Source organism: Herbaspirillum rubrisubalbicans, from assembly GCF_003719195.1.
Classification (GTDB): Bacteria; Pseudomonadota; Gammaproteobacteria; order Burkholderiales; family Burkholderiaceae_D; genus Herbaspirillum; species Herbaspirillum rubrisubalbicans.
This window is the reverse complement of the sequence record NZ_CP024996.1, coordinates 230,687-346,029: the sequence shown is the minus strand read 5'-3', so window position 1 is coordinate 346,029 and position 115,343 is coordinate 230,687. Positions and strand designations below refer to the sequence as shown.

Here is a 115,343-nt window from a genome sequence, read left to right as displayed (position 1 = left end):
CCAGGCCCTTGGCGGTAACCTGCAGCGTGCTGCCGAAGGCCGTGGCCTGGTAGCTGGCGCTGACATCGGCTTGCGCATTCAGGCCAAAGGTCAGCACGCGACGGGCGCCAGCCTCTTCGCGCCACAGCGCGGTGAAATCATCATCGGCCGGGAAGACGGCCACGCCATCGGCGGGAAGGTGGCGGATCACGGCGCCGTTTTCACGCGCCACCGCTTCCACGCTGGCCATGAATTCCTGGTGCTCGCGCTGGGCATTGTTGACCAGGCCCAAGGTGGGCGCGGCGATGCGTGAGAGCACGGCGATCTCGCCCGGATGGTTCATGCCCATCTCGATGACGGCGGCCTGGTGCTGCGCCCGCAGGCGGAACAAGGTCAGCGGTACGCCGATCTCGTTGTTGAAGTTGCCGCGCGTGCCCAGGTAGCCGTCTTCGCCAAAGGCGGCGGCGAGGATGGCGGCAATCATTTCCTTGACGGTGGTCTTGCCGTTGCTGCCGGTCACACCAATGACCGGGATCTGGCGCTGCACGCGCCAGCCATGGGCGATCTGGCCCAAGGCAGCGCGGCTGTCGGGCACCACGATGGCCGGCAGCGACAAGCCCGCCGGCACGCGCTCCACCACCACGACGGCAGCGCCTTGGGCGGCCACGGCGTCGAGGAAGTCATGCGCATCGAAACGCTCGCCGCGCAGGGCGACGAAGACATTGCCGGGCTTGACCGCACGGCTGTCGGTGACCACGTCATTGAGCTCAAGCAGACCGGCCGGGGCATTGACCACGCCGGGCACGGTATGCGCCGAGGCCGCCTCTTCGGCAGTGCGGATCCATTCCAGCAACTGGCGGAAATCGAATCGCATCATGCGCCTCCCATCATGGTCGAGCGCGCGGCCAGGGCCAGGGCGACATGGTCGGCGTCGAGGAAAGGCAGTTTCTTGCCGGCGATTTCCTGGTAGGACTCATGTCCCTTGCCGGCCAGCAGCACCACATCGGCACGGGTAGCGTGGCGGATCGCCCACAGGATGGCGCCGGCCCGGTCTGGCAGCACCACCGGTTCGATGCGACTCATGCCGGCACGAATCTGGTCGATGATGGCTTGCGGATCTTCGCTGCGCGGGTTGTCGCTGGTGAGCACGACCTGGTCGGCCTGCTCGGCGATCTGCCCCATCTGCGGACGCTTGCCCGGATCGCGATCACCACCGCAGCCGAACACGCACCACAACTGGCCACCGCGCTGGGTGGCGACCTGGCGCAGGGTAGACAGGGTCTTGTCGAGCGCGTCGGGGGTATGGGCGTAGTCGATCACGATCAGCGGCACGTCCGGCCCACCGAACTGTTGCATCCGCCCCGGAGCCGGCGTGAGCGCAGCGGCAGCAGCCACCACGGCATCCCAGGCCAGGCCCTGGGTCAGCAGCACGCCCATGATGCCCAGCACGTTGCTGACATTGAAGCGGCCCACCAGTTGGGTCTTGACCTGGCCGCTGCCGAAGGGCGAATCGACATGGAACACGGTGCCGGTATGACTGCTGCGCAGCTGGCTGGCGCGCAGGGTGGCCACGTGGGCGGCCTGGGCATCGATCTGCTCGGCAATCGAATAGCCGATCACCGGCACCTGGCGCCCGGCCAGCAGCGGCAACAGGCGCAGGCCCATGGGGTCATCCAGGTTGAGCACGGCGTGCTTGAGGCCCGGCCACTGGAACAGCTTGCGCTTGGCCTCTTCGTAGGTCTGCATGTCACCGTGGAAATCCAGGTGATCGCGGGTGAAATTGGTAAACAGGGCAACATCGACGTGCATCCCGTTCATGCGCCCTTGCGCCAGGCCGATGGAAGAAGCCTCGATGGCCAGCGCACCGACCCGCGCCTGGGCTAGCTTGGCCAGGCTGCGTTGCAGCAGCACCGCGTCCGGGGTGGTGTAGCCGGTCACATCGAAGCCCTGCGACTTGCCGTTGATGAAGCTGCCCACACCGAGCGTGCCAACCACGCCGGCAGCAGTGGCGCCCGGCAGACGCGAGAGCGCGCTGCCCAGCCAGTAGGCGCAGGAGGTCTTGCCGTTGGTGCCGGTGACGGCCACGGACAGCATGGACTGGTCGGGCTGGCCATACCAGGCGGCCGCGATCTGGCCTGCCTGTTGCTTCAGGTCCGGCACCGCCAGATGCGGTTCATCGATCTGCGCCGGCCAGGTATAGCCTTCTGCTTCATATAGCACCGCAGCGGCGCCGCGCTCGACGGCGTCGGCAATATAAGAGCGGCCATCGGCGTCACCCACGTAGGCCAGGAACACGTCACCCGGCGCCACGCGACGCGAGTCGGAGCTCAATTGCGCAGATGGCGCCACCTGGCGCAGCCAGGCGAGGATGTCTTGCAGATCAAGAACGCGCTCGGCCATTACATGCTCTCCTCAAGCGGTTCTTTGGGAATGATGATGTTGGTCACGCTGGAGTCCGGCGGTACATTCAGGGCGCGCAAGGCATTGGCGGCCACGTTGGCAAACACCGGGCCTGCCACCGGGCCGCCATAGTGCTGGCCTTGCGGCTCATCGATCATCACCGAGATGATCAGGCGCGGGTCCGACATCGGGGCGATGCCCGAGAACGAGGCCACGTACTTGCGCACATACTTGCCGTTTTCGATCTTGTAGGCGGTACCGGTCTTGCCACCGACGCGATAGCCCGGCACCTGGGCCTGGGGCGCGGTGCCGCCAGGGGCAACCACGGTTTCCAACATACGGCGCATCTGCAGGGCGGTATCGGCCGAAATCACGCGCTGGCCGATGGGCGAATCGGTGACCTTGGTGAAAGACAGCGGGATGATGTCGCCATTGCGCGCAAAGATCAGGTAGGCGTGGGCCAGCTGGATCAGCGACACCGAGATGCCGTGACCATAGCTCATGGTGGCCTGTTCGATCGGGCGCCACGACTTGTAAGGGCGCACCCGGCCGGCCACAGCACCCGGGAAACCGAACTTGGGCTGCTGGCCGAAGCCCACCGTGGTGAACATTTCCCACATCTCTTCGGCGGGCATCCCCAGCGCGATCTTGGCGGTGCCGATGTTGGAGGACTTCTCGATGATCTGCGCCACCGTCAGCGCGCCGTGGGCGTGCGAGTCGCCGATGGTAGCGGTGCCGATGGTCATCTTGCCGGGCGCGGTCTGGAACACGGTGGAGGGCGTGACGCGATGCGTATCCAGCGCCAGGGCCACCGTGAAGGGCTTCAGGGTCGAGCCCGGCTCGAAGGTATCGGTCACGACGCGGTTACGCAACTGCGCGCCGGTCAGCTCGGAACGGTCGTTGGGGTTGTAGGTGGGCATGTTGGCCAGGGCCAGCACTTCGCCGGTCTTGGCGTCGACCACGATGATGCCGCCGGCCTTGGCCTTGTACTTTTCCACCGCCTCCTTCAGTTGCGTGAAGGCGATGTACTGGATCTTGCTGTCGATGGACAGGGTCAGGTCGCGGCCATCATGCGGCTCGCGGATGGATTCGATATCTTCCACCACGCGGCCCAGGCGGTCCTTGATGACGCGCCGGCTGCCGGTCACACCGGCCAGGGTCTTCTGGGCGGCCAGCTCCATGCCATCCTGGCCGGCATCCTCGATATTGGTGAAGCCGACCACGTGCGCCATCACCTCGCCCTCAGGATAGAAGCGCTTGTATTCCTTGCGGGTTTCGATGCCGGGGATGCCCAGCTTGACGATCTTGTCGGCGGTGTCCTGTTCGACCTGGCGCTTGAGGTAGACGAAGCTGCGGTCCGAATCGAGCTTCTTGCGCAGTTCGGCATCGCTCATTTCCAGCAGCTTGGCCAGTTGCACCAGCTTGTCCTTGGGCGCGGCCTGCACATCTTCGGGAATGGCCCAGATTGCCTTGACCGGCACCGAAGATGCCAGCACCTGGCCATTGCGGTCGGTGATCTTGCCACGCGTGGCGGGCATTTCCAGGGTACGGGCGTAGCGCGAGGCACCCTGCTTCTGCAGGAAATCGGTAGACACACCCTGCAACCACAGCGCGCGCAGCACCAGTGCCACGAACGCGGCAAACAGCACGAACAGCACGAAACGCGAGCGCCAGGCCGGCAGCTTGACCTGCAGGATGGGATTGGAGGAGAACGCCACGCCCTTGGACGCCGCTACACGGCCACCCGCCAGGTTGGTGCGAGGAGGCATCTTGGTCATTGCGCCCCCACGGTCAGGTATTGGGTACGGGCGGCGGTGACCGGCACCATGCCCAGGTCACGCCGTGCCAGTTCCTCGATGCGGGCGTTCTTGCCCAGGGTGGACTGGTCCAGTTGCAATTGCGCCCAATCCACGTCCAGCTGGCGCGCCGCGCTCTGAGACCGTTCCAGCTCAATGAACAAGCTGCGCGCCTTGTATTGGGCGCTCACGACCGACAGCGCGCAAGCCACCAGCAAGATGGTCAGCAGGATGCACAGACGCCCGATCATGCAGGCATCCCTTCGGTGGCGAGAGAGGAAATGGGGGACACGCGTTCCAGGCCGCGCATCACCGCCGAGCGGGCACGCGGATTGGATTCGACTTCGGCAGCGCTGGGCATGACCCGCGGCAACAGGCGCGCCGGGGCTTGCGGCAGGTCCACCGCACGGATCGGCAGGCGGCGGTCAGGCTGCGGCGCATGGGCTTTGGAGGCCATGAACTGCTTGACGATGCGATCTTCCAGCGAGTGAAAGCTGATCACGACCAATCTCCCGTGCTGCGCCATCTGGGCAAATGCCTTGTCCAGTCCTACTTCGAGTTCTTCAAGCTCTTGATTGACGAAAATCCGTACAGCCTGAAAGGTACGAGTGGCCGGGTCTTTGCCTTTCTCGCGGGTTTTGACGGCTTGTGCCACGAGCGCGGCAAGCTGTCGTGTGCTTGAAATTGGCTCGATTGCCCGGCCAGCAACAATCTTCTTTGCAATCTGAAGAGCAAACCGTTCTTCCCCATAATCACGTATCACCTTTGCAATCTGCTGTTCGTCTGCCGTTGCCAGCCAATCCGCTGCCGACACGCCACGAGTGGTATCCATGCGCATGTCCAGCGGGCCATCCAAGCGAAAACTGAAGCCGCGTGCGGCGTCATCGACCTGCGGCGACGAGATTCCCAAATCCATCAATACCCCGTCGACCTGGGCAATGCCGCGTGCGGCAAGCGCCTCATCCATGGTCGCAAAACTGTCGTGCACGATCTCGAAGCGTGCATCGGCTATCTTTTGCGCCGTGGCGATGGCCAACGGGTCCTTATCAAATGCGATCAAGCGGCCCTGCGGGCCCAGCCTGGACAGGATGGCGCGACTATGACCGCCGCGGCCGAAAGTGCCGTCCAGGTAAATGCCATTGGCGCGCGCGCCAGTGATGGCCAGCGCCTCCACGGCCTCATCCAACAGCACGGTGCGGTGCTGCAGCTCAGGCACCGGTTGCAAATTCATCTTGTCCGGCCGTCAGAAGGAAAAATTACTCAACACATCCGGCATCCCGCCCGCCACAGCCTCGGCTTCGCTTTCGGCCAGCTTGACGGCATCCCAGATTTCGAAATGACTACCCATGCCCAGCAACATCACGTCGCGCTGCAGACCCACGGCCGCGCGCAGCTCGGGCGCGATCAGGATGCGACCGGCGCTGTCGAGCTCCACATCCTGGGCATTGCCCAGGAAGATACGCTGCCAGGCACGGGCCGACATGGGCCAGTTGGCGATCTGCTCGCGATGCGTCTCCCAGGTCGGGCGCGGGAAGAACAGCAGGCAACCATGCGGATGGCGCGTCACGGTGGCGCGTCCCTCGCACTGCACAATCAGGGCGTCACGATGCTTGGCCGGAATGGTCATCCGTCCTTTGGCATCGAGATTGAGTGCTGACGCGCCCTGGAACACTGTTTTTTCCTTCGCCTGCGGCGAGTGAGTTTGCTGATCGGCTGCTTTGTTCGTGCCGGGCAAATGCAAATGAAACCCTGTTTGCCCCACAAAAAAACACTTTTTGACACTGCCGCCCACTTTAGAGGATGCACTATTGCAGGTCAAGCGGTATACGCTGTGAACAACCCGGATTTTGCTAATAAAGTCAAAGACTTAGCGCACTTCCTTAAAACAGCCTTTTCAGAAGTTTTTTGAAGAAAATGAAGGACTTAGCATTTATATTGAAAGTGCAACCTGAGCTTTACACATGTGTTTGTCGTCAGAATTGCGTAACGGCGCGGATTTGCGCCGCATGAGAGAGTCCGCGTGCGCAATTTCGGGGCAGCGCTCTCTGGCAGAAATGAGGCAATCCAGCACCTGCTGATTTGCAAGTGACTGAAGAAACCGACATGGATTTTGCGGTGCAACTTAAGTTCACTCAAGATCGCAACAAGCGTAAAAAAATTGTCCCGCTCTCTGCCTGCGAGAAGTCCATGCCCCCTCGGCCACGCATCGAAGGCTGTGGAAAAGTCGATCGCAGGGATGGGCTAGCCCTAAAAAGCCTGGGTGAAGTGGCAAGAAAACAGCGAGTGACGACGGGGCCACCCAGAATCTTCATCAAATTCTTCGTCAAATGAATGGTCGGAAGCGTTTTTGTTTTGACTTCCGCGGCGGGCACCTTTTACTATCCGTGTCTTTGGGAAGATCGATGTGCAAAAACGGGGCTGACATGGCCCGTGTGCAGGTGTTGGAAAACACCGCGATTTTTTTCAATCAAAAGGTCGGTTCCGAGCAGGCCAGATCGGCTGAAAACGCAGATAGGGCTTGCGGATCCGCCTCATTCCAGTGCTAAAATCTGGGCACCTTAACAGTGAAAGGAATTTTAAAGTGAACAAATCTGAATTGGTTGACGTTATCGCCGCCGACACCGAGATCTCCAAGGCAGCAGCCCAGCGCGCGCTGGACTCCGTCATCGAGAACATCATCAAGGCCGTGACCAAGGGCGATACCGTGCAATTGGTTGGTTTCGGTTCCTTCTCGACCGGCAAGCGCGCTGCTCGCACCGGCCGTAACCCGCAAACCGGCGAAGAAATCAAGATCGCCGCTGCTACCACCGTGAAGTTCTCGGCTGGCAAGGCTTTCAAGGAAGCCGTGAACAAGAAGAAGAAATAATTTCACGCTTCACGCATTTGAATGCCATGAACCAGGTTCATGGCATTCAAATCGAGGCCGATCCTGGTGGTCGGCCGTCTCGTCCCAAATCTCCCGCAGTCTTTCCGCAATTCCCCCCCCGCTATCTCCTCACCACGACTGACATGCGCAACGCCGCACCGGCCAGCTTCAAGCCCCCAAGTCGGCCAAGGGATGATGCTCGCGCGACCACGGATCGGTGAAGAAACCTTCCACCCACTGCGCCGTGGCACTAGTCAGCGAAGCCGGATTCCATTGCGGCTTCTGGTCCTTGTCGATGATCAGCGCACGAATACCCTCGACGAAATCGGGCCGCGCCGCGCAATGCAGCGAGACTACGAATTCCAGCCGGAACACCTCTGCCAGCGACAACGGACGCACGCGCTTTTGCAAGGCGTAACCCAGCCAGGCCGAGCCCGGCGCACCCGCACGCAAGGTCGCCTGAGCCTTGTTCAACCAGGCATCATCGGTCTGCAGTGCGAGGATGCCCTCGACGATTTCCGGTAGCGTAGGCCGGCGACACAAGGATTCGATCAGATCGAAATGAGACCGCAGGTTGGAAGCAGCAAAAGCTGCTGTCCCGTCCTGCAATGACGACGCCTGGGCGGCTGCCAGGACGCGATCGAGCAGCTCGGCATCATTGCCCGCGCCCCACGACTGCACGAGCAGCGCATTGATCACCGCCTGCTTGCCCGCGTGCGCCACCCGGTAATCGGCCAATCCCGCGAAGAGCGCATCGCTGGCGTTGAGGTTGGCACCGGTCAGCGCCAGGAAGATGCCGGTCTTGCCCGGCATACGCGCCAGGAACCAGCTCCCCCCCACGTCTGGATACAGCCCGATGGTAATTTCCGGCATCGCCAGGCGCGACTTTTCGGTCACCACCCGATGGCTGCAACCGGCCATCAGCCCAATGCCGCCGCCCATCACGATGCCATGCCCCCAGCACAGGATGGGCTTGGCAAAGCTGTGGATAAGATAATCCAGGCGATATTCCTGCTCGAAGAACTCGGCCGCGTAAGTATTGGCGCGGATGTCGTCACGTTCAGGCGAAGCATGATGCTCGCGCATGGAGCGATAGAGCTGCTGCAGATCGCCGCCGGCACAGAAAGCCTTTTCACCCTGCGCCTGCAGGATCACCATGGCCACGCCGGGATCGGCCTGCCACCGTTGCAGTTGCGGGGTCAGCAGTTGGACCATCTCCAGCGAGATGGCGTGCAGGGTCTTTTCGGAAGCGAGGGTGGCGATGCCGATGCGGCGGCCATTGATGGCCGTCAATTCTTCGAACAGCACGGGTGCGGCGGATTGGTTCATGGGTCTCCTGGGGTAGCGTCTCTTGCGCGTACCCGCAGTGCCCGCGGGCCGCAGTCTTGGGGTGGTGATGAAATTCAATGAAGCAGGCCGGTAGGCCGGATTCTGTTACGGCGGGAAACCCGCTATGACAGCCATTCCTCTAGGCGACGGATCGCTCCGCCGCTCAAGCTTTCTACCCGCACGCTCCGCGAGCCACATCAACGCGTGCCTATTTGAAATTGCTCCGGGTGGAGGTTACCGCGTTTCACCGTAACTTAATACGCTCGTCTCTGTGGCCCTATTCCTCGCCTTATACCGGCTTGCACCGGCTTTCGGCGGACGGCCGTTAACCGTCACCCTGCTCTATGGAGTCCGGACCTTCCTCCCGCCGCCTCCTTGCGAAGGCGGCCAGCGGCTGTCTGGCCTGCATCGGGCGCTATTGTAGCGCAGCATGGCCGCTCACCGCAGAAGAGCCAGTGCAAAACCGCTGTGCGTGCACGCAAAACTTCATGCCGATTCGGCATGTGACACCTGCGCGGCTCTTCGGTAGTCTGCTGCTGATCCGCCGCAGGCCAGGTGCCGCGCGGTTTCTGACTGACTCTGACGAAATACCATGCATATCTGCGTATTGGGCGCCGGCGTGATCGGCGTAACCACTGCCTACCGTTTATTGCAGGATGGCCACCAGGTCAGCCTGATCGATGCCCACGAACACCCCGGCACCGGCACCAGCTACGGCAATGGCGCTCAGTTAAGCTACTCCTACGTGGCACCGCTGGCCGACCCGTCAGTCTGGTCCAAATGGGCTTACTACCTGTTCAGCAAGGATTCGCCGCTGACCATCCGACCCACCGCCGACGCCGCGCAATACCGCTGGCTGCTCGGCTTCCTGCGCTGCTGCAACAGCCCTCGCGTGCGCCAGACCACCATCGACCTGCTGAAACTGGCCTTCTATAGCCGCGACCAGCTCAACCAATGGAATGAACGCCTGCAACTCTCTTTTGACTACCAGCGTTCCGGCAAGCTGGTGATGTTCACCGATGTCCAGGGGCTGGATGCGGCAGCCCGCCAGGTGCAATTCCAAGCCCAATATGGCTGCCAGCAGGAAGTGCTGAGCGCAGCCGATTGCCTGCGCATCGAACCGGCCCTGGCCGGCTCGCAACGTGCATGGACAGGCGGGGTCTACACCCCCAGCGAAGCAGCCGGTGACTGCCCGCAATTCTGCCGCGCACTGGTGAGCGCGATGCAGGCCGATCCAAATTTCCGCTTCATCGGCAACACCCGCGTCACAGCCGTGCGCCGCGCCGGCCGCGCCCTGCGTGCGGTCCAGGCCGGCGAGCAATGGCTGGAGGCCGACCGCTTCGTACTGGCGCTGGGCGCCGACAGTACCGACTTCGCACGCCAGCTCGATCTGCGCTTGCCGCTCTACCCGCTCAAGGGCTACAGCATCACGGTACCGCTGGAGGATGAGGCCAGCCGCGCCGCCGCGCCGCAGGTCTCCATTACCGACATCGCCAGGAAGATCGTCTATGCCCGCCTGGGTCAGCGCCTGCGCGTGGCCGGTCGCATCGAACTGGTCGGCCAGGACCGCCGCATCCCGCAGGCGGCCATCGACCAATTGAAACACGGAATGCGCGAGCTCTTCCCCGCCTGCACGCTGGGCGAAGAGGCCACGCTCTCGCCCTGGATGGGCTTTCGCCCGGCCACCCCGAGCGGCGTCCCCATCGTCGGCGCCTCACCCGTCGACAACCTCTATCTCAACCTTGGCCAGGGCGCGCTGGGCTGGACCCTGGCCTGCGGCAGCGCGGCGCTGCTGGCCGACCAGATCGCCGGCCGCAAGCGCGCCATTGACGATGCGCCCTTCCAGTACCGCAGTTGAAGAAGTTTCAAGCCAGAAGCGCGCATCAGGACTTAACATGGCGCATGGCCGGCGCCCCTGCCGGCCTGATCCAAGGGAGATGAACGATGCGGGAAAACCGTCTGCGCACCCTCTTCGCGCACAAGCAACTGGCCCTCTGCGGCTGGGTATCGATGGGCAATTCGCTGCTGGCCGAAGTCATCGCCCACAGCGGCTACGACGCGGTCACGGTCGACCTGCAACATGGTCCGTTCTCCATCGAGTCTGCGCTGCCCATGCTGCAAGCCATCTCCAGCACCTCCGCAGTACCGCTGGTACGCTGCTCCGAAAACAGCCTCGGTGAAATCAACAAGCTCCTCGATGCCGGCGCCTATGGCGTGATCTGCCCGCTCATCAACACGGCCGACGATGCAGAACGCTTCATACGCGCCTGCCACTACTCCCCGCGTGGCGGCCGCAGCTTCGGCCCGGCGCGGGGCCTGCTGTATGGTGGTGAAGATTACTTCAAACACGCCAATACCACCGTCCTGACGCTGGCCATGATCGAGACGCGCGAAGGCTACGCCAATGCCCAAGCCATCCTCAAGGTCCCCGACCTGGACGGCATCTTCATCGGCCCCAGCGACCTGGCCATCGAACTGGGCCTGGCCCCGGACGCCTACGACGACCCCCGCCTCAACGACGCCATCGAGCATCTGCTGACCCTGGCCCGCACGCTGGGCAAGTATGTGGGCATCTTCGCCGGCAGCATGGACATGGCCCAGCGCATGAAGGACATCGGCATGGACCTGGTGGTGCCGGGGACGGATATCCAGCAGATCAAGGCGGAGGGGGTGCGGCGGGTCAGTGCGTTGCGCGCAGGTACTTGATTTGATTCCAACCATGCGTTGACCTGACTGTCGAACACACCAACAACAAAGCGGATCAAGCCTTACGGCCTGATCCGCTTGACAGGGACTCTGGCACTTCCCTCTTAGAAATCAACCCTGACCATCCGCCCAAAGAATGGATAATTAGGATCGTTATACCCATGCGTAGACGCATGACCCGGCCTCACAAGGCTATCCACCAACGCCTCTTCCTCAGCAGTGATCTGCAGTTCCGCCGCGTCGTAGTAATCCTCCATCTGCGCCAGCGTGCGCGGTCCGGCAATGACGCTGCTGATGGCCGCATTGGCCAGCACCCAGGCGGTAGCGAACTGGCCCAGTTTGATGCCACGTACTTCGCAATGCTGTTGCAGCCGCTGCGCGATCAGCAGTGACTCTTCGCGGAATTCGGTTTCCATCATGCGCTTGTCGCCCCGCCCTGCACGGGTGTCTTCGGGTGGCTTCTGGCCGGGCTGGTATTTGCCGGTCAGCACGCCACGCGCAATCGGGCTATACGGCACCACGCCCAGACCATAGTGGGCGCAGGCCGGCAGGATTTCCACCTCGGGCTGGCGGTTCAACAGGTTGTAATAGGGCTGGCACACCAGCGGCAGCGGCACGTTGTTCTTCTCGCACAGACGCACGATCTCGGCGATGCGCCAGCCACGGAAATTGGAGACCCCGAAGCCACGGATCTTGCCTGCGCGGATCAGGTCGCCCAGCGCCTGCACGGCTTCTTCCAGGTTCTCATCCTGATAGTCGCGGTGCATGTAGAGGATGTCGAGGTAATCGGTATCCAGGCGCTTCAAGCTGTTCTCGGTCTCGCGCACGATCCAGCTGCGCGAGTAATGCGATTCATTGGGCTTGCCACTCATGGCATTGCCCAGCTTGCTGGCCAGCACCCATTCATGGCGCTGCCCGGCCAGCAGCTTGCCGACGATTTCCTCGGACTTGCCCTTGGTGTAGACGTCGGCGGTATCGATGAAATTGACGCCGTGCTCGCGGGCCGAGGCGATGATGCGGCCGGATTCCTGCAGGTCGGTCTGGTCACCGAACATCATGGAACCCAGGCACAGGGCCGATACCTTGAGATTGCTCTTGCCGAGGCGACGATAGTGCATGGTCTCTCCAATGAAAAGGGATGTGGATAACTTAAGTGCGGCTGATCTTGCCGGCGCTCACAGAACCGGGGCTTCCTCTTCCTGCCAGCGTCGCTTGTCACGCAGCGGCGGCGCACCGAAGAGGCGACTGTATTCGCGACTGAATTGCGAAGAACTTTCATAACCCACGCGATGAGCGGCAGTGGCCACGCTGGCGTCGGCGGTCAGAATCAATTTGCGCGCCTCCTGCAGACGCAGGTTCTTCTGGTATTGCAGCGGGCTCATGGCCGTCACCAGCTTGAAGTGATGGTGCAGCGACGACACGCTCATGTGTACATCGCGCGCAATGTCCTCGATGCGCAGCGCCTGGTCGTAACCGTCCTTGATGAGCCGGATGGCCTTGGCCACACGGTTCATCTGGCTATCCTGCAGGACGGTCTGGCGCAGCAGCGCCCCCTGGCCATTCATGAGCAGGCGATAGAGGATCTCGCGCCGTATCATCGGCGCCAGGATGGGCACGTCGCGCGGCGACTCATGCAGGCGCAACAGGCGCAGCACGGCATCGAGCAGATCGACGTCGAGCCGGTTCACATACAACCCGCGTGCGGCGCCCTCGTTGAGATGGGCCGCGGCGGGCAGGTTTTCATCGCCGATCAGTTCGCCGATTTCCTGGGTGTCCAGTTCCAGCCGCAAACCCAGGTAGGGTTCATCGGGGCTGGTCACCATCACCTTGCCCACCACCGGCAGGTCCACCGAAGCCACCAGGTAATGCATGGGATCGTATTCGTAGATTTCATCGCCCACGAAGATACGCTTGGAACCCTGCGCGATCACCGCGAACACCGGCTTTTGTACTGCGTGCTTGGGGCCGCTGGGACAGGTGATGCGATAGATTTCCATGGCGGGAATGGCGGTCTGCAACATCCCTTCGGCACCGGTGGTGTAACGCTGCAACAGTTGTAGCAACTCCTGCTGCATGGCGGTAAAACGCGTATCGTCGGCCACACTCTGCGCGACGGTATCGATCTCTTGCACCAGCGTCAGCGGGGAGGAATCATGGACAGGGTGTAAATCGAGCTCCATAGGCTTCTCTCAATGAAGGACAGACGCGACTGTAGCGCGCGCCGGCGATTGCCTGATCCTCCGTCACCAGCAATTGGAGAATCAGGCAAGAAGTTTGCAGGATCGGGTATGTCATCCGACGAATGCGCAGAAGCATCATCACACCAACTCGCCGCCAGCCTGATGACAATGCCCGTCACCCTTGAAGCTGCGCACCCCATGCACAGAGAATCAGGCAGGAAATCGGCAGCTTTCGGCACGCATAAATAGCGCCCCACCCTGCATAATCCTGGCCGAACCCAATCAGATCATCAATCCAGTCAGAACACGCTCTCGGCCATGTTGTACTGCTCCACCACATTGCGCACGGTGGTGGATTCGGGCTTGTCGACGAAGCGGCATTCGCTCTCTTCCATGCCCATGGTGCAGGCCTTGTGCAGCGGACAGGTGGCAAACAGTTCGGCCACCCAGTCGACGAAGGCGCGCACCTTGGGCGAGAGATGGCGGTTGTGCAGATACACCACCGAGATCGGCAGCGGTGCCGGTTTCCACTGCGACAGCACCTCCACCAGGCGACCTTCATCGATGTGGCGCGTGACCATGTACAGCGGCGCCTGCACCATGCCGAAGCCTTGCAGCGCGCACTCCACGTAGGCATCGGCATCGTTGACGGAGAGTTTGCCGTCCATCTTCACCTCGCGGCTGACGCCATCGACCACGAAATCCCAGTCGATGGTGCGCCCGGTGCGGCTGGAAAAGTAATGCACCGCCTTGTGCTGCTGCAGATCGTCCAGCGTATGCGGCACGCCGTGGCGCTCCAGATAAGAAGGCGCGGCGCAGGTCACGGTCTGGAAGGTGCCGATGCGGCGCGCCACCATTGAGGAATCCTGCAATTGACCGATGCGGATGACGCAATCCACCGCTTCCTGCACCAGGTCCACCGGGCGGTCGCCCATGCCCATGAGCAGTTCGATGTCCGGGTACTTGGTATAGAAGTCGCACAGGTTGGGCAACAGCATGAGGCGACCGATGGAGCCGGGCACGTCAATGCGCAGGCGTCCTTGCGGTCCACGCGTGACGTTGCGGAAGGATTGTTCGGTCTCATCAACGTCGGCCAGGATGCGCACGCAGCGCTCGTAGTAGGCCGCGCCATCGGGCGTGAGGCTGATGCGGCGGGTGGTGCGGTTCAACAGGCGCACCTGCAACAGGCTCTCCAGCCCCTGGATCAGGGTGGTGACGGTGGTGCGCGGCAGGTTCAGGTTGTCCGCGGCGCGCGTGAAGCTGTTGGCATCGACCACAGCGGTAAAGACTTGCATGGCCTGGAAACGATCCATTGCTCTCTCCTTGGTGCCGGATGCCCGGTACGGCGCCGGGACGGCAAGCGGGGGCAGGACTTCGCAATGCACAGCAGGCGCCGCCCCCGGCGCGCCGAATGGTTCACTCATTGCCTACAAATTACTCACCGAATGAGGCCACATCATGAAGCAATTTCCCATCTCGATTGTTCAGAATGACCGAACAGTGTTGTTGGATTATAGGTGTTTATTCGACACCCTGCTGTGGCGCACAATCCGCCTCATTCTTGGACAAGTGGCTTCGGCCCAGGCGCTCATCATGCACGGCTCACCTACGCTGGACATCCGCAATTTCTTCGTTCCCGGCCCGCTGGGACGCATCCCGGTGCGCCTGTACCAGCCGGCGGCAGTGTCCGCCAAGGGCAAAAAACGTCCGTTGGTGATGTACTTCCACGGCGGCGGTTTCACCAGCGGCTCGCTCGATGATGCCGATGCCCCGGCCAGTTTTATCGCACGGCACAACCAGGCCGTGGTGCTCTCGGTGGGCTATGCCCTGGCGCCGGCCAAGCCCTTCCCGGCCGCCCCCGAAGATGCCTTCGCCGCTGCCACCTGGGCCTGCAAGAACGCCGCCGAGCTCAACGTCGACCTGGAGCGCATGGTGGTGGCCGGTGATGACGCCGGTGGCAGCCTGGCCGCCAGCCTCACGCTGATGACCCGCGATCGCTGCGGCAAGCCATTGGCCGCCCAGGTGCTGATCAGCCCGATGCTGGACCCGAGTATGCGTCTTCTGGGTGACGCCACCCGCCTGCAATCGGATGTCACCGCCGAGACCTGCGCGGCCAGCTATCGCCAGTACCTGCCGCAGACCATGCAGCGCCTGCATCCCTATGCCGCGCCATTGGAAGTGAGCCGCCTGGCCGGCCTGCCGCCGGCCTTCATCGCCACCGCCGAGCGCGACGTGCTGTGCCCGGAGGCCGAGAAATACGCCTCCAGCCTGATCCGCGCCGGCGTGCCTACGCAGGTCTCGCGCTTTGTCGGCATCACGCATGGGGCCCTGCGCACACACCTGCCCTTGCTGACCGAGATCGTCAATTTCCTGCGCTGCCGCTTCGCCCGCTTGCGAGGCGATGCCGCGCCCCCTGAATTTCTGCCGTATCCGCTTCAACCCTCCACTTCACTCTGAGGATAAGAAAATGAATACTCCTGCCCCACTGCGCAAACGCTTCGCTCTGACCGCCACGGTCCTGGCCGTCATCGCCCTCTCGGTCGGTGGCGCCATCTCGGTGGTGGGCCTCTCGGCCAACGCCACCACCGCGCCAACTGCCGCTGCAGCCGGCGCCCCGGTGGATGTGGCTGAAGTGGTCCAGCGCCAGATCATCGACTGGCAATCCTATTCCGGCCGCATCGAAGCGGTCGATCGCGTTGAGGTCCGCCCGCTGGTCGGTGGCACCCTGACCGCTGTCCACTTCAAGGATGGTGCGCTGGTCAAGAAGGACGACCTGCTCTTCACCATCGACCCGCGCCCCTATGAGGCCGAAGTGGCCCGCGCCGAGGCACAACTGGCTGGCGCCGAAGCCCGTGCCGGCTATACCGCCTCGGACCTGGCCCGTGGCCAGCGCCTGCTGGGTGACAACGCCATCGCCAAGCGTGATTTCGAAGAAAAGCAGAACGCTTCCCGCGAAGCCGTCGCCAATGTCGCCGCTGCCCGCGCTGCCCTGCGCGCAGCGCGCCTGAACCTGGAATACACCCGCATCACCGCACCGGTCTCGGGCCGCATCTCGCGCGCTGAAGTCACGGTGGGCAACGTAGTGAACCCTGGTGCAGGCAATGCGCCGCTGACCACGCTGGTATCGGTGGCCAAGGTCTATGCCTCCTTCGACGTCGATGAACAAAGCTTCCTGAAATACGTCAACCCGGCGCGCGCAGCCGGTACCACGGTGCCGGTGGAACTGGGCCTGGCCAATGAAGACGGCTATTCGCGCCAAGGCCGGGTCGGTTCGGTCGACAACCGTCTGGACACCGCCTCCGGCACCATCCGCGTGCGCGCCATCTTCGACAATGCCGATGGCCAACTGGTCCCGGGCCTATATGCCCGCGTGCGCCTGGGTGGCGGTTCGCCCCATGCCGCGGTGCTGATCGATGAAAAGGCCATCGGCACCGACCAGGACAAGCGCTTCGTGATGGTGGCCGACAAGAACAACCACGCCAGCTACCGTCAGGTGGTGGTGGGCGCCGGGCATGACGGCCTGGTGGTGATCGAAAAGGGCTTGCAGCCGGGTGAGCGCATCGTGGTCAATGGCCTGCAGCGTATCCGTCCGGGTGACGCCATCACCCCGACCGTGGTGCCGATGCAGGCGCAGGCCACCGCGCCTGACGTTGGCAAGGCCTGATCCGCCCGCCACCCTCACTCGCATTCAAGGAAGAACAAGTCGCAGGGGCTGCAAGGCCCGCTGCCAGGGCGTTTGCATCCTGACGACTGACAAGGAACCTACATGAACATCTCCAAATTCTTTATCGACCGCCCGATCTTCGCGGGCGTGCTGTCGGTACTGCTGTTGCTGGGCGGCGTGCTGGCCATGCTGCAGTTGCCCATCTCCGAATACCCGGAAGTGGTGCCACCCTCGGTGGTGGTGCGCGCGCAGTATCCCGGTGCCAACCCCAAGGTGATCGCTGAAACCGTGGCCTCGCCGCTGGAAGAGCAGATCAATGGCGTGGAAAACATGCTCTACATGCAGTCCCAGGCCAATAGCGACGGCAACCTCACCATCACCGTCAACTTCCGCCTGGGGGTGGACCCCGACAAAGCCCAGCAACTGGTGCAGAACCGCGTCTCGCAAGCCCTGCCGCGGCTGCCGGAAGACGTGCAGCGGCTGGGTGTGACCACGCTCAAGTCCTCGCCCACGCTGACCATGGTGGTGCACCTGACCTCGCCTGATAACCGCTACGACACCACCTACCTGCGCAACTATGCGGTGCTCAACGTCAAGGATCGTCTGGCGCGTATCCAAGGTGTGGGTGAAGTGGGCCTGTTCGGTTCGGGCAATTACGCCATGCGGGTCTGGCTCGATCCCAACAAGGTAGCGCAGCGTGGTCTGACGGCCAGCGATGTGGTGCGTGCCATCCGCGAGCAGAACGTGCAGGTGGCCGCCGGTGTGATCGGCGCTTCGCCCAGCTCGCCGGAGACACCGCTGCAACTGTCGGTGAACGCCCAGGGTCGCTTGAAGACTGACGGCGAATTCCGCGACATCATCCTGAAGGCTTCGCCCGATGGCGCCACCACCCGCCTGGGCGACGTCGCCCGCGTGGAACTGGCTGCCTCCGAATATGGCCTGCGCTCGCTGCTGGACAACAAGCCGGCCGTGGCCATCCCCATCTTCCAGGCGCCCGGTGCCAATGCGCTGGAGGTCTCGACCCAGGTGCGGGCGGCGATGAAGGAATTGTCGGCCGACTTCCCCAGCTCGGTCAGCTACAGCATCGTCTATGACCCGACCCAGTTCGTGCGCGCCTCCATCGAAGCGGTAGTGCACACCCTGCTGGAAGCTATTGCGCTGGTGGTGATCGTGGTGATCATCTTCCTGCAGACCTGGCGCGCCTCCATCATTCCGCTGTTGGCCGTGCCGGTGTCGATCATCGGTACCTTCTCGCTGATGCTGGGCTTTGGCTACACCATCAATGCGCTGTCGCTGTTCGGCATGGTGCTGGCCATCGGGATCGTGGTCGATGATGCCATCGTGGTGGTGGAAAACGTGGAGCGCAACATCAGCGCCGGCCTCTCGCCGCGTGAGGCCACCTATCGCGCCATGCAGGAAGTCTCCGGCCCTATCATCGCCATTGCCCTGACGCTGGTCGCAGTGTTCGTGCCGCTGGCCTTCATGACCGGCCTGACCGGCCAGTTCTACAAGCAGTTCGCGATGACCATTGCGATCTCTACCGTCATCTCGGCGTTCAACTCGCTCACGCTCTCGCCGGCCCTGGCGGCCCTGCTGCTCAAGGGCCATGGCGACAAGCCGGACTGGCTGACGCGCCAGATGGACCGTTTCCTGGGTGGCTTCTTCATCGGCTTCAACCGCTTCTTCAATCGCGCTTCCGACAATTACGGCGGCGGCGTGACCGGCGTGATCAAGCGCAAGGGCGCCACCATGGGCGTGTACGTGCTGCTGCTGGCAGCCACCCTGGGTGTGTCCTACATCGTCCCCGGCGGCTTCGTGCCGGGCCAGGACAAGCAATACCTGGTGGCCTTCGCGCAACTGCCCAATGGCGCCTCGATCGACCGCAGTGAAGAAGTGATGCGCAAGATGAGCGACATCATGTTGAAGGAACCCGGTGTGGCCAGCGCCATCGCCTTCCCCGGCCTGTCCATCAACGGTTTCACCAACAGCTCTTCAGCCGGCATCGTCTTCGTGGGCTTGAAGCCCTTCGAAGAACGCAAGAGCAAGGAACTATCGGGCAACGCCATTGCCGCTTCGCTGAACCAGAAATTCGGCAGCATCAAAGAAGCCTTCACCGCCGTCTTCCCGCCGCCACCGGTGATGGGCCTGGGCACGCTGGGTGGTTTCAAGATGCAGATCGAAGACCGCGGTGCGCTGGGCTACGCCGAACTGGACAAGGCCGCACAAGCCTTCATGAAGGCCGCCGCCAAGGAGCCGGCGCTGGGCCCGATGTTCTCCAGCTACCAGATCAACGTGCCGCAACTGGACGTGGAACTGGACCGTGTGAAGGCCAAGCAACTCGGCATCGCGGTCACCGACGTGTTCAACACCATGCAGATCTACCTGGGTTCGCTGTATGTGAACGACTTCAACCGCTTCGGTCGCGTCTATCAGGTGCGGGCCCAGGCTGATGCACCCTTCCGCGCCAAGGCCGAGGACATCGCGCAACTGAAGACCCGCAACGATGCCGGCGAGATGGTGCCGCTGTCTTCCGTGGTGAAGGTCAAGCAGACCTTCGGCCCGGAAATGGTGGTGCGCTACAACGGCTATACCGCTGCCGACATCAACGGTGGTCCGGCCCCCGGCTATTCCTCGGACCAGGCCCAGGCTGCCGCCGAACGCGTGGCTGCAGCAACCCTGCCGCGCGGCATCAAGTTCGAATGGACCGACCTGACCTATCAGAAGATCCTGGCAGGCAATGCCGGCGTGTGGGTGTTCCCGATCAGCGTGCTGCTGGTGTTCCTGGTGCTGGCCGCCTTGTATGAAAGCCTTACCCTGCCGCTGGCCGTGATCCTGATCGTGCCGATGAGCATCCTGGCCGCCCTGACGGGTGTGTGGCTGACCCGTGGCGACAACAACATCTTCACCCAGATCGGCCTGATGGTGTTGGTGGGACTGTCGGCCAAGAACGCCATCCTGATCGTGGAATTCGCCCGCGAACTGGAGATGCAGGGCCGCAGCGCCGTACAAGCTGCGATTGAAGCCAGCCGCCTGCGTCTGCGCCCGATCCTGATGACTTCCATCGCCTTCATCATGGGCGTGGTGCCGCTGGTGACCTCGACCGGCGCCGGTTCGGAAATGCGTCATGCGATGGGCATTGCGGTGTTCTTCGGCATGTTGGGCGTGACGCTGTTCGGGTTGTTCCTGACCCCGGTGTTCTATGTGCTGCTGCGTACCATCGACCGCCGTGCGCTGCACTCGGCCTCGCATCACGAAGCCCCGATGACGGCCGGTTCTCACGTCCCCCACGTCCCGCAAGTGAGCCACGCCGCCCCCGGCGCACAGGATGATCGCTGATCTGCGGATCAGCCCATGAATGGAGCAAGAACAATGATGACCCAATCTCTCACGATGACCCGCCTGCTGCGCCCGGTGCGCATCGGCTCGGCCCTGCTGGCGGCACTGCTGGTGCTGGCCGGCTGCTCGGTGGCCCCGACCTACGAGCGTCCCTCGGTGGATACCCCGGCCGCCTTCAAGGAAGCCGCGCCCACCACCCAGACCGGCGCGAACGGCAGCCAGTGGAAGACCGCCCAGCCGGCTGAAGACATCCACCGTGGCCAATGGTGGAAGATCTTCGGCGATGACAAGTTGAATGCATTGGAAGATACCGCCCAGCAAGCCAACCAGGATCTCAAGGCTGCCGCCGCCCGCCTCGGTCAGGCACGCGCCCTGACCCGCGATGCGCGTTCGGGCTACTTCCCCCAGGTGGATACAGGAGTCGGCGCCACCCGCCAGCGCACTTCGCCCGCCTCGCAAGGCTTACCGGCCGATGCCAATACACAACCATTCACTCTGTATCGCGCCCAAGTGAACGTTTCTTATGAGGTGGACCTGTTCGGCCGGGTCGCCTCCACGGTCGATGCTGCCACTGCCGACGCTCAACGCAGCGAGGCACTGTTCCACTCGGTGCTGCTGGCCTTGCAGGCTGACGTAGCACAGCAGTATTTCCAGGTACGTGAACTGGATGCCGCCGCCGAGCTCTATCGCGGCACCGTGGACCTGCGCCAGGAATCGCTGCGCCTGGTGCAGCGCCGTTTCGATGAAGGCGACATCAGCGAAGTGGATGTGGCCCGCGCCCGTGCCGAACTGGCCTCGGCGCAGTCGGAAGCGCTGGGCATCGCGCGCCAGCGCGCCACCGCCGAACATGCGCTAGCGATCCTGCTGGGCCGCACCCCGGCCGAGTTTTCGCTGCCGCCGCAACCGCTGACCCGTCTGGCCGTCACGGTACCCGCCGGCCTGCCCTCGACGCTGCTGGAACGCCGGCCCGACATCGCCGCCGCCGAACGCGCCATGGCCGCCGCCAACGCCCGCGTGGGCGTGGCCAAGTCGGCCTTCTTCCCCAGTCTGAACCTGACCGGTGGCCTGGGTTATGAGTCGGCGCAATTGGGTGACCTGTTCAACTGGTCCAGCCGCACCTTCCTGCTGGGTCCACTGGTGGGCACGGCCTTGTCGATGCCGATCTTTGACGGCGGTCGCCGCCAGGCCGGGGTGGATCGCGCACGGGCCAGCTATGAAGAGCAGGTGGCCACCTATCGCGGCACGGTCTTGAACGCCTTCCGCGAAGTGGAAGACAACCTGGCCAACTTGCGCATCCTGGATGAGCAGAACCGCGCCCAGGATGAAGCGGTGGCCGCGTCGACGCGCGCGGCGCACCTCTCGCACACGCAGTATCGCGAAGGCGCGGTGAGCTACTTCGACGTCATCGATGCCGACCGCACCGTGCTGCAACAGCAGCGCGCTTCGGTGACGTTGGATGGCGAGCGTGCACGTTCCACCGTGAACCTGATCCGCGCCCTGGGCGGCGGCTGGGGTGGACCGGACACGCAATTGTCCTCGGCCAAGTAACATGTCAGAGCTCTGACGACTAGTCCTCTCGTTCACTCACTCAACCAGAAACAGAAACCGTCATGTCCATTACTTTGTATCAGGTCAGCATCCCGATGCTGATCCACGGCCTCAACACCTTGTCCAGCCTGCTGGAGAAGGCCGAGCAACATGCCCAAGCACAGCAGATCGATCATCAGCAACTGCTATCGGCACGCCTGTATGAAGACATGTTGCCGCTGATCGGCCAGGTCCAGCGCGCCAGCGATACCGCCAAGGCCAGCGCCAGCCGCCTCTCGGGCGTGGCCGCACCGGCCTTTGCGGATGAGGAAGCCAGCTTCGACGACTTGCAGGCGCGCATCAACAAGACCATCGTCTTCCTCGAAGCAATCCCGGCCGATGCCATCAATGGCCAGGAAGAACGGGCCGTGACCATGAAGCTGCGTGGTGAGGAATGCACCATGACTGCCCAGCAGTACCTGACCGACTTCGGTCTGCCCAACTTCCTGTTCCATGTGACCACGGCCTACGCCATCCTGCGTAACCAGGGCGTGAAGCTGGGGAAGATGGATTTCCTGAATTTGTAGGCGGAGCCGGGTTGGTCCCGCAGCAAGATTTCCCGTGGTACTTTGGCCCGCCGTGCGCAAGCTGAGGCGGGCTTTTTTACGTCTGGCGCAGTGATGCGTCAGGCCACGTCCGGCAACCCGGCCCGCTGCAGCAACTGGCTGCAACGCTGCGACAGGGCCACCACGCGCAATACCTTGCCGGCGCGCACATAGCGCTCGGCCAGGGTCTGCACGGCGGCGATGGCGGAGTGGTCGGCCAGGCGCAGATAACGGCAATCCAGCGTGACCTGCTGCGGGTCATTCTGGGTATCGAACAATTCCAGGAAGCGGGTGGTGGAGGCAAAGAAGAGGGTGCCATGCGGCAGGTAGGTGCGGCTGCCGTCTGCCTCGTCGCGCTGCTCGGCGCGCACTTCGCGCGCGTGTTGCCAGGCGAAGTTGAGCGCGGCAATCACGATGCCGCACAGCACTGCCACGGCCAGGTCGGTGAAGACCGTGATGATGGTCACGGCGATGATGACCAACGCATCGCTCCTGGGCACCTTGCCCAGCACCCGCAGCGAACCCCAGGCGAAGGTTTCCTGCGCCACCACGAACATGACCCCGGCCAGCGCCGCCAGCGGGATGCGCTCGATGGCCGGCGACAGGAACAGGATGAACAACAGGATCATCACGCCCGCCACCACGCCGGACAGACGCGAACGGCCGCCCGAGCCAAGGTTGATCATGGTCTGGCCGATCATGGCGCAGCCGCCCATGCCGCCGAACAGGCCCGAGACGATGTTGGCCGCGCCCAGCGCCAGACATTCGCGGTTGGGCTGGCCGCGGCTGGCGGTGATTTCATCGGTGAGATTGAAGGTCAGCAGCGTTTCCAGCAGGCCGACGATGGCCATCAATACCGCATAGGGACCGACGATGCGCAAGGTCTCCAGGTTCAGCGGCACGCTGGGCCAATGCAAGGGTGGCAAGCCGCCGGCAATCTGCGCCATGTCGCCCAGGGTACGGGTGTGCAGGCCGCTGACGTAGGTCACCAGGCCGACCGTGAGGATGGCTGCCAGGGCTGGCGGGATGGCCTTGGTCACGCGCGGCAGCAGCCATACTATCAGCATGGTGGCCAGCGTCAGCCCGATCATGATGAGCAGGGCCGAGCCCTGCAGCCAATGCAGCCCGGAGTCGGTATGGAGGCGGAAATGTTCGAGCTGCGACAGGGCGATCACGATGGCCAGGCCATTGACGAATCCCAGCATCACCGGATGCGGCACCATGCGCACCAGCTTGCCCAGCCTGAGTGCGCCGAAGGCCAGCATGATCAGCCCCGACAGCACCACCGTGGCCAGGAAATATTGCGCGCCATGCTGCACCACCAGCGCCACGATCACTACCGCCATCGAGCCTGCCGCGCCGGAGATCATGCCGGGGCGGCCACCGAAGAGCGCGGTGATGGTGCAGATGAAGAAGGCGCCATACAAACCCATGAGCGGATTCAATTGCGCCACCAAGGCGAAGGCAATGCACTCGGGCACCAGGGCGAAGGAGGTGGTCAGTCCGGCCAGTACGTTCTGGCGCAGCTCGCGCAGGCGCGAAGGGGGAGTGGCGATGGTCGTCATGGGCAGGGAGTGAGCAGGCGCAGCCAGGGGCGCTGCGAAAAAAGAGAACGACAAGCGGTACATCAGGTGAGACACGCCGGGATGTCATACGCAACAGGTCGCGCGGCTGGCATGAGGTGAGCCCGCATTTTACCGCAATGCAGCATCCCCGCCGAGGTGCTATGGGCGGGAATACAACACCCGCAGGGCCATGCGCTTATCCTCCGGGGGCAACTGGTTGACCGCCTGCAGGTAGGCGATGGAAGCATCGCAGGTGGCATCGGGGTCGGCCTGGCGGCGCAGCGGCGAGGACAGCAGTTTCAATTGCTCCTGGGTCAACGGCGCCAGGGCCTTGCGGATGACGCGGGTGCGCTCGGCCAGGCTGTAGCGGCCGGCATTGGCCGGATCGGCATCACGCAGCAGGCGCTGGGTCATCTGTTGCTCGCGATTGGCGAATTCCTGCGGCAGCACCGATTGCGGCGCCTCGCGACCGGCTGCGGCATCGGCACGCGAGCGCGGATAGATCAGCTCGGTGCAGGCCGCCGCGCTGATGCCGCGCAGGGCCAGGGCTTCATCAAGCAGCAATTGTTGGAATTCGGCCAGCGATTGGTCCGAGGCAATCGGCAGCAGGCGCCGGCTCAGCAGTCCGATCTGCTCGCGTCCCACTGCCAGGATCTCGGCATCCGAAGCGTGCGCCTGCACCTTGGCCCAGGCCAGGTCGATGGTGCGGGCGAAATCAGCCGGGTGGTAGCGCGCCATGATGTCGAACAGGGCGCCCTTCTTGAATTCGGCCTCCAGGATGTCGCGCGAGGTGGCGATGGTGGCGATCTGGGCGGTCTCGCCGCCAGGCGCCAGGCGGGTCAACACCCCGGCTTGCAGCAACTGGCCCAGTTCCGGGTACCAGCTCTGGGCCGCGGGGGTGTCGGCGATGCGTTCGATGAACTCATGCGGCAGGCCCAGCTTGCCATAGGTGTCGAAGGTCAGCTTGCGGTCGAAGCTCTTGTTGATGCGGTCATCGCCGCCGACCGTATAGAGCGTATGAAAGCCGATGTGCGCGCGCGGGTCCATGGCGCGGTCGCGACCGGCCAGGAAGGCCAGCGTGCAGGAGGAAGAGCACTCCTGCTCCACGTAGGTATTGAGGTGGCGACGGCGGATCACCTCGCCCACCAGCTTGCCCTCACGCACCCAGCCGCCGGCAGAATACAGTACCACCGTGGTCACGCTCGGGTTCTGCTGCAAAATGGCATCCAGGCCAGCGGCTGCTCCATCGTTCATCCCTCCTTGCAGCAGCACCGACTTGCCATCCACCCGTACCTGATAGACCACGGGCGGACCGAGCTGCTTGCCCAGGGCGATGTCAAATTGTTCACGTAGCGAATGGGCGGCACGCCACGTGCTGGTGGCCATACTGATGACGCCGCACAGGATCAGGAACTTGACCACCACCTCGGCCCAACGTCGGCCACCGCGGCCCACGTGCTTGCTGGCCGAGCGCCAGCAGCCGCATACGCCCCAGGTCCAGGCCAGGTAGCTGAAACCGGCGATGCCCAGCACGCCGGCCATGCCATAGCGGGCCGGCATGTCGTTGGTCAGGCGCGCCAGCACCGAGATGGCCAGCGCCGGCACCAGCGACGTCAGCAGTACGGTATGCAGCCAATAGGAGCGGCCCAGCGAATAATCACCGCGCCAATGGCGGCGCAGGAAACTGGCGGGTGGGCTGACGGGAGCGGAAGATCGGGTTACTGCCTGGGACACGTGATGCTTTTCCTCGATGCGCAATCGCAAGGCGCGAATGCGTCTTCAATGACTGGGACACTTTATGCAGCCATCAGCATAACCCAGCTAGGCGCAACCGTTGCGTTTTCAGCCCCCGTGACCGGGAATACGCGACAGGTCGACTTCGTCGATCTGGCTGGGATGCATGAATTGGGCGGCATACTTTTCATAGATGCGTTCCCGCACGAACAGGTCGAACAGGTCAGGGTCGATGTGGTCACGCGCCTTGAAACCGGCCAGGATCTCCACCGCCTCATTGAGCGTATTGCCACGCTTGTAGGGGCGGTCAACGGCGGTCACCGCCTCGAAGATATCGGCCACGGCCATGATACGCGCCTGCACCGACATCTGCTCGCGCGTGAGTCCCTTGGGATAGCCCTTGCCATCCATGCGCTCGTGATGGCCGCCGGCAAACTCGGTCACACGGGCCAGTTGCTTGGGCCAGGGCAAGGATTCCAGCATCTTGATGGTGATGACGATGTGGTTGTTGATGATGGCGCGTTCTTCATCGTTGAGGGTGCCGGCGCGAATGCGCAGGTTGCTCGCTTCTTCATCGTCGAGCAACTGGCGCAGTTGGCCATCCGGGCCGCGCCAGGTGCGCGCGGCGATGTCCAGCACGCGCTGCTGGTCTTCCGGGCGCATTCCTTCGGTGCCGTAGTTGATCTTGCGCAGGAAGGCGCGCTCCTCATCCAGCTTGGCCAGCTCGGCCTGGAAGGCTGCATCCAGCTCGGCTGCGCGGGCCGGGGTCAAGGCCGCGCCCAGAGCCAGTTTTTGCTGCAACAGTGCGATCTCGGCATCGCGCTTGACGACTTCGAAACGGGTATCGACGAGGTGGATGCGGTCGAAAATGGTTTCCAGCTTGGTCGCCTTTTCCACGATGTGGCTGGGCGTGCCGATCTTGCCGCAATCGTGCAGCAGTCCGGCCAGCCATAATTCGCGGCGGTCGGCGTCGGTCATACGGAAGTCCGCCAGCGGACCTTCGGTGGTGTTGTGCGCAGCCTCGGCCAGCATCATCGCCAGTTGCGGTACCTGCTCGCAGTGACGACCGGTGTGAGGTGATTTGGCACCGATACCGATATTGATGAGCTTGATCAGGCTTTCGAACAGGTTTTCCAGGCGCCCGATCAACTGCTGGTTGGTCATCGCCATGGCCGCCTGCGACGCCAATGCTTCGATGAAGCGCTGATCGGTCTCGGAGAAGGGCTGCGGCTCGCCAGTGTCGGGATCGATCGCATTGATGAGCTGCAACACGCCCACCAGTTCACCCTCGTGATCCTGCATCGGCACGGTCAGGATGGACTTGGAGCGGTAACCATATTTCTCATCGAAGAGCCGCATTCCATTGAAATTGAAGCCACTGGCCTGGTACACGTCGCCAATGTTGACCGAGTGACGGGTATTGGCGGCGTAGGCGGCCACCGCGCTCAGATTGGGCTGGCCATCGGGCAGCGTGAGAGCAATCTCGGGCGTGGAGACGGCGCGGCCGCTGCTGCCGCCCTGGTGCATCTTCAGGGTCTGGTTGACCGAGATATCGAAACGCAGCGCCTCGCCATTGTCGGTGGTGCGATAGAGCGTGCCGCCATCGGCGCGGGTGATGTCGCGCGCGGTCAGCAGGATGCGTTCGAGCAACATGGGGATGTCGCGGTTGCTGCCCAGCTCGCGGCACAGATCGGTCAGTCGCTCCAGCCGGTAGGCGATGTCGCGGTGCTCGCCAGCGGTAGGCGCCAGCTCGTGCATGTTGGCCTGGACACTCATGCTGCCTCCTTCCCAGCGCGGCAGTAACGGCACTGGCCGACTTGGCAAGCGTGGGCTGCTGGATGGACTGCTGGCAACATGCTACTCCCTGAGGCGTTGGCGGATGGACATGGCGAGGTGATTGCCGAGGGCAATTCCGGCGCTTCTTTGCAGATGCTTTTTCGGCATTATGACGATTCTAGAATGAGTACGCATCCACTCTTGCTGCGAGCTTGAGGGGATTTGACCTTCAATTCTGCGCTTGTGCAGCATCCTGCCACATCGCGGCCGTCTACACCGGATTGAGGGATATCCTGATTGCGCTGATGAGCCGAATCCCGTACCATGAAGGATTGTTGCATAATTTGCCACACCTTCCGCAAAGCCAGACCCGTCAAGGGTTTCCGGCCTGCAACAAGGTTCCATTGAAGTCAGCGACAGTCTGGCGTGAACCCACAACCATATGAACGGCAATAACGATGCGTGTTGAAATTCTGGGCTGCAGCGGGGGCATCGGTGGCAATGGTATGCGCACCACTTCCCTGCTCATCGATGACGATATCCTGATCGACGCCGGTACCGGCGTGGGCGACCTGTCGCTGGCGCAACTGACGGCCATCGATCACGTCTTCATCACGCACGCCCATCTGGATCACATCGCCTGTCTGCCGCTGATGATCGATAGCGTGGGCGACCTGCGCAGCGCCCCGCTGACCATGTACGCCACCGCACCGACGCTGGAGATCATCCGCAAGCACATCTTCAACTGGCACATCTGGCCTGACTTCAGTGTCATCCCCAATGCCGAGCAACCCTTCCTGCGCTTTGCCACCATCGAGGTCGGCCAAGCGGTGCCGATCGGCCAGCGCAGCATCACGCCACTGCCGGCCGAGCACACGGTGCCGGCCGTCGGCTACCAGATCAGCAACCACACCACTGGCGCTGCGCTGGCCTTCAGCGGCGACACCTGCATCTGCCCGCCGCTGTGGGAAGCAGTCAACCGTATCCCGCAGCTACGCTACCTCATCATCGAAGCCGCCTTCGCCAACCGCGACCGCGAACTGGCGCTGCTGTCCAAGCACTTGTGCCCCAGCCTGCTGCTGGAACAACTGCAATACCTGCAAGGCCGGCCCGAGGTTCTGGTGACCCACGCCAAACCCGGCCAGTTGCAAGAGATCACCGCCGAGATCGGCTCTGGCCACGGCCCTCATCATCCGCACATGCTGGCCACCGGTACCGTGCTGGAATTCTGAACCACGCACCATTCATCGACCTTCGGTAAAAAGGGCGCCGGCACTTGCGTGCGGCGCCCTTTTTTCATGCCTTGATATTGGCGTGGACGGCGTGCGGCTACTGCGCCACGCACGCATCAAGCTTGGCCGCACCGATCTTCTGGACACCGCTGTTGCCATTGCTGCTGATGGCCGTGGGCATGGTCACCGTCACACCCTGAGCCGGCGGCACGATCACCGGCGGCTGGCCGATCGAGGGCACGAAGCCGAACTGGCCCGCGCTGTAGAGCTGTGATCCGCTCGGGTTGGTGACCTGGATGGCACCGCTCACCACGTCCACATGCAAACCATTGGCAGGCGGCTGGCCGCTGGGGGTGGGCACGCCGGCGCAATCGTTCTGGCAGTACAGGGCGCCGAAGTGGGTACCACGAATACCGATGGTGGCCGTAGGCGTGTCGAAGCTGACGGCTTCGTGATTGCGCTTGCCGACCAGGCCTGTGACCGCACGCAAGCCGCCCTTGACCAAGCCGATGGCGACCGAATCGTTCTTCGGCTCCTTCTCATCATAGATGTACTTGTTGACCGCCACTTCGGTGCCGGGACGTAACACGATCTCGGCATTGTCGAGGAACTTGACGCGGGCATAGGTCTCGCGCTCGGTGATCAAGGTATCGCCTTGCAGGATCGCCGATTTCACCGCCAGCACCATGCGCGTGCCATCGGCATGACGCACGCTGAGTACGCCCGACAGGTGGGTCACCTGGCCCACCGGCTGCGATTGCGCATGGGCCAGCGTGGCCGCCAACAGCAGCCACAGCACCAGGCCCAGCCAGGCGGTTCCGGCAACAGAATGCCGGAACCAAACCGGCAGGTTTTGCTTGAACGATTTCATGGGTATCACGTTATCCATTGGGTCAGGTACACATCGGCAGCGGTTTCTTGTTCTGCTTGCGCTCCCCGCCTTCATCACCGAAATTGCCGGAAGTGCCGCCTGTGGTCTGGCCGCTGCTGTTGTTCTGCTGGATCACGGTGGTGGCTTGGTATCCCGTGGTGTCGGACAGTTGCACCTTGCTCACGGTGGTCTGCAGATTCTGACTCTGCTGGTTCTGCTGTTGCTGGACGATCTGGGTGGTCTGGCTAGGAGCGGAGACGACGGTGCTGCTGCTGTTGCTGACGCCGGAACTGGAGGTGCTACTGCTATTGGCATTGGTCGTGCTGGCTGTCACTGGCGTGCGCGTACCATTGGCATCCCTGATGGTCACCCCCTGCGCATAGCCGATCACCTGGCCCGACTGTACCGAGAACAAAGCTACCCCCGGAGGCGAGGTGGAGATGTTGGCGTTGATGGTCATCGTATCGCCGGCTGACAGGGTGATATTGCCCCCGGTGGATACCAGGACGCCATTGACGATCAGGGTATCGTTATTACCCGAAGAGGCGCTGGCCGTCAGCGTAATGGTGCCAGTAGCACTGACCCCGCCGGCACCAATGGTCAAGGGACTGTGCGTGACCACGCTGACCGAACCATTGGCACTCTTTAACTGACCGGTACTGTTGATGCCCAGCGTAGCCAGGCGACTCGATGCACTGACCGTCGAGCCATCGCTATTGAGCGGCAGGCTCCCCAGGAAATCGGCCTTGCTGCCGATGGCCGAAGTGATCACGCCGCCGGTGTTGTCGATGCTGACGTTGCCGGTGGCAGTCGATACTCCATTGATGCTGACGGCACTGGCGTCGGTAGTGTTGAGCGTATTCTTGAGCGTGATGTCGCCAGCGCCGCTGTTATTGGCGGCAAAGCCGGCGATCTGGTTGCCGGAATTACTGAGACTGATGCCCGTGCTGGCTGCGGCGATCAACTGCGATTTCACATGCAGGCTGGTGCCATCGTTCTGAGCCAGCTCACCGCTGGCATTCAGTTCCAGGTTGTTGGCCGTGATATTGCCCACGGCCAGCGTACCGCAAGTGAGCGAGAACGAGGCATCGGCCAGACTCAGGTTGCCGCCCTGCTGGCTGAAGTAGTCCGCCACCAGGCGCGAGCCGGTGTTGCCGGTGACCGTGCCGTCCGAGACGGTCAGCCTGGCCAGGTGCACGTTGCCGCCCAGGGTCAGGTTGCCCTGGTTGAGCTGTACTGTCAGTGTGGATTGGGCGGTATTGTTGAGGGTCACATTGCCGAGCGTGGTGGGGGATACCGGCCCGGCCAGACGCTGGCTCGGACAATCCGAGCAACTCTGCGAACTGGAGCTATCGATGGTGATGGTGCCACTGCCGCTGGTGTTGCCATTGACGATGAAGGTGCCACCACTGACGTTGGCCGTGCCATTGATGGTGGCCGTATTGCGCACCGTCAGGTTGCCTCCCGACAGATTCAGCGTGCCGCTACCGTCCAGTTCCACGCTGGCGACCACGTCATTGCCGCTCTGATGACTCAGGTTGGCGCTCTGACCAACGACCACATGGTCGATCTGGGTCGGCAGATAACTGCTGCCATCGCTGCTCCAACTATAGTGAGAGCCCCAATCGCCGGCCTCGGACGCCTGGAAGGTCTCGGCGCCACGCAAGGACAAGCCAAGGATGCCGTCACCATAGGACGCCTTGACCATCTGCTCTGCACCGCCCACGGTGATCACGTCACCGGTGACGTAGCGGAAATAACCACCGACAGCCTTGTTGCCAAAGGGCTGCAGGACACTGCTGGAGGTGTAGTTGTTGAGCAGGTGGGTCTGCAAGGTGCCGTTGAGCGTCACCGAGGTGTTACCGACGAAGGTGATCTGATCATATCCGCCACTCACATTGGAGCCGATATCGATGAGCATCTTGCCACTGTCGTGCTGCTCGAATTTGCCGCCACTAATGGTCAACGTCCCCACCGTCCCGGAGCCGCCGGGGGACAGCGTCCCATAGTTATCGATGGAGCCGCTGTTGGTGGCGCTCAGGGTGCCATTGCCGGAGATGGTAGCGTTGGCGTTGTTGGTGATATTGAGCGCACTCAGGGAGGCGCCGTTGCTCAAGGTCAAGGTGCCATTGTTGGTCATGTTCCCCTGCGAGCTGGTCACACTCATGCAACTGATGTTGAGCGTGCCGTTGTTGGTGATACCGCCACTGCCGACGGAAAGGTTGCCGCTGCTCGAAGCCAGGTTCACCGTGCCACTGTTATTGAGCGAATCAATACTGCCCTGGCCGCCATTGAGCGTGAGCACGCCTGCGCTGTTCAACTGCACGGCGCGCGCATTGAGCGTGCCGCTACCCAGATCGACCGTACCATTGCTGATGAGGAGGTCGCCACTGTTGGAGCCATCATTGACAGTGAGCGAACCGCCGTTGAGCACGACGCGCGCGCCGTTACCGACGGTGCTCAAGTGACTTGGACTCTCGCTCTCGACGAAGGAGAGCAGACTCATCGATAGCGGACTATAGCCACTTTTCAGGTTGACATTGAGCTGACCCGATGTGCTGATGATGTTGGCGTTGATGCTGATGTTGTTACCAGCCTGCAGCGTGAGCGTGCTATTCCCACCTGTGGTCTTGCTGATGTCGGCGCTGACGGTGATATTGCCATCCTGCAGACCAACGCTACCGGTGGTGAGCGTGACGCTGGTACCGTTGTTGAGTTGGCTGTTGATGGTGCTGGCGCTGATCTGCGAACCGCCCAAAGAGGATGTCACTGCATAGGCGCCATCTCCATCCTGGCTACCGGCGAGGGTGCCACTGGGCACCACTTCCAGATCAGACGGATCGATCAGCCAAGTGCCACCCGAACCGACCTTTGGCACCTTCACCACATCTAGTTGCTGCAAGCCCGAAGTCTCGACAAAACCGCCCTTGCCCGGCGCCCCGGTGGCCGAGACATCACCATCGATGAAGGCCTTGTTCTGGGCATACAGCGTGACGTTGCCCCCCGTGGTGCCATCGGCGCTGATGCTGGAATTGGCGGTGGTGGTGAGGTTGCCGGCAGCGCGCAGGAAGATGCGTCCGCCTTCGCGTACCACGCTGGAAGCGTTGATCACGCCGCTGTTGGTAATCAAGCCGGCCGCCACGCCGATGCGTCCAGCCTCGGCTGTGATCGTGCCCAGGTTGGTGACGTTGCCGGCGCTGCCGGTGACGTTCACCGTCACGCCTGGGGTGGCGGTATCGGCCAGCGTGACGGTCTGGCCAGCCGCCAGGATCACCTCGCCCTGCGGGCTGGCGATGATGCCGCTGTTGGAGACGCTGCCGCCGATCAGATAGACACTGCCGCCAGTGGCCGAATTGATCTTGCCCTGGTTATCTACCAGACCGGCGCTGCCATCCTTGGCGAAATTGAGCTTGCCGGCCAGGAAGTCGCTGTCGCTGATGGCAAGCGAGGTGGCGATGAAACGCCCCGCATCCACCGTACCGCTGGGACCGATCACCACGCCATTGGGGTTGTACAACACCACCGTGCCATTGGCCGAGAGCTTGCCGTAGATCTGCGAGATGTCAGACCCGCTGACCTTGGCCAGCAAGGCCGCGCTGCTGCTGGGCTGGGCCACGTTGACAGCGGCATCCGAACCAATGCTGAAGGAAGCGAAGCGAGCAATGGCCTGCGGCGAAAGCTGGTTGATGTTGAGCGTATTGCCGTTCTGGTTGAAGCTGACGTTGCCATTGACCACGCTCCAGCCGGTGGGCAAGGCGCCCGGCGCCGGCGCGGCGGCCAGCACCGGTGCCTGCCAGGCGCCGCAGACGGCGGCAGCCGCCACCGAGATGCGCAGGCAGGGCGCCAGCACGCGCAGCCAGGAACGGCGCAACAGGCGCGACAGCAAGACCGGCAAGGGCTTGCGCGCACGCCAGGACAGGGTCAGCTTGCGCTTGCCCACGCGTACCGTGATGGACGGCGGCAAGAGGGCGATGGCCGGCTGGACCGGAGTTTGCACGGGAGTGGATGTCGATGTCATGTCAGAACCCCAGGATTGCGCTCAAGTGGGCGTTGAGATCGCCACGTTGTTCGGTGGCCGAATTGCCATTGAGCAGCACGCGCGCCACGTCCAGGCGCAGGCTGACGTCACGTCCGAGAATGTAGCGCAGGCCGGCACCGAAGCTGGCCAGCGTCACCGTGGAAGGCTGCGTCGAGGCGGCCGTGACATTGTTGTTGGCACCGCGCCCGAGATCGACAAAGGCCAGCAGGCGCAGATTGCCGCGCAGCTCGCTCTTGACCAGCAGGTCGGGGGTATAGATTTCGCTGTTGAGGATCACGCCACTGTCGGCGGCCACTGCACGTTCGGTGAAACCGCGCACGGCATTGGCACCCGCCAGGCCGAACTGCTCCACCGCCGGCAAGGCATGGGGCGACACCTGCAAGAGACTCGCCAGGCGCACTTGCCAGTCGCTTTCGAAAGCCTTCAGCCAGGACGCGCCGCCACGGATGGCGATGAAGTTGTCCATCGACTTGCGCGAACCGGTAAAGAGCGAATAGCGGTCAGTCACCTGCAGCGCATCGTTGCTGCGCGCCTGGCCGGTGGCCATGTTGCGCGCCATGCCGAGGTTGTAGTCCAGCACCTGGCCCACGCCCTGACGCTGGGCGCTGTAGGACACCGACAGCGGCAGCGTCGAATAGGGCAGGCAGGTATTGAGCGATGCGCCATTGAGCAGGCCACCACTGATGTTGCAGGACGAATCGACCTTCTTGTAATCGGCCCCGAAGACCAGCTTGCTGCTCCACTCGCCGCTACGGGCAAAGAAATGGTTCCAGCGCAGCGCATAGATCTCGCCACGGCCAGTGATGTTGAGGGTGGAATTGAGCGCCAGCGTCTGACCTGAGCTGACATTGGACTTGCCGTAAATGAAGTCGAGACTGTCACCCAGCCCATACATCGGCAGGCGGTAACCCAGCGAGTACAGATCCACCTTGGCACCGGACGGGCTGTCGGGCGAAGTGGTATAGGCTACCGTGGCCACGTGGTCGCGATTGAACAGGTTGGAATGCTGCACGGCCACGCCGGTACGCCAGTGCCCGGTGTCGGCGCTGCCGCTGTTGTCCAGGTTGAGCATGACGCGCAGCGGCTTGTCGTCCTTGACGTTGATGGCGGCATCGATCTGGTTGGTGGTCTCGGAGGCCGTCAGCGTGACGTTGACCTGCTTGGCCGGGTTGTCGTTGGCCAGTTGTACCGCTTCGGAAATGCTGCGCAGGTTGGGCGAACTGCCCTCGCGCAGGCCGGGGATGCTGGCGCGGATGTTCTCTTGGCTGAAGTAGCGGTTGTCGCTGACCACCACCTTGCCCACCACCGTTTCCAGCACTTGCAGGCGCACCACGCCCTGGCTCAATTCCTGTTCCGGCACGCTCACCTGCACGGCCGTGTAGCCGGCGCTGCGATAGGCATTTTCCACGGCTTCCAGGGCTTGCTGGATATCGCCGTAGACACGGCCTTTGCCGGTAAAGGGGGCTACCACCTCATCCAGGCGAGTCTGGCTTAACAGGGTATTGCCTTCGATGGCGAAGCGACGGATATCGAAGCGCTCATCCTCGGGCAGTGGCGCGGTGGCCTGTTGCATGACGGCCGCGACGGGTGCCGCCACCGGTTGTGCGATGGCGCCCCAGGCGCTGCCCAACAACGCCATCGCCACCCCATAATGCTCAACGCATCGTTTCATGGTCTTTGCGGCCCGCCCCCGGCGAGCCCTCCCAGTTTTCTTGTTCACGGACCGCAATCGGCCTCGCTCCCTCTGCCCCGGTCTCGTTACCGTGATCCCATGCGGCTACCCCACCCGAGGATGACGGCAACGCGCAGCGTGGTCGGCACGACTTGTGGCCTGACCACGGAAACGAAAACACGAGAAGGAACCCCTGACGCAGACATGCACGACACCAATGTTTCCGCTTCTTGGAGGGCGGATGGATCGCTGCCGGCTGCGCTGCCGCCTTGCTGGGCGGCATCGCGCTTATATGAAGGGAAGTATAGTGACTAGTGCTTGCCGAGTCGATAACAATCGACGAAAAACCGCTTCTGGCGGGCGATTGCGACACGTTGAACCGAGTTTGCTTTCCGTGGGGAAATTATTTTTGCAACGTGGATGTGAATAATTTCACGTAGAACCGATTGCCAGGAACATTTGCTCGCCACGCATCACTGGCCTACTTGGTCTCGAAGGTGGTCACGCCATCCCAGTCGGCCGGCGGTGGCGCCTCTCGATAATGGGCAATGCGCTCCAGATAGAGCGTATAGAGCCCACGTGCCTGAACCGCCTGCAACGCCTGCAACGCCGCCTGCGCCTCATCCCAGCGCTGCGCGCGCACCAGCGCAAGTGCCTCATGCCATTGCTCGACCTCGACGCGCGTGGCGACATCGAGTTCAGTATCCAGGGCCAGCGGTTCATAGATCGGTACCGGTTCGTTCTTGCCCTTGACGCGCACCCGGTCCAGTTCACGGTAGGCGAACTGGGGCGCAGCCAGGCGCGTGGCTTGACCCACCAGCACCCCCACGCCATAGACCTTGGTAATCGCCTCCAGTCGCGAGGACAGGTTGACCGCGTCCCCCATGACCGTATAGGCACGACGGATCTTGGAACCCATGTCCCCCACGCGCATCTGGCCACTATTGATGCCGATGCCGATCTTCAGCGGCGGCCAGTTGCGACGCGTGAATTCCTGGTTCAGTTGCAGCGTGGTCTGTTGCATCTTCAACGCCGTGGCCACGGCTCGAGCAGCGTGATCCGGCACATCCAGCGGTGCGCCCCAGAAAGCCATGACGGCGTCACCGATGTACTTGTCCAGGGTGCCGCGATTGCCGCGGATGTCTTCGGACATGGCGGTCAGGTAGACGTTGATGTATTCGCGCAGCTCGTTGGGTTGCAGGCTTTCGGAGATGGTGGTGAAACCGCGCACGTCGGAGAACATCACCGACAGTTCACGGATTTCACCCTCCATGTTGTAGCTGGCCGGATTGGCCGCCATTTCGGCCACCAGCTCCGGTGCCACGTATTCACCGAACAGGTTGACGATGGCCTTGCGGTTGCGATATTCGAACAGATAGCCCCAGGCCAGGTTGCTGATGAACAGCAGCAGCACCAGCAGGATGCTGGTGGCCAGCGGCAGCACCATGCCGGCGCCATTGTAGAGCCATAAATTCAACCCGCCCAAGGCCGCGGCGCTGCCCAGCGCCAGCAACATCGAGGCCAGCGGCCCCAGCATGGGCAGCAGCAAGCCCAGCAGCAGACCCACCAGCGCGACCTGCAAGGCGTCATAACCCTGGGCAAAGTCGGGGCGGGACTTGAAGTCGTCGTCGAGGATGGAAGCGATCAGGTTGGCATGGATCTCCACCCCCGGATAGATGGCATTGACCGGCGTGGCCCGCAAGTCGTTCAAGCCCGGCACGGTGGTGCCCACCAGCATGATGCGGCCATCGAGCTGCTCATGCGGATAGGTGCCACGGATCACGTCGACTGCCGGTACGTAGCGGAAGGCGCCGCCATTGGGGCCGCCCGGGCCACGATAGGTAACCAGGGTAGTCAGGCCGCGCTCCACCGGTATGAACAAGGGTTGCGGACGCGCTTGCACGGCAATGCCAGCCAAGGCGCCGTAGTCGTATTTCTGACTTTCCATGAGGCCATCGGCGGTGGTCAGAAACACCGGTTTGATGCGCTTGCCGTCCACCGCCACGCGGGCGGTGGCCAGTGCCAGCGACTCATAGAACTGGTTGCCATAACGGGCGATGAGCGGCACGGCGCGCACCAGACCATCGTCACCGGGCACCTGGTTGAAGAAACCACCGGCACGCGCGGCCGCCTGCAACTGCGGCAGGTTGGCGCCATAGGCGCGCCAATCGATCACATCCAGATCACGGCCGCCGAGGTCGGCCAGGCTGAAGGCAGGGGGCGGCAACTGGCCCTTGGTGACAGCCCCCGGCTCGCTGGAAAAGGCATAGCCCATGACCACCGGCTGCCCCTGCAAGGCCGCGGCCAGACGGGCGTCGTAATCCATCTGCGGCTTGAGCAGGCGCAATTGCTGGGCCAGTTGCGGCACGTCCTTCAAGGGGCCGCGCGCCAAGTCTTCCAGGCGGCCATAGCCGGAGGTGTTGTCGGGCTCGGCAAAGACCACGTCGAAGCCCACCGACTGCGCCTGGTAGGTCTGGGTCATCTGCTTGACCAGTTGCGCCACCACATCGCGGCTCCAGGGCCAGCGCCCCAGTTCGGCGATGCTCTTCTCATCGATGTCGATGATGACGATGCGCGGGTCCAGATAGGGCTGGGTTACCCGCATACGCAAGTCGTAGAAGAACAGGTCCAGCCGCTCCACCAGACGATTGGGCAGCACATTCATCACCACCGCCTCGGCCATGCCGGCTAGTACCAGCGCCAGCAGCCAGCGAGCCCAGTATTTGCCAAAGGCGGTACGCAAACGACGCAGCATGGATTACCCCCAATTTCCCTTTTGTTTTGATTGGCTGCGATCATGCCAGTAGTTACGCGCGGCCACAATCGGCGCTGGCCGCATGGATGTTGCAGAAAGGAAAGGCAAGAGGATAAGGCAGCTTGATGAACCGATGGCCAAAATGGGTTCTAATGTTTTCCCGCCACCTTCTTATGGAGCCCGCATGAAGCAGATCCCCTTGATCACGCTGCGCAACGGTGCGCAAGTCCCGACCCTCGGCCAAGGCACCTGGAACATGGGCGAATCCGGCGCCGCCGCGGCCACCGAAGTGCGCGCGCTGCAAGCCGGCATCGACCTCGGCATGACCCTCATCGATACCGCCGAGATGTACGCCGATGGCAATGCCGAGCGCATCGTCGGCCAGGCCATCGCCGGACGCCGCCAACAGGTCTATCTGGTCAGCAAGGTCTTGCCGCACAACGCCAGCCAGCGCGGCACCATCGCCGCCTGCGAAGCCAGCCTGAAGCGCCTGGGTACCGACCACATCGAGCTCTACCTACTGCATTGGCGCGGCCCGCATCCACTGGCGGCCACCGTCGAGGGCATGGAGAAATTGGTCGCGCAGGGCAAGATCGGCGGCTGGGGCGTGAGCAATCTTGATAGCGATGACATTGACGAATTGCTGCAGGAACCGCAAGGCAGCCACTACCTGTGCAATCAGGTGCTCTACAACCTGTCACGCCGGGGCATCGAATACGACCTGCTGCCGCAGGCGCTGGAACAGGGCGTAGCCATCATGGCCTACTCGCCCATTGAGCAGGGACGCATCCTCAAGAACGCTACCCTGGGTACAGTGGCGCAACGCCACGGGGTGACACCCGCACAGGTGGCGCTGGCCTGGGTCTTGCGCCGGCCCGGCGTGATCGCCATTCCCAAGGCGGCCGACACAGCCCACGTCCAGGCCAACCGTGCCTGCCTCGATCTGCAACTGACGGCGGCCGACCTGAAGGAACTGGATGCGGCCTTCCCGCCGCCAAGGCGCAAGCAGCCGCTGGCGATGCTCTGAACTCTAGGGCCTGTTCACATTTAATCTGCGAGATTAAATGTGAACAGGCCCTAAACTTAAGCGAACTTGCGCACGGCATCGATGGCCAGCCCGCTGCCGATGCTGCCGAACAGGTCGCCTTCCACATGCCTGGCCTTGGGCGCCAGCGCGCCGATGCGTTCGCGCAACAGGCGCACGCCGCTGGAGCCACCAGTGAAGAAGACGCTATCGATGTCATCGGCGCGCAAACCGGCCTGCTGCAACAGCGCCAGTACAGTCTGCTCCACCGATTGCACCAGGTGGTCGACGGCGGCGTCGAAGTCGCTGCGCTGCAATTGCAACTGCTCGGGCTTGCGCAGGCGTTCCAGATCCAGCAGGGTCTGGTCGGCCGAGGACAGAGCAATCTTGCCGGCCTCCACCTGCAGCGCCAGCCAATGGCCGCAGCGCTGCTCGACCACGTCCAGCAGTCGGGCAAAGCGTTCGCGGTCGGCCACTTCACGCGCGACGTCCTGCAATTGCTGCCAGGCCTTGCGAGTGTAGAGCTGGTTGATGGTGTGCCAGGTGGCCAGGTTGAAGTAATAGCTGGAGGGGATCTCGGCATTGCCCAGAAGGCGCCCGCCCAAGCCCAGCAGCGGCATCACGCAGGCCAGGCTGAAATACTTGTCGAAGTCGGTACCGCCGATGTGCACGCCTCCATTGGCCAGGATATCGTCGCGCCGCTCGCTGCGCGATGCCCGTTGCGGCGACAGGCGCACCAGCGAAAAGTCGGAGGTACCGCCGCCGATGTCGACGATCAAGACCAGCTCTTCCCTATCGATGCGCGACTCGTAGTCGAAAGCGGCAGCAATCGGTTCGAACTGGAAGGCGATGTCCTTGAAACCGACATCGCGTGCGATCTGTTCCAGCGTATCTTGGGCCAGTTGGTCAGCAGCTGCATCATCATCGACGAAATGCACCGGGCGGCCCAGTACCACCTGGGAAAAGGCGGTGCCGGCGGCGCGCTCGGCACGCTGCTTGAGTTCGCCGATGAATTGCGACAGCAGACCGCGATAGGGCAGCGCCCGGCCGCCGACCTCGGTCTGACCATCAATGGCGCCCGACCCCAGCAGACTCTTCAATGAGCGCATCAAACGGCCCTCATAGCCGGCCAGGTATTCACCCAGCCCGGCACGGCCATAGCTGAAACTGTTTTCATCGGCATTGAAGAACACCACCGATGGCAGCGTAGCGCGCCCGTCTTCCAGCGGCAGCAGCAGGGAATCACCGGCCTGCGGGCGCTGCCAGCCGACCGTGGAATTGGAGGTACCGAAATCCACACCGCACGCGTTCGCCATCGATCACTCCTTCTTTTTGGGGCCGGCAATCATATAGAAAAGCACCGGGCTTGTCTGCACGGGACTTGGAGAGCGTTTGAAGCAAGCAACATGCCGCCCCGGAATGATTGTTCAGTCGATAACACAAGGGCGACAAAAGACACCGAGCGAATCGGCGACCGTCGCAGCGCCTTGCGGGCGGAAGAGGGATCAACAGGAAGTCAAGGACTGCCCAGCGGCAGGCAAGTAGCGGCCGGGTGTTTCCAGGCGTTGACCAAAGCAGGAATGAGTAAAATCTGCCGCTCCAATCGGTTGGACGAAGCTTATTTGTCGCGCGTGGCCTGCACCAGGCACTTGGAGAGTTTGTCGAAATGCAGCCAGGCGGCCTGGCTCAGCTCGACCTGCTTGCGACGCGGATCTTCGGTATCGGCCAGGACAATCCAGCCCTTTTCGCGCATCGACTTGATCCTTGCATGAAGCATGGCCGGCGAGCCGAATTCGCTCTGCGCCATCAGGTCGCGCACCGACAACCGCTGCTGCTCCTGGCCGGCGCGGGCGATGAAAGCCAGGATCCGATCTTCGAGCGGATCCAGGGTGGGTAGTGCAGGCAATCCCCTTAGTGCTTCGGCCAGTTGCAGAAAACGCAGGTAGATATCTGCCGGCCTCTTGTTTTTACCCATATGACGCTGGAGTTGGTTGTCGTTATTCAAGCCTGGATATTGATTGCAGCGTACTTTCTTGGTTCCAGTATTGTTCCAGAATTGATAGCGAATCATACGCCGGGCCCGGCCAAACGTGCAATATCCAAGCCTGCAAGAACTGTAATTCGATGCAAAGGATAGTTTTACGTCCCGATTGGCGAGGCTGGCACGCCACATTGATGAAAATTGTTGAGGTGCACCCGGCCAGCGAAATAGGTAACATACGCGCCGTTCCGCATGTCTCTGCCCCCAGCCGCCCCCGCCATGCACGCCTCACCCGCTTCGCGTTCCTCCCTGCGCATCCACCTGGCCGCCATCGCCGGCACGGCACTGTGCTATTTCTTGTTCTATACCATCAATGAATGGCTGTTCCGGCGCACCCAGTTCACCGAGGGCATCGCCTGGATCTACCTGCCGGCCGGGGTGCGCCTGATCTGTACCTTGCTCTTTGCCGAAGCCGGCTGCGTGGGTCTGCTGATCGGCTCGCTGGCTACGGCCGCCACCTACCAGCTATTCCCACAGGATCTGGTAGCCGCCGCAGGTTACTGCCTGATCTCGGCCGGTGCACCCTACCTGGCCTACCGGCTCACGCTCTCGGGCATGGACCTGGGACGCAACCTCGGTAATCTCACCACCACTCGGCTGATGGCCTGCATCCTGCTCTATGCGCTTTCCAATCCCCTGTTCCAGCTGATCTGGTTCGTCATGCGCGGGGTCTACCCGGATTTCTGGAGCGGCCTGATCGTCATGTCCATCGGCGACCTGCTGGGCTCGTTGATGGTGGTCTATCTGTGCAAGCTGTTGCTCGCATTACTGCCCCGACTACCACTGCCGCGCGAACGTTCTTAACTGCAACCCGCATGGTGTAATACGCACGACATATTTCCTCGCTACGCTGCGCATCGCTATAAAAACTATAGCGCTACAGATCGTATAACGAAGCTTCGAGGAGTGTGGTATGCGCAGTTGGGACGAACCCAAAAAACGGAAGGCCCGCGTCGAGATCATTCCGATGATCGACGTGATGATGTTCTTGCTGGTGTTTTTCGTGTTGATCAGCCTGAACGTGATCCCGGCACTGGGCCTGAAGACCCAGCTGCCCAGTTCGTCCACGGCCCAGGATCTCAAACCCCAGACCAAGGCCATCATCACCATCGCCAAGGATGACGTGATCCAGGTCGACGGCGAGAACACCAACCTGGATGGCCTCACCGCACACCTGGACAAGCTGCGCAAGGAAGGCGAGAAACTCAATCTCATCATCAATAGCGACCGCGGCGTGGAGGTGCAACGCCTGGTTGATGTCATGGATACGCTCAAGAAGGGCGGTTTCGATTCCATCTCGATCGCTACCCGCAAGCAGTGATGATGAACGTCCCTCTCTTTTTCCGCTTCCGCGAGCAGCTGGCCACGCTGCCTTCACTGGTGGTGCTGGCGGTGCTGATCTTGGCCGGCGTACAGAAGGCCACCGAATTGAAGCGCAAGGAAGATCCGCAACCGGTACAGATCGCGCTGATGGAATTGCCGCCTCCACCGCCGCCGCAACCCAAGCCGCAGATCGAGCCGCCGCCCAAGCCGGTGGAACCACCCAAGAAACAGGAAGCGCCCAAGCCGGTCGCCAAACCCGCGCCGGTCAAGCAAGCTCCGGCCCCGGTGGAACCGACCACGCCGTCGACCGAGGCCCCCATCCTGCCGGCTGCCAAGCCGCAGGCCAGCGCTCCGGCCACGCCACCGGTGCAGGCCGCGCCCACCACGCCGCCGGCCCCGCCGCCCTCCAACACGGCGCACGTAGAACAGACCTATGTGGGCCAGTTGCGCGCGCACCTCAACAGCATCAAACGCTACCCGACCGGCCGCGAAGCCAGCACGCTGCGACCGCAAGGCAAGGTGCGCGTGTGGTTCGTGTTGAAGCGCGATGGCAGCGTGGTCGACAGTGGTATCGACAGTTCATCGAATTCCATGCTGCTCGATGATGCCGCTCGCAAGACCATCAATCGCGCCAACTTCGCACCCTTCCCGGAAGACGCCTACAAGGGTGAGGCCACGCACCGCTTTACGGCCGACCTGGAATTCATTCCAGTCTGACGCCCACGCTATCGATTTCAACACGCAGTCCACCAACTCTCAGGGGAACACGACATGCAATGCAAACTCACCCGGCTGTCCTTGCTGATATCCGGGCTCTTCATGGCCGGCGCGCCGGCCTTCGCCCAGACCACCACCGATGTCGGCACCGTGACCGTACAAGGCGGCAGCGCCAGCGCTGGCACGGCAGCTGCCACCGGCCTGATCCAGGCCGAGGATTCGCCCAAGGCGCGCAGCTCGGTGAACCGTGACTACATCGAAAAGCAGTCGCCCACCGGCACGCCCTACCAGATGATCAACCTGCTGCCGGGCGTCAATACCTATGACAACGACGGCACGGGCCTGTTTGGCGGCAACATCCGTGTGCGCGGCTTCAACAGCGACCAGTTGGGCTTCACCATCAACGGTGCACCGGTCAACGACTCCGGCAACTTCGCGGTCTATCCGCAGGAGTACACCGAGCCGGACAATCTGTGCAACGTCTTCGTCACGCAAGGCTCGACCGATACCGAAGCCCCGCACGTGGGCGCCACCGGCGGCAACATCGGTATGACCTTCTGCTCGCCGGAAGACAAGCAGCGCATCCGCGTGACCAACGCCTTCGGCTCCAACAGCCTGTGGAAGCGCTATGTGCGCTTTGACTCGGGCAAGCTGTTCGATGACAAGTTCAAGTTCTTCATATCGTATTCCAAGACCACCGCCGACAAGTTCAAGGGCCCGGGCGGCGCCATCAAGGACCACGTCGATTTCGGCAGCAACTTCGATCTCGGCCAGGGCAGCTTCATCAATGCCAACGTGCTCTACAACCGTCAGCTCAACAACAACTACCGTTCGCTGACCAAGGCCCAGATCGCCCAATTGGGCCCCAATGCCGACTTCGGCAACATCGTGCCGCAACACCAGCCGGCGGTAGCCGGCTTGGCCCAGAACGACACCACCTATGGTCCCAATGTTGCGAACAACATCGCCAACAACGCCTACTACGCCTATAACCTGAACCCCTTCGAAAACTGGCTGGGCACCATCAATGCCCACTTCCAGTTGAGCCCGACCTCCAGCATCGATGTCGATCCCTACTTCTGGTATGGCTTCGGCACCGGCGGCAACCAGTTGCAGACCGTGCGTGAAGGTGGTGTCGCCGGCGCCAGCCAACTGGGCGGCGGCGCGGCCGACGTCAATGGCGACGGCGACCGTCTGGACACCGTCTACGCCTACGAAGGCAGCCGCACCCGCACCTACCGTCCGGGTATCACCTTCAAGTTCAACCAGCAACTGGACAACCACCGCATCCTGGCAGGCTACTGGGTCGAACGCGCGCGTCACCAGCAGACCGGTCCGTTCAGCCGTGTGGACAACAACGGCAACATCGCCAACCTGTGGCAGGACAATTCCGATCTGTGGCTGCGCAATGCCGATGGCTCCTTCCTGCAGTATCGCGACACCATGACCGTCAGCACGGCCCAGTCGATCTTCCTGCAAGACAGCATCAGCATGATGAACGACAAGCTCAACGTGCAAGTGGGTGGTCGCTATTCCTCGATTGACCGCGACTTCACCAACTACCCGAGCACCGGTTCGACCAGCGGCACCAACAGCTATTCCAGCGCCGCCTTCTACAAGGTCAAGAAGAACTACGCCGACTTCCTGCCCAGCGTCGGTGTGCGCTTCCAGCTGGACGAAAAGCAGTCGGTGTTCTTCAATGCCGCCAAGAACTTCAAGGCACCGGGCAACTTCTCCTACTTCGGCCTGCTCTCGGGCGGTACCATCGTCAATGGCCAGCTGGTCGGCGCCACCCAGCGCGACGTGCCGGTGGACAAGGAAACCTCCTGGAACTATGACCTCGGCTATCGCTACAACACCGACAAGTGGATGGCGTCGGGCTCGCTGTTCTACATCGACTACCACAACCGTATCGCCAGCGCCTACAACCCGGACACCAACAACAAGACCGACTACAACGTAGGCGACTCCACCTCGCACGGTATGGAACTGGAAACCGGTTATGCCTTCACCCGCAACTTGTCCATGTATGGCTCGCTGTCCTACATCAAGTCCAAGATGAAGCAAGACCTGCGCAACGGTGCCTCGCAATTCCTGCCGACCTCGGGCAAGGAATTCCCGGATACCCCGAACTGGCTGTCGGGCCTGTCGCTGCAGTATCAACAGGATGGCTGGTACGTGTTCGGCCAGGGCAAGTACACCGGTCGCCGCTACACCACGCTGGTCAACGACGATGCACTGGGTGGCTACACCGTCTTCAACGCCGGCGCCGGCATGACCTTCGCGTCGAGCACCTGGTTGAAGAAGCCCACCGTGCGTCTGAACGTCTACAACCTGTTCGACAAGCAGTACCTCAACCTCAACGGCGGCAGCGGCAGCCAGTTCACCACCAACGCCGTGGCGGTCAATGGCGTGGCTGGCTCTGCCCCTTCGCTCTACGTCAGTGCCCCGCGCACCTTCACCGTTACCCTGACCGCGGATTTCTGATCGCGGCCTGAACCGGGGCGGCCTGCAGCCAGCGCCGCCCCACCACTGCAAGAGAGGCAAGCATGAACATGAACTTACTCCACGAACTGGCTTTCTACCTGATGTATGCCTGCGCTGCGCTGGCCATCTTCGTCATCGTCGAACGCGGCCTGTTCTTTGGCTACACCATGCGCCAGGCCAGCGGCCTGGAGCGCGCCATGACCCACGCCGTGCAACACCTCAAGGAACTGCCGACCGAACTGACCACCCGCCCCAGCCTGCCGCTGGCCCTGGTGTCGGACATCCTGGCCGAAAAGCATCACCTGCACACCGAGAAAGACCTGGAAGACTTCAGCGAATCGGTCTACATCGCCAAGCGCGGCGAAGTGCAACAGCGCCTCTGGATCCTCGATACCATTGTCACCGCCGCCCCGCTGCTGGGTCTGCTGGGCACCATCCTGGGCATCATCGACACCTTCAAGGCGCTGGCCGTCCAGGGCGTTTCCGATCCCGGTCAGGTGTCGCAGGGCATCGGTACCGCACTCTATGCCACCGCACTGGGCATCGGCATTGCTGTGGTCGGTATGTTCTTCTTCAACCTGTTCCAGGAACGCATCGAACGCATCAATGATCACCTGAAGGTATTGATGCTGCGCGCCTGCGTGGGTCGCCAGAACCTGCAACCCGGCCAGCCGCAACCGACCTCCCAATCGAACAACAAGCTGCACGTCGCCTGATCTGACATCGCCATGATGAATCCCCCGCGCCGCATTCTGGTGCGCCTGGCCGCCTCCCTGGGCCTGGCGCTCTGCCTGCAAGTCAACGCCCATGCCCAATTCGCCATTCCGGGATTCGAGCTGGTCCACACGGTCCCACGTGAAACCACGCTGGCCACCCCCGACCTGCGCGATGCGGCGCTGGTGTGGAAGGAAATGTTCGACAGCGCCTGGCACGAGATCGTGTTCGGCCAGTTCTACGTAGCCGGCCAGGATGGCGAGGCGCTGGACGACATCATGGCGCATCTGGAGGCAGCCGGACGGCGCGGCGTGAAGATCCGCTTCTTGATGGAAAAGAAGGGTGAATTCGCCTCGGTACCGGCCACCATCGAGAAGCTCAAGCGCATTCCCAACCTGGAATTCCGCCAGCTCGACTATTCCCGCATGACCGGCAACGGCATCATCCACGCCAAGTATTTCGTGGTCGATGGCAAGACCGCCTACGTGGGCAGCCAGAACTTCGACTGGCGCTCGTTCTCGCACATCCACGAAACCGGCCTGAAGATCACCGACGCCACCGTGGCAGCGCAGGTGCAGGCTATCTTCGAAATCGACTGGGCGGCGCAGGCCGCCATTGCCGCCGGCCAACCACCAACCGTGCTCAATCACAGCGTGGTGCCGGCCGATGTGGCGCGTGGCAACTACCTGGTGGCCAGCCCCAATGCCTACAACCCGCCGGGCGTGGGCGACTCGCAAAGCGAACTGGTGCGCCTGATCGGCCAGGCCCAGCACGAGGTACGGGTGCAGTTGCTGGACTATGCGCCACTATCCTACGGCCCCCACCATACCCGCCCCTACTACGCCGTGATCGATGATGCCCTGCGCGCGGCCGCCGCACGCGGCGTCAAGATCAAGCTGATGGTGTCGAACTGGAACACCGAGGCGCCCGCCATCCACTACCTGCAAAGCCTGGCCGTGCTGCCCAACGTGGAAATCCGCATCGTCACCCTGCCGCAGGCCTCCACCGGCTTCATTCCCTTTGCCCGGGTGATCCACACCAAGGCCATGAGCATCGATGGCCAGGTCGCCTGGATCGGCACCAGCAACTGGTCCGGTGGTTACCTGGATAACTCGCGCAACCTGGAAGTGGTGCTGCACGACGCTACCATGGCCCAGCGCGTGGCAGCCCTGCATGAACAGACCTGGAGTTCTTCCTACGCCCAGCCGATCGACGTGCTCAAGGTCTACCCCAAGCCGGCCAAGGGCAAGCCCACCGAATAAGGATGTACTCCTGGGGCTGGTCATTGACGGCCCCAGGATGAGCTTGCACCAACGGTTGTGGACAAGATAAGCCCCCGTCTGAACCCAGTCAGACCCGGTCAGAACAGTTTTCGCATGTATACATAAAATCTAATTTTAGATAATATGTATTGCATGACCTCCCGCTCCCGCAAAAAGAAACCCACCCGACCCGACCACGCCCTGCTGCTCTCGCAATTGCAGCAGGTGGCTCAAGGTTTGGGCGAGACCTTCGCGCCCTTCTGCGAGGTCGTGCTGCACGACCTGCGCGATGCCGATCACTCCATCGTCGCCCTGCACAACAACCTGTCCGGCCGTGAGGTCGGCGACGCCACCACCGAGCTGGGGCTGGCGCGCATTGCCGATGAAAGCTATCCGCAAGTGCTCACCAATTACGCCAACACCCTGCCCGATGGACGCCAGGCCAAGAGCACCTCGATCGGCATCAAGGATGCCGATGGCAAGTATGTGGCAGCGCTGTGCATGAATATCGACCTGACCCTGTTCGGCGCCCTGCAAGGCATGTTGCGTCAGTTCGGCAGTATCGATGGCGCGCAGCGTGTGGCCGAGACGCTGGAGCCCGCCGGCGCCGATGCGCTGCGCAGTCGCATCGATGCTTTTGCCGCACGCCTGTCGACCACGCCTCGCAGCCTCAAGGCCGAGGACCGGCGCCAGCTCATGCGCCAATTGCGCCAGGCCGGCTGCATGGACGTGCGGCGTGCAGCCGAGATCGTGGCGGCGCACCTGGGCGTGTCGCGCGCAACCGTCTACAACGATGAGAAGGATTGAAGCTTGCTTCACCATGCCTATCTTTTCATCCGCCTCTAACCACCTCTCTTGAAGGAAGCTTCATGATTCCCCTCTCCAGTGCCAACTCAGCCCCCAGCTTCACCGATGTCCTCCTGGCCGCACAACGCATCAAGCCCTGGGCGCACCAGACCCCGGTGCTGCGTTCGCGCATGGCCGATGCCGAAGTGGGCGCGCAACTGTTCTTCAAGTGCGAGAACTTCCAGCGCATGGGCGCCTTCAAGTTCCGTGGTGCCATGAATGCGCTGTCGCAATTCGATGCCGAGCAACGTCGGCATGGCGTGATCACCTTTTCCTCCGGCAACCACGCCCAGGGCACTGCGCTGGCGGCGCAACTGCTGGGCATTCCCGCGGTGATCGTCATGCCCGAGGATGCGCCCGCCGCCAAGGTGGCGGCCACCCGTGGCTATGGCGCCGAAGTGGTGACGTATGACCGCTACACCGAAGACCGCGAAGCCATCGGTGCGCGTCTGGCAGCCGAGCGCAAGATGACGCTGATCCCGCCCTACGATCATCCGCACGTGATCGCCGGCCAGGGTACCGCCACCCTGGAACTGTTGCAGCAAACCGGTCCGCTGGATGCCCTCTTCGTCTGCCTGGGCGGCGGTGGCCTGCTCTCCGGCGCCGCCCTGGCGGCACGTGCGCTGGCGCCGGAGTGCAAGATCTATGGAGTGGAACCGGAAGCCGGCAACGATGGCCAGCAATCGCTGCGCGCCGGTCACATCGTGCATATCGACACCCCCAAGACCATCGCCGACGGTGCGCAGACCCAGCACTTGGGCAAGTACACCTTCGAGGTGATCCGCCAACTGGTCGATGACATCCATACCGTGAGTGATGCCGAACTGGTGAGCGGGCTGCGCTTCTTTGCCGAGCGCATGAAGATGGTGGTCGAACCGACCGGCTGCCTGGGCTTTGCCGCCGCTCGCAAGATCAAGGAGCAACTAAAGGGAAAACGGGTGGGCGTGATCATCAGCGGCGGCAATATCGACCTGGGCAAGCTGGCCGCTTATCTGGCAGATTAGGGCCTGTTCCATTGCCCTGATAGTCATTTACCCCAATATCAGACCTGAGCGTTTTGCCTTACAGTGACGTGCTTGCACGCCTGTGCCCACGCTTCTCCACCCACTCACAAGGACTGGAATCACCATGCCCCATCTCGTTCTGGAATACACCGACAATCTCGCCATCGACGTGCAGCCCACGCTGCTCAAGCTGAACCAGGCGCTGGTGGCCAGCGGCCACTTTGAAGAGAACGCCATCAAGGCGCGCGCCGTGCGCCTGGAGCATTATCTGGTCGGCACCGCCCCCGAGGCCAAGCGTGCCTTCATCGCCCTGCGCCTGGCCATCCTGACCGGTCGCACGCTGGAACAGAAGAAGCAGATTTCCGACCTGTTGGGCGCAGCGATCCAGCAGGACCAGGCTTGGCCCCAGGATACCCAGGTGCAGATCACGGTGGAGGTGGTAGACATGCAGCGCGAGACTTATTTCAAGGCCAGCCTGCAATAGCACGCATTGATTGCGACTTCCGATTGCGACTTCCTTATCGCGCTAGGTATCAAGATCCAATGAAAAAGCCGCCCGGTGCAAACCGGACGGCTTTTATCTTATGGATGTCTTGCTGGGCGTGTGCCGGGCTGTTCAGGACAGCAGAGCCGGCTCGACCAAGAGCTCGCGGAACTGCACCACATTGCCTTCTGGATCGAAGCCATCGCAGGCGCGGAAATCCGGACCACTCCACTCGGCCTCGACCGGCTTCATGCCACCGCCGAGTTGTTGCGTACTCAGACGCGCCTGCTTCAACGAGCGCACCGGCAGGAACAACTTCACCGGTACATTCTCGCGCAGCACGGGCGGTGTGCTGATCTCTACCTTGGTGGCCACGTCCTGGGCAATGGCATGGATCACCAACAGGAAATCCTCGGCCTCGATCACTACCTTCTCGGCATGGGCGTGCTTGGGAACCACCGCCAGCACCTGCGCATAGAAGGCGGCAAGGCGGGCTACATCTTTGGCGAACAGGACTGCGCCTGCTTTGGGCTGGGTCGACATCTCTGCTTTCAAAAACGTTGATCGGATCAAACAAGGAACGGCAGAGTTTATTTACGACTTCGTCGCTTGGCAAGCATTAATCGTCACCTTGTAGCGACGCCATTGTGTCGTCATTTGGCGACGCCTTTATGTCGCTGTTTTTGCCGATATTGCAGAGCAATATAAGAATCCGCTGACAAGCGAAAGTCGCGCTGTCCGATGCCAATTTCTTCCGCACGAAATTAAGATGGCGTATCGCCGTAGTGGGGCTAACAAAACGTCAATTGTCAGTATGTTCAGCGAAGCTGTTTGCATGTGATCGTATTGTCATCGTTTCAAGCATGAGGACGTTTAAATTGTAAGTGGATGTTTTAAATGACTTTACTTCCGAACTTGATCTGCTAACTTGATGTCGCAGGGCAACAAGATGGGCGGTGAAAAACAAGAAAAATATTTCCGCCTTTTCATCAGCATCAGCATCTGCCGCGCCGTTCTTCCCTCACCGCATGACGTCATGCGTTGACGGCGACCGATTACAACGAAATCCAACCTCACGAGTATTGCGCCATGAACATTCGAGATTTGCACGCTCAGTACACTCCCGAACGCTCTCGCTTCCAGCGTACCCAAGCACCGCAGCGCGGCCTGTCGAGTTCGCCTGCCGAGCGCATCGAACTCGCGCACACTGACAGTGACGCCGATGCTTGGCTGGAGCAGGCCTTGTCGGACTTCATCTCGCTGGCTTCCAGCGTCTGCACAACGCCCATGGGCATGTTCAGTCAGTTGCACGCGGACATCGGCCTGCAGCATCCTTACCTCTCCATCAACAATGGTCGCGGTGATGCGCGCAACCAATGGTGGCGCTTCCCCGGCCAGACCGGTGTGCTGCGCAATGCAGTCGATTTCTCCCTGTGCGAAATGGCCGCCCGCACACCTGGGCAGGTGACCGAAGTCAACGACCTGCACAACGATGCGCGCTTTGCCAATAGCGCCCTGGCCCGCGGCAACCCGGCGGTGCGTTTCTATGCCGCGGTACCGCTGGTATCGGGCAATGGCGATGTGATGGGTACGCTGTGCGTGATGGACCGCGTCGCGCGTACACTGACACCGGCCCAGCGTGACGCCTTCCAGAAACTCGGTCGCCAGCTCGAAGCCCAGATCGACAGTCATCGCGCCATGCAAAAGCTGGAACAGCAGACCATGACTGATGCGCTGACCGGTATCGGCAACCGCCGCAGCTTCGATTCGCGGCTGCGTGAAGAATGGACGCGCCATCTGCGCAATGCCCGGCCCCTGACCATGCTGATGGTGGACGTGGACTACTTCAAGCAATACAACGATACCTACGGCCACCCGGCCGGTGACGCCCTGCTGGTGCAACTGGCACGCGTACTGCGTTCGCCGCTGCGGGCCAGCGATTTCCTGGCGCGTTATGGTGGTGACGAATTCTCGCTGATCCTGCCTGACACCGATGAGATCGGCGCACACCAAGTGTCCGAACGCATCAAGCAATCGGTAGCCCGCGTGAAGTGGCCGCATACCGATATCGAGATAAGCTTGGGCGCGGCCACCGTGACACCTTCGGAGATGTGCGACTTCAGCGCGCTGCTCCATGCCGCCGACCAGGCGATGTACCAGCGCAAGCATGGGCGCACCCTGCGACATGCCTGAGTCCTGATGGACCATCGTTACGGCGCTCTCTTCGGGAGCGCCGTATTCTTTTTCAGTGACCGTTCTTCATTGGGCGCAACAGGCCCAGCGCCACCAGCATCGACAGTCCCACCACCACTGCGCCAGCCAGATAGACGCTGGACACGCCATAGTGGCTGGCCAATGCGCCCGCCAAGGGACTGGTGATCCCCAATGAAATATCCAGGAAGGCCACATAAGCCCCCATGGCCAAGCCTCGCGTCTGGGGCGGCGCGCGCCGCATCGCTTCCACACCGAAACCGGGAAACACCAGCGAATAACCGAAGCCCGTCAATGCCGCGCCGGCATAGGCCCACGAAGCACTCCCGGCCTGCCAGATCAACAGTTGCCCCAGCACTTCGATGACCACACAGACCAATGCCACCCTGGCACCACCGACCTTGTCAGGCAGATGCGCAAACAACAGCCGGGCGACGATGAAGGCGATGCCGAAACTGGTGAAGGCCAGTGAAGAATCCCCCCACGCGTGCGCCGCAAAGAGCAAGGCAATGAAGGCGGTGATGACGCCGAAACCGACACTGGAGAGCGCCAGTCCCAGCCCAGGTTGCCACACCGCACCCAGCACCTTGTAGAAGGGCGTGCGACGGTTGGCACTGGGCGCCACGGCCGGCAAGCCAGCCAGCATCAGCAGCGCCAGCAAGGGAATGAGCACACTCACACCGGCAATGCCCGCAAAGCCGTAGGCATGATTGACCGCCACGCCCAGTGGCGCACCGCAGGCCATGGCAGCATAGATGGCGATGCCCAGCCAGGCCATGACCTTGCCGCCATGCTGCGGCCCCACCAGGGCGATGCCCCAGCTCATGGTGCCGGTCACCACCAGGCTTTCCCCCAACGCCAGCAACAGGCGCCCCAGCAGCAATACCAGCACCGATGCCACCGGATGATCCAACCACGCCAGCGAAGCCAGGTAGACCAGGCCCGACAAAGAGGCTGCGGTAAAGCCGCCCAGGACGGCCCGCTTGGCGCCACGCAGGTCGGCGTAATTACCGGCCCACGAACGCGACAGCAAGGCAGCCGCAAATTGCGCGCCGACCACTACGCCGACCACGGTAGCGTTCATGCCCAGTGCATCCTTCAGATGCAGGGGCAACACCGGCAACTGCAAGCCGATGGTAAGAAAGGCGATGAAGACCGCCAGTGTCAGCGGCGCCAGTTTGAGAAAGACCGCTGTGCCAGGACTGGCCAGGGGCGTGACGGAAGCAGGCTTGTCAGCCGGTCGGATGTTCATGAAGTTTCCTTGAGAGCATAAGAAGGATCAGGCCAGGGCGCAGGGCCGATTGCCGGCCTGGATGGCACGCAGTAGAATGCGACGAATCCGTCACATTCCATCGAGATGCAGTATGCGACGGATTCGTCAGGTTTTCCATTCGCATTCCTTTTTCAGGACATCGCCCCATGAACAAGCCGCGCCGCCCCCAGATTTCCCTGCGCAAGACGCCGCAACAGGCCCGCTCGACCGAACTGGTGGCCGCCATCCTGCAAGCAGCTATTCAGGTTTTGCTGCGTGAGGGCGCGGCGCGCTTTACCACGGCGCGCGTGGCCGAGCGGGCGGGAGTGAGCGTCGGATCGGTGTACCAGTATTTCCCCAACAAGGCAGCCATCCTGTTCCGGCTACAGGCCGATGAATGGCAACAGACCACCGAGATGGTGCGCCAGCTATTGCAGGACCCCTGCAAGCCACCGGCCACACGCCTGCGCGAACTGGTACACGCCTTCATCCGCAGCGAGTTCGAGGAAGCCCAGGTCAGGCAGGCGCTGGCCGATGCCGCCCCGCTCTATCGCGCCGCGCCTGAGGCCTTGGACTTGAGCCGGGCCTGGGATGGCATCATTGGCGCCTTCATGCGCGAAGCCTTGCCGGGCGTCTCGCCACAGCGGCGCAAGCGGGCCGGAGAACTGGTGATGACCACCCTGTCCACGGTGGGCGAACACCTCTCGCGCAGCCCTCATCCGGCCAAGGCCATCCGGGCCTATGGCGAAGCCATGGCCGACATGTTCTGTGCCTATCTGGACAGCCTGCGCTTGCGCTGATCAGCTCTTGCGTGGTCGCGCGACGGCGGTGGATGCGCGTTGGACCAGTTGCGGCGTGGCGGTCACGCGCATGACCGGCGACGGGCTGCGGTGCTCGATCAAGGCCAGCAGCAGGTCGATCGACATGCGGGCCGCCTCCTCGGTGGGCACCGCCACGGTGGTCAAGGCAGGACGTGAAACGCGCGCCCACTGGATGTCGGTGATGCCGATCACCGAGATATCGCGCGGCACGCTCAGGCCCAGATCGGCAATGGCATTCATCGCGCCCAGCGCCGGCAGGTCATTGCTGGCGAAGATGGCGGTCAGTTGCGGATCTTCGCGCAGCAAGGCCATGCTGGCCTGGTAGCCGGCCTCGACGGTGTCGGCAATGTAGCGGGTGCGTTCTGCGGGATGGGCCACACCCGCCTCGGTGCAGGCCTGGGCGAAGCCGCGGTAACGTTCGGCGTGGATGCCGCTACGCTTGCTGCCCACCAGCGCCGCGATATGACGATGGCCCAAGGCCAGCAGATGCCGTGCTGCGATGGCGCCCGCAGCAAAGAAATCCACCGCGATGCAGGGCAACTCGGGCGGGGCATCGGGTTTCTCCCACATGCACAGCACCACCGGCGCGCCGCGCTGCTCAGTCTTCTTCAGCTCATCCATGGGCAGGTTGGCATTCATGATCAGTACGCCATCGGAGAGCGTACCGGCGATCTGGTCCAGGTAGGCGCGACCGGTGTCGGGGTCGTCATTGGTATTGCAGACGATCAGGAAGCGTCCATGCGCGCGCGCGGCACGTTCGGCGGCCAGCGCGAACTCAGGATAGAAGGGATTGGCGATGCTGGAGACCACCAGCGCCAGCGTCGGCGCCCGTCCCTCGGCCAGGGCGCGGGCTGTCAGGTGCGGACGGTAGCCGAGCTGGGCTACTGCCTCCAGCACGCGCTGGCGCGTCTGCTCGCCGACCTTGCCGCGCTGGCGCAGGACGTTGGAAACAGTAGCCGAGGTGACACCGGCCAGACGCGCGACTTCGGATAAGGTGGTCATGGATGCATGGAGTTGGAAGCCCTCGCATTCAAACCGCTAATGGCGGGCTTGTCAACGCGCTGGCGCCGTTATGAAACGCTTGCGGTGCAAGGCGTAATGGTCGCATTGGCGGCCGCGCAGACCGACATCCACTCAACAATTTACGCATCAGCACGGACCTTTCCTGACAAAATGCTGGCACTGCACGGTTACAGGATTGTGGTTGCGTCGCCTATTCAAGATGGGTATGATCGACCCAAATATTTGCCAACCCAACACGGCAACACGCTCAGAACAACGACGTGGAGACACCCCCCGATTGCACACAGGAAACCCCAGGCGATCTTTTTTTTGGGTCAATTGATTAAGCGCTTAACCCAGCGCCCACACTGCCTTCTGGCATCCTGTCCTGCAATCCATTTCTGTTAGGAAAACGTGATGGCCAGCATCAGCTTGCGTGCAGCACAAAAAGCCTACGGCGACGCCCCGCCGGTAATCCGCAATGTCGATCTCGACATTGGTGAACATGAATTCTGTGTCTTCCTCGGCCCTTCCGGCTGCGGCAAGTCCACGCTCCTGCGCAGCATCGCAGGACTGGAAGATCTCACCAGCGGCGACCTCTTCATCGGTGGCAAGCGCGTCAACGAGGTGCCCTCGGCGCAGCGCTCGGTGGCCATGGTGTTCCAGAGCTATGCGCTGTTCCCGCACATGACGGTGTATGAAAACATGAGCTTCGGCCTGACCCTGGCCAAGCTGCCCAAGGCCGAAATCGAACAGAAGGTGCGTGAAGCTGCGCGCATCCTGCAACTGGAAGAACTGCTGCAACGCAAGCCCAAGGAACTCTCGGGCGGCCAGCGCCAGCGCGTAGCGATCGGTCGCGCCATCGTGCGCCGGCCGGGCGTGTTCCTGTTCGACGAACCACTCTCCAATCTGGATGCCACCCTGCGCAGCCAGACCCGCATCGAGATCGCGCGCCTGCATCGCCAATTCGCCCAGGCCAGCGTGGTCTATGTGACTCACGACCAGGTCGAAGCCATGACCCTGGCCGACCGCATCGTATTGCTGCACGCGGGCGCCGATACCCAGCGCTTTGGCAGCATCGCCCAGGTCGGTACGCCCATGGAGCTGTATCACCATCCACGCAATCGCTTCGTGGCCGGCTTCATCGGTTCGCCACGGATGAATTTCCTGCCGGTGCAAGTGGTGAGCGTGCAAGAGCAAGGCATCCTGGTGCGCCTGAGCAGCAGTGAAGAGACCGTGCTGGTGGCCGCACAAGGCCACGTGCAGCCGGGCCAGTCGCTGACCCTGGGGGTGCGCCCGGAACATATGGAGATCGGCACTCAAGGCCAGTACGGCCTCAACCGCGAAGTCATGCTGGTGGAACGCCTGGGCGAGCAAACCTACGTGCACCTGGACGAACCGGCTGGCCAGCCGCTGGTGGCCAAGGCGCCGGGCGATGCCCGCATTGCACGTGGCGAGCGCCTGCGCGTATCGGTGGCACCGAACTGCGCCTATCTGTTCGACCAGGAGGGTGTGGCCCTGGCCCGCACCCAGGTCCACGCCGGCCTGGCGGTGGCGGCCTGAGTACCGCCGCCCTCTTCCCTTCCACGCTTTTCTACCGCTAAGGAATCACGACCATGTCGTTACGATTGGGAGTCTGTTACTACCCTGAACATTGGCCCGAGGCCATGTGGGACAGCGATGCACAACGCATGAAGGCACTCGGTATCCAGCAGGTGCGCATCGGCGAATTTGCCTGGAGCCGCATCGAACCGTCGCCGGGCGATCTGCGCTGGGATTGGCTGGACCGTGCCATCGAGGTGTTGGCAAAACACGGACTGGAAGTGGTGATGTGCACCCCCACCGCAACCCCGCCCAAGTGGCTCATCGACCGCCACGACGATGTGCTGGCAGTGGACGCCAATGGTCGCCAGCGCGGCTTCGGCTCACGCCGTCATTATGATTTTTCGTCGGATTCCTATTACGAGGAATCGCAGCGCATCGTGCGCCTGCTGGGCGAGCGCTATGGCCAGCACCCGGCCGTGACCGCCTGGCAGCTCGACAATGAATACGGTTGCCACCAGACCGTGGTCAGCTATTCGTCTTCGGCCCAGCGCCGTTTCCGCCAGTGGCTGCGCCAGCGCTACGGCAGCATCGATGCGCTCAACACGGCTTGGGGCACGGTGTTCTGGAGCATGGAATACCGCAGCTTCGATGAAATCGATGCGCCCATCGGCACCGTCACCGAAGCCCATCCGTCGCATCGTCTCGACTATCGCCGCTTTGCCTCGGACGAAGTGGTGCGCTACAACCGGATGCAAGTCGAGATCCTGCGCCCGCTCTCGCCGGGCCGGCTGATGGTGCACAACTTCATGCAGATGTTCCTGGAGTTCGATCACTACCCGGTGGCCGCCGATCTGGACGTGGCCACCTGGGATAGCTATCCGCTGGGCGCCCTGGAAGTGATGTGGTTCGACCCGCACACCAAGGCCCGCTGGCTGCGCACCGGCCATCCTGACTTTGCCAGCTTCAACCATGACCTCTATCGCGGCATGTCGGCCAAGCCGTTCTGGGTGATGGAACAGCAACCCGGCCCGGTGAACTGGGCACACTGGAACCCGGCACCACTGCCGGGCATGGTGCGCTTGTGGAGCTGGGAAGCCTTCGCCCACGGCGCCGGTTGCGTGTCCTATTTCCGCTGGCGCCAATGCCCGTTCGCGCAGGAGCAGTTGCACGCCGGCCTGAACCGTCCCGACAATCGCCTCGACGTCGGCGGCTCGGAAGCCGAACGGGTGGCCCAGGAAATCATCTCCGTGCAAGCGGCCCATGGCCAGCTGTCCCAGCCGCGTGGCAAGGTGGCGCTGCTGTTCGACTACGATGCCAAGTGGCTCTTCGAAATCCACTTCCAGGGCATCGATTTCGAGTACGCCCATTTTGCTTTCGACTACTACTCGACCCTGCGCGCGCTCGGCCTGGACGTGGACATCGTGCCGCTCAATGCCGACCTGCAGGGCTATGCCATGATCGTGGTGCCGCCGCTGCCCATCGTACCGGACGACCTGCCGGCTCGCATCGCGCAAAGCGGCGCACAGGTGGTGTTCGGTCCGCGCAGCGGCTCCAAGACCAAGTCGCTGCAGATCCCTTCGACCCTGCCACCGGGACCGCTGCAGCAATTGCTGCCGATGCGTGTGTGGCGCGTCGAATCAATGCGTCCCAACGTCAGCGAAGCGGTGCAGTTCGGTACCGCACCAGGCCAGGCCCGTTACTGGCGCGACCTGATCGAAGCCGATGGCGAAGGCCTGCAGACCATCGCCCGTTTCGGCGACGGCCATCCGGCCATCGTGCAGAAGGAGCGCGCCCATTACCTGGCCAGCATCTTCGATGCCGAGCTGACCTCACACTACTTCGAACAGGTGGCCCGTGCGGCCGGACTGGCCCCGCAACGCCTGCCCGAAGGGCTGCGCCTGCAACAGCGCGGCGGTCTGCAGTTCGCCTTCAACTACAGCGATGCACCGATCACCCTGCCGCATTCTGAGGGTGCGCAGTTCCTGGTCGGACAGGCGGCGCTGGAGCCACAGGGTGTGGCCATCTATCGTAGCCAACAGGCATAGGAAGGACGCCAGCCTCACTCGGGAAGACAGCACGGCGGCTGCCACTAGCGCCGCCGCTGCGCAAGCAGGCAAAGAACCTGCGCAAGAAAGCGTGCGAGAACCAACCAACGAGATCCATGACACCAACTGTTTGAACCAAACATTCGGAGACAACAATGAAAAAGATGATTCGCATGACCGTGATCGCCGGCTGCCTGGCGGCCTCGGCCGCCTGGAGCGCCGCCGCCATGGCCGGCACCCTGGCCGTCAACATCGCCTACAAGGGCGCCGTCCAGCGCAACGTGTGGCAATCCACGGTGGATGAATTCAAGAAGGCCAACCCGGACGTGGACGTGAAGGTTTCCTTCATCGAGGAAGAAGCCTACAAGGTGCAACTGCCGGGTTGGCTGTCGACCCAGGCGCCGGACATCATCAACTGGCACAACGGCGAGCGCATGGCCTTCTATGCCAGCCGCGGCCTGCTGGAAGACCTGAGCGAAGACTGGAAGAAGAACGGCTGGGACAGCACCTACGCCTCCACCAAGGAAGCCTCGTCCTGGCAGGGCAAGCAATATTCGGCCCCGACCGTGTACTACTCCTGGGGCATGTTCTATCGCAAGGACTTGTTCAAGAAGGTCGGCATCGCCAGCGAACCCAAGACCTGGGACGAATTCCTGGAGGCCTGCAAGAAGTTGAAGGCCGCCGGCATCGCACCGGTGGCCGTGGGCGGGCGCGATGCCTGGACCCTGGCCGGCTGGTTCGATTACCTAGACCTGCGCATCAATGGCAATGCCTTCCACCAGCAACTCATGGCCGGCGACATCGCCTACACCGATCCCCGCGTCAAGAAGGTCTACACCACCTGGAAGAGCCTGATCGACAACAAGATCTTCATCGACAACGCCCTGTCCTATGACCTGGACGGCGCCCAACCCTTCCTGTTCCAGGGCAAGGCCGCCATGATGTTGATGGGCACCTTCATTGCCAAGGGTTTCCCGGCCAAGCTGGCGCCGGAGATGGGTTACTTCCAGTTCCCCATCATCGATGCCAACGTGCCCACCGCCGAAGAAGGTCCGACCGAATCGATCCACATCCCGGCCAAGGCCCGCAACAAGGCTGATGCCCATCGCTTCATCGCCTTCGTGGGAACCCCGGCCATCAGCGCCAAGCTGGCTGAAGGTCTGGGTTCGCTGCCGGCCAACAGCAAGTCGCCGGCGCCGGCCGATCCGATCTCGCGCATCGGCTTTGACATCCTCTCCAATGCCAAGGGCGGCATCTCGCAGTTCTATGATCGCGACATGACCAAGGAAATGGCCGATGAAGGCATGAAGGGTATGCAGAAGTTCGTCAGCGATCCGAGCAAGCTCGATGACGTGCTCAACGAGCTGGAACAAAGCCGCAAGCGTATCTACAAGAAGTCCTGATCGTCGTTCATGCCTGGCCCCTCCAGGCAGTCCATCCGGGCCATTGCCGCTGCCAGGCGGCGGTCATGGCCCGCAGAAAATGAAGGAGACCCCGCCATGCTAGCGCCCACTTCCGCTGCGCAGCCGCCCGCGACCCCATCGGCTGCCACGCCGGTCACCGGCCCGCAGCGCAGTGCCGCCCGTCGCAACCGCGCCGCCTTCTGGTTCCTGGCGCCGGCCTGCGTGATGACGCTGGTCTACGTGCTGTACCCGATTTTCTATACGATCTATCTCAGCTTCTTCAGTTGGGATGGCATGACCGATCCCAAATACGTGGGCCTGGCCAACTACATCGAACTGTTCCATGCGCCGACCTTCTACACGGCCTTGAAGAACAATGTGCTGTGGCTGCTCATGTTCCTGCTGGCCCCGCCCATGGGCCTGGCCATCGCGCTCTACCTGAACCAGAAGGTGGGCGGGATGCGCGTGGTGAAGTCGCTCTTCTTCGCCCCCTTCGTGCTCTCGGGCGTGGTGGTGGGCCTGATCTATAGCTGGTTCTACGATCCCAGCTTCGGCCTGCTGTCGCTGATCTTGGGGCATGGCGTGCCAGTGCTGGGCGATGCGCGCTATGCCACCTTCGGCATCATCTTCGCCGCCCTGTGGCCGCAAACCGCCTATTGCATGATCCTCTATCTCACCGGCCTGACCGCGCTCAACCATGACCAGGTGGAAGCGGCCCGCATGGAAGGCGCGCGTGGCTGGTCCATGCTGCGTTACGTGATCCTGCCGCAATTGCGCTCGACCACCTTCATGGCCTTCGTGGTCAGCATCATCGGTGCCCTGCGCAGCTTCGACCTGATCTCGGTGATGACCAGCGGCGGCCCTTACGAGAGTTCCACCGTGCTGGCCTACTACGCCTACGACCAGGCCATCAAGTATTACCGCCAAGGCTATTCGGCGGCGGTGGCGGTGACCCTCTTTGCCATCATGCTGGTCTACATCGTCTATCAACTGCGCCGTATGCTGCGCGCCGAACGCTAACGAAGAAAAGAGGGATCGCCATGTTTCCCATGCCGATAGAAAAATGGAAGCCGCTCAACCGCGTGCTGTATCGCGCCTCGCTGCCGGTGGCGCTGCTGATCTGGCTGTTGCCGATGCTGACCGCACTGGTGACCTCGATGCGCTCCAATGACGAACTGATGGCCGGCAACTACTGGGGCTGGCCGCAGGACTTCGCGATGCTGGAGAATTACCGCGAAGCCCTGACCGGCTCGCCCATGTTGCATTACTTCTGGAATAGCTGCCTCATCACCATTCCCTCGGTGGTGGGCGCCATCGCGTTGGCAGCCATGGCCGGCTTTGCACTATCGACCTACCAGTTCCGCGGCAATACGATCCTCTTCGCCACCTTCGTGGCCTGCAACTTCGTGCCGCAGCAGATCCTGATGATCCCGGTGCGCGACCTGACGCTGTCGCTGGGTCTGTTCAATACCATCACCGGCATGATGCTGTTCCACATCGCCATGCAGACCGGCTTCTGTACCCTGTTCCTGCGCAACTTCATCAAGCAGTTGCCGTTCGAAATGATCGAAGCAGCGCGCATCGAAGGCGCCAGCGAGTGGACCGTGTTCTACCGCATCGTGCTGCCGCTGATCCGCCCGGCGCTGGCAGCCCTGGCAGTGCTGGTGTTCACCTTCGTCTGGAACGATTATTTCTGGGCGCTGGTGCTGACCCAGGGCGATGACGTGGCCCCCATCACGGTAGGTGTAGCGGCTCTGCGCGGGCAGTGGACCACCGCCTGGAACCTGGTCTCGGCCGGTTCCATCCTGGCAGCGCTACCCTCGGTGATCCTGTTCTTCGTGATGCAGAAGCAGTTCGTGGCCGGGCTCACCTTCGGCGCCAGCAAGGGTTGATCAGGGCTGGACTGCGCTCTGCTGGGCCTGTGCCTCCAGGCCCACCCCCATGGCTTGGAACAAGGTCGCCGTATCACTCATGCGGCTGGCGGTGGCGCGAATCTCACCCAGCCGGGCATTGAGATACTGGCGTTCGCCAGCACGTGTGGCACTGGCCGGATAGGCGCCAAGCTGGGCGCGCCGTTGCGCATTGCGCCAGCTCTGCTCGGAGGCAGTACGCGCCGCCGCCGATGCCTGCAAGGCATCGGCATCCTGGGTCAGCGCAACCAGGCTATCGGCCACGTTCTGGAAAGCATTCAACACGGTTTGGCGATAATGGGATTGGGCAGCCAGATAGGCTTCCTTGGCTGCATCCCGCTTGGCGCGCAGGGCGCCGCCATGGAATAACGGCTGGGTCAGCGAAGCACCCAGCCCCCACACCGCCCCGACGCCACTGGTCGCCTTGGCCCAGGAAAAACCGGACTGGCCGAACGAAGCATTGATGGACAGGCTGGGAAACATCTCGGCCATGGCCTCCGCCTGCTGGGCCGCAGCCACCTTCAACGCCGCATCGGCGGCCAGGATGTCGGGGCGCTGGCGCAGCAGGTCCGAAGGTACGGTCAATGGCACTTCTGCGGGCAATGTCAATGCGGCGATGTCCAGGTCTGGCGGCGCGGCATCGGGCGTGCGTCCCATCAACACGGCCAGTGCATGACGTGCTCCCTGCCATTGCGCCTTCAGGCCAGGCAGGCTGGCGCGCAATGATTGTGCGGAGGCGCGTGCGGACAGGAGCTCGTCGGTGGACACCGCCCCCAGCGCCAGCCGGCGCTGCATCTCCTCCACATCGGCATCAGCCAGCGCCACCAGGCGCTCGGTCTGCGCGACCTGGGCGCGCAGCGAGGCGGCGTTGATGGCGCTGATGACCACATTGGCCGCCACCGTGCGACGGGCGGCATCGAACTGGTAGGACTGGGCATCGACCTGGGCGGCCAACGCCGAGTTGGCGAAGCGCTGCACGCCGAACAGGTCGAAGGTATAGCTGGCGCGGATTTGCCCGGAAAAGACGTTATAGACATTAGTGGACGGGCCGATGTTGGGCAAGCCCAGGGCGCGCTGGCGCTGGGTCTGGCCGACGGCATCGATGGTGGGCCACAGCGATTCACCGACCTGTGCGCGCAATTGCAGCTGCGCGCCGGCCAGGTTGCGCTCGGCTTGGGCCAGTGAGTGATTGTTGCGCAAGGCTTCGTCCACCCATGCCGACAATTGCGGCGAGCCATAGGCCTGCCACCACTGCGGCACGGCACGCTGGCCCAGCACGAACTTCTGGCGCGCCTCCTGTGGCCCGAGGGTGGCGGGCGTACTCTCAACGGCATAATGGGCCGGCTGCGGCATGGCCGGTGCCTCGCCGCTGGGGCCCAGCGCGCAGCCCGACAGCAGCAAGGCCACAGCCAGCGCCAGCGGGCGGGGGGTGAAGATCGATGGCATGGCGCTCATCAGTGGCTCCCTTGCGCAACAGCGTCACGGTGATGGGTTTCATCCGGCTTGACCCGATAGCACAGCGCATACAGCGCCGGCAGGTAGAACAGGGTCAGGATGGTGGCGATGGTGATGCCGCCCATCAGGGCGGTGGCCATCGGCCCGAAGAAGTTGCTGCGCAATAGCGGAATGAGCGCCAGCACGGCCGCCGCAGCGGTCAGCGTGATCGGCCGGAAACGCCGCACGGTGGCGCCGACGATGGCATCGAAGCGACCGCGGCCGGCGGCGATGTCCTGCTCGATCTGATCCACCAGGATCACCGAATTGCGCATGATGATGCCTAACATGGCGATGGTGCCCAGCATGGCCACGAAACCAAACGGCTGGCCAAACAGCAGCAGCGCCGCCACCACGCCGATCAAGCCCAGCGGCGCAGTCATCACCACCATCAGGGTGCGACCGAAGCTTTGCAACTGCACCATCAGCAACAGCAGCACGGCAATGACCATCAGCGGCATCTGGGCCGAGATCGAGGATTGCGCCTTGGCGTTTTCTTCCACCGGTCCACCCACGTTGATGCGATAGCCCACCGGCAGTTCGCTACGCAAGGCATCGAGTTTCTGATTGACGGCATTGGTCACGTCGATGCCCTGCACCCCAGGTCGCACGTCGGCCAGGACAGTAATGGTGGGCTGGCGGTCACGCTCCCAGATGACGCCATATTCCAGCGTATCGTGGAACCGACCCAGCGTCGCCAGGGGCACCGGGCCATGGGTGGTGGGCATGGACAAGGTGGCCAGGCGCGCAGGGTCGACGCGCTCACTGCGCGGGGCACGCAGGTCGACGCTGATGAGCTTGTCGCGTTCGCGATATTGGGTGACCGTGAAGCCCGACAATTGCATGGCCAGGAAGTTGGAAATCTGCTGACTGCTCAACCCCAGTTCAGCGGCCCGCTTCTGATCGATCTCGAAAGAGACCGAACGCTGCGCCGGCTCATCCCAGTCGAACTGGATGTTGGTGGCGCGACTTTCCTTGCGCAGTTCGGCGGCCACCTGTTCGGCAATGGCGCGCACCTTGGGAATCTGCTCGCCACTGATGCGAAACTGCACCGGGAAGCCCACCGGCGGGCCATTCTCCAGACGCGTCAGGCGTGTGCGCGCACCGCTGAACTGCTTGCGCAGCGGCTCTTCCAGCGCGCGCGCCAGGGCTTCGCGGTCTTCCACTGATTTGGCAGTGACGACGAATTGCGCAAAGTTGGCGCTGGCCAGTTGCTGATCCAGCGGTAGGTAGAAGCGCGGCGCGCCGACGCCGACGAAGCTGACGTAGTGGTCGATCTGGGGCCGGCCCTTCAACAGCGCTTCCATGCGGATCGTTTCGCGCTGGGTGGCTTCAAACGAGGCGCGTTCGGGCAAGCGCAGGTCGATCAGCAGTTCGGGCCGGTCCGAGCTGGGGAAGAATTGCTGCGGCACCAGCGCGAAAGCGGCCAGCGAACCGATGAAGAGCACCGTGGTGAGGATCACCACCCGCCCCCGGAATGCCACGCACCAGGCCACCGCACGACGCAGCAGGGTGTAGACGCGGGTCTGGTAGATGGGGTGATCGTGGTCTTCTTCATCATGGCCGGCATGGGGCTGGGCAGCGATCTGTTCATCGCTCAATGCACCCGGTTTTTCCTTGAGCATGTGATAGCCCAACAGCGGAATCAGCACCACCGCCGCCAGCCAGGACAGCAGCAGCGCAATGGCCGATACCTCGAAGATGGAACGCGTGTATTCGCCCGTACCGGACTTGGCCAGGGCGATGGGCAGAAAGCCCGCCACCGTGACCAGGGTGCCGGTCAGCATGGGGAAGGCGGTGCTGGTGTAGGCGAAGGCGGCGGCGCGGTGACGGTTCCAGCCTTGTTCCAGCTTTACCGCCATCATTTCCACGGCGATGATGGCGTCATCCACCAGCAGGCCCAGCGCCAGCACCAGGGTGCCCAGCGACACCTTGTGCAGACCGATATCGAACAGGTACATGAACAGCGCAGTAACCGCCAGTACGATGGGAATCGAGATCACCACCACCATGCCGGTGCGTATGCCCAGCGACAGCAGGCTCACCACCAGCACGATGGCCACCGCCTCGGCCACTGCTTCCAAAAATTCATCTACTGATTTTTCCACTGCGTGCGGCATACTGGAAACCGCCGTCAGCGTGAGGCCTGCCGGCAGGCGCTTGCGCAATTGTTCAGTTCGTTCATCCAGCGCCTTACCCAGGCGGATCACATCGCCCCCCGGTTGCATGGTCACGCCGATGCCCAGCACCGGCTGGCCGTTGGCGCGCATTTCCTGTTCCTGCGGCTCATCGTAGCCACGGTGGATGGTAGCGATATCGCCCAGGCGGAAATTGCGGTTGTTGATGTGGATGATCTTCTCTTCCAGCGCACGCAGGTTCTCGAACTGGCCGGTGGGACGCACATAGACGCGGTCACTGCCGGTGGTGATGAGCCCGCCCGGCACCACCGCATTCTGGCCGCCGATGGCATCGGCCAGTTGCTGCGGACTGATGCCCAGACGCGTCATGCGGGCATTGCCGATGTCGATGTAGATGTGCTCCTGGCGATCGCCGAAGTAATCGATCTTGGCCACGCCCGGCACGTGCAGCAGTTCGGCGCGCAACTGGTCGGCATAGTCGCGCAGTTGCGCGGGCGTGAAGCCATCGCCGGCCAGTGCGTAGATGTTGGTGTAGACATCGCCGAATTCATCATTGAAATAAGGCCCCTTGACGCCCTGCGGCAAGGTGGCCGCCATGTCGCCGACCTTCTTGCGCACCTGATACCAAGTCTGCGGCACCTGCGAGGCTGGCGCCGTGTCCTTGATGGTGAAGAACAGTTGCGACTGGCCGGGGCGCGAATAGCTGCGCAGGAAATCGACGTCCGGGGTTTCCTGCAGCTTGCGGGCGATGCGGTCGGTGATCTGTTCCTGCACCTGGCGCGCAGTGGCGCCCGGCCAATCGGTCTGGATCACCATGACCTTGAAGGTGAAGGGTGGATCTTCGGATTGCGACAGACGCGAATACGATCCGATGCCCAGCAAGGTCACCAGCGCCAGGATGAAGGTCACCAGCGCCTGGTGCTTCAGGGTCCAGGCGGAAAGATTGAAGCGACCGGGCGCGCTCATAGGGCGAAGTCCTCGGCGTGCAGCGGCGCCACCGGCTTGACCTTCTCGCCCACCGTGAGGGTATGCACGCCTTGCACCACCACCTTGTCATTGGCCGTCACCCCTTGCGAGAGGGCAATACTGCGTTCGCCATAGGCGGCGATGATGACCGGGCGCAGTTCCAGCTTGCCTTCGACACCGACGATCCATACCGCTGGCTTCCCTCCTTGGTGGAACAAGGCAGTGGCCGGCAGCAGCATCACCTGGCCGGCATTGGCATCGGAATGCGGCGTGATGGCCACTTCGCCGATCATGCCCAGGCGCACGCCGGGCTCGGGCTGTTCCAGCGTGAGCTTGACGCGATAGGTGCGACTTTGCGGATCGGCGGCAGGACTGATTTCGCGCACCCGCGCCTGGAAATGCTTGCCCGGCAATGCGGCGAGCGTGACGGTTGCGGCAGCGCCCGGCTGCAAGCTGGCCAACTGACGGTCGGCCACATCGGTAACCACGTCCATCGCCCCCGACCACGCCAGCGCATAGACCGGCTGGCCGGCGCTGAGCACGTCGCCGGTATTGGCCTGTTCAGCGCTGATGACGCCATCATGCTGCGCCACCAGAGTAGTGTAGTCGCGCTGGTTACCAGCCACGGCCGCGCGCGCCTGCGCTGCCTTGAACTGCGAGAGGGCAGCGGCGTGGGCGTCCTGGCTTTGTTCCAGTTGCTGGGTACTGATCAGTTGTTCGTGGGCTTGCTCGGTGTCGCGTTGCAATTGTTTTTCGGCCGCCTCCAGATGCTGGCGGGCGGAGGCCAGCTCGGCCCGCGCCGAGACGGCGTTCTGGTCGGCGTCGGCAGGATCCAGGCGGGCCAGCACCTGGCCCCGGCGCACCACGTCACCCAGGTGCACGCGGCGTTCCACCAACTGGCCGGCCACGCGGAAGGACAACGAAGTCACATAGCGCGACTGCACCTCGGCCGGCAGCTGCAGCGGCAGGCTGCCGCCGCGCTCCTGTGCCTGCAATACCACCACTTCGCGCGGCGCCTCGGCCACCGGGGCCGGCTTGCTGCAGGCCGACAGCAACAGCGCAAAGGACACGGTCAGCAAGGCCAGGGGCACACGCCGGGCGGGCAGAACAGGCGAAACGAACAAAACGGGCTTCACAGCATTCCTTTCGGGAAAAGGAGTGTCGGATCGTCTGGCGTTCCGCATCCTGGAGAGTGATCCTTACCAAACTTCAGCGATTCTAATTCACATATGAATTCAGATGCAATACTGTATTTGAATACAAGGATGCTAGAATCCTGCCCCATGACACGCCAACGACTCAGCCGCGAGCAAAGCCGTGAGCAGACCCGCGAAAGGCTGCTGGAGGCAGCGCACGCGGTCTTCATGCAACAGGGATACGCGCAGACCAGCGTGGAAGACATCAGCGCTGCTGCCGGTTACTCGCGCGGCGCCTTCTATTCCAACTTCGATGACAAGACGCAGCTCTTCTTCGAGCTGCTGCGCCGCGAGGGGGAAACTATCGACCGCGGTTTCGAGCGTCTGCTTGATGGCGGCCTGACCGCGCCGGGTGCGCTGCGCGACGCTCTAGCCACGCAATATTCGGCGCTGTATCGCGATGACCAGTGCAGCCTGCTGTGGATGGAAGCACGCATCGTGGCGCTGCGCGATGAAAAATTCCGTGCGCAGCTCGACGACTTCCTGGAAGGGCGCTACCGCCAGATCACCCGGTTCGTACAGGCCTATTGCCAGGTGACTGGCATCGCGCCCACTGCCCCGCCGCGCGAGATCGCCATCGGCCTCATGGCGCTATGCGAAGGGGTCAGTTTCTCCTACCGCTGCGTGCCCCATATCGTGGATGGCAAGACGGCCGAATCGGTGCTGGCCTGGTTCCTGAAGGCGGCTGTCATGGTGGTGGCGCCAGAGAATACGCCAGCGCAGCCATCGGCCAGCAAGGCGGCACGCAAACCCGCCGCCCGCAAAAAAAACGCTGGTGCCTAGGCACCCGCCGTCAAGGGTGCCATCAACCACTGCGCAATCTGCGGCCAGGTCTCGGCCAGCGTGCGGCTTCCCATGAACAAACCGATATGCCCGCCCGGCACCACGCGTTGCGTGATGTGGGTGGCGGGCGTGCCCATCAGGGTGGCGGCGTTCATCACCTGTTCGGCAGTGGTGATGTCGTCGCGCTCGCCGGCCAGCAGATACAGCGGGCAGTGGATGTCCTTGAGATCAAGCTGCTTGCCCAGCGCCACATACTTGCCGCGCGCCAGCAGGTTGTCCTTGAAGATGTTGCGGATGGCCTGGAGATACCAGCGCCCCGGCAGGTCGACCGTGGTTTCGTACCAGGCCGAGAAGGTCTCGCGCTTGGCCAGGTAGACCGGATCGTCGATGTGCTGGAACAGGTCCAGGTGCTCGGTGAAGTAGTGCTCATCGGGATGCATGTTCTTCCAGCCCTGTAGCATGAAGCTGCCGCGCATGAGTCCGCCGCCGGTACGTACCAGGTCTTCGTAGAAGCGGATCGGGGTGCGCTCCACCATCTGCTTCAAGGGACCATCGCCGGCACCGGCATCGATGGGAGAACCGGCCAGCACCAGGCGCTGCACCATAGGCGGGAAGCGCGCCGCGATCATGGCCGAGATCCAGCCGCCCTGGCACAGGCCGACCAGGTTGACGCGACCACCCAGCTCCTGGATCACCACGCACAGATCGGCCAGGTAGTTGTCGATCTCCAGGTCTTTCATGTCTTCGCTGGCGCTGTGCCAGTCGGTCAGACACACATGCGAGACGCCGTGCGCCATGAGCGTTTCGACCAGGCTCTGGCCATGGTAATAGTCGGCAATCACCGAAGAGTGACCGGCATAGGGCGCCACCACCAGAGTGGGCACGGCAGCGGGCTTGCCATATTCACGCAGGGTCAGCGTGCGCAGCTTCAGGCGCTCGTGGTTGGCGGTGGCCATCCGGGGATGTTGGATGGCGTGCAGCTTGGCTTCTTCTTCCAGAAATCGTAGATGCTTGTCCACCACCTCTTGCCCCTGTCGAAATACCTGGGTGGCCAGCATCATCGGCCAGAACAAGGGCACGCAGCCAGGGCTGACGGCGGCGGCATCGTGGGGGGCAGGGCCGGTGTGGCTGGCAGATGAAGTCGTCATGCGGAACTCCCGGTGATCAGTCTTGCCGCATCGTCGGCAATGACCTGTTCTTCATTGGTGGGAATGACCAGCACACGCAAGCGGCTGGCCTGGTGGCTGATGCATTCGAGGTGCTGCTCGTTGGCGCTTTCATCCAGACGCACACCCAGCCAATCCAGCCGAGCGCAGATGGCCGCACGCATGTGTGCATCGTGCTCGCCGATGCCAGCCGTGAAGACCAGCGCATCCAGACCACCCAGGGTGGTCGCCAGGCGCGCGGCTTCGCCGGCGCAGCGCAGGGCGAACAATTCCAGCGCCTCGCGGGCGGCCGTCTCACTGCTCTGCTGCAAGGTCCGCACATCGGCGCTGATACCTGACACACCGAGCAAGCCGGACTGGTGATACAGCAGATTCTCCAGTGCCGCCGGCGTCATCCCTTGCTGCAACAGGTACAGCAGCACGCCGGCATCGAGCGCGCCGCAACGCGTGCCCATGGGGACGCCTTCGAGGGTAGAGAAACCGGTACTGGCGTCCAGGCTGCGACCATTCTGGATGGCGCACAGGCTGGCACCATTGCCCAGGTGCGCCACCACCACGTTGCCATGCGCCTCGGGCAGATTGCGTCGGCGCAGTTCGGCGGCGATGTAGCTGTAGGAAATGCCGTGGAAGCCATAGCGCAGCACACCCTGGTCGTGCAGCTTGCGCGGCAGGGCGAAGCGGCGCGCCAGCGCATCCTGGTTGGCATGGAAGGCGGTGTCGAAGGAAGCGGTTTGCGGCAGGCCCGGGCGTAGCCGTGCAATGGCACGGATCAGGCGCAGGTTCTGCGGCTGGTGCAGCGGGGCCAGCGGCGCCAGGGCTTCCAGTTCCTGCTCGATGCGTTCATCCAGCAGCACCGACTGCGCCAGGTGCAAACCGCCATGCACCACACGATGGCCTACCGCGCACAGCGCACCTTGCTCGTGACCGACTTCCAGTTGATGCAGCACGCGCTCCAGCACCTGGTCCATGGACGCGGCGGGATCGGCATCGATGTCCATGGCCGAACGCACACCTTCGATATCCAGCCGCAGTTTGAGCGGCGTAAGATGCAGGTCGAGCTGGCCCTGGCCGATTTTCTCGGCGTGCGCACCGTCGAGTCGAAACACCCCCAGCTTGATGGTGGAGGAACCGGCATTGAAAGTGAGCAACCAGCGATTCATGCCACCTCCTTGCCCACGGCGTGCAGCTTGCTGCGCGAGGCGAACAGCCGCGCCAGCGCCGACGAAGCCAGTCGTACCCGCAGGCTGTCGGCGCGGCTGGTGAGAATCACCGGCACCCGCGCACCCAGCACCAGGCCGGCCGCCTCGGCCTGCGCCAGATAGATCAATTGCTTGGCCAGCATGTTGCCGGCTTCGAGATCGGGTACCAGCAGGATGTCGGCGCTACCCGCCACCGGCGACTGGATATCCTTGATGGCAGCCGATTGCAGGCTGATGGCATTGTCGAAGGCCAGCGGCCCATCGACCATCGCGCCGGTGATCTGGTGGCGCGTGGCCATCACGGTGAGGGCCGCGGCATCCAGCGTCGAGGGCATGGCCGGGTTGACCGTTTCCACTGCGGCCAACACCGCCACATGCGGACGCGGCACGCCCATTACATGCAACAGGTCGATGGCGTTCTGGCAGATGTCGCGCTTGTGCGCCAGCGTGGGGGCGATGTTGATGGCCGCATCGGTGATGATGAGCGGCTTGGCATAGGTGGGGATGGCCATGGCGTAGACATGACTGATGCGGCGCTCAGTGCGCAGGCCTGAGCCGGCTCCCACCACGGCACCGAGCAATTCGTCGCTGTGCAGGCTGCCCTTCATGAGCGCACCGACCTGGCCCTGGATGGCCAGTTCGACGGCCCGCGCAGCCGCCGCATGGCTATGCTCGACATCCTCGATGAGCAAGCCCTGCAGAGACAGCCCGGCTTGCTCGGCAATGTGCCGTATCTTCGCTTGCGGCCCCACCAGCAACGGCTCCAGCAAGCCTTCGTCACGCGCCTCCAGCGCGCCCTGCAAGGCCTCGACCGAGCAGGGATGGACCACCGCGACCCGCATCGGCTGGGCGCCGATGGCATCGCGAATGAGTTGACCATAGCGCTCTGCAGGCGTGGCCTGCGTGGGTGGAAACATGTCGTCCTCCTGGGTGTGGGATGGCGTGAGAGCGAGCGTGCTCATGCCTTCTTGCTGTGTTGCAGCATAGCCCCAGGTCGGAGCGAACTCAATTGCTGGTCAGTCCCAAAGTGCAGCAGATCAGAGAAAGCTTGATCTGCTTCAACTTTGGGGAAAGCCTGTCAGGAAACGCTTAACTCCGGCCCTGCGCCTTGACCATCTCACACGCCTGCCGCGCCGGCATCGGTGGCGAGAAGTAATAGCCCTGCATGGCATGGCACCCCATGGCTTGCAGCGTATGCAGGTCTTGCTCGCTCTCCACACCCTCGGCCACCACCTGGAAGCCCAGGCTGCCCGAGAGTTGCAACATGGCCGCCACCAAGGCCTGGTTCTCGGTCTGTCCGGCCAGGCCGGTGACGAAGCTGCGGTCGATCTTCACCCGCGAGACACGCATCTGGCGCAGGAAACCCAGCGAGGAATAACCCACCCCAAAGTCATCGATGGCAATGCTCACGCCCTGCATGGATAGCGCCACCAGGGTCTGGGTGGCGGCTTGCAGGTCCAGCGCGGTTTCTTCGGTGATCTCGATTTCCAGCATCTGGGCCGGCACGCGATAGGTCTTCAAGGTGGCCATCACCAGTTCCTCGATGCACAGGCGTTCCATCTCGCGCGGAGAGATATTCATCGATACCCGTAGATCGCTGCGGGTGCTGGCCTGCAAGAAGCGGATCATCTCGGCCACCTCGCCGATGATGAAACGCAGCAGTTCTTCCGACAGGCCGGCCAAGGCCGCGATTCCGATCAATTCAGGGGCGGCGATGTCGCCATGACGCGGGTGGTGCCAGCGCAACAACGCCTCGAAGCCATCCAGGGTGCGTCCATCGTGATGCACGATGGGCTGGAACCATACCTCCAACTGGCGCTGCGTGAGCGCATGGGCCAGGTCGCGCTCGACATCGCGCTTCATCTGCAGATGGGCATTGAGGCTGTCGTTGAAGAGACAGAACTGGTTGCGCCCACGGCGCTTGGCCTCATACATGGCCGCATCCGAACAGACCAGCATTTCGTTGATGTCTTCGCTGCGGGTGACGGTGATGCCCAGGCTCAGTCCGATATGTCGATGCGCCAGCCGCGCGAACGGTTGGCGCACGGCGTCGATGAGACGGCGCGCCAGGTGCTCGGGCAGCTCGGCGTTGGGTGCCAACGCATAGAGGACCACGAATTCATCTCCGCCCAGCCGCGCCAGCGTGGCCTCGGCCGGGATGCAATCGTGCAGGCGCCGCGCCACTTCGATGAGCACCTGGTCGCCGGCCTCGTGGCCGTAGGCGTCATTGATGACCTTGAAGCCATCAAGGTCGAGAAACATCATGCACAGCGCGTGTTCCTGGCGGGCCACCATGCGTGGCGCCACCTCCATGAAACCGGCACGGCCCAGCAAGCCGGTCAACAGATCATGTTCGGCCTGGTACTGCATCCGCTGGGCGAAACGATGCAAGTCCTGGTGCGCCAGTTCCAACGCCTGGTTGGCAGCGGTGGCCTGGTTCTTCAGCGCGCTGGCGTGGGATACCAGGCCCTCGCTGACCTTGGAACCACGGATCAGCGCGGCCAGGTACAGTAGCACCGCTGCCGCCAGCGCCAGGCGGGTGGAATCGGTCTGGATGCCAGCCAGGCAGACAATGATAGACAGCAGCGGCGGCGTGATGAAACAGATCGGGATACGAGCAAAAGCAAAGCCGTGCGTGACCGCCCCGGCCGTGATGCCGCATACGCAAGTCAGATAGAACAGGGTTTCCGGCGTGGTATAGCCTTCGCACAGCAGGGGTACCCCGGCCCACACGATGCCCGAGAGCAAGGCCAGCATCCAGTGCAGGCGCAGGTTCAGTTCGGTGACCGGATCAACCCGGGCATCGGGCTGCTGACCTTGTCCCAACCAAGGCAAGAGCGCGGCCAGACGCTCCACCGGGATGCGGCAAGCCAGCACGCGCAAGACATTGACCACACCTGAGCAGGCCAGCCAGAGCAAGGCGATGGGCAACTTGTCCGCACGCCAGGCGACGAAGGTGGAAATGAGCCCCAGCAGCATGTTGACCGGCATCGACAGCAAGACCGTCTTGCGTAGGGCCATGAGCTGGTCGGCCCGAATCAATTTCATCATGGACGGTGCATTGCCCGCGTCCTGGACGGGCACATGCGAATTCTGCTGGTATGACATCTTGTTCCTGTTGCGTCAAGGAATGAGCGCCCGAGAAGGCTGGCCCGGCGTGGCTTCCGGATGGGGAGCATAGTACGCGAGCCGGTATGCATTATCTACGTAACAAGAAGAATTCTCATCAAAACAATGGCCCGGTTGAGTTGTATCAACGAGTCTGGCGCAAGAAAACGACAAGCTGGACTCTTCATTCCCAAGGAGAAACTCATGAATACTGACAATGGCAACTGGCTATCAGCCGAACAAGCCGTATTGCCGGACGGCACCGAACGCGTCAATCTGCCGCTGGTGAAGAAGAAACTACCGCTGTTCTCTCCCGAACAGGGGAGCAGGGAAGAGCCCGAATCGACCTCGGCATCGACCACGACAACGACCACGCCGGTGGACGCTAAAACAACGTAAGCATTCCTGCCTAGCGAGAGCCATTGCTCGCGTTGCCGAAGGACAACACTGCGAGCAGGGCGACGAAGGCTACAATGTCAGCCATTCGTACTGCGCCCTCACGGGCGACGCAACACCTCATGGCTCTCGACCCTTCCACCCTACTCATCCTCACCATCGCATTGGCCGCCAGTGCCGCCTGTTATCTGGCGGTGGAGTGGAGCGTGGTGCGCGAACGCTCGCTGCTGATCTGGAGCAGCGGCTTTGCCATCATTACCCTGGGTTCCTTCCTGGCCCTGCTGCGCTCGCGCGGCTACCTGCTGGTCGGCATCTGGTTTGCCAATGGCTTGCTGATCGCAGCGCACGCCTGTTTCCTCACGGGCGTAGCATGGTTTACGCGGCGGCGCTTGTCACACGGGTGGTGGCTGCTGGCCGGCTTGTGGCTGTTGATGCTGCTGCTGCCCACCCATCCCTGGTGGTCACGTGTCATGCTGGGGATACAGTCGCTGATGATCGCCGCCCTGACCCTGCGCGCCAGCAGCCTGCTACGCCCGCATGGCGCTTCGTTGAGCGTGGGCGCGGCGCAATTGCGCCATGTCTTGCTGGTGCATGGCCTGTTCTATGTAGCCAAGGCCGTGTCGGCCCTGGCTTTAGGGGCTTGGGTCGACCTGGCGGCCTTTGGTGGGACCATCATCCAGGTCTCGCTGATCGAAGGGTCGATGGCGGTGATGCTGATCGCACTGTCGATGACCGGCACCGAACGTCAGCGCCGCGAGGAACGCATCGGTCAACTGGCCGCGCGCGATCCGCTCACCGGCCTGTTGAACCGGCGCGCCCTGCACGCGCGTGCCCCGGCCTTACTGGCGCAAGCCAGTGCGCAGCATCCGACAGCGCTGCTACTGATCGACATCGACAACTTCAAGCAAGTCAACGATCTGCACGGCCATGCGGCCGGCGACAAGCTGCTCGAAGCCTTGAGCACGCTGCTGCGCGAGAGCTTGCCCGAACATGCCCTGGCTGCGCGCCTGGGCGGGGATGAATTCGTGATCCTGTTGCAGGACGTGCGCGCAGAGGAACTCATGCGATCGCTGGAAGAGCTGCGGCAGGCCTTTTCCCTGATGGCACGCAATATGTTCGCCACGCCTGATGTGGTGAGCCTCAGTACGGGGGCGAGCCTTGTCGAGGTACCGCCGCTGGATCTCGACAGCGTCATTGCCATCACCGACGCAGCACTCTATGAAGCCAAACGCAAAGGGCGCGATCGTGTGGTCATGACACGTTCCGGATAAACGTAATGGCGAAATACACATGACTATCGGCTTGACCTGATACCGCCCGCACCCGCGCGCTTGAGTTCGACCCGACAGACGATGGCGCGCCCCGAATAAGGCTCATGGATTTTTTCAATCGAGAAAATCGACGGATCAAGGTAACTTTCCCCATCTGCATCAGTGACGAAGATCACTGCAGCATGTGTTTCCAGAACCTTTTCCAAAATGGGTGTGAACTCCACCTCGGAATTATGATCAGCGTTCAACACCTGCACGACGCCATTCAAACCGACAGGCCAAATCTGATCCCCACTTGAGGTGGCCACCCCCGTGCTGGTAGCCGCATGTTGCTCAACCAGCTCCCGAAGCAGATCGTTCAGACGATAATAGGGCATGGCATTTGACTGGGACTTATCCACGATCACGGCCACTGGACCATCCTTTGCAGGGGGGATACCTATCACGTCTTGAACCGCTTTTTCAAGGACTTGCAATGACCCAAGCTGACCTGGCCGCATATCGCCAATGAGCAAACAACGCTCTTTGAGCGCAGAGTCGGAGATACTTTCCAGCGCGCTACCCGCCTCACCGTAATTCACCAGCACGACCTTCGCCTGAGGATGTGCTCGGGCATAATCGGTAAACACATCGACCCAACTCTTTTTGGCCGGCCGCAGGTAGTGTTTGACTTCCACCACCAGATCACACACATCGGTACCGTCGTCTGCACGCCAAAAGGTAAAATCCGGCTGCACATTGCCCTTGCGCTTGGTCTTATCCGCAGGATCTTCCAATTGCGTTCGCACCTCGGACATCAATATATGCCGTGAGGGTGTCAATAGTTCGGCGACGATGGTCTTCCTGAAAGGCAAGGCAATCACGCCACTTTCACTGCGCAGAATCATCTCGTGGCCATCACAGGCATCCACCAGTTTGGATGCAATCCAGGCTGCATAAAACTCGTGTCGCCTTCTCCACAGAGGCAGATCGAGAAAGGCCGACAGCGCGTCGGCGCTATTGGCGATCAAGTAGCTCGCGGTGGGTAGTGTCTTTAACCAATCATCCAGATACGATAACGCGTCATCGCGTTGCTCGGCCGTTAGCGTACACAGCGTTCCGTAAGCGCTCACCAACTTGAGCAACCAAAGATCCGTCTCGCGCGCATAAATACTGCTGGTGGCAAAACCATCCTCTGCGACCACCGGATAGTTTCCAGACCTGACCGCGGCGCGGATCTTCTCCCTATCCATGCCACTGGCGATCAGTTGGGAGAGAACCCTGCGAATAACGTTCCAGATCATCCATACGGGCCCGCTCGACTCGGGCGGTGCAGGCAGCGTATCGATATCGTCGTAACAATCAATGCCGTAGGAAAAGGCAAAATTATTTATGCAAGAAGGCAAACCCTGATAGTCCTGCTTCCTCACGAGACACAACGTATTATGAACAGGAGCGACGTTGTCAAGTATAAGGAGCAGTCTCCAACATTCATCGTTGCTCAACGCCGGATAGGAGATAAGCTCCCCGCCCTGTTCCAACGTCGCGATCCACTTGCGGAAGCTTCTCAGCTCTTCCATCTCCGCGCCATCCCATGCCATCTTCCAGCCATGCGGACCGTGGGTCGCCTCTGCTCGTTCGAACCACTTCAGAATGTCCTTGAGCATATCGATATAGGGTGCCGCAACCTGGAAGAATGCCCGGACGAACTCTTCTAACGATACCGTTCTCAAGATGATCTTGAGGTCTTCCCTATTTTGGGCAAGTTTTTCGCCAACAAGCACTTTGCGCAGCAAATCGACAAGATCCTGGTCACGCCCCGCTGTCTCCAGGCCATTCTCCAGAAGCTGCTCCCATGCCTCCAATGCGGATGTCGCAAACGAATCGTTATTTGTCGCAAGGGCCATAAGTCGTCCAAACCAGAGGTCGGAAAAATAATGAAGCGTGTAGATTACGGGATTTCCATTCTCGCCATCTGAAAAAGAGACTTGCATTGGCCGTTCATATCGAAGCAGTGACCGAACTCGCCGAAGGTCGAAACACTTGTCTCCGTACTTGCAACTGTCATTGCAACCGGTCCTTGAGCCGATACCACGCTCCCACGAAAGGCAGGAACCAGGGCTTGCCGACATGACCGGGAATGGCCGGCCAGGCAAAATCCTTCCAGGGATTGAGATCGGCCCGGCCATCCATGATCTCGGCCATCATGGTCCCCATCAGGGTCGCCATGTGGGTGCCGTGACCGCTGTAACCCATGGAATAGAACACGCCGTCACGCTTCCCGGCACGCGGCAGACGATCGACCGTCATGTCGACCATGCCGCCCCAGCAATAATCGATGCGCACCCCCGCCATTTGCGGGAAAACGCTCAACATCTGCTGACGCAGGATCTCACCGCTCTTGGCGTCGGACTTTGGATTGGAGACCGCAAAGCGCGCGCGGCCACCGAAGAGCAGTCGGTTGTCGGGCGTGGTGCGGAAGTAATTGACGAAATTCTTGGTGTCGGTGTACATGCGCCGGGTCGGCAGCAATTGGTCCAGCAATGCCGCCGGCAAGGGCTCGGTGACGATCAGGAAGGCGCCGACCGGCACGATGCGACGGCGGATCCAGCCGAAGGGGCCGACCTGGGAAATGCCGCTGGCCAGGAGCACCTGCGTGGCGCGCAACTGCCCCCGGGGCGTGCGCACCAGATAGCCGCCGGATTGGCGTTGCAGGCCCAGCACCGGAGTCTGTTCCAGGTAACTCACACCATGCCGCTGCGCTGCCTGCGCCAGCCCGCGCACGTAGCGGCCCACATGCATCCCGGCGCTCTTTTGCATGAGCAGGCCACCGAAGTAGCGGTCGGTGCCGACTTCATCGCGCAACTGCGTGCTGGTCAACAACCGCGTCTGCGCATCGACACTGCCAGCCAGCAGCTCCTGGCTGCGCGCTAGCTTGTCATAGTGCTCGGGCTTGGCAGCCAGCTTGAGCTTGCCATGGCGGGCGAAGCTGCAATCGATGGATTCTTCCCGCACTAGGCGCTCGACCGTATCGACCCCGGCATCGAAGGCCAGGTACAGACGGTTGGCGCATTCGCGCCCGAGCCGCTGCGACAGCGTTGCATAGTCCTGAGCGAATCCGTTGTTGCACATGCCACCGTTACGCCCGGACGCGGCGCCACCCACGATGTCGGCTTCGCAGACCACTACCCGCGCACCCTTGCGCGCCAGCGCCAGTGCCGCTGCCGAGCCAGTGATGCCGCCGCCGACCACCAGCACGTCGCAACTCCCCGCTGGCAGGTCCGGGGTCTCGCTGACAAAGGGGAAAGAAGTATCCAGCCAGTACGACTTCAGTTGCATCATGGGCTCCAACGAACAAACCGCTGTATGAGGATTAAGGAACGGTGAATGCCAACCCAGATGGCATTGGCGACGCACCAAAAGCTGGCCACCTTGCCCCAGGCCGTGTCGTTAAAAAGCGGCTGGGATGGTAGGGGTGCGCATCGACGATGGGTTCCACGCCGCTGACCAGGTCGGCCGCAACCGGTGGCAAGGTAGGGGTATCGATCTGAATGAGCGGGGGCGACATGGGCAGTGTTCCTGGTGGTAAGTCTGGGATGTGGGGCTGAAAAGTAGGGCGCGAGTGATTAGAACTCATTTCATCAATAGACGTGAGTGCGAGCGAGTCCCGTTTGGGATGAAGTGCAAGGCGCGAATTTGGGTCAAGACTGGGCGTCTTGACCCAAATTCGTAACGCAGCAATTCGCCCAAACGGGCCGCTCCCTTCGGGTTCTGCTCAGAAAGGGCGCTGGCCGCGTTGCGCTCCTTGCCAGCGCCCTTTCTGGGCAGAACGCATCTCACGCCTATTGATGAAATGAGTTCTAGCCTCTCTCCCGATTGCCAAATAATTATGCGACCTCAATTTACGGCGATGATTAACGCTCCTTGAATCCGACATTAAATTGAATTTAATGTCGGAACACGCACCGCAATGGCGTAGAAAATTCGTTGAGCAAGGGATCAACAAGCGCCTCGACGCAACTTGAGAAAAGTCTGACATCTGCCTCCACAAAGAGGTTGCAGCCACACAGGAGAGTTCCTGAAACGGTGTTGCCAACGAGACCGCGCCATGCAAAATGCCAGAAAGGTCTCGTTTATAAGTAGAAGCTGCTCCAATCTCCCGACAATAAAAAATATTTGTTTCGTGCAGCCGGCCATACTTCTTCCATCCACCACGAAGGAGATTTCCGCCATGATTTTCAAGCCCAAGTTCATCAGTTTCGACTGCTACGGCACCCTCATCAACTTTGAAATGGGGCCGACCGCCAAGGCCTTGTTCGCCGACCGCGTCACGCAAGAGCGAATGTCCGCATTTCTAGACAGCTTCCGTTTCTATCGGCTCGATGAAGTGCTGGGGGCCTGGAAGCCTTTCTTCAATGTCGTAGAGAATTCCATCCAGCGCACCTGCCACGCACACGGTGTCCAATATCGTCCCAGCGATGCGCAAGCGCTCTACGATGCCGTTCCGACCTGGCAGCCGCATCCGCATGTGGTGGAAACGCTGGAGAAGATCGCGCCGCATATTCCACTGGTGATCCTGTCCAACTCCATGATCGACCTGATTCCACACAGCGTGGCACATCTGAAGGCCCCGTTCCATGCGGTCTATACCGCCGAAGAGGCACAAGCCTACAAGCCACGCGCCCAGGCATTCGAATATATGTTCGACCAGCTTGGCTGCGGCCCGGAAGAGATGATGCATTGCTCATCGAGCTTCCGTTACGACATGATGTCGGCCAACGACCTGGGCTTCATGTCCAAGGCTTTCATTGATCGCAATCATGAGCCCTTCTGCGATGGTTATGGCGTCAATCGCCTGACCGATTTCCGCCAACTGGCCGGCCTGGTAGGCCTTTGAACACCCGCTTCGCCTGACCGGGAATCTGACCCATGATGCAAGTACAAGCTCCGCTCGCAAGCACCGCGCTCAACACAGCCGCTCCCGATCTGGCTTTGCCGGAGCTGGAGCAACTGGCAGCGACGTTCTATGGCATCGAGGGCCAGGCGCGTGCCCTGGCCAGCGAACGAGACCAGAACTGTTGCATCCAATGCGCCGACGGCACGCAGTATGTCCTCAAGATAAGCAATCCCTCGGAGGATGTCGTCGTCGTGAACTTCCAGATTGCGGCACTGGATCACATCGCAGCAGTCGCTCCTGATCTGCCGACCCCACGTGTGGTACGCACGCTGGACGGACAGACCACCGTTCCCCTGCGAATGCAAGACGGCAGTACTTGCACGGTACGCATGTTGACCTATCTGGACGGCGTACAGATCAAGGGAACCGTGCACACCCCCGGTCAGCGCATCGCCATGGGCCGCAGTCTGGCGCAGTTGGACCTGGCGCTGCGCGACTTCAGCCATCCGGCCGCACATCACGACCTGCTCTGGAATGTCTCGACCGCCCATCGTTTGCACGACAAGATGGAGAGCCTGATCGACCCGACGCACCGTCAACTGGCGCAGCGGTTCATGCAGCGCTTCACCGAGCATGTACTGCCGCGCTTGCCGCAAGTACGCGCACAGGTCATCCATAATGACTACCATCTCTACAACACGCTGGTGGCCCCGCATGAGCAGGAGCGCATCACCGGCATCATCGACTTCGGCGACATGCTGCACGCACCGCTGGTGGGTGAGGTAGGCACGGCCGCTGCCTTCCATATGACCGGCAATGCCGATCCCTTCGAGGCAGCGGCGCAGTTCATCGGGGCCTATCACGAGGTCTTGCCACTGACCGATCTCGAATTGGAGATCGTCACCGACCTGATGGCCACGCGTCATCTCATCACGGCACTCATCACGCAATGGCGTGTACTGCGCTACCCCCACAATCGGGCCTACATCATGCGCCACAACCCTGCAGCCTGGGAGGGTCTGGCACAACTGGATGAACTGTCTCGCCAGGAGGCGCGTGACCGCCTGCTTTCAGAAATCCGCCACAGGAGAACGACATGAAAAAAAGTACCACCGACCTGAACATGGTCAACGCCTACATCCCCGGTCGCGCCGATGTCGGCCCGGTCACCGGGGCCCTGATCGAACGCCGCGACGCCCTGCTGGGCCCGGCCTACCGCCTGATGTACGAACACCCGCTGCACATCGTGCGTGGCGAAGGCGTCTGGCTGATCGATCCGCAAGGCCGGCGCTATCTCGACGTCTACAACAACGTCACCTCGCTGGGCCATTGCCATCCTGCGGTCACCGAAGCCATCTGCACCCAGGTCCAGACCCTGGCCACCAACACCCGCTACCTGCACGAAACCATCCTGGAACTGGCCGAGCGCCTGCTGGCCACGGTGTCTGAAACGGCGCTGGCACACCTGATGCTGACCTGCACCGGCAGCGAAGCCAATGACCTGGCCTACCGCATCGCCAAGGTCCACACCGGCGGCGTGGGTGTGATCGTCACCGATACGGCCTATCACGGCATCACCGACGCCGTCTCGCAGTTCTCGCCGTCATTGGGCACCACGGTGAACCTGGGCGCGCATGTGCGCCTGGTACCGGCGCCGCGCAGCTACCACGCCGAAGGCGCCGACCTGGGAGAACGCTTCACGCGCGATGTCGAGGCCGCCATCGCCGACCTGAAGCGCCATGGCATCCAGCCGGCCGCACTGATCGTCGATTCACTCTTCACCAGCGATGGCATCCTGCCGGGGCCGGAGGGCTTCCTCAAGGGTGCCGTAGAAGCCATCAAGCGTGCCGGAGGCCTGTTCATCGCCGATGAAGTACAACCGGGATTCGGCCGCACGGGTGAGCACATGTGGGGCTTCCAGCGCCACGGCGTGATCCCCGATATCGTGACCATGGGCAAACCGATGGGCAATGGCCAGCCGGTAGCCGGCCTGCTGGCCACGGCTGACGTCTTGCAGGAGTTCGGCCAGCGCTCGCGCTACTTCAATACCTTCGGTGGCAACACGGTGTCATGTGCCGCCGCACTGGCCGTGCTCAAGACCATAGAGAATGAAGCACTGATTGCTCATGCGCAGCAGGTCGGCTCGGTCTTGCTCAACGGCCTCAGCGCCCTGGCCGAGCGTCACGCAGCCATTGGCGACGTGCGCGGCGCCGGCATGTTCGTAGGGGTGGAGCTGGTGACTGACCGCCACACGCGCGCGCCTGATCGCAGTCTCACCAGCGAAGTAGTGAACCGGATGCGCCAGAAGGGTGTATTGCTCAGCGCCTGCGCCATGGGCCACAACGTCCTGAAGATCCGCCCGCCGCTGGTGTTGACGGCGCAGCAGGCCGGCCTGGTGGTCCAAGCGCTTGATGAGTCGCTCAACGAAGCCAGGACGGCCTCACGGTGACAGCTACCGCGACGATGATATGATCAATCCATGCGACCCACAGAGCCCCTCGACCGTACCGACATCAAGATTCTCGAGCACTTGCAGCGCGAGGGGCGCTGTTCGAACGTGGAACTGGCCGAGGCGGTCAGCTTAAGTCCCAGCCCTTGCCTGACCCGCACCAAGCGCATGGAAGAGAGCGGCATCATCGCCGGCTATGGTGCGCAGATCGCCCTGGACAAGCTGGGCAGCCATGTCGAGGTGTTTTCCGAGATCACCCTCGGCAGCCACCGCCCGGCCGATTTCCGCAAGTTCGAACAGGGCGCCGCCAGGTACCAGGAAATCGTCGAGTGCTACAACGTCAGTGGCGGCTACGACTACCTGCTCAAGATCATCGCCCCCACCGTATCGGCATTCCAGGAATTGATGGAGCGACTGCTGGAGGAGGAAATCGGCATCCAGAAATTCGCCAGCCGGATCGTGTTGCGGCATCCTTTTGCGCAGCGTGTGGAGCCGGTGGCGGTGATTGCGACGGGGAAGAGCAGTTGGAAGTAGCAGAGGCACCTGATTGTTGATCTATATTTAAAAATAACCCGCTCCAGCCCGCAACGCGCAGGAGATTGAGTCCCCCTAACTGAACTGACGGAAATCCGGCTTACGCTTCTCAAAGAATGCTGTGAACGCTTCCTTGGCCTCGGGCTCGGTCAACATGCGCGAGAAGTGTTCTATCTCGACCACCATCTGCTGTTCGGTGGCGGTCACACGGTTCTTTTTCATCAACTGCTTGGTCAGGCGGATCGATGCAGCCGGCAAGGCAGCCAGCTTGGCTGCCTGCTTATGCACATAGGCAAGCAACTCCTCCACCGGCATGACGCGATTGACGAAGCCCATCTGGCAGGCTTCGTCGGCGCCGAAGGCTTCGCCCAGCAACAGCTTTTCGGCGGCGCGCTGGTAACCGGCGATGTGCGGCAACAGCAGCGATGAGGCGGCCTCGGGGCACAAACCCAGTTGCGTGAAGGGCATCGAGAACTTGGCATTGTCGGCCGCATAGACCAGGTCGCAATGCAGCAGCAGCGTAGTGCCGATGCCCACAGCCACGCCCGCGACCGCCGCCACGATGGGTTTACTGGCATGGCTGATCTGCCACAGAAACTGGAATACCGGCGCATCCTGGGTCTTGGGTGGATGCTTCAGGAAGTCTTCCAGGTCGTTGCCGGCCGAGAAGGCTTGCGGCTTGCCGGTGAAAAGGATGGCACGCACCGCACTGTCGGTTTCGGCATCCTTGAGGGCATCGGCCAGTTGCTGGTACATGGCGGCGGTGATGGCGTTCTTCTTGTCTTCGCGGTCGAAGTGGATGGTCAGGATGCCATCGGCCTTGGTCAGTTGGATATCCATTCGTACGGGTCTCCTTGATTCTTATAAATGATTTATATGATTCATGAAAAAAGCCGCACAGCAGGAGCAGTGCGGCTTTTTTGTTCAGGCCTGGCGCGCGTGGATCAGACGCGTTCGAAGATGCCCGCTGCACCCATGCCGGTACCCACGCACATGGTCACCATGCCGTACTTCAGGTTCTTGCGGCGCAGTGCATGGATGGTGGTAGCGGCACGGATGGCACCGGTGGCACCCAGCGGGTGGCCCAGGGCAATCGCGCCGCCCATGGGGTTGACCTTGCTCGGGTCCAGACCGAGATCGCCGATCACTGCCAGCGCTTGCGCAGCGAAGGCTTCGTTCAGTTCGATCCAGTCGATCTGGTCCTGGGTCAGGCCACCGGCCTTCAGGGCCGCCGGAATCGCTTCCTTCGGGCCGATGCCCATGATCTCAGGCGGCACGCCGCGCACGGCGAAGGAGACGAAACGCGCCAGCGGGGTCAGGTTGAATTGCTTGAGGATCTTTTCCGAGACGATGATGAGTGCACCGGCACCGTCCGAGGTCTGCGAACTGTTGCCAGCGGTGACGCTTCCCTTGGCGGCGAACACCGGCTTCAACTTGCCCAATGCCGCCAGGTTGGAGTCGGCACGCGGACCTTCGTCCAGGCTCACGGTGCGGGTCTTGATGTCGATCTCGCCGGTAGCCAGGTTGGGGAAGCGTTCGACGATCTCGAAGGAAGTCATCTCATCGGCGAACTCGCCGGCCTGCTGGGCGGCGATGGCCTTCTGGTGCGAGGCCAGCGAGAATTCGTCCTGGGCTTCGCGCGAGACCTTCCATTGCTGCGCCACCTTCTCGGCGGTCAGGCCCATGCCATAGGCCATGCCGACGTTCTCATCCTTGAAGGCATTGATGTTGATCGACGGGTGGAAGCCCATCATCGGCACCATCGACATCGACTCGGCACCAGCGGCGATCATGACATCGGCTTCACCTACGCGGATGCGGTCGGCGGCCATGGCGATGGCGGTGATGCCGGAGGCGCAGTAGCGGTTGATGGTGACGCCGCCGATGGTGTTGGGCAGGCCGGCCAGCAGCACGGCATTGCGCGCCATGTTCAGGCCTTGCGCCCCTTCGGGGAAGGAGCAGCCGACGATGGCGTCCTCGATCAGCTTGGGATCCAGGCCCGGCACCTGTGCCACGGCGGACTGGATGGCGCGCACCAGCAGGTCATCCGGGCGGGTGTTCTTGAACATGCCACGCGGCGCCTTGCCGATGGGGGTGCGGGTGGCGGCGACGATGTAGGCGTCTTGCAGTTGTTTGCTCATTACCAAATCTCCTTGGACTCTCCCTCCTCTTCAAGGGGAGGGAGGTTTCATTAATTGCGCACAGGCTTACCGGTTTGCATCATGCCCATGATGCGTTCCTGGGTCTTGGGGTGGTTGAGCAGTTCCATGAAGAACTTGCGCTCGATGTCGAGCAGCCATTGTTCATTGACGATGCTGCCCTCTTCCACCTCGCCACCGGCGACGGTCTCGGCAATCATCTTGCCCAGCTTGAAGTCGTGCGCCGAGATGAAGCCGCCATCGCGCATGTTGACCAGCTGCGCCATGATGGTGGCCAGGCCGTTGCGGCCGATCACCGGTACCTGCGGCGGCAGTTGCGGGCGGTAGCCGGCGTCGAACAGCGCGCGCGCCTCGACCTTGGCCACGTGCAGCAATTCATAGGGATTGAAGACGATCACATCATCCTCGCGCAGGTAGCCCAGCTTGCGCGCTTCCAGTGCCGACTTGGAAACATTGGCAGTGGCCGCAGCCAGCATGTATTCCTTCAGGAATTGCAGGATGTCGTTACCCTTGGCTTCGCGGGCGGCGCGCACCGCCGCTTCCTTGAGACCGCCACCGGCCGGGATCAGGCCTACGCCCACTTCCACCAGGCCGATGTAGGACTCGATGGAGACCACGCGCTTGGCGGTATGCAGCAGCAGTTCGCAGCCACCACCCAGGGCCAGGCCAGCAACGGCCGCAATGACCGGCACGCTGGCGTACTTCAGGCGCTGGTGCGCCTGCTGCAACTGATGCACCACCGGTTCGATCGCCTTGACGCCGCCGGACATGAACAGCGGCAGCATCGATTGCAGGTCGGCACCGGCCGAGAAGGCGCCGCCTTCGGCGGCGTCCGGGTGCCAGATCACCAGGCCCTTGAAGTTCTGCTCGGCTTCGGTGACGGCCTTGTTCATGCCATCGATCACGCCTTGGCCGATGACGTGCATCTTGGTCTTGAAGGACAGGATCAGCACATCGTCGTTCTGGTGCCAGATGCGCACCGATTCGTCTTCGAAGACGGTGGTACCGGCGCTCTTGCCATCGGCGGCACCCTCGCCCACCAGCGGGGCGCGGAAGGCCTGGCGCTGGTAGACCGGCAGTTCGGAACGGGCGACGTCGGTCTTCTTCGAGGGCGAATACGAACCCTGTTCCGAATGCACGCCGTCACGGCCATCGAAGACCCAGTCAGGCAGTGGGGCATTGGACAAGGCACGGCCGGCATCAATGTCTTCCTTGACCCATTGCGCGATCTGCTTCCAGCCCGCGGCTTGCCAGGTCTCGAAGGGACCGACGCTCCAGCCGAAGCCCCAGCGCATGGCGAAGTCGAGGTCGCGTGCATTGTCGGCCACCGACTCCAGATGCACCGCGATGTAGTGGAAGGCATCGCGGAAGATGGCCCACAGGAACTGGCCTTGCGGATTGGTGGAATCATGCAGCGCCTTCATGCGCTTGACCGGGTCCTTTTCCTTCAGGATGCGGGCGATGATGTCATCAGCCTTGCCACCGCCGGGCACGTAGTCGCCCTTGGCCGGGTCGATGCGCAAGATGTCCTTACCCACCTTCTTGTAGTAACCGGCCCCGCTCTTCTGGCCCAGTGCCCCCTGCTCGACCAGCTTGGCCAACAGCGGTGGGGTGGCATAGGTGGAGAAGAAGGGATCATCCTTCAGGTTGTCCTGCATGGTACGGATGACGTGGCCCATGGTATCCAGTCCCACCACGTCGGCGGTGCGGAAGGTACCGGACTTGGCGCGGCCCAGCTTGGCGCCGGTCAGGTCATCGACTACGTCGACCGAGAGACCATACTTGTCGGCTTCGATGATGGTGGCCAGGATACCGAACACGCCCACGCGGTTGGCCACGAAGTTGGGGGTGTCGAAGGCACGCACCACACCCTTGCCGAGGGTGGTGGTGAGGAAGGCTTCGAGCTGGTCAAGAATGTGCGGCTCGGTGGACTGGGTCGGGATCAGCTCGACCAGGTGCATGTAGCGCGGCGGGTTGAAGAAGTGCACGCCGCAGAAACGCGCCTTCAAGGCAGCGTCGAAACCTTCGGAGAGGGCATTGATCGACAAGCCCGAGGTATTGGTGGCGAAGATGGCCTTGGGCGCGATGTGCGGGGCGACCTTCTTGTAGAGGTCATGCTTCCAGTCCATGCGCTCGGCGATGGCTTCGATGATGAGGTCGCAGCCTTCCAGCACGGCCAGGTCATCTTCGTAGTTGGCGACCTGGATCAGGGCCGCATCATCCTTGTTGCCCAGCGGCGCCGGACTCAGTTTCTTGAGGTTCTCGATGGCGCGTTGCACGATGCCATTCTTCGGGCCTTCCTTGGCCGGCAGATCGAACAGCACGACCGGCACGCGGGCATTGATGCAGTGGGCGGCGATCTGCGCCCCCATGACGCCCGCGCCGAGCACGGCCACTTTTTTGACGATGAAATTGGACACGCAAATCTCCTTTGCTGGTGCTGCAGACATGAAACATGAATTCGGGGCCTGGCAAGCGGCTGTGCCGCTCAGAGCGAACGACTACTTTACGCCTGTTTGTCTGTTTGGCCTTGCGGCTGCTCACAGGATGCCCTGCCGTGGTGACGTAGCCGTGACGCCATCCCTGGCCTCATTGCGGTAGATCAACGCCGCACGCCGGCCTGCAGCCCGCACGCGGCGTGGTATTGCGCTCAGAACAACTGTGCGTCCAGCGCCATCAGGTTGCCGGCACCCGAACGGGCTTGGCGGATCAGCATCGCGGTTTCCGGCAGCAGGCGGGCGAAGTAGAAGCGCGCCGTGGCCAGCTTGGCGGTGTAGAAGGCGTCGCCACTGTCCTGCTTTTCCAGCGCGATCTTGGCCATGCGCGCAAACAGGTAGGAGAACACCAGGTGACCCACCACGCGCAGGTAAGGCACGGCAGCGGCGCCGGCTTCATCCTGGTTGGCGAAAGACTTCATGCCGATTTCCATGGTCAGCTTGGCCACCTTGTCGCCGATGTCGGCCAGCGGGGTGATGAATTCGGACATCGACTCATCGGTGCCATGCTCTTCCACGAAGGCCTGGATCTGCGCGCCGAATTTCTTCAGCTTGGCGCCGTTGTCCATCAGGATCTTGCGTCCCAGCAGGTCCAGCGACTGGATGGTGTTGGTGCCTTCATAAATCATGTTGATGCGGGCATCGCGCACGTATTGCTCCATGCCCCATTCGGCGATGTAGCCGTGGCCGCCATAGACCTGCAGGCACTCGGAGGTAGCCATCCAGGCGTTGTCGGTGAGGAAGGCCTTCACCACCGGGGTCAGCAGGGCCACGATGTCGGCGCTGTCCTTGCGCACCTGTTCGTCGGGGTGGGTCAGTTCCTTGTCCAGCTCCAGGGCGACATAGGAGGTAAAGGCACGTCCCCCCTCGGCGAAGGCCTTGGCGGTCAACAACATGCGACGCACGTCAGGATGCACGATGATCGGGTCGGCCGGCTTGTCAGCCGCTTTCACGCCGGACAGGCTGCGCATCTGCAGGCGGTCCTTGGCATAGACCAGGGCGTTCTGGTAGGCCACTTCGGTCAGGCCCAGGCCTTGCATCCCCACGCCCAGGCGCGCCGCGTTCATGAACACGAACATGGCCTGCAAGCCCTTGTGCGGCTGGCCGATCAGCCAACCGGTGGCGCCGTCCAGGTTCATCTGGCAGGTGGCATTGCCGTGGATGCCCATCTTTTCTTCGATGGCACCGCAGAAGATCGGGTTGCGCGCGCCCAGCGAGCCGTCAGTATTGGGGAGGAACTTGGGAACCAGGAAAAGTGAAATTCCCTTCGAACCTTCTGGCGCATCGGGCAGACGCGCCAGCACCAGGTGAATAATATTTCCAGATACGTCGTTCTCCCCTGCGGAGATGAAAATCTTGTTGCCGGTGATCTTGTAGGAACCATCGGCCTGCGGCTCGGCCTTGCTGCGCAGCAGGCCCAGGTCGGTACCGCAGTGCGCTTCGGTCAGGCACATGGTGCCGGTCCACTCGCCCGAGACCAGCTTGGGCAGGTAGAGCTGCTTCTGTTCATCCGAACCATGCGCGTGCAGGCATTCGTAGGCACCGTGCGACAGGCCGGGGTACATGGTCCAAGCCTGGTTGGACGAATTCAACATCTCGTAGAAGGAATTGTTGATCGTCAGCGGCAGGCCCTGGCCGCCGAATTCCGGGTCACAGGACAAGGCCGCCCAGCCCGCTTGCACATATTGCTGGTAGGCCTCCTTGAAACCCTTGGGCGTGGTGACCGTCTTGCTGTCGCGGTCGTAGTGGCAACCCTCGCGGTCGCCCGAATGGTTCAGCGGGAACAATACTTGCGAAGCGAACTTGCCGCCCTCCTCCAGCACCTGGTCGACCAGCTCGCGGTTGGTGTCGGCATGGGGCGGCAGTTCTTTGAACACTTCCTCGACCTTGAGCAGCTCGTGCAGCACGAATTGCATGTCGCGCAAGGGGGCGTTGTATTGGGGCATGAATGTCTCCGGACGGGTTTAGGCTGCCTTCCTGGCAGCCGATTTTGAATGCTTGGCGGGTGCGGCCTGAGTGCTGCTGTCGCTGCCTTGCGGGCGATAGCTGTCAATCAGGCGGCGGAAACTCGCTTCGGCGCGCTCGACGCTGCCGGGGATGTGCAGGAAGCGCGCATCGTGATGCAGGGCCAGGATCAGGCCATACATTTCATAGACCATCTGGCTGACCTCGATGTCGGCGCGCAGATGGCCGGCTTCCATGGCCTGCCGGATGCAGCGCTCCAGGGCATCGCGCCAGGCCTGGACCATCGCCACCAGGTGATCGCGAATGGCGCCGGGGCGGTCGTCGTATTCAACCGCGCCGCTGATGTAGATACAGCCCAGCGCGATTTCCACCGTGACCTGCTTGATCCAGCGCGCGAACATGCCTTCCAGGCGCGGCAGGCCGCGTGGTTCCTTGATGGAGGGATAGAACACCTCCTGCTCGAAACGATTGTGGTACAGCCGCACGACCTCGATCTGCAAGTCCTCGCGCGAGCCGAAGTGGGCGAAGACACCGGACTTGCTCATCTTCATCTTCTCGGCCAACAGACCAATGGTGAGCCCTTCCAGCCCGTCACGGCTGGCCAGCTCCAGCGCCACGTCCAGAATGGCGGCGCGGGTCTGCTCGCCCTTGCGCAGGAACTTGGGCCGGGCGGGCGCGGTGGTCACCTTGCTTGTCTCTGTCATCGTTATCTCTTTGATATCCATCACCAGGGCGTGAGGGAAAGGAAGTCGTTCACCGGGCGCGGCTGCATGGCCGCTGCTCCTGGTCGCATGAATTTATCTTCACACAGAATTAATTCGAACGATCGTACTATTATTCATCGCGCCGCAAAAGTCAAACAAAAAAATCAGCGTGCCTGATGCGGGCGGATTTGCCATGCAGCAAGCATTCAGGCAGGCGCGGAAGGAGAAGTGGTGGCACCCAGCAGGTCGTGGGCATCCAGCAGGGCGTAGACGATGGTGGGGTTGTTTTCAAGGCATTTGCGGATGGCCGCGGGAATGGTCTCGCGCGTCTTGCGGCACAGGCCGGGTTGCTCGGCCAGGTGGATCTGCAGGCCGCGCACGGTGCGCACTTCGTTGGGGCCGGGGCTGATGTGCAGGTGGATGCCGAGGTTCTTGCGCATGAGGCTGCCCACGTGCAGCAGCTCTTCATAGCTGGCCACGCGGGTAATGCGTTCGATCAGACGTTTTTCTTCTTCGCGGGTCAGCCACAGCACGCGCGCCTCGGGGGCGTGCAGGCATTCCAGCAGGGCTTCACGCTGGCAGTCGCAGGCGCCGGGCGGGCACTCCTTGCGCAGGGGCCGCGCCACCGGCATGGGTGATACGGGTTCGGAGGGGACTACCTGGGACATCTGCACCTTCATACCGGGAGTGGAGAAAAGACAGGTCGGGGAGATCGGCCCTCATGTTACAACGAGCTCGCCGTGTGGCGGCAACGCATCGATTCAAGAAGAGGAACGGTCCAGCAGGCGCCGGTCGCGCTTGGTCGGCCGTCCCTTGATCTCGGCCGAGGGTTCGCGGAACAGGCGATGGCGCTCGGCCTGGGCGGCACGCCGCGCGAGGCTCTCTTCACTTTCCTGGTAGAGGGTCGCGGCAATGGCGGCCGAGCCACGCTTGTCGGCGATGCCGGTGACCAGCACTTCCCATTCGGTTGATCCATTGTCGATCTGCAGGCGGTCGCCGGTCTTGACGTTGTGGGCCGGCTTGGTGCGCTCGCCGTTGAGCTTGATGCGGCCGCGGTCCACGGCTTCGGTGGCTTGCGAGCGCGTCTTGAAGAAGCGCGCGGCCCAGCACCATTTGTCGATGCGCGTTGTGTCCATGCTGTTGGGGATGGGAGAGAAATGGTCTGGCGGTAATTATCGATATTTTTCTAAAAATATACACAAGAAAATCGGGAAACCTGGTCTTTATTGGGCTCATCGCTTCCCCGGCGGGTCGGTGTACTTATGCTTTGCGGCTTGCTCAACCAGCCTTCATTGCCCCGGTACCCGCCATGACCGACAACCTCTCGACAGTCACGACTGCCTTCGCCCAGGCCATCCTGACACAGCAATACCGCCCCCTTCGCTTACGCTGGAGCCAGCGTGAAGCGCATCTCTCCCAACAACTGCTGGTGCAACGGGTAGAGCTGCGCGAAGCGCTGCTGGAGGGAGTGGAAGGACAGCTGACTTGCCTGTCCATCAATCCCGATCTGCCCCTGCAAGAACTGCTGGGGCAGCCGATCGGCATAGAGATGGTGACCGACCGCGGCGGCCTGCACCATATCAATGGCTTGATCACCGATGCGCGGGCCGGCCATGCCGATAGGGCACTGCGGGTCTATCAGTTGACGCTACGTGATGCGCTCTCGGTGATGGGGGAACGGATCAACACGCGTATCTTCCGCAGCAAGAACGTACCGGCCATCCTTGAGATCATGCTGCGCGAATGGCGCCAGCGCAGTCCCGTACTGGCCAGTGCCTTTTCCTTCGACCTCGACCGGCTCGACGATGCACGCTATCCGATCCGCGAGATCAGCCATCAATTCAACGAGTCTGATGCGCACTTCATCGAACGGCTTTGCCGGCGCGAGGGTATCACCTGGTACATCGCTACGCCCCAGACATCGGACGGTATCGACACCTCAACCACGCCAGCTCACACCCTGGTGTTCTGCGACCAGGTGGCGCTGCTGCCGCAAGCCAGTGCGGCCAGTGTGCGTTATCACCGCGACGGTGCCACCGAAGAACGCGACAGCATCAGCGCATGGAGCTGCGAACGCAGCCTGACGCCGGCCAGCGTGCAACGCGCCAGTTGGGACTATAAATCGTTACGCATCAATGACGTGGTCAGCCATGGCATCGTGGACCAGGGAAGGGCCGGCACCGAACTCGGATTGGCCATCACCGATCGCTTCATCGAGGCACCCCATGTGGCAGAGAATCTGCTGGACCAGGTACGCCTGGCCGATGCACGCATGTCGGCGCACGAAGGCCGTTGCGAATCCTTCCAGGCCAGTGGCAGTGTGCGCGACCTGGCGGTAGGACACTGGTTCGTTCTGGAACGGCACCCCGATATGCGCTACCGGAATGCCTCGCAGCGCGAATTCATCGTCACCTCGCTGCAGCAGCGCGCCGAAAACAATTTCCCCAAGGTCTTGCAGGATCCCATCCAACGACTCTTGCCGGAACTCCAGTGGCAAGCCGGAGTACCGCAAGGTGCAAGCGATCTGCGCTATCACAACCACCTCACTTGCGTGCGGCGCACTGCCTCGCTGAGCCCGCATTACGATCCACGCCAGCATCTACCTGCCGTGCATCCGATCACGGCGCTGGTGGTGGGGCCGGCACAGGAAGAGGTGTACTGCGATGCATTGGGACGCATCAAGGTGCAGTTGCAGGGCCTGCAAGCGGAAGACCACGCCCATGCCCAAGGGGCGGGCACCAGCGGCCATGACCAGGACAGCGCCTTCGTACGCGTATCGAGCGCCTGGGCCGGGGCAGGCTATGGACACGATGCCGTGCCCCGGGTCGGCATGGAAGTCCTGATCGATTTTCTCGGCGGCGATCCGGACAAGATGTTCGTCGCCGGGGTCCTGCACAACGGCCTCAACCTGCCGGCGCGCTTCAGCCACGCTGGCGGTTTGCCGGGCAACCGTTTCCTGTCCGGCATCAAGTCCAAGGAGGTCGATGGCGCGCGCTACAACCAGTTGCGCCTGGATGACACCCCCGGCCAGATCAGCACGCAATTGGCCAGTGAACACCAGCACAGCCAGATCAACCTGGGCTATCTGACCGAACCACGCTACGACGGCCAAGGCAGTGATCGTGGCGAGGGCGTGGAAACCAGAACTGACGGACACGGCGTGCTGCGTGCCGGCAAGGGCGTCCTGATCACCGCGCACCGCCAGGACCGGGGACGCGGCCGCATCCTGGAGCGTGCCGTCCTGCTGGAGACACTGCGCGATCTGCAAGAGCTGGCGCAGCGCCTGAGCCAGGATGCAGCCAGGCATCACGCCGAGGCGACCGATCTGGCCCAGTTGGAACGCATCAGAACCCAACTGCAGGCCTGGGATGCGAGCGAGCCCGCCAGCGGCGCAGTGCACACCGAGACGCCCATGATCGCCGTGGACGCACCGGCGGGCGTGAGCATCACGAGCCAGGACGCCATGGTGTTGGGCTCAGCGCAACACATCGACATGGTCAGCCAGACCAATACCCAAGTCAGCACAGGGCGCAGCCTCCTGATGCGGGCCGGCGAGATGTTTGTGGCCTTTGCGGCCAAGCACATGAAGCTGATCAGCGGCAAAGGCAGCATCAAGGTACCGTCAGGCCGCAAAGACATCACGATTCATAATTTCATTCCCGCCGACACCGCAGGCAATCGCTCGTGACCTTGTCACTTCTTTTCTGCCACCTGAATGGGGCAACCCGGTTCAGCTCAATTGCTTGCGCGTCATGGTGCGCTTGAGCGACAACTTCAGATGTCGCTGCATCGCCGCCTGCGCCTGGATGGCATCGCGGGCCTCGATGGCTTCCAGAATCTCGCGATGCTCGTGCAGCGCCGTGAACCAGCTATCTTCCGGTTCGTAATGATCCAATAGCTTGGCCGAGATCGGATCCTGACGTTCGTCGTAAAGCCGGGCCACCGTCTGCACCAGTACCTCGTTATGGGTCATCTGGGCGATACGAATGTGGAATTCGCGGTCAGCGTGGGCAGGGCTCCTGCCTGCCTGGCATTCGCACTCCATGGTGTCGTAGATCGCGCGCAGCGCCTTGACATCCCTGGGCTTGGCCAGCGGCGCAACCAGGGCGACAATCGCGCCCTCGAAAATGGCCCGCGCTCCCATGATGTCGCTCAGGCTGTTACCCATTTCCTCGACTGTCGCATCCTCCTTGTGCAGCTCCGGCGGAACTGTCTGCGTCAGGTAGACCCCCGATCCCATGCGGATCTCCACCCTTCCCTCAAGCTCCAGGGCGACCAAGGCTTCCCGGATCGAGGGCCGCGACACGCCCAATTGTTCGGCCAGCGCACGCTCAGGCGGCAAGCGGCCTTGGCTGGTAAAGCCAGGCTGATACATCACGGTCCGCAGGCGGTCCGCAATCTGGAGGTACAGGCGACGGGAGTCGGGCGATTTCTGGCTGGACATCGTGTTAACTAATCTGGAGAAGCCGACAAGCTGGCCTTTGGAACAGTTTGTCAGGGTTTTTGGCGATTGTCTCACAGGCGCGGACATCATTTCGGCCTTACCAATTTTGATTTATAAAAATAATTTGCTTTTGGCTTGACCAATTTATACACTGCCGAGCAAGTCAGGGGGTCAAGCCGCTGACATCCACGAAGTGCAATCGGGAGAGCCGAATTGGAACGTCGTCTATACACCGGGACGGACTTGCAACGTGCCCAGAGCATCGAGGAACTGCGCGCCATCGCGCGCAAGCGAGTTCCCAATTTCTGTTTCGAATATGTCGAAGGCGGCGCCGAAGAAGAAATCAGCCTGCGTCGCAACCGCGAGGTATTCAGCCACATCGGCTTTCTGCCGCGCACCCTGGTGGATGTCTCGGTGCGCCGCCAGGCACGCAAGCTGTTCGGTCAGGAGATCGCCTCGCCCTTCCTGATCGGCCCGACCGGCTTCAGCGGATTGCTGGCCCGTGAGGGAGACATTGCCATGGCAAGCGCAGCTGCGGGTGCCGGCATTCCCTTTGTCTTGACCAATGTGTCCACCACTTCGCTGGAAGAGGTGGTGCGCCGTTCCGGGGCGCAGGTGTGGCAACAGGTCTACCTGTATCGCGACCGTGCTTTCGTGGCCAGCGTGGCGCAGCGCGCGCAAGCCGCAGGCATCGACACGCTGGTGCTCACCACCGATAGCGCCGTCTATGGCAAGCGCGAATGGGACGTGCGCAACTTCAGCAGTCCGCGTCGACTGGACTGGCGTAACAAGCTCGATGTGTTGTGCCATCCGCGCTGGCTCATCGACATCCTCTACCCGCACGGCTTTCCCCGCTTCGCCAACCTGGGCGATCTGTTGCCGGCCGATCAGACCAGCGTGCGAGGCGCGGCGGCATCCATTCTCGGCCAATCACTGTCACCGGCGCTGGACTGGCGTGATGTGCAATGGCTGCGCGGCATCTGGAACGGCAAACTGGTCTTGAAAGGAGTGATGCAGGTGCAGGATGCACAACGCGCCGTGGCGCTGGGCGTGGATGGCATCGTCCTCTCCAACCATGGCGGGCGCCAGCTCGATGGCGCCTTGTCGACGATGGATGTGCTGCCTGAAGTCGTCGCTGCCGTGAAAGGACAACTGACGGTGATGCTCGACGGCGGTTTCCGACGCGGCGCCGATATCGTCAAGGCCATCGCCCTGGGCGCCGACGCCGTCCTGCTGGGTCGCGCCACCACCTACGGCTTGGCCGCTGGCGGTCAGGCGGGCGCAGCACGTGCACTGGACATCCTGCGCAGCGAAGTGGACCGCGTGCTGGCGCTGCTGGCTTGCCCGGATATCGATCAGCTTGATGCAACCTACCTGCGCCGACTCTAGACGCAACAGTCCTTTCATCCCGAGAGCGAGGAGCAGACATGCATTACGAATTCGATTTCGCCAGCGTCGCCGCGCACTGGCCGCTACTGTTGCAAGGTGCCTGGAGCACGATACAACTGTCCTTCCTGGCCACGCTGCTGGGCTTCTTGCTGGGCGTGGTCTGTGCGGTGGCACGTGGCAGCCGCCATGGCTGGCTGTGCGCTGCAGTGGGCGGCTATGTCGAACTGATCCGCAACACGCCACTGCTCATCCAGTGCTACTTCCTGATCTTCGGGCTTTCGTCGGTGGGGATCACCATGCCCGTCATGGCCGGCGCGACGATGGCGCTGGTCATCAATATCGGCGCCTATAGCTGCGAGATCGTGCGTGCCGGCATCGAGTCCATCCAGCATGGCCAGATCGAGGCCGCGCATTGCCTGGGGCTGTCGCCGCTGCAGGTGTTGCGGCACGTGGTACTGCAACCGGCGGTGGAGCGCGTCTGGCCGGCCCTGACCAGCCAGTTCGTCTTGATGATGCTGGCCTCCAGCATTCTCTCTTCGGTGGGCGCGGAAGAATTGCTGGGGGTGGCCAATCGCGTGCAGTCCGATACCTTCCGCAACTTCGAGGTGTTCCTGGTGCTGTGGGTGCTCTATCTGGCCCTGTCCTGCCTGATGCGGGCCGGTTTCTGGATGCTCGGGCAACTGGCCTTCACGCGCCGGCGCAAGCTTGGCACTCCCCTTTGAAGGAGAGCAAGCATGACGCATGAACAGTTTCTTTCCTTGCTGCAGGGCGCCTGGGGCACGCTGCTGCTGTCAGCGCTGACGCTATCGCTGGGCGCGATGGCGGGTCTCATTCTGGCGCTGGCGCGGGTCTCGCCCCTGGCAGCCGTACGGCATATGGCCAGCGCCTGGATACAACTGATTCAGGGCACGCCCTTGCTGGTCCTCATGGGGATGTGCTTCTACGGCCCGGCACTGGCCGGCATCGGCACGGTCGATGCATTGCCGGCGGCGGCCACGGCGATGGTGATCTACGCCAGTGCCTTCCTCGGCGAGATCTGGCGCGGCTGCATCCAGGCCGTCCACAAGAGCCAGTGGGAAGCCGCCGAATGCCTCGGGCTCACGCGCTGGCAGCGCATGTGGATGATCGTCTTGCCGCAGGCCCTGCGCATGGCTACACCACCGACCGTGGGCTTTGCGGTGCAAGTGATCAAGAACACCTCGGTGGCTTCGCTGGTGATCGGCTTTGCCGAACTTTCCTACAACGCCAAGGTGATCAACAACTCCACCTTCCAGCCCTTCCTCTACTTCGGCAGCGCCGCACTGTTGTATTTCGCCATGTGTTACCCCCTGTCGCGCTGGAGCCGGGCGCTAGAAAGGAAACTTCATGCACACCATCGTTGAATTGCAGGCCGTCCATAAACGCTTCGGTAACAACGCGGTGCTGCGCGGCGTCTCCTTCAAGGTCGCGCGCGGTGAAGTGGTCGCCATCATCGGCAAGAGCGGCTCGGGAAAGAGTACCGCCCTGCGTTGCATCAACCGGCTGGAGCAGATCGACGCAGGCCAGATCAGCGTCTGCGGCCATGCCGTCCATACCACGCAACTCGATCTGCGCGCCTTGCGCCGCGATGTGGGTATCGTCTTCCAGAGCTACAACCTGTTTGCGCACCTGACCGTGCTGCAGAACATTACGCTGGGTCCGACTGCCGTAAAGCGCCTGGCGCCCGCAGAGGCGCAGGAACTGGCGCGGCAGGTGCTTGAGCGCGTCGGCCTGGGCGACAAGGCACAGGCCTATCCCGAACAGCTTTCTGGTGGCCAGCAGCAGCGCGTGGCCATTGCCCGCTCGCTGGCGATGCAGCCGCAACTGATGCTGTTCGACGAAGTGACCTCGGCACTCGACCCGGAACTGACCGGCGAGGTGCTCAAGGTCATGGAGCAGATGGCGGCCGAAGGTATGACCATGATCCTGGTGACGCACGAGATGAGCTTCGCACGACGCGTAGCGGACCAGGTGATCTTCATGCACCAGGGCCAGGTGTGGGAGCAGGGTGGGCCCGACATCCTTGACTCCCCCGCCACACCGGAACTGCGCAACTTCGTGGGCACCGGTCTGTAACGCAGAAGCTATCCCCCGCCACCGTTGTTCCAACCTCAACCAAAAAAGGAGCGAGACATGCCTATCCCCTCATCCCCCAGACGGCGCCTGCGCGGCGCGCTGCTGGGCCTGCTGCTGCTCGGCGCCAGTACTGCACAAGCAGACCAGCTCGATACCATCATGGCAGCCAAGAAACTGCGCGTGGCCATCGACCTGGCCGTCCCTCCCTACAGCATGAAAGACGACAAGCTCAAGCTGATCGGCTCCGATGTCGAAACCGCACAGCTCATGGCCAAGGACTTCGGGCTGGAACTGGAAGTCGTGCCCACGACGCTGACCAACCGTGTACCCTTCCTGCAGACCAACAAGGCCGACGTGGTGATCTCGGCCTTTTCCATCACAGCCGAGCGTGCCAAGGTCATTGATTTCTCGGTGCCTTATGCCCCCATCCTGGTGGTGGTCGGGGCGCCCAGGAGCATGAAGATCACCGGCCCTGCCGACCTGGCCGGCAAAAAGGTCATCGCTACGCGTGGCACCACCAACGATCAGGAGTTGACCAAGATCGCGCCGCCATCGACCACCATCACACGCTTCGACGATGACGCCACCTCGATGACAGCGATGGTCAGTGGCCAGGCCGACATCTGGGTCACTTCACCCATGCTGCTCAAGGTCGTCAATGAAAAGAATCCGATGCGAGATATCGAGAATAAGCTCACGCTCAAGGCCAACCTGCTGGCGGTGGGACTGCGCAAGGGAGAGCCACGCTTGAAGGAAAAGATCGATGGCTGGATACGCGCCAAGCTGGGCAACGGTCAGCTCAACGCCATCTATAAGAAATATCACCATGCAGAACTGCCGCCGGAGATTCTCAATCCGGCAAGCTGAGAAGTGCAATCGCATCATTCGGACGCAAAAAAAACGCCGGCTCGCAAGCCGGCGTTTCCTCATCAAAACACGAATGACAATCAGATCAACGCTCCACTGCCAGCGCCACACCCATGCCGCCACCGATACACAGGCTAGCCAGCCCCTTCTTGGCATCACGGCGCACCATCTCATGCAGCAGCGTCACCAGTACGCGGCAACCGGAGGCGCCGATGGGGTGACCCAGCGCGATGGCGCCACCGTTGACGTTGATCTTGCTGGTATCCCAGCCCATCTGCTTGTTCACCGCAATGGCTTGCGCGGCGAAGGCTTCGTTGATTTCCATCAAGTCCAGGTCCTGCGGGGTCCAGCCGGCCTTCTTCAGGGTCAACTGCGAGGCCGGCACCGGGCCCATGCCCATGATGCTGGGGTCCAGACCCGCCGAGGAGTAAGCCTTGATCTTGGCCAGCACCGGCAGGCCCAGTTCAGCGGCCAGCTTGGCCGAGGTGACCACCACCGCAGCGGCGCCATCGTTGATTCCCGAGGCGTTGCCCGCCGTCACCGTGCCGGCCTTGTCGAAGGCCGGACGCAGTGCGGCCAGGGCTTCGGCGGTCACGCCATGCTTGACGAATTCGTCGGTGTCGAAGACCACGGTTTCCTTCTTGCCCTTGATCTCGATGGGGACGATCTCATCCTTGAAGCGGCCGGCCTTCTGGGCGGCTTCGGCCTTGTTCTGCGACGCGGCGGCGAAGGCATCCTGTTCTTCGCGGCTGATCTCGAACTTCTTGGCCACGTTCTCGGCCGTGATGCCCATGTGGTACTGGTTGTAGACGTCCCACAGGCCGTCGACGATCATGGTGTCGGTCAGCTTGGCGTCGCCCATGCGGAAACCGTCACGCGAGTTGTTCAGGACGTGCGGCGAGGCGCTCATGTTTTCCTGGCCGCCGGCGATGACGATCTGGGCGTCGCCGCAACGGATGGCCTGGGCCGCCAGTTGCACGGCCTTCAGACCGCTGCCGCAGACCTTGCCGACCACGAAGGCCGGGACCATGTCGGGCAGGCCGGACTTGATGACCGACTGGCGCGCCGGGTTCTGGCCCAGACCTGCGGTGAGCACTTGGCCGAGGATGACTTCGCTGATGGCTTCGGGCTTGATGCCGGTCTTGGCCAGCAAGGCCTTGATGACTTGCGCACCCAGATCGGCTGCTGCAATCTTCGACAAGGATCCGCCGAACTTGCCGATCGCCGTTCTCTGTGCTGCGACAATGACCACATCATCCATAACTCGCTCCTTTTATTGAAATAGCAGGAAGCCGTAGCGGCTGCCCTTGGAAAACCGGGATGGTCATCTTAGTCCATTTCAGCTGGGAATGCGATATGGTGAATTTTCGGTACATCAAGGGAGCGCAAAATAAGGCTCAGGCGTCTTTTCCCAGCGTGATGATATGAATTACCGTGCGATAAAGGAGGAAGGCAGCACCATAGGCGGCGCGCTTGTACCAGGGCACGTGCAGGAAGTCCGCCAGATGCACCACCCGCCCGTGCGCTGCCCCCGCCTCGATCTCCTGGCGCAAGTAACCGGCGAAGGCGGCATCCTGGATCACCACGTTGGCTTCCTGGTTCACGAACAATGACAGACCATCATAATTGCTCGATCCGACCGTGGACCACTTGTCGTCGATCACGGCCACCTTGGCGTGCAGTTCGGTATGGGTATATTCGACGATGCGCACCCCCGCCCGCAGCAGCTTGGGATAGAAGGAATGCGCCACCGCATCCTGCATCACGAACTGGCCCACACCCAACAGCAGAGTGACCTTCACGCCGCGCAGAGCAGCCTCTTCCAATGCCCGGCGCATCTTGCGACCGGGGGCGAAGTAAGGATTGGCGAGGAAGGCCGTTTCGCGCGCACGCCCCAGGGCCTGCAGGTAGGCGCGCTGGATGGTACGGCGGTTGCGGAAGTTGTCGCGTACCACCAGGGCAGCCTGGGTCTGGTCGTGTACCGGGCCGGGATGACCATGACGCAAGCGCTTGAAGTTGCGCCAGCGCGCTTTCAACTTCATATGGCCCACGCGCAGCCATTGTGCTTGCACTTCACGATAGACCTCTTGCACCAACGGGCCGATGATGCTGACCGCAAAATCCCAGCGCGGCGCCGGTAGCGGCGTGACATGGTCGCGGTCGGAGACCATGTCGTCATTGATATTGAGTCCACCTACGAAAGCCACCTGGCGATCCACCACGCACAGCTTGCGATGGCTGCGCGCCACGCCACGGCGAAACCAGGGATTGAAGGAACGATGCTGGACGCCGGCCGCGCTCAGGGCGAGGTGCAATTTCTTAGTATTTTCCCGACCGGTTCCCAGCCAGTCATTGATGACGTAGACCACTACGCCGCGTCCAGCGGCCCTTTGCAGCGCTTCGCATATCAGTACACCGGTTTCATCCAGCGAAAAAATATAAGTTTCCAGGTAGATCTCGACGCGTGCCGCCTCAATGGCGTTGATCAGTGCCGGATAGAAACCCGCGCCACTGTGCAGCAGCGCGATCTGATTGCCGTCGGTAAAGGTGAGGTGGCGCAAGGTCAGGCCAACTGCAGTTCGGTGACGATGGGCGCATGGTCCGACAGGCGCGCCCACGGGCCATCCTTCAACACCTGCGCCATTTCCACACGGAAACCACGCACGTAGATACGGTCCAGTCGCAGCCACGGCATCATGGCCGGGAAGGTGCGCGCCGGGCGGATCGGCGCCGACAGGCCACCCAGCCGGCGCAAGCCCTGCATCACGCCACGTGCAGTCGGTTGCGGCTGGTCGAACACTTCCACCACCCCCAGGTTCTGGTACAGCGTGCGGCTCAACTGATTGGTCCAGTCGTTGAAGTCACCGGCAATGAGCAGCGGGGCATCAGGCGGGGAGGAGGTGCTGACCGCCTGGATCAGTGCATCGGTCTGGCGACGCCGGCCATTGGCGAACAAACCCAGATGGATCACGTAGCAATGCACCTCCACTCCTTCCACCGGCACCACGCAATGCAGGATGCCGCGCGATTCATAGGCATGGTCAGAGACATCCTGATTGCGGATGGAAGCGATTTCAAAGCGCGAGATCAAGGCATTGCCGTGGTGACCGTGGTCGTAGACGGCATTCATGCCGTAGGCGGCGTGGTGGGTGTCGCCGGCCAGGAATTCGTGCTGGCCCTGCTGTGGCCAGTTGGACGCATGGCGCAGGGCATTGAGGTCATGTCGGCCCTGCACTTCCTGCAGGAACAGGATGTCCGGGTCCAGTTGCGCCAGCGCCTGCTTCAACGCCAGGATGCGCGGGCGTCCGGCGAACGAGGTCACGCCCTTGTGGATGTTGTATGTAGCAACGCGCAGCTTCATCGATGCAGCCTTTCTGTTGTTCTTGTCTGGACAGCCCTGGCACCATGCAGACGGCTACCTGGCTAGATAGCTGGGCAACTGCAGGATCGCCTCTGCATTGGAGGGCGAAAAGCAGCGGTCGGCCGCTTCGCGATAGGGTAGCCAAGCGTAGCGAGTATGCTCGCGCGGAGCCAGCGTGACCGGGATGTCGCGCGGCACCAGCAGGCCAAAGACGTGCTCGGTATTCTTGGTCACGCCCGGCGCATAGCGATGCCGCCAGACCGGATAGATTTCATAGATGTTGGAAAGTTGCCAGTCGCGCAGATGCGCGCGCGGCACGCATCTGGTTCCATCGCTGGCCGATTCTACGCTGCCATCGCTGAGGACGATGCCGGTTTCTTCCTCCACTTCGCGTCGGGCAGTCTCCGACAGTTCTTCGTCGAGACTATCCTTGGAGCCGGTCACCGATTGCCAGAAACCGGGCTGGTCGGCGCGTTCGATCAACAATACATGCTGATCAGCGCTGTGGATCACCACCAGCACCGATTCGGGGATCTTATAGGGCTTGGCTTGCGTCATGGCCTGTCCGTGATGCGGGAAAGGCTCCATTGTATCGGGACGGCGGCGTTTCAGAGCAGCAACGCCGGGCGGGCGCGCACCGACTATCACTGTTCCATGCAAACATTGATCATGTGACACTCGGCCAGCGCGATATCCTGCTCTTCCATGGCCAGTTGCAACAGCACGGGATATTGGTTGGAAAAATCTGATGCTCAATGCGTTTCCTGCACATCGTTGTGCGCCACCCAATGATGCCATAACATTCCTTGCCGCCGGCCATATCTTCCAGCATCAGCAGAGTCTCGCGGCGCAGGGCGGTCGGGGGCAAGGTACGCACACGCGAACAGACCGGAAATACTTCCAACCAATAGGGGAAATAGGATGAACAAGGAATTTCTAAGTCATTTATATTCGACCGTTTTATCTACATCAGTAGCCGCTTCAACGCTAAGAAACATGGGTCCGACTGGAACCGTAGATGCCGCCCGCAAGGGTCTTGATGCATTGAGTGAGGATGATGCCCTCAAGCGCATTTTGCGAGCGAAATCACAAGCAACATTCGCCACTGCACTTGACCAAGCGACGCGTATCGTACAAACCAACCTGCTTCAGGGTCACCAACATTGGGGGACATCTCGAAAGGTCATCAACATCTTCCTAAGAAGCCTCGCCTATAACCGCCATCTCTACGATTGCCTGCGGATGGAACGCATTGAAAAATGGTTTGAAGTACCATTAGATAGCCACGTCGCAAAGAAATTGAAAGAGTACGACGACTCACTTCCCAAATGGAATTCAGTCAAAAGATTAAACGCCGAAACAAGTCAGGATTACCAAATCGTCGCCACCAGATGTGCATCAGAACAAGGCATTTTGAGAGTTGATCTAGACGCGTACTTCTATAGAGCCGAGCCTCGGTCAGGACTAAATTCTGCAATCATTCACAACGTAAAGGACTGAACTTGTCTCAAGTGTTAATTCAAAATGCAACCCTCACGGTCACGCAACGAATTAACGGAGCGACGTCATCCCGACCATCATAAAGTTTCGAAATATCCAATCGTCTTTTAAAAATCCTATGTAGGTAGCAGTACGATTTGTAAGGAGAGCAAAGAACTCTTTACAGCACCCGTCTCGATAACTAAGCCCCTCAAACGAAAAGCGCGTGCATTTCTGCACGCGCTCAGATTGATGACAAAGCCTTGGCGAAAGCCAAGGCTTTGTTGTTTAATCGGTCATGCTCAAAAAACCGACAGCCGCCCAGCACGAGTTAGAGATGGTGACCATCGAGATGCTCGTGCCCAAGGACCACCTGCTGCGCAAGATCGACGCGGCGGTGGATTTCGAGTTCATCCGAGAGAAGGTGGCGCATCTGTATTGCGCCGACAATGGCCGCCCGGCACTGGACCCGGTGGTACTCTTCAAGCTCTTGTTCATCGGTTACCTCTTCGGTATCCGCAGCGAGCGCCAGCTCATCCGCGAGGTCCAGGTCAATGTGGCCTATCGCTGGTTTGCCGGATTCCGTCTGACCGACAAGGTACCGGACTCATCCACCTTCTCCCAGAACCGGCGCCGCCGCTTCATTGATACCACCGTCTATCAAGAGATCTTCGACGAGATCGTGCGCCAGGCCATTGGACGCGGCATGGTCGATGGCCGTGTGCTCTACAGCGACAGCACCCACCTCAAGGCCAACGCCAACAAGAACAAGTTCGACTACGTTCAAGTTACCCAGACCCCCTCGGCCTATCTGGCCGAACTGGATGCCGCTGTGGATATCGACCGTGCCGAGCATGGCAAGAAACCGCTCAAGCGTGACGACGATGATGAGCCGCCCACCAAAGAGATCAAGGTCAGTCGCACCGATCCCGAGAGCGGCTACATGGTGCGCGACGACAAGCCCAAGGGCTTCTTCTACCTGGATCACCGCACCGTCGATGCCAAGCATTCCATCATTACCGATACCCATGTCACGCCCGCCTCAGTCCATGACAGTCAGCCTTATCTGGCACGCCTGGATCGTCAGCGCCAGACGTTCGGATTTGATGTACAGGCCGTTGGCCTGGATGCGGGCTACTTCACACCGGCCGTCTGCCAGGGACTGGAGAATCGCGAGATCAGCGGCGTGATGGGCTACCGCACACCCAACCACAAGCCGGGGACATTCTTTAAACGGGCGTATGAGTACGATGCCTACCGTGACGAATACATCTGCCCGCAGGGTCAACCCTTGCGCTACAGCACGACCAATCGACTCGGGTATCGGGAATACAAATCCAACCCTGAGCAATGCCGAGGCTGCAAGGTACGCGAGCAATGCACCAATAGCGCCAATGCGGTCAAGGTGGTGACGCGCCATGTGTGGGAGCGTTCCAAGGAGAAGGTGGATGATCGGCGTCGTACCGAATGGGGCAAGCGCATCTATGCCCGACGCAAGGAAACGGTAGAACGCAGCTTCGCCGACGCCAAGCAATTGCACGGACATCGTTATGCCCGTATGCGGGGATTGCGCAAGGTCGCCGAGCAGTGCTTGTTGGCGGCGGCGGCCCAGAACATGAAGAAGATTGCCCTGTTGGTGGCGCGCTTGCGCGCGCTTTTACACGGTTTGAGCGCCTCTGCCAGCGTACAAAAGTGGCTACAGCGAAAAATGCGCGCCTTGCTTGGCTTCTGCGCCATCGACCATCTGCAAATTACCTGCGCCTGAAAAACAAAACCCCGTGTTCGAAAACACGGGGTTCGTCATCAACCTGAGCGCGTGCATTTCTGCACGCGCTTTTTCGATGGGCTTATCGAAAAAAAACGATAAAGCGATCAGGCCTTCACTGCCGGCTCGGTATTGCGCAGGCGGATATGCAGTTCGCGCAACTGCTTTTCGTCCACTTCCGACGGCGCGTGGGTCAGCAGGCACTGGGCGCGCTGGGTCTTGGGGAAGGCGATCACGTCGCGGATCGATTCGGCGCCGGCCATCATGGTGACCAGGCGGTCCAGGCCGAAGGCGATGCCGCCGTGCGGGGGCGCGCCGTATTGCAGGGCGTCCAGCAGGAAGCCGAACTTCAGGCGGGCTTCTTCGTCATCGATCTTCAGGGCGCGGAACACCTTGCTCTGGACGTCGGCGCGGTGGATACGGACCGAACCGCCACCCAGTTCCCAACCGTTCAAGACCATGTCGTAGGCCTTGGCGATGGCCGCACCCGGATTGGTCGAGATGAAGTCTTCGTGACCATCCTTGGGCGAGGTGAACGGGTGGTGCAGGGCGACCCAGCGCTGACCATCTTCGTCGTATTCGAACATGGGGAAGTCAACCACCCACAGCGGACGCCATTCGTCATCGAACAGGCCGTTCTTCTTGCCGAATTCGCTGTGGCCGATCTTCACGCGCAGCGCGCCGATGGCATCGTTGACCACCTTGGCCTTGTCGGCGCCGAAGAAGATCAGGTCGCCGTCTTGCGCGCCGGTCTTCTCAATGATGGCGTTCAGGGCGGCATCGTGGATGTTCTTGACGATAGGCGACTGCAGGCCGTCACGGCCCTTGGCCTTTTCATTGACCTTGATGTAGGCCAGACCCTTGGCGCCGTAGATGGCGACGAACTGGGTGTAGGCGTCGATTTCCGAACGCGGCATTTCGGCACCGCCCGGCACGCGCAGGCCAACCACGCGGCCGCCTTCGCTGTTGGCAGCACCCGAGAAGACCTTGAAGTCCACATCCTTCATGACATCGGTCAGCTCGGTGAATTCGAGCTTGACGCGCATGTCCGGCTTGTCCGAACCGTACTTGCCCATGGCAGTGGCGAAGTCCATCACCGGGAACGGGTTCGGCAGGTCGATGTCCAGCGCGTTCTTGAAGACCAGGCGGATCATGCCTTCGAACAGGTCACGGATTTCCTGTTCGTTCAGGAAGGAAGTTTCGCAGTCGATCTGGGTGAATTCGGGCTGACGGTCGGCGCGCAGGTCTTCGTCGCGGAAGCACTTGGTGATCTGATAGTAGCGGTCGAAGTTGGCCACCATCAGCAGCTGTTTGAACAGCTGGGGCGATTGCGGCAGGGCGAAGAATTCACCGGCGTTCACGCGCGAGGGCACCAGGTAGTCGCGTGCGCCTTCCGGGGTGGACTTGGTCAGCATCGGGGTTTCGATGTCGATGAAGCCTTGCGCATCCAGGAACTTGCGCACTTCCATGGCGACCTTGTAGCGCAGGCGCAGGTTGTTCTGCATCTGCGGACGGCGCAGGTCCAGCACGCGGTGGGTCAGACGGGTGGTTTCCGACAGGCTGTCGTCATCCAGCTGGAACGGCGGCGTCACCGAAGGGTTCAGCACTTCCAGTTCATGGCACAGCACTTCGATCTTGCCCGACTTCAGGTTGGCGTTGGTAGTGCCTTCCGGGCGGTTGCGCACCAGACCGGTGATGCGCAGGCAGAATTCGTTGCGCACCGATTCGGCGTTCTTGAAGACATCGGCGCGGTCCGGGTCGCAGACCACCTGAACCAGACCTTCGCGGTCGCGCAGGTCGATGAAGATCACGCCGCCGTGATCGCGGCGACGGTGCACCCAGCCGCACAGGCTGACGGTTTGGCCGAGCAGTGCCTCGGTGGTGAGGCCACAGTATTGGGTTCGCATGGACATGGTTGTGATTCCGTTGACAGTGTTCTTGTTGGATTCGAAAGAGAAGACGCTAAGGGCGAAGGCGGGGCTGGCCGGGCGAGACGCCGGCCGCCCCGTCAATTCTTCGGCGCCGCCGCGTCGGTGATGATCTTCTTGTCGGTGACCATCTCGGGGGCGACCACGCCCATGGAGACGATGTACTTCAGGGCTGCATCCACCGTCATGTCGAGCTCGATGGCATCGGCACGAGGCAGCATCAGGAAGAAACCGGAAGTCGGGTTGGGGGTGGTGGGCACGTACACGCTGATGAAGTCACCCTGTAGATGGTGCTTGACCTCACCGCCGGGCGCGCCGGTCAGGAAGGCGATGGTCCAGGAACCCTGGCGCGGGTACTGGATCAGCACCGCCTTGCGGAAGGCATTGCCTGAGGGCGAGAACAGCGTATCGGAGACCTGCTTGACGCTGGAATAGATCGACTTCACCACGGGAATGCGGGTCAGCAGGCCTTCCCACAGCAGCACCAGGCGGCGGCCGATGAAGTTGCGCGCGGCCAGGCCGGTGAGGAATACGATCAACAGCGTCAGGATCGCGCCCAGGCCGGGGATGTTGTGGCCCAGCCAGTGCGCCGGCCGCCAGGCCTCGGGCAGCAGCAGCAGCGACTGGTCCATGGTACTGATGATCAGGTTCAGCACCCACAAGGTGATGGCCAGGGGAACCAGGATCAGTAGACCCGTGATGAAGTATTTGCGCATGGGGGAAGGAAGACCTCGTTAGCTGGCGCTGGGGGTAGAGGGCGCGGCCGCAGCGGGGACGGCCGGCGCCGGTGCAGCGGCAGCCGGGGCCGCCGCAGGCGTTTCGGTGGCCGCAGCGGCTGCCGGGGCCTCGGCGGTGCCAGCAATACCGGTGCCGTTGGCGCCCTTGCTGTTGGCCGTACCGCTGCCATTGCCCCGGAAATCGGTCACATACCAGCCCGAACCCTTCAACTGGAAGCCGGCCGCAGTCAACTGCTTCCTGAAGCTGTCCTGATGGCAGGAGGGGCAAACGGTCAACGCATCGTCAGAGATCTTCTGCAAGACATCCTTGGCAAAACCACACGCTTCGCAGCGATACGCGTAAATGGGCATGACTAACTCCGCAAAAAACTTCCAAAACCCTGAATTATAAAGGCTTTTGGCGGAGTTTTACCGAACCTGGGAACAAGGGCGATGCGCTGGCGCGACGGCACGGAGGGCGGCGCACCCAAAACTTTGCATCATGGAAAGTTTCTTCACCCGCCTTCGACGGCCCCCCTCAACTGTCCACCGGGGCGGCGCGGCTGCTGCGCAAGGTGTCCAAAAATTCACGACACCACCAATGGACGTCGAAGCGGCGGATATTGTCCATCAAGGCGGCATGGCGTTCGCGCCGTTCGGATGGCGACATCTGCAAGGCTTGCTGGATCACCTGGGCGGTGCCGTGGGTGTCGTAGGGATTGATGATGAGCGCGGCTTTCATCTGCTCGGCCGCCCCCGCAAAGCGCGACAGCACCAGCACGCCGGGGTCGTCAGGATCCTGGGCGGCGACGAATTCCTTGGCCACCAGGTTCATGCCATCGCGTAGCGGCGTCACCAGCGCCACCGCGCAGGCGCGGTACAAACCCGGCAGGCGACGGCGCGCCACGGTGCGGTGGATGTAGCGGATCGGCATCCAGTCGAAGTCGCCGAAGTCGCCGTTGATGGAGCCGCACAGGCTTTCCAGCTCGCGCTGGATGTCGCCGTAGGCCTCCACGTCTTCGCGGCTGGGGGAGGCGATCTGCAGCAAGGTGGCGCTGTGGCGATTCTCGGGATACAGGCGCAGCAGCTCGCGGAAGGCGCGGATGCGCTGCGGCAGGCCCTTGGAATAATCCAGCCGGTCGACCCCGATCAACAGACGCCGGCGCGAATACTCAGCCTTGGTGCTTTCATAGGTATCGCGCGCTTCCTTGGCCTGACCCAGACGCTGGAATTCGGCCACGTCGATGCCAATGGGGAAGGCATTGGCATGAACGGTACGGTTGAAGGCGCGGAACTGGTTGGGTCCGACCGGCTCGGCGGTGGCTTCGGCCTGTACATACTGGGCGAAATGCTGCAGGTCGGCGTGGTTCTGGAATCCCACCAGATCGTAGGCAAACAAGGCGCGCATGAGCCATTCATGCGAGGGAATGGCGGTCAGGATCGGTGGCGGCGGCAGCGGGATATGCAAGAAGAAGCCAATGCGCGCCTCGCAGCCCATGGCGCGCAGTTCGGCGGCCAGGGGGATGAGGTGGTAATCGTGGATCCAGACGATGTCATCGCGCTTTAACAAGGGGAATAATTTGCGCGCGAAGAGCTGGTTTACCCGGCGATAGCCGCCCAGGTGACCGGCTTCGAAATGCGCCAGGTCCAGGCGATAGTGGAACACCGGCCACAGCACGCCATTGGCATAGCCGCGGTAGTAGGCGTCATGGTCTTCCTGCGAGAGATCCAGTTCGGCCAGGGTCACGGGGCCGGCCTGGTTGACACGCAGCTCGCCCTCGCCGGGCGTGCCATCCTCGACCACCTTGCCGCTCCAGCCGAACCACAGTCCGCCGGTCTTCTTCAGTGTCTCGCCCAGGGCTACGGCCAGGCCACCGGCAGCAGGCTTGCGCGGGTCGGCGAGACGATTGGAAACAACGACCAGTCTACCCATCAGATCACCGCCTCCCACGAAGCCGACAAGCGCATCGCACAGTTGATGATGCCCACCATCGAATAGGTCTGCGGGAAGTTGCCCCACATCTGGCGCGTGACCGGGTGTGTGTCCTCGGACAAAAGACCCAGGTGGTTGCGGGCATCGAGCATGGCCTGGAAGATCTCGCGCGCCTGTTCCTTGCGGCCGATGCGCGCCAATGCATCGATGCGCCAGAAGGTGCAGATGTTGAAGGCGGTCTCGGGGCGACCGAAGTCGTCCGGGGCTTCGTAGCGGCGCATGTAGGGGCCGTCGCAGAGCGACTTTTCCAGCGCTTCCACGGTCGATATGAAGCGCTTGTCGGTGGGCGCAATCAGGCCCACTTCCACCATCAGCAACACGCTGGCATCAAGGTCGCGCCCGCCGAAACTTTCGGCATAGGCCTGGCGTTGCTCGTTCCAGGCTTCGGTCAAGATGCGGTCACCGATTTCCTTGGCGCGGTCGCCCCAGTAGCGAGCGCGCTCGGGCAGGTCGACGCGGGCGGCGATCTTGGCCAGGCGGTCACAGGCGGCCCAGCTCATCAGCGCCGACGAAGTATGGATGCGCGAGCGGGTACGCAACTCCCACATGCCCGCATCCGGTTGGTTGTAGACCTCGTAGGCGCGCTCGCCCACGGCTTCCAGATGCTGGAAATGCTCGGCCCCGGCGCGATGGTGCAGGCGCATGTCGTGGAAGGCCTGCGCCGCGCCCAGCACGATGTTGCCGTAGACGTCATGCTGGAAGTGTTCATAAGCCTGGTTGCCCACACGCACCGGCTGGTGGTGCTGGTAGCCTGGCAGGTGGTCCAGGATCTGTTCGGGCAGCGCTTCTTCCAGGCCGATACCGTACAAGGGCTGTACGTGGCCGCCACCGGAACGCACCACCACGTTGGTCAGCCAGCGCAGGTAGTCTTCCATGGTACCCAGTTCGGACAGGCTATTGAGTGCCCGCACCACGAAGAAAGCGTCACGCAGCCAGCAATAACGATAGTCCCAGTTGCGCTGACTGCCCGGTGCTTCGGGCACGCTGGTGGTCATGGCGGCGATGATGGCGCCCGTATCTTCATACACCGACAATTTCAGCGTGATGGCGGCACGGATCACGGCATCCTGCCACTCCAGCGGTGTCGCCAGGGCGCGGCTCCAGTTGCGCCAATAGGCGGTGGTTTCCTGCTCGAAGTCGCGGGCGGTGTCGTTGATGCCACCGTGCAGGGTTTCATCCGGTCCGAGGATGAAGTTGTACGGACGGCTGACCACGAAGGCGGTCTCGCCGACGATGTAGCTGATGGGCGCATCGGTATTGAGGCGCAAGGTCTGCTCTTGACCGACATAACGGATATGGTTGCTGCCGCGCGTTTGCAGCGGTTCTTCGCGGCCCCAGTCGAACCGGGGACGCAGCACTACACGCATTCGCGGTGCGCCCGACAGCGGATGGATGCGGCGCACCAGCTGCAGCGGGCGGAAGAAACGGCCACGGCTCTGGAAGCGCGGCACCAGGTCGGTGATCTCGATGCCCTGCCCCAGCGTATCGTAGAGACGGGTGCGCAGCACGGCGGTATTGGGCTCGTACCACTGCTCGCTGTGGGAAAAATTCTCCAGCTGGAAAGCCCACAGCGCGCCATTGTCGGTGGGGTCGAGCAAGGCATTGAAGACCGGGTCGCCATCGAAGCGCGGCAGGCAGCACCAGACGATGCGGCCCATCTTGTCCACCAGCGCCGAAAAGGCGCAATTGCCGATCACGCCCAGCTCCAGCGAGGAGGTCGAGGGCAGGTCGTGGGCCTGGGCGGCCAGGTGCGGTTGTTCAGAATGCTGGGTCTGGGAATGCGGCTGCGGTTGCGCTTCTTGCTGGGGGTCGGGGCTGGGCTGGCTCATGGTTCCTCATGCTCTGTTCTGTGGGTCAGATTTCTTGATGGAAGGCGATGTGCTGCGGGAGGGAATATCCGACGCGATCTATGCGCTGGTACTGCGCACCTCCACGCTCTGGCGCAGCAGATCCAGCACGGCCGCCGGACCGGCCAGGCGCTGCAAGGCCTGGCTGGGGCCGTTGCCGACCTTGATGCCCAGGCCACCGAAGGCCTCGCTCTGCGCGATGGCAAAGCCGGCCTCATCGGTCACGTCGTCGCCGATGAAGACCGGGCGGCGACCGCGAAACGGCGCTTCGTGCAGGAAGGCGACCAGCGCATCACCCTTGTTGATGTGGGGCTTGGCTTCCACCACCATCTTGCCGTGCAGGAGAGTGAAGCCGGGTTCGTGGCGCAGCGCATCCATCATGGTTTCTACGCAGCGCTGCTCAAGGTGGGCAGCGTGGCGGTAATGCAGGGCCAGGGCACCGCGCTTGAGTTCCAGTTGCAGGCCTGGATGTGACTCCACCAGCCCCAGCAGGCGCTCGCGCAGGTGATGCACGTCCGGCACCGGCTGCTGCAGGATACGGCCATCGGCGGTGCGGCGCTCGGCACCGTGCACGCCGGCGGCCGGCAAGCGCAGCGGTGCCAGGAAGAAATCGAGTTGGTCCAGAGGACGGCCGCTGACAATGGCCAGCGCGCCGTCGGAGGCTTGTTGGAGGTGCTGCAGCAGCGTCATCAATTCCGGTGGCACCACGATCTCTTCGGGTTGTGGCGCTAGTTCGACCAGGGTGCCGTCGAAGTCCAGGAATAACGCATCGGCTGCAAAATCATAGGGGCGAGTTTGCTCAGTCATGCCATTTCAGGTTGAGTGGAAGCAAATAAGTTCCGGCTGGATCTCGAATTATTATCAAGAAGATATCGAAAATATTCGAAAAGCCGGGCCTGGCATTGCTTTGACAGCACCCACCCCAGCAGTTCTGAAGTCGCTCCCAAAAAGACAAAACGGCCGCGCGGCAGGGCCGGGCGACCGTTTCAATCGGGCAAGCAGGATCAGGACTGCACACCGCCCTCGGCAGTGGCCACCACCATGGGCGGCACCGGGGCCAGCACCTGGGGCATGAGGGAGCCCACCACCATGCCGCCGATGGAGAACAGCAGACCGGCTAGTTGCGGTGGCCACAGGCCATCCGGGGCCACGTATTCCAGCGTGATCCAGGACACCAGGCCCAGCACCATGGCCATCAAGGCACCCTGGCGGGTGGAGCGCTGCCAGTAGACCCCGAAGGCCAGCGGCACAAAGGCCGCCACCAGCGTGACCTTGTAGGCGTTCTCGACCATTTCATAGATGCTGGACTGGCTGTTCAAGGCCAGCGAGGTCACGCCCACGGTAAAGAGCAGCACCACGGCGCGCATCGAGAACAGGAATTCGCGGTCGTTCTTCCAGGGGCGGATTTCCTTGAGCACGTTTTCGGTGAAGGTCACCGAGGGCGCCAGCAGGGTGGCGCTGGCGCAGCTCTTGATGGCCGAGAGCAAGGCGCCGAAGAACATCACCTGGGCGAACACCGGCATCTTTTCCATGATGAGGGTGGGCAGGACCAGTTGCGAATCGGTTTCCAGCAGGCGCGAGACCATGGCCGGGTCGATCAGCGTGGCCGAGTAGGCCAGGAAGATGGGGATGAAGACGAAGAAGAAATAGATCACGCCACCCAGCACCGAGGCGTTGCGGGCCACCTTTTCATTCTTGGAGGACATCACGCGCTGGAACACGTCCTGCTGCGGGATCGAGCCCAGCATCATGGTGATCCAGGCGGCGAAGAACCACAGCACGTCCTTGAGTTCAGCGGCCGGCCAGAAGTTGAACTTGCCGGCCTCGGCCGCGTGCGCGATCACCACGCCGGGGCCGCCGACCATGCCGGAAACTTCATATCCGATATACAGCATCCCGACCACCACGATGATCATCTGCAGGAAGTCGGTGATGGCCACGGCCCACATGCCGCCCATCAAGGTATAGATGAGCACGCTGCCGGCGCCGATGATCATGCCCCAATGCATGGGGATGTAGCCGCCCGAGACGACATTGAACACCAGCCCCAGCGCCTTGATCTGCGCCGCCACCCAGCCCAGGTAGGAAATGACGATGCAGATGGTGACCAGCATTTCGGCGGCGCGGCCGAAGCGCTTCTTGTAGTAGTCACCGATGGTCAGAAGATTCATCCGGTACAGGCGCTTGGCGAAGAAAACGCCGACCAGGATCAGGCACAAGGAAGAACCGAAAGGATCGGCCACGATGCCGCCCAGACCATCCTTGAGGAAGGTGGAGGACACCCCCAGCACCGCTTCCGAACCGAACCAGGTGGCAAAGACAGTGGCCGTCACCACCGACATGGGCAGCGCGCGGCCGGCCACGGCGTAGTCCTTCGAACTCTTTACATAGCGGGTGGCATACAGGCCGATGCCGACCGAGATGACCCAATAGAGGAC

The 115,343-nt window shown here is 62.2% G+C and carries 92 protein-coding genes and 1 other RNA gene (2 of these 93 running past the window's edge); 42 read left to right on the top strand and 51 right to left on the bottom strand.

The genetic code is table 11. The features are described from left to right. The 6 genes in view from RC54_RS01540 to mraZ are tightly spaced (at most 12 nt apart) and all read right to left on the bottom strand, a layout consistent with a single transcriptional unit that may run on beyond the window. Window positions 1–856: the 5' portion of a UDP-N-acetylmuramoyl-tripeptide--D-alanyl-D-alanine ligase gene (locus tag RC54_RS01540; protein WP_061789485.1), read on the bottom strand. Its footprint begins 605 nt before the window's first position; only the first 856 of its 1,461 coding nucleotides appear in the window; it begins with the start codon at window positions 854–856; the stop codon falls past the left edge of the window. Beyond that, window positions 853–2,379 (bottom strand): UDP-N-acetylmuramoyl-L-alanyl-D-glutamate--2,6-diaminopimelate ligase, encoded by a 1,527-nt coding sequence (locus RC54_RS01535; RefSeq protein ID WP_058893997.1) that lies wholly within the window; start codon window positions 2,377–2,379, stop codon window positions 853–855. Before RC54_RS01535 ends, RC54_RS01540 begins: the two co-directional genes overlap by 4 nt. Beyond that, entirely contained in the window at window positions 2,379–4,157 is a 1,779-nt protein-coding gene (locus RC54_RS01530) for a peptidoglycan D,D-transpeptidase FtsI family protein (protein WP_058893996.1), read from the bottom strand. The genes RC54_RS01535 and RC54_RS01530 overlap by 1 nt, the downstream gene beginning before the upstream one ends. After that, window positions 4,154–4,426 (bottom strand): cell division protein FtsL, encoded by a 273-nt coding sequence (gene ftsL / locus RC54_RS01525; RefSeq protein ID WP_058893995.1) that lies wholly within the window; start codon window positions 4,424–4,426, stop codon window positions 4,154–4,156. The genes RC54_RS01530 and ftsL overlap by 4 nt, the downstream gene beginning before the upstream one ends. Next, entirely contained in the window at window positions 4,423–5,406 is a 984-nt protein-coding gene (gene rsmH / locus RC54_RS01520; RefSeq protein ID WP_058893994.1) for a 16S rRNA (cytosine(1402)-N(4))-methyltransferase RsmH, read from the bottom strand. The genes ftsL and rsmH overlap by 4 nt, the downstream gene beginning before the upstream one ends. A 12-nt stretch (window positions 5,407–5,418) precedes the next feature. Continuing rightward, window positions 5,419–5,847, bottom strand: a complete 429-nt coding sequence (gene mraZ / locus RC54_RS01515; RefSeq protein ID WP_006465511.1) for a division/cell wall cluster transcriptional repressor MraZ — start codon at window positions 5,845–5,847, stop codon at window positions 5,419–5,421. A 413-nt stretch (window positions 5,848–6,260) separates the two neighbouring features. Between mraZ and RC54_RS01510 the strand changes: the two genes are divergently transcribed. Together RC54_RS01510 and RC54_RS01505 are read left to right on the top strand one after the other, a co-directional pair. After that, on the top strand, window positions 6,261–6,506 hold the full coding sequence (locus tag RC54_RS01510) for a hypothetical protein (protein WP_156425788.1): 246 nt from the start codon (window positions 6,261–6,263) through the stop codon (window positions 6,504–6,506). A 250-nt stretch (window positions 6,507–6,756) separates the two neighbouring features. Further along, entirely contained in the window at window positions 6,757–7,041 is a 285-nt protein-coding gene (locus tag RC54_RS01505) for an HU family DNA-binding protein (RefSeq protein WP_006465510.1), read from the top strand. A 168-nt stretch (window positions 7,042–7,209) separates the two neighbouring features. Here the strand turns inward: RC54_RS01505 and RC54_RS01500 are convergent, their stop codons facing one another. Then, window positions 7,210–8,370 (bottom strand): enoyl-CoA hydratase/isomerase family protein, encoded by a 1,161-nt coding sequence (locus RC54_RS01500; RefSeq protein WP_061789484.1) that lies wholly within the window; start codon window positions 8,368–8,370, stop codon window positions 7,210–7,212. 75 nt (window positions 8,371–8,445) lie between these two features. Then, window positions 8,446–8,780, bottom strand: an RNA gene (gene rnpB, locus RC54_RS01495) — RNase P RNA component class A. A gap of 182 nt (window positions 8,781–8,962) precedes the next feature. On the opposite strand from rnpB, the gene RC54_RS01490 reads away from it, so the two are divergent. Further along, complete coding sequence (locus RC54_RS01490) at window positions 8,963–10,228, top strand: D-amino acid dehydrogenase (RefSeq protein WP_061789483.1); 1,266 nt, start codon at window positions 8,963–8,965, stop codon at window positions 10,226–10,228. Window positions 10,229–10,314: 86 nt separating this feature from the next. Then, window positions 10,315–11,076: an HpcH/HpaI aldolase family protein gene (locus RC54_RS01485; protein ID WP_061789482.1), complete on the top strand. Its 762-nt coding sequence runs from the start codon at window positions 10,315–10,317 to the stop codon at window positions 11,074–11,076. Window positions 11,077–11,180: 104 nt separating this feature from the next. Here the strand turns inward: RC54_RS01485 and RC54_RS01480 are convergent, their stop codons facing one another. From RC54_RS01480 to RC54_RS01470, 3 genes are all read right to left on the bottom strand, one after another. Further along, window positions 11,181–12,194, bottom strand: coding sequence for an aldo/keto reductase (locus tag RC54_RS01480; RefSeq protein ID WP_061789481.1), 1,014 nt, complete (start codon window positions 12,192–12,194; stop codon window positions 11,181–11,183). 57 nt (window positions 12,195–12,251) lie between these two features. Continuing rightward, window positions 12,252–13,256: an AraC family transcriptional regulator gene (locus RC54_RS01475; protein WP_061789480.1), complete on the bottom strand. Its 1,005-nt coding sequence runs from the start codon at window positions 13,254–13,256 to the stop codon at window positions 12,252–12,254. 299 nt (window positions 13,257–13,555) lie between these two features. Then, entirely contained in the window at window positions 13,556–14,569 is a 1,014-nt protein-coding gene (locus tag RC54_RS01470; protein WP_058893985.1) for a LysR family transcriptional regulator, read from the bottom strand. 145 nt (window positions 14,570–14,714) lie between these two features. Here RC54_RS01470 and RC54_RS01465 point away from each other — a divergent pair, with 145 nt between their 5' ends. The 5 genes from RC54_RS01465 (at window position 14,715) to RC54_RS01445 (ending at window position 22,370) form a co-directional block, all read left to right on the top strand. Next, a complete protein-coding gene (locus RC54_RS01465; RefSeq protein ID WP_058893984.1) occupies window positions 14,715–15,713 on the top strand; it encodes an alpha/beta hydrolase fold domain-containing protein in 999 nt (332 codons plus the stop codon). 10 nt (window positions 15,714–15,723) lie between these two features. Then, entirely contained in the window at window positions 15,724–16,920 is a 1,197-nt protein-coding gene (locus tag RC54_RS01460) for an efflux RND transporter periplasmic adaptor subunit (RefSeq protein WP_061789479.1), read from the top strand. 102 nt (window positions 16,921–17,022) lie between these two features. Then, on the top strand, window positions 17,023–20,256 hold the full coding sequence (locus RC54_RS01455; protein ID WP_061789478.1) for an efflux RND transporter permease subunit: 3,234 nt from the start codon (window positions 17,023–17,025) through the stop codon (window positions 20,254–20,256). A gap of 33 nt (window positions 20,257–20,289) precedes the next feature. Beyond that, on the top strand, window positions 20,290–21,804 hold the full coding sequence (locus tag RC54_RS01450) for an efflux transporter outer membrane subunit (RefSeq protein WP_061789477.1): 1,515 nt from the start codon (window positions 20,290–20,292) through the stop codon (window positions 21,802–21,804). Window positions 21,805–21,866: 62 nt separating this feature from the next. Next, window positions 21,867–22,370: a DUF1993 domain-containing protein gene (locus RC54_RS01445; RefSeq protein WP_061789476.1), complete on the top strand. Its 504-nt coding sequence runs from the start codon at window positions 21,867–21,869 to the stop codon at window positions 22,368–22,370. Between the two features lie 98 nt (window positions 22,371–22,468). Here the strand turns inward: RC54_RS01445 and RC54_RS01440 are convergent, their stop codons facing one another. The 3 genes from RC54_RS01440 to RC54_RS01430 all read right to left on the bottom strand — a co-directional run bounded on the left by RC54_RS01440 (window position 22,469) and on the right by RC54_RS01430 (window position 27,463). Beyond that, window positions 22,469–23,953 carry a SulP family inorganic anion transporter gene (locus RC54_RS01440; RefSeq protein ID WP_174526095.1) on the bottom strand — a complete coding sequence of 495 codons (1,485 nt, stop codon included), beginning with the start codon at window positions 23,951–23,953 and terminating at the stop codon, window positions 22,469–22,471. A 159-nt stretch (window positions 23,954–24,112) separates the two neighbouring features. Beyond that, window positions 24,113–25,687 (bottom strand): COG3904 family protein, encoded by a 1,575-nt coding sequence (locus tag RC54_RS01435; protein ID WP_231738896.1) that lies wholly within the window; start codon window positions 25,685–25,687, stop codon window positions 24,113–24,115. 108 nt (window positions 25,688–25,795) lie between these two features. Continuing rightward, window positions 25,796–27,463: an HD family phosphohydrolase gene (locus tag RC54_RS01430; protein WP_058893978.1), complete on the bottom strand. Its 1,668-nt coding sequence runs from the start codon at window positions 27,461–27,463 to the stop codon at window positions 25,796–25,798. 458 nt (window positions 27,464–27,921) lie between these two features. Here RC54_RS01430 and RC54_RS01425 point away from each other — a divergent pair, with 458 nt between their 5' ends. Beyond that, window positions 27,922–28,695 (top strand): 3',5'-cyclic-nucleotide phosphodiesterase, encoded by a 774-nt coding sequence (locus RC54_RS01425; RefSeq protein WP_058893977.1) that lies wholly within the window; start codon window positions 27,922–27,924, stop codon window positions 28,693–28,695. Window positions 28,696–28,792: 97 nt separating this feature from the next. On the opposite strand, the gene RC54_RS01420 is transcribed toward RC54_RS01425, so the two are convergent. The 4 genes from RC54_RS01420 to RC54_RS01405 all read right to left on the bottom strand — a co-directional run bounded on the left by RC54_RS01420 (window position 28,793) and on the right by RC54_RS01405 (window position 38,032). Continuing rightward, window positions 28,793–29,566 carry a FecR family protein gene (locus tag RC54_RS01420; protein ID WP_061789475.1) on the bottom strand — a complete coding sequence of 258 codons (774 nt, stop codon included), beginning with the start codon at window positions 29,564–29,566 and terminating at the stop codon, window positions 28,793–28,795. 22 nt (window positions 29,567–29,588) lie between these two features. Then, a complete protein-coding gene (locus tag RC54_RS01415; protein ID WP_082803097.1) occupies window positions 29,589–33,584 on the bottom strand; it encodes a beta strand repeat-containing protein in 3,996 nt (1,331 codons plus the stop codon). A 1-nt stretch (window position 33,585) separates the two neighbouring features. Beyond that, complete coding sequence (locus RC54_RS01410; protein ID WP_082803096.1) at window positions 33,586–35,277, bottom strand: ShlB/FhaC/HecB family hemolysin secretion/activation protein; 1,692 nt, start codon at window positions 35,275–35,277, stop codon at window positions 33,586–33,588. 481 nt (window positions 35,278–35,758) lie between these two features. Continuing rightward, window positions 35,759–38,032: a CHASE2 domain-containing protein gene (locus RC54_RS01405; RefSeq protein ID WP_061789472.1), complete on the bottom strand. Its 2,274-nt coding sequence runs from the start codon at window positions 38,030–38,032 to the stop codon at window positions 35,759–35,761. Between the two features lie 184 nt (window positions 38,033–38,216). Between RC54_RS01405 and RC54_RS01400 the strand changes: the two genes are divergently transcribed. After that, the gene (locus RC54_RS01400; RefSeq protein ID WP_058893972.1) at window positions 38,217–39,059 is read left to right on the top strand and encodes an aldo/keto reductase; all 843 of its coding nucleotides are present in this window, start codon (window positions 38,217–38,219) and stop codon (window positions 39,057–39,059) included. Between the two features lie 56 nt (window positions 39,060–39,115). Here RC54_RS01400 and RC54_RS01395 read toward each other — a convergent pair whose 3' ends face one another. Further along, entirely contained in the window at window positions 39,116–40,372 is a 1,257-nt protein-coding gene (locus tag RC54_RS01395) for an Hsp70 family protein (protein ID WP_058893971.1), read from the bottom strand. Between the two features lie 302 nt (window positions 40,373–40,674). Further along, on the bottom strand, window positions 40,675–41,031 hold the full coding sequence (locus RC54_RS01390) for a MarR family transcriptional regulator (RefSeq protein ID WP_017455108.1): 357 nt from the start codon (window positions 41,029–41,031) through the stop codon (window positions 40,675–40,677). Between the two features lie 258 nt (window positions 41,032–41,289). Between RC54_RS01390 and RC54_RS01385 the strand changes: the two genes are divergently transcribed. The 9 genes from RC54_RS01385 to RC54_RS01345 all read left to right on the top strand — a co-directional run bounded on the left by RC54_RS01385 (window position 41,290) and on the right by RC54_RS01345 (window position 49,934). Further along, window positions 41,290–41,901: a hypothetical protein gene (locus RC54_RS01385; RefSeq protein ID WP_231738893.1), complete on the top strand. Its 612-nt coding sequence runs from the start codon at window positions 41,290–41,292 to the stop codon at window positions 41,899–41,901. 109 nt (window positions 41,902–42,010) lie between these two features. Further along, window positions 42,011–42,418, top strand: a complete 408-nt coding sequence (locus RC54_RS01380) for an ExbD/TolR family protein (RefSeq protein WP_058893969.1) — start codon at window positions 42,011–42,013, stop codon at window positions 42,416–42,418. Then, the gene (locus RC54_RS01375) at window positions 42,418–43,137 is read left to right on the top strand and encodes a TonB family protein (RefSeq protein ID WP_061789471.1); all 720 of its coding nucleotides are present in this window, start codon (window positions 42,418–42,420) and stop codon (window positions 43,135–43,137) included. Before RC54_RS01380 ends, RC54_RS01375 begins: the two co-directional genes overlap by 1 nt. A gap of 54 nt (window positions 43,138–43,191) precedes the next feature. Further along, a complete protein-coding gene (locus RC54_RS01370; RefSeq protein WP_058893967.1) occupies window positions 43,192–45,624 on the top strand; it encodes a TonB-dependent receptor in 2,433 nt (810 codons plus the stop codon). Window positions 45,625–45,686: 62 nt separating this feature from the next. Continuing rightward, window positions 45,687–46,340, top strand: a complete 654-nt coding sequence (locus RC54_RS01365; protein WP_058893966.1) for a MotA/TolQ/ExbB proton channel family protein — start codon at window positions 45,687–45,689, stop codon at window positions 46,338–46,340. 12 nt (window positions 46,341–46,352) lie between these two features. Continuing rightward, a complete protein-coding gene (locus tag RC54_RS01360; RefSeq protein ID WP_061789470.1) occupies window positions 46,353–47,600 on the top strand; it encodes a phospholipase D-like domain-containing protein in 1,248 nt (415 codons plus the stop codon). 144 nt (window positions 47,601–47,744) lie between these two features. Further along, complete coding sequence (locus RC54_RS01355; RefSeq protein WP_061789469.1) at window positions 47,745–48,407, top strand: helix-turn-helix transcriptional regulator; 663 nt, start codon at window positions 47,745–47,747, stop codon at window positions 48,405–48,407. A gap of 62 nt (window positions 48,408–48,469) precedes the next feature. After that, the gene (locus RC54_RS01350) at window positions 48,470–49,450 is read left to right on the top strand and encodes a threo-3-hydroxy-L-aspartate ammonia-lyase (protein WP_061789468.1); all 981 of its coding nucleotides are present in this window, start codon (window positions 48,470–48,472) and stop codon (window positions 49,448–49,450) included. A gap of 124 nt (window positions 49,451–49,574) precedes the next feature. Beyond that, entirely contained in the window at window positions 49,575–49,934 is a 360-nt protein-coding gene (locus RC54_RS01345; RefSeq protein ID WP_061789467.1) for a 5-carboxymethyl-2-hydroxymuconate Delta-isomerase, read from the top strand. A 132-nt stretch (window positions 49,935–50,066) separates the two neighbouring features. Here the strand turns inward: RC54_RS01345 and RC54_RS01340 are convergent, their stop codons facing one another. After that, complete coding sequence (locus tag RC54_RS01340) at window positions 50,067–50,477, bottom strand: VOC family protein (protein ID WP_061789466.1); 411 nt, start codon at window positions 50,475–50,477, stop codon at window positions 50,067–50,069. Between the two features lie 561 nt (window positions 50,478–51,038). On the opposite strand from RC54_RS01340, the gene RC54_RS01335 reads away from it, so the two are divergent. Next, window positions 51,039–52,127: a GGDEF domain-containing protein gene (locus tag RC54_RS01335; protein ID WP_058893960.1), complete on the top strand. Its 1,089-nt coding sequence runs from the start codon at window positions 51,039–51,041 to the stop codon at window positions 52,125–52,127. Between the two features lie 52 nt (window positions 52,128–52,179). Here the strand turns inward: RC54_RS01335 and RC54_RS01330 are convergent, their stop codons facing one another. Then, a complete protein-coding gene (locus tag RC54_RS01330) occupies window positions 52,180–53,397 on the bottom strand; it encodes an arabinose transporter (RefSeq protein ID WP_058893959.1) in 1,218 nt (405 codons plus the stop codon). A gap of 167 nt (window positions 53,398–53,564) precedes the next feature. On the opposite strand from RC54_RS01330, the gene RC54_RS01325 reads away from it, so the two are divergent. Beyond that, a complete protein-coding gene (locus tag RC54_RS01325) occupies window positions 53,565–54,197 on the top strand; it encodes a TetR family transcriptional regulator (RefSeq protein ID WP_058893958.1) in 633 nt (210 codons plus the stop codon). Here the strand turns inward: RC54_RS01325 and RC54_RS01320 are convergent, their stop codons facing one another. Continuing rightward, window positions 54,198–55,220, bottom strand: coding sequence for a LacI family DNA-binding transcriptional regulator (locus RC54_RS01320; RefSeq protein ID WP_058893957.1), 1,023 nt, complete (start codon window positions 55,218–55,220; stop codon window positions 54,198–54,200). A gap of 417 nt (window positions 55,221–55,637) precedes the next feature. Here RC54_RS01320 and RC54_RS01315 point away from each other — a divergent pair, with 417 nt between their 5' ends. From RC54_RS01315 to RC54_RS01295, 5 genes are all read left to right on the top strand, one after another. Continuing rightward, entirely contained in the window at window positions 55,638–56,783 is a 1,146-nt protein-coding gene (locus tag RC54_RS01315) for an ABC transporter ATP-binding protein (RefSeq protein ID WP_061789465.1), read from the top strand. 53 nt (window positions 56,784–56,836) lie between these two features. Beyond that, window positions 56,837–58,810, top strand: coding sequence for a beta-galactosidase (locus tag RC54_RS01310; protein ID WP_061789464.1), 1,974 nt, complete (start codon window positions 56,837–56,839; stop codon window positions 58,808–58,810). Window positions 58,811–58,965: 155 nt separating this feature from the next. Further along, window positions 58,966–60,213 (top strand): ABC transporter substrate-binding protein, encoded by a 1,248-nt coding sequence (locus RC54_RS01305; RefSeq protein WP_061789463.1) that lies wholly within the window; start codon window positions 58,966–58,968, stop codon window positions 60,211–60,213. Between the two features lie 96 nt (window positions 60,214–60,309). Then, window positions 60,310–61,233: a carbohydrate ABC transporter permease gene (locus RC54_RS01300; RefSeq protein ID WP_017451882.1), complete on the top strand. Its 924-nt coding sequence runs from the start codon at window positions 60,310–60,312 to the stop codon at window positions 61,231–61,233. A gap of 20 nt (window positions 61,234–61,253) precedes the next feature. Then, window positions 61,254–62,105 carry a carbohydrate ABC transporter permease gene (locus RC54_RS01295; protein WP_058893953.1) on the top strand — a complete coding sequence of 284 codons (852 nt, stop codon included), beginning with the start codon at window positions 61,254–61,256 and terminating at the stop codon, window positions 62,103–62,105. Here the strand turns inward: RC54_RS01295 and RC54_RS01290 are convergent, their stop codons facing one another. From RC54_RS01290 to RC54_RS01280, 3 genes are read right to left on the bottom strand one after another with little or no spacing between them, the layout of a single operon-like run. Continuing rightward, entirely contained in the window at window positions 62,106–63,578 is a 1,473-nt protein-coding gene (locus RC54_RS01290) for an efflux transporter outer membrane subunit (RefSeq protein ID WP_061789462.1), read from the bottom strand. It abuts the gene before it with no gap. Further along, complete coding sequence (locus RC54_RS01285; protein ID WP_061789461.1) at window positions 63,578–66,721, bottom strand: efflux RND transporter permease subunit; 3,144 nt, start codon at window positions 66,719–66,721, stop codon at window positions 63,578–63,580. Before RC54_RS01285 ends, RC54_RS01290 begins: the two co-directional genes overlap by 1 nt. After that, window positions 66,718–67,800: an efflux RND transporter periplasmic adaptor subunit gene (locus RC54_RS01280; RefSeq protein WP_061789500.1), complete on the bottom strand. Its 1,083-nt coding sequence runs from the start codon at window positions 67,798–67,800 to the stop codon at window positions 66,718–66,720. Before RC54_RS01280 ends, RC54_RS01285 begins: the two co-directional genes overlap by 4 nt. Before the next feature lie 204 nt (window positions 67,801–68,004). Here RC54_RS01280 and RC54_RS01275 point away from each other — a divergent pair, with 204 nt between their 5' ends. Next, window positions 68,005–68,700: a TetR/AcrR family transcriptional regulator gene (locus tag RC54_RS01275; RefSeq protein ID WP_058893950.1), complete on the top strand. Its 696-nt coding sequence runs from the start codon at window positions 68,005–68,007 to the stop codon at window positions 68,698–68,700. Here RC54_RS01275 and RC54_RS01270 read toward each other — a convergent pair. The 4 genes from RC54_RS01270 to RC54_RS01255 all read right to left on the bottom strand — a co-directional run bounded on the left by RC54_RS01270 (window position 68,697) and on the right by RC54_RS01255 (window position 74,116). Continuing rightward, window positions 68,697–69,848 carry an alpha/beta fold hydrolase gene (locus RC54_RS01270; protein ID WP_058893949.1) on the bottom strand — a complete coding sequence of 384 codons (1,152 nt, stop codon included), beginning with the start codon at window positions 69,846–69,848 and terminating at the stop codon, window positions 68,697–68,699. The two genes, RC54_RS01275 and RC54_RS01270, sit on opposite strands and share 4 nt — an antisense overlap. Beyond that, the gene (locus RC54_RS01265) at window positions 69,845–71,026 is read right to left on the bottom strand and encodes an acetate/propionate family kinase (RefSeq protein ID WP_058893948.1); all 1,182 of its coding nucleotides are present in this window, start codon (window positions 71,024–71,026) and stop codon (window positions 69,845–69,847) included. Before RC54_RS01265 ends, RC54_RS01270 begins: the two co-directional genes overlap by 4 nt. Next, window positions 71,023–72,027: a bifunctional enoyl-CoA hydratase/phosphate acetyltransferase gene (locus tag RC54_RS01260; protein ID WP_255220992.1), complete on the bottom strand. Its 1,005-nt coding sequence runs from the start codon at window positions 72,025–72,027 to the stop codon at window positions 71,023–71,025. The genes RC54_RS01265 and RC54_RS01260 overlap by 4 nt, the downstream gene beginning before the upstream one ends. 127 nt (window positions 72,028–72,154) lie before the next feature. Further along, on the bottom strand, window positions 72,155–74,116 hold the full coding sequence (locus RC54_RS01255; protein ID WP_244216428.1) for a putative bifunctional diguanylate cyclase/phosphodiesterase: 1,962 nt from the start codon (window positions 74,114–74,116) through the stop codon (window positions 72,155–72,157). Between the two features lie 261 nt (window positions 74,117–74,377). Between RC54_RS01255 and RC54_RS01250 the strand changes: the two genes are divergently transcribed. Further along, complete coding sequence (locus tag RC54_RS01250) at window positions 74,378–74,572, top strand: hypothetical protein (protein WP_058893945.1); 195 nt, start codon at window positions 74,378–74,380, stop codon at window positions 74,570–74,572. 119 nt (window positions 74,573–74,691) lie between these two features. Further along, on the top strand, window positions 74,692–75,840 hold the full coding sequence (locus RC54_RS01245) for a GGDEF domain-containing protein (RefSeq protein WP_058893944.1): 1,149 nt from the start codon (window positions 74,692–74,694) through the stop codon (window positions 75,838–75,840). 23 nt (window positions 75,841–75,863) lie between these two features. Here RC54_RS01245 and RC54_RS01240 read toward each other — a convergent pair whose 3' ends face one another. Together RC54_RS01240 and RC54_RS01235 are read right to left on the bottom strand one after the other, a co-directional pair. Next, window positions 75,864–77,813, bottom strand: coding sequence for a hypothetical protein (locus RC54_RS01240; RefSeq protein WP_061789459.1), 1,950 nt, complete (start codon window positions 77,811–77,813; stop codon window positions 75,864–75,866). Window positions 77,814–77,883: 70 nt separating this feature from the next. Continuing rightward, the gene (locus tag RC54_RS01235; RefSeq protein WP_174526097.1) at window positions 77,884–79,158 is read right to left on the bottom strand and encodes an NAD(P)/FAD-dependent oxidoreductase; all 1,275 of its coding nucleotides are present in this window, start codon (window positions 79,156–79,158) and stop codon (window positions 77,884–77,886) included. A gap of 892 nt (window positions 79,159–80,050) precedes the next feature. Here RC54_RS01235 and RC54_RS01225 point away from each other — a divergent pair. The 4 genes from RC54_RS01225 to RC54_RS01210 are packed head-to-tail and all read left to right on the top strand — an operon-like array spanning window position 80,051 to window position 83,699. Continuing rightward, window positions 80,051–80,716 (top strand): haloacid dehalogenase type II, encoded by a 666-nt coding sequence (locus RC54_RS01225; RefSeq protein ID WP_061789457.1) that lies wholly within the window; start codon window positions 80,051–80,053, stop codon window positions 80,714–80,716. Window positions 80,717–80,748: 32 nt separating this feature from the next. Further along, on the top strand, window positions 80,749–81,816 hold the full coding sequence (locus RC54_RS01220) for a phosphotransferase (RefSeq protein WP_061789456.1): 1,068 nt from the start codon (window positions 80,749–80,751) through the stop codon (window positions 81,814–81,816). Next, window positions 81,813–83,165, top strand: a complete 1,353-nt coding sequence (locus RC54_RS01215; RefSeq protein ID WP_061789455.1) for an aspartate aminotransferase family protein — start codon at window positions 81,813–81,815, stop codon at window positions 83,163–83,165. Before RC54_RS01220 ends, RC54_RS01215 begins: the two co-directional genes overlap by 4 nt. Window positions 83,166–83,195: 30 nt before the next feature. Beyond that, the gene (locus tag RC54_RS01210) at window positions 83,196–83,699 is read left to right on the top strand and encodes an Lrp/AsnC family transcriptional regulator (protein WP_061789454.1); all 504 of its coding nucleotides are present in this window, start codon (window positions 83,196–83,198) and stop codon (window positions 83,697–83,699) included. Window positions 83,700–83,774: 75 nt separating this feature from the next. Here the strand turns inward: RC54_RS01210 and RC54_RS01205 are convergent, their stop codons facing one another. The 7 genes from RC54_RS01205 to RC54_RS01175 form a co-directional block, all read right to left on the bottom strand. Continuing rightward, window positions 83,775–84,539 (bottom strand): enoyl-CoA hydratase, encoded by a 765-nt coding sequence (locus tag RC54_RS01205; protein WP_061789453.1) that lies wholly within the window; start codon window positions 84,537–84,539, stop codon window positions 83,775–83,777. Between the two features lie 104 nt (window positions 84,540–84,643). Then, the gene (locus tag RC54_RS01200; RefSeq protein ID WP_017451861.1) at window positions 84,644–85,840 is read right to left on the bottom strand and encodes an acetyl-CoA C-acyltransferase; all 1,197 of its coding nucleotides are present in this window, start codon (window positions 85,838–85,840) and stop codon (window positions 84,644–84,646) included. Window positions 85,841–85,890: 50 nt separating this feature from the next. Beyond that, window positions 85,891–88,278 carry a 3-hydroxyacyl-CoA dehydrogenase/enoyl-CoA hydratase family protein gene (locus tag RC54_RS01195; RefSeq protein ID WP_058893935.1) on the bottom strand — a complete coding sequence of 796 codons (2,388 nt, stop codon included), beginning with the start codon at window positions 88,276–88,278 and terminating at the stop codon, window positions 85,891–85,893. A 230-nt stretch (window positions 88,279–88,508) separates the two neighbouring features. Further along, complete coding sequence (locus tag RC54_RS01190) at window positions 88,509–90,299, bottom strand: acyl-CoA dehydrogenase C-terminal domain-containing protein (protein ID WP_061789452.1); 1,791 nt, start codon at window positions 90,297–90,299, stop codon at window positions 88,509–88,511. 18 nt (window positions 90,300–90,317) lie between these two features. Beyond that, window positions 90,318–91,022 (bottom strand): TetR/AcrR family transcriptional regulator, encoded by a 705-nt coding sequence (locus RC54_RS01185; protein ID WP_044531327.1) that lies wholly within the window; start codon window positions 91,020–91,022, stop codon window positions 90,318–90,320. 206 nt (window positions 91,023–91,228) lie between these two features. Beyond that, window positions 91,229–91,690 (bottom strand): hypothetical protein, encoded by a 462-nt coding sequence (locus RC54_RS01180; protein ID WP_061789451.1) that lies wholly within the window; start codon window positions 91,688–91,690, stop codon window positions 91,229–91,231. A 93-nt stretch (window positions 91,691–91,783) separates the two neighbouring features. Beyond that, the gene (locus tag RC54_RS01175; RefSeq protein WP_058893932.1) at window positions 91,784–92,158 is read right to left on the bottom strand and encodes an RNA-binding S4 domain-containing protein; all 375 of its coding nucleotides are present in this window, start codon (window positions 92,156–92,158) and stop codon (window positions 91,784–91,786) included. Between the two features lie 173 nt (window positions 92,159–92,331). Between RC54_RS01175 and RC54_RS01170 the strand changes: the two genes are divergently transcribed. After that, window positions 92,332–94,710 (top strand): type VI secretion system Vgr family protein, encoded by a 2,379-nt coding sequence (locus RC54_RS01170; protein WP_244216427.1) that lies wholly within the window; start codon window positions 92,332–92,334, stop codon window positions 94,708–94,710. A 42-nt stretch (window positions 94,711–94,752) separates the two neighbouring features. Here RC54_RS01170 and RC54_RS01165 read toward each other — a convergent pair whose 3' ends face one another. Next, entirely contained in the window at window positions 94,753–95,466 is a 714-nt protein-coding gene (locus tag RC54_RS01165; RefSeq protein ID WP_058897451.1) for a FadR/GntR family transcriptional regulator, read from the bottom strand. A 213-nt stretch (window positions 95,467–95,679) separates the two neighbouring features. Here RC54_RS01165 and RC54_RS01160 point away from each other — a divergent pair, with 213 nt between their 5' ends. The 5 genes from RC54_RS01160 to RC54_RS01140 are packed head-to-tail and all read left to right on the top strand — an operon-like array spanning window position 95,680 to window position 99,816. Continuing rightward, on the top strand, window positions 95,680–96,855 hold the full coding sequence (locus RC54_RS01160; RefSeq protein WP_061789450.1) for an alpha-hydroxy acid oxidase: 1,176 nt from the start codon (window positions 95,680–95,682) through the stop codon (window positions 96,853–96,855). 38 nt (window positions 96,856–96,893) lie between these two features. Continuing rightward, window positions 96,894–97,577 carry an amino acid ABC transporter permease gene (locus RC54_RS01155; protein WP_061789449.1) on the top strand — a complete coding sequence of 228 codons (684 nt, stop codon included), beginning with the start codon at window positions 96,894–96,896 and terminating at the stop codon, window positions 97,575–97,577. Window positions 97,578–97,589: 12 nt separating this feature from the next. Beyond that, the gene (locus tag RC54_RS01150; protein WP_017451849.1) at window positions 97,590–98,237 is read left to right on the top strand and encodes an amino acid ABC transporter permease; all 648 of its coding nucleotides are present in this window, start codon (window positions 97,590–97,592) and stop codon (window positions 98,235–98,237) included. Further along, the gene (locus tag RC54_RS01145; protein WP_017451848.1) at window positions 98,221–98,949 is read left to right on the top strand and encodes an amino acid ABC transporter ATP-binding protein; all 729 of its coding nucleotides are present in this window, start codon (window positions 98,221–98,223) and stop codon (window positions 98,947–98,949) included. Before RC54_RS01150 ends, RC54_RS01145 begins: the two co-directional genes overlap by 17 nt. Before the next feature lie 57 nt (window positions 98,950–99,006). Further along, window positions 99,007–99,816: a transporter substrate-binding domain-containing protein gene (locus RC54_RS01140; protein ID WP_058893924.1), complete on the top strand. Its 810-nt coding sequence runs from the start codon at window positions 99,007–99,009 to the stop codon at window positions 99,814–99,816. Between the two features lie 85 nt (window positions 99,817–99,901). Here the strand turns inward: RC54_RS01140 and RC54_RS01135 are convergent, their stop codons facing one another. From RC54_RS01135 to nudB, 4 genes are all read right to left on the bottom strand, one after another. After that, complete coding sequence (locus tag RC54_RS01135) at window positions 99,902–101,077, bottom strand: acetyl-CoA C-acetyltransferase (protein WP_017451846.1); 1,176 nt, start codon at window positions 101,075–101,077, stop codon at window positions 99,902–99,904. A 136-nt stretch (window positions 101,078–101,213) separates the two neighbouring features. After that, on the bottom strand, window positions 101,214–102,377 hold the full coding sequence (locus RC54_RS01130) for a phospholipase D-like domain-containing protein (RefSeq protein ID WP_061789448.1): 1,164 nt from the start codon (window positions 102,375–102,377) through the stop codon (window positions 101,214–101,216). Window positions 102,378–102,379: 2 nt separating this feature from the next. Beyond that, complete coding sequence (locus RC54_RS01125; protein ID WP_017451844.1) at window positions 102,380–103,177, bottom strand: endonuclease/exonuclease/phosphatase family protein; 798 nt, start codon at window positions 103,175–103,177, stop codon at window positions 102,380–102,382. 54 nt (window positions 103,178–103,231) lie between these two features. Further along, the gene (gene nudB / locus RC54_RS01120) at window positions 103,232–103,735 is read right to left on the bottom strand and encodes a dihydroneopterin triphosphate diphosphatase (RefSeq protein ID WP_061789447.1); all 504 of its coding nucleotides are present in this window, start codon (window positions 103,733–103,735) and stop codon (window positions 103,232–103,234) included. 363 nt (window positions 103,736–104,098) lie between these two features. Here nudB and RC54_RS01115 point away from each other — a divergent pair, with 363 nt between their 5' ends. Further along, on the top strand, window positions 104,099–104,677 hold the full coding sequence (locus RC54_RS01115) for a hypothetical protein (protein ID WP_156425786.1): 579 nt from the start codon (window positions 104,099–104,101) through the stop codon (window positions 104,675–104,677). A 277-nt stretch (window positions 104,678–104,954) separates the two neighbouring features. Further along, window positions 104,955–106,421 (top strand): IS1182 family transposase, encoded by a 1,467-nt coding sequence (locus RC54_RS01110; RefSeq protein ID WP_244216356.1) that lies wholly within the window; start codon window positions 104,955–104,957, stop codon window positions 106,419–106,421. A gap of 107 nt (window positions 106,422–106,528) precedes the next feature. Here the strand turns inward: RC54_RS01110 and aspS are convergent, their stop codons facing one another. The 7 genes from aspS to RC54_RS01075 all read right to left on the bottom strand — a co-directional run. Beyond that, on the bottom strand, window positions 106,529–108,334 hold the full coding sequence (gene aspS, locus RC54_RS01105; protein WP_058893921.1) for an aspartate--tRNA ligase: 1,806 nt from the start codon (window positions 108,332–108,334) through the stop codon (window positions 106,529–106,531). Between the two features lie 95 nt (window positions 108,335–108,429). Continuing rightward, on the bottom strand, window positions 108,430–109,065 hold the full coding sequence (locus RC54_RS01100) for a DUF502 domain-containing protein (RefSeq protein WP_058893920.1): 636 nt from the start codon (window positions 109,063–109,065) through the stop codon (window positions 108,430–108,432). 18 nt (window positions 109,066–109,083) lie between these two features. Then, window positions 109,084–109,437, bottom strand: a complete 354-nt coding sequence (locus RC54_RS01095; RefSeq protein WP_061790597.1) for an FmdB family zinc ribbon protein — start codon at window positions 109,435–109,437, stop codon at window positions 109,084–109,086. 166 nt (window positions 109,438–109,603) lie between these two features. Then, complete coding sequence (gene otsA / locus RC54_RS01090; RefSeq protein ID WP_058893918.1) at window positions 109,604–110,998, bottom strand: alpha,alpha-trehalose-phosphate synthase (UDP-forming); 1,395 nt, start codon at window positions 110,996–110,998, stop codon at window positions 109,604–109,606. Beyond that, the gene (locus tag RC54_RS01085) at window positions 110,998–112,887 is read right to left on the bottom strand and encodes a glycoside hydrolase family 15 protein (RefSeq protein WP_061790598.1); all 1,890 of its coding nucleotides are present in this window, start codon (window positions 112,885–112,887) and stop codon (window positions 110,998–111,000) included. Before RC54_RS01085 ends, otsA begins: the two co-directional genes overlap by 1 nt. A 78-nt stretch (window positions 112,888–112,965) precedes the next feature. Then, window positions 112,966–113,712: a trehalose-phosphatase gene (gene otsB / locus RC54_RS01080; protein WP_058893916.1), complete on the bottom strand. Its 747-nt coding sequence runs from the start codon at window positions 113,710–113,712 to the stop codon at window positions 112,966–112,968. A gap of 197 nt (window positions 113,713–113,909) precedes the next feature. Further along, a protein-coding gene (locus tag RC54_RS01075) for a high affinity choline transporter 1 (protein ID WP_061790599.1) crosses the window boundary here: on the bottom strand, window positions 113,910–115,343 show its 3' portion. It continues 24 nt past the right edge of the window; 1,434 of the gene's 1,458 nt are visible here — the last part of the coding sequence; its start codon lies beyond the right edge, outside the window — the gene reads right to left on this strand; it ends in the stop codon at window positions 113,910–113,912.

Excerpts from the sequence above, each read along its gene's own strand:
- RC54_RS01535 (WP_058893997.1), bottom strand. The coding sequence starts at position 2,379 with ATGGCCGAGCGCGTTCTTGATCTGCAAGACATCCTCGCCTGGCTGCGC.
- RC54_RS01530 (WP_058893996.1), bottom strand. The coding sequence starts at position 4,157 with ATGACCAAGATGCCTCCTCGCACCAACCTGGCGGGTGGCCGTGTAGCG.
- ftsL (WP_058893995.1), bottom strand. The coding sequence starts at position 4,426 with ATGATCGGGCGTCTGTGCATCCTGCTGACCATCTTGCTGGTGGCTTGC.
- rsmH (WP_058893994.1), bottom strand. The coding sequence starts at position 5,406 with ATGAATTTGCAACCGGTGCCTGAGCTGCAGCACCGCACCGTGCTGTTG.
- RC54_RS01500 (WP_061789484.1), bottom strand. The coding sequence starts at position 8,370 with ATGAACCAATCCGCCGCACCCGTGCTGTTCGAAGAATTGACGGCCATC.
- RC54_RS01490 (WP_061789483.1), top strand. The coding sequence starts at position 8,963 with ATGCATATCTGCGTATTGGGCGCCGGCGTGATCGGCGTAACCACTGCC.
- RC54_RS01485 (WP_061789482.1), top strand. The coding sequence starts at position 10,315 with ATGCGGGAAAACCGTCTGCGCACCCTCTTCGCGCACAAGCAACTGGCC.
- RC54_RS01480 (WP_061789481.1), bottom strand. The coding sequence starts at position 12,194 with ATGCACTATCGTCGCCTCGGCAAGAGCAATCTCAAGGTATCGGCCCTG.
- RC54_RS01475 (WP_061789480.1), bottom strand. The coding sequence starts at position 13,256 with ATGGAGCTCGATTTACACCCTGTCCATGATTCCTCCCCGCTGACGCTG.
- RC54_RS01470 (WP_058893985.1), bottom strand. The coding sequence starts at position 14,569 with ATGGATCGTTTCCAGGCCATGCAAGTCTTTACCGCTGTGGTCGATGCC.
- RC54_RS01465 (WP_058893984.1), top strand. The coding sequence starts at position 14,715 with ATGAAGCAATTTCCCATCTCGATTGTTCAGAATGACCGAACAGTGTTG.
- RC54_RS01460 (WP_061789479.1), top strand. The coding sequence starts at position 15,724 with ATGAATACTCCTGCCCCACTGCGCAAACGCTTCGCTCTGACCGCCACG.
- RC54_RS01455 (WP_061789478.1), top strand. The coding sequence starts at position 17,023 with ATGAACATCTCCAAATTCTTTATCGACCGCCCGATCTTCGCGGGCGTG.
- RC54_RS01450 (WP_061789477.1), top strand. The coding sequence starts at position 20,290 with ATGATGACCCAATCTCTCACGATGACCCGCCTGCTGCGCCCGGTGCGC.
- RC54_RS01445 (WP_061789476.1), top strand. The coding sequence starts at position 21,867 with ATGTCCATTACTTTGTATCAGGTCAGCATCCCGATGCTGATCCACGGC.
- RC54_RS01440 (WP_174526095.1), bottom strand. The coding sequence starts at position 23,953 with ATGACGACCATCGCCACTCCCCCTTCGCGCCTGCGCGAGCTGCGCCAG.
- RC54_RS01430 (WP_058893978.1), bottom strand. The coding sequence starts at position 27,463 with ATGAGTGTCCAGGCCAACATGCACGAGCTGGCGCCTACCGCTGGCGAG.
- RC54_RS01425 (WP_058893977.1), top strand. The coding sequence starts at position 27,922 with ATGCGTGTTGAAATTCTGGGCTGCAGCGGGGGCATCGGTGGCAATGGT.
- RC54_RS01420 (WP_061789475.1), bottom strand. The coding sequence starts at position 29,566 with ATGAAATCGTTCAAGCAAAACCTGCCGGTTTGGTTCCGGCATTCTGTT.
- RC54_RS01415 (WP_082803097.1), bottom strand. The coding sequence starts at position 33,584 with ATGACATCGACATCCACTCCCGTGCAAACTCCGGTCCAGCCGGCCATC.
- RC54_RS01410 (WP_082803096.1), bottom strand. The coding sequence starts at position 35,277 with ATGAAACGATGCGTTGAGCATTATGGGGTGGCGATGGCGTTGTTGGGC.
- RC54_RS01405 (WP_061789472.1), bottom strand. The coding sequence starts at position 38,032 with ATGCTGCGTCGTTTGCGTACCGCCTTTGGCAAATACTGGGCTCGCTGG.
- RC54_RS01400 (WP_058893972.1), top strand. The coding sequence starts at position 38,217 with ATGAAGCAGATCCCCTTGATCACGCTGCGCAACGGTGCGCAAGTCCCG.
- RC54_RS01395 (WP_058893971.1), bottom strand. The coding sequence starts at position 40,372 with ATGGCGAACGCGTGCGGTGTGGATTTCGGTACCTCCAATTCCACGGTC.
- RC54_RS01390 (WP_017455108.1), bottom strand. The coding sequence starts at position 41,031 with ATGGGTAAAAACAAGAGGCCGGCAGATATCTACCTGCGTTTTCTGCAA.
- RC54_RS01385 (WP_231738893.1), top strand. The coding sequence starts at position 41,290 with ATGTCTCTGCCCCCAGCCGCCCCCGCCATGCACGCCTCACCCGCTTCG.
- RC54_RS01380 (WP_058893969.1), top strand. The coding sequence starts at position 42,011 with ATGCGCAGTTGGGACGAACCCAAAAAACGGAAGGCCCGCGTCGAGATC.
- RC54_RS01375 (WP_061789471.1), top strand. The coding sequence starts at position 42,418 with ATGATGAACGTCCCTCTCTTTTTCCGCTTCCGCGAGCAGCTGGCCACG.
- RC54_RS01370 (WP_058893967.1), top strand. The coding sequence starts at position 43,192 with ATGCAATGCAAACTCACCCGGCTGTCCTTGCTGATATCCGGGCTCTTC.
- RC54_RS01365 (WP_058893966.1), top strand. The coding sequence starts at position 45,687 with ATGAACATGAACTTACTCCACGAACTGGCTTTCTACCTGATGTATGCC.
- RC54_RS01360 (WP_061789470.1), top strand. The coding sequence starts at position 46,353 with ATGATGAATCCCCCGCGCCGCATTCTGGTGCGCCTGGCCGCCTCCCTG.
- RC54_RS01355 (WP_061789469.1), top strand. The coding sequence starts at position 47,745 with ATGTATTGCATGACCTCCCGCTCCCGCAAAAAGAAACCCACCCGACCC.
- RC54_RS01350 (WP_061789468.1), top strand. The coding sequence starts at position 48,470 with ATGATTCCCCTCTCCAGTGCCAACTCAGCCCCCAGCTTCACCGATGTC.
- RC54_RS01345 (WP_061789467.1), top strand. The coding sequence starts at position 49,575 with ATGCCCCATCTCGTTCTGGAATACACCGACAATCTCGCCATCGACGTG.
- RC54_RS01340 (WP_061789466.1), bottom strand. The coding sequence starts at position 50,477 with ATGTCGACCCAGCCCAAAGCAGGCGCAGTCCTGTTCGCCAAAGATGTA.
- RC54_RS01330 (WP_058893959.1), bottom strand. The coding sequence starts at position 53,397 with ATGAACATCCGACCGGCTGACAAGCCTGCTTCCGTCACGCCCCTGGCC.
- RC54_RS01325 (WP_058893958.1), top strand. The coding sequence starts at position 53,565 with ATGAACAAGCCGCGCCGCCCCCAGATTTCCCTGCGCAAGACGCCGCAA.
- RC54_RS01320 (WP_058893957.1), bottom strand. The coding sequence starts at position 55,220 with ATGACCACCTTATCCGAAGTCGCGCGTCTGGCCGGTGTCACCTCGGCT.
- RC54_RS01315 (WP_061789465.1), top strand. The coding sequence starts at position 55,638 with ATGGCCAGCATCAGCTTGCGTGCAGCACAAAAAGCCTACGGCGACGCC.
- RC54_RS01310 (WP_061789464.1), top strand. The coding sequence starts at position 56,837 with ATGTCGTTACGATTGGGAGTCTGTTACTACCCTGAACATTGGCCCGAG.
- RC54_RS01305 (WP_061789463.1), top strand. The coding sequence starts at position 58,966 with ATGAAAAAGATGATTCGCATGACCGTGATCGCCGGCTGCCTGGCGGCC.
- RC54_RS01300 (WP_017451882.1), top strand. The coding sequence starts at position 60,310 with ATGCTAGCGCCCACTTCCGCTGCGCAGCCGCCCGCGACCCCATCGGCT.
- RC54_RS01295 (WP_058893953.1), top strand. The coding sequence starts at position 61,254 with ATGTTTCCCATGCCGATAGAAAAATGGAAGCCGCTCAACCGCGTGCTG.
- RC54_RS01290 (WP_061789462.1), bottom strand. The coding sequence starts at position 63,578 with ATGAGCGCCATGCCATCGATCTTCACCCCCCGCCCGCTGGCGCTGGCT.
- RC54_RS01285 (WP_061789461.1), bottom strand. The coding sequence starts at position 66,721 with ATGAGCGCGCCCGGTCGCTTCAATCTTTCCGCCTGGACCCTGAAGCAC.
- RC54_RS01275 (WP_058893950.1), top strand. The coding sequence starts at position 68,005 with ATGACACGCCAACGACTCAGCCGCGAGCAAAGCCGTGAGCAGACCCGC.
- RC54_RS01270 (WP_058893949.1), bottom strand. The coding sequence starts at position 69,848 with ATGACGACTTCATCTGCCAGCCACACCGGCCCTGCCCCCCACGATGCC.
- RC54_RS01265 (WP_058893948.1), bottom strand. The coding sequence starts at position 71,026 with ATGAATCGCTGGTTGCTCACTTTCAATGCCGGTTCCTCCACCATCAAG.
- RC54_RS01260 (WP_255220992.1), bottom strand. The coding sequence starts at position 72,027 with ATGAGCACGCTCGCTCTCACGCCATCCCACACCCAGGAGGACGACATG.
- RC54_RS01255 (WP_244216428.1), bottom strand. The coding sequence starts at position 74,116 with ATGATGAAATTGATTCGGGCCGACCAGCTCATGGCCCTACGCAAGACG.
- RC54_RS01250 (WP_058893945.1), top strand. The coding sequence starts at position 74,378 with ATGAATACTGACAATGGCAACTGGCTATCAGCCGAACAAGCCGTATTG.
- RC54_RS01245 (WP_058893944.1), top strand. The coding sequence starts at position 74,692 with ATGGCTCTCGACCCTTCCACCCTACTCATCCTCACCATCGCATTGGCC.
- RC54_RS01240 (WP_061789459.1), bottom strand. The coding sequence starts at position 77,813 with ATGCAAGTCTCTTTTTCAGATGGCGAGAATGGAAATCCCGTAATCTAC.
- RC54_RS01235 (WP_174526097.1), bottom strand. The coding sequence starts at position 79,158 with ATGCAACTGAAGTCGTACTGGCTGGATACTTCTTTCCCCTTTGTCAGC.
- RC54_RS01225 (WP_061789457.1), top strand. The coding sequence starts at position 80,051 with ATGATTTTCAAGCCCAAGTTCATCAGTTTCGACTGCTACGGCACCCTC.
- RC54_RS01220 (WP_061789456.1), top strand. The coding sequence starts at position 80,749 with ATGATGCAAGTACAAGCTCCGCTCGCAAGCACCGCGCTCAACACAGCC.
- RC54_RS01215 (WP_061789455.1), top strand. The coding sequence starts at position 81,813 with ATGAAAAAAAGTACCACCGACCTGAACATGGTCAACGCCTACATCCCC.
- RC54_RS01210 (WP_061789454.1), top strand. The coding sequence starts at position 83,196 with ATGCGACCCACAGAGCCCCTCGACCGTACCGACATCAAGATTCTCGAG.
- RC54_RS01205 (WP_061789453.1), bottom strand. The coding sequence starts at position 84,539 with ATGGATATCCAACTGACCAAGGCCGATGGCATCCTGACCATCCACTTC.
- RC54_RS01200 (WP_017451861.1), bottom strand. The coding sequence starts at position 85,840 with ATGAGCAAACAACTGCAAGACGCCTACATCGTCGCCGCCACCCGCACC.
- RC54_RS01190 (WP_061789452.1), bottom strand. The coding sequence starts at position 90,299 with ATGCCCCAATACAACGCCCCCTTGCGCGACATGCAATTCGTGCTGCAC.
- RC54_RS01185 (WP_044531327.1), bottom strand. The coding sequence starts at position 91,022 with ATGACAGAGACAAGCAAGGTGACCACCGCGCCCGCCCGGCCCAAGTTC.
- RC54_RS01180 (WP_061789451.1), bottom strand. The coding sequence starts at position 91,690 with ATGTCCCAGGTAGTCCCCTCCGAACCCGTATCACCCATGCCGGTGGCG.
- RC54_RS01175 (WP_058893932.1), bottom strand. The coding sequence starts at position 92,158 with ATGGACACAACGCGCATCGACAAATGGTGCTGGGCCGCGCGCTTCTTC.
- RC54_RS01170 (WP_244216427.1), top strand. The coding sequence starts at position 92,332 with ATGACCGACAACCTCTCGACAGTCACGACTGCCTTCGCCCAGGCCATC.
- RC54_RS01165 (WP_058897451.1), bottom strand. The coding sequence starts at position 95,466 with ATGTCCAGCCAGAAATCGCCCGACTCCCGTCGCCTGTACCTCCAGATT.
- RC54_RS01155 (WP_061789449.1), top strand. The coding sequence starts at position 96,894 with ATGCATTACGAATTCGATTTCGCCAGCGTCGCCGCGCACTGGCCGCTA.
- RC54_RS01150 (WP_017451849.1), top strand. The coding sequence starts at position 97,590 with ATGACGCATGAACAGTTTCTTTCCTTGCTGCAGGGCGCCTGGGGCACG.
- RC54_RS01145 (WP_017451848.1), top strand. The coding sequence starts at position 98,221 with ATGCACACCATCGTTGAATTGCAGGCCGTCCATAAACGCTTCGGTAAC.
- RC54_RS01140 (WP_058893924.1), top strand. The coding sequence starts at position 99,007 with ATGCCTATCCCCTCATCCCCCAGACGGCGCCTGCGCGGCGCGCTGCTG.
- RC54_RS01135 (WP_017451846.1), bottom strand. The coding sequence starts at position 101,077 with ATGGATGATGTGGTCATTGTCGCAGCACAGAGAACGGCGATCGGCAAG.
- RC54_RS01125 (WP_017451844.1), bottom strand. The coding sequence starts at position 103,177 with ATGAAGCTGCGCGTTGCTACATACAACATCCACAAGGGCGTGACCTCG.
- nudB (WP_061789447.1), bottom strand. The coding sequence starts at position 103,735 with ATGACGCAAGCCAAGCCCTATAAGATCCCCGAATCGGTGCTGGTGGTG.
- RC54_RS01115 (WP_156425786.1), top strand. The coding sequence starts at position 104,099 with ATGAACAAGGAATTTCTAAGTCATTTATATTCGACCGTTTTATCTACA.
- RC54_RS01110 (WP_244216356.1), top strand. The coding sequence starts at position 104,955 with ATGCTCAAAAAACCGACAGCCGCCCAGCACGAGTTAGAGATGGTGACC.
- aspS (WP_058893921.1), bottom strand. The coding sequence starts at position 108,334 with ATGTCCATGCGAACCCAATACTGTGGCCTCACCACCGAGGCACTGCTC.
- RC54_RS01100 (WP_058893920.1), bottom strand. The coding sequence starts at position 109,065 with ATGCGCAAATACTTCATCACGGGTCTACTGATCCTGGTTCCCCTGGCC.
- RC54_RS01095 (WP_061790597.1), bottom strand. The coding sequence starts at position 109,437 with ATGCCCATTTACGCGTATCGCTGCGAAGCGTGTGGTTTTGCCAAGGAT.
- otsA (WP_058893918.1), bottom strand. The coding sequence starts at position 110,998 with ATGGGTAGACTGGTCGTTGTTTCCAATCGTCTCGCCGACCCGCGCAAG.
- RC54_RS01085 (WP_061790598.1), bottom strand. The coding sequence starts at position 112,887 with ATGAGCCAGCCCAGCCCCGACCCCCAGCAAGAAGCGCAACCGCAGCCG.
- otsB (WP_058893916.1), bottom strand. The coding sequence starts at position 113,712 with ATGACTGAGCAAACTCGCCCCTATGATTTTGCAGCCGATGCGTTATTC.